Genomic DNA, 115,343 nt, shown 5'->3' with positions numbered 1-115,343 from the left:
CCAGACCGAGGCCGAGCGGCTGGAAGCCGAGACCCTTGTCAATTTCGTTCGCATCGGCTGGGGACGCGATAATCCGGCGTTTTGCCGGTTCTTCACCAATCTCTTTATCCCCGACGGCACAGCTGAACAGCATCGCTGGTGGGGCGATCTCGAACGCCAAACGGCAACGCCCGACGTCGCCGCACAACTTCTTTGGCAGATGCAGGGGATCGATGTCCTGGACCTTGCGGCGATGCTGCGCGTCCCGACGTTGATCGCACACAGCCGCGGCGACATGCGCGTGCCGTTTGACCAGGGTTGCAAGCTCGCCGCCGCGATTCCGGGCGCGCGCTTCGTGCCACTTGAGAGCAAAAACCATGTGCTCTTGCCGGACGAGCCTGCGTGGAACCTGTTTCAAGCCGAACTTGCCGCCTTCCTCGGACAGGATCGAGCCGTGCAGCCGCGCGCAGTTCGTGAGGCCGGTCTGACACCCGCCGAAGCCGCCCTTCTCGACCTCGTCGCGGAGGGGCTAGACAACCGCGTGATTGCAGAACGGCTTGGCAAGAGTGCAAAGACCGTGCGAAACCAGCTGTCGGTGATCTTCACCAAACTCGGCGTTCATAGCCGCTCGCAAGCGATTGTCCTCGCGCTCTCCCGATAGTCCCGCTTCTGTAGGTAGATAGACCTCCTCCGATGCCGATGGGACATGTGTCCCTCCAAGGAACGGGATTTCTTCGCAGACGCGGGACAACCGCCTCATGCCCGCCGAGACGGCAAGCTTCACCCTTGGCGTCACGGATGGCAGGACGCCATCCGAGCACCGGGAGGAATTCACGTGACGGAAATCAACGAAACCACGCTCAATGAACTCGTGGGCCGCGTCCTTGGCGACCTTGGTGGAGCGGTTAGCGTGCCGCTGGTCCGGATAGGAGATGCTCTCGGACTATACAGGTCGCTTAAGGAGATCGGGCCGGTGAAGGCCGACGAACTTGCCGATGCCTCGGGATGCGCACCTCGCTATGTGCGCGAGTGGCTGGCGGCGCAGGCTGCCTCGGGTTATGTGCACCATGAGCGAGGATTGTTCTCGCTGACCCCCGAACAGGCCTTCGTGTTTGCCGAGCCGGACAGCCCGGTCAATCTGATCGGCGCGTTCGATACCGCTGCTGCGATGGTCGAGAACCAGCCGAAGGTGCAGTCCGCCTTCAAAACCGGCCGAGGCGTTGCCTGGGGCGATCAGGCTGGCTGCATGTTCTGCGCTGTCGCGCGGCTGTTCCGCCCGGGTTATGTCAATGCCCTTGTGCAGGACTGGCTGCCGGCGCTCGACGGTGTCACCGACAGGTTGAAAACGGGTGCGAAGGTGGCGGACGTCGGATGTGGGCACGGGCTATCGACGATCCTGATGGCGCAGGCGTTTCCCAATTCCCGGTTTGTGGGCTACGACTTCCATCCAGGCTCGATTGTTGCTGCGTCCGCGCACGCCCAGGCACACGGTTTGACGAACCTGCACTTCGAGGTCGGCAGGGCGCAGGACTTCGACGGCCGAGATTTCGATTTGATCACCTGCTTCGACTGCTTGCACGACATGGGCGACCCGAAAGCCGCTGCGGCTCATATCCGAAAGGCGTTAAAAGAGGGCGGCGTCTGGATGGTGGTCGAACCAATGGCCGGAGATACGCTGGAGGAGAATATCAATCCGGTTGGACGGCTCTACTACTCAGCCTCGACGATGATCTGCGTTCCGACCTCGCTTGCGCAGGAGACAGGGCTGGCACTCGGTGCGCAAGCGGGAGAGCGGCGATTGGCCGAGGTGATCCGCTCAGGCGGTTTCACTCATATCCGGCGTGCAGCCCAGACGCCCCTCAACATGATCCTCGAGGCCACCTGACAGGCCGCGCCTCCCGTTGGAAATGCTGCGCCGCATTCCCGGCCTCGTCAGGAAAGTCGACGAGTGCGGCGACGGCTTGCAGGAGCACGCCAGCCGCCCCATCGTCAACGGCGGCGGTAAACCATGCATCTGATTGTCGGCCTGACGGCAACTGTCGAAGTAAGAATATCCATTGATCCCAAATTCACTTGGACAGATACGACTTCATGAACGAGCCTTCGAGGAGCCTGATGAAGGTAGATGCGCTCGCGCCAGGTTAAGCGCATAGCCGAAGGCTTTGCTCTTGGCGGGCTGTGTGGTAGGAGCGTGCCATGACATCATTGATCGATTTCGATTGCCAAGGCTGCGGAGCCTGCTGCTCCTTTTCGCCGACCTGGCCCAGATTCTCCACCGAAACAGACGCTGCTCTCGATTTGCTGCCGGCGCATTTCGTAGCCGCGAACCAGCAAGGGATGCGTTGCGACGGTGCGCGCTGCTCCGCACTGGTCGGTCGCGTCGGTTCAGAGACATCCTGTCAAGTATACGATCTTCGGCCTGACGTCTGCCGCGCCTGTGTCCCAGGCGATGACGCTTGCTTGACCGCGCGCGCGTTCTTCGGGCTCGGTCAGCCAAGTTTGCCGCCCGGTCACATCGATGCGGAACTGCCAATGAACTGAGATGCGTGGTTCCGTCCGGCTCCTCTCTTCGTCCCGTCTCCTCCGAGAGCGAGTAGGCGCCTGCTGATCCAATCCACGCTGACGTTGAATCCCTCTTCCACTCAGCCGAAAAGAACTCTTGGCTACAGAGGGAGATGACTTATGGCTGACGAAAACAGGACAGGCCCCGTTACCGCGGTTGCTGAAACGGATGCAACGGCAAAAGTGCCGGCGGCGAAAAAGCAGCGCACCACGGCGCCCGAAGGCAGTTGCCGGAGCAACGGGTCGCAACTGTACTCAAAGACGCTCGATCTTACGGACCGCTTCGTCAATAATATCCGCAACATCCAACTGAAGGTCACGGGTAGGGTCTCCCGCCAACTTCTGACCCAGGGCGGTCTTCAGCCCTTGCATCGCGCGTCCGACAGGACCGGCCGACACATCAGTGCCACGAAAACGCAAAGCCTCGATCCTTGCCAGCACACCCTGCGCCTCCGTGCGATGCTCATCGAGGTAATGTTTTCCATCCGCGTTCAGCACATACGCACGTTTCTGATCGCTCGGCGCCGACGAGGATAGGAGCATCTGATCCATCATCATGGAAAGCTTTGGATAAACGATCCCCGAACTGGGTGCGTAATTACCACCGGACCGCGTTTTGATCTCTTTGATTAAATCATACCCGTGCCGCGGCACTTCGCCTTCCATCAACAGCAATAAAAGATATCCCAACTCATCGCCGTCGAGCATTCGACGTCCGGCGGGGGCTTCAACATTGATATCATTCTTTGCCATGTTAGCTCTAAGCCATCTCTAAGATATATCGTGACACTGATTTAATGCGTTGTATACATGACGCCGACGCCGCACTCGATTGTCAATGCGGCTCATTCAAGCGTGAGAGCGAAAATGAAGAAAGTTGCAGTCATCGTTGGCTCGCTGCGTCGCGAGTCCATCAATAAAAAATTCGCGAAGGTCCTCGCTCACCTGGCCAAAGATCGCCTTCACTTCGATATCGTCGACCTCAGCAATGTCCCGCTTTACAACGACGACCTCTGGGAAACCGTACCGGAGTCCATTTTGGAGCTTAAGCGGCGTATCTCGGAAGCCGATGGCGTACTTTTTGTGTCTCCCGAATATAATCGCTCGTTCACCCCGGTTCTCAAAAACGCCATCGATTGGGGCACGCGCCCTTATGGAAAGAACGTTTTCTCGAACAAGCCGGGCGCTGTGGTCGGCACGTCGCCCGGTGCAATCGGTTCGGCTGTCGGTCAGAGCCAGTTGCGGACGGTCTTGGCTTCGATCCACGTCGTTACGATGGGACAGCCCGAGGTTTACCTTTCTTGGAAGGAGGATTTGTTCGACGCCGACCTAGACATCGTCAACGAGTCCACACGGGGCTTCCTGGAGACCTGGGTGGATCACTTCGCCCGTTGGATTGACCGAATGGGTGGAGATTGACCAGCTCGTAATGCCGCCGCGCTATTGCCGCTGCCCTCAAGGAAGTTTGTAATGCCCCACAAGTACAGGGTCGCCGTGGAAGAAATCGGCGATGAAGCGGTCACCAAGGAGCCTCTGGTTTTCGAAGTGACCAATCATGATGACCTGTTGCACATCCTGAAACTGGTTCAGGAAAAGAGAGTCGTTCCACCTGAAGAGGCAGCCGAGCTGACGATCGGGTTCAAGTTATTCGCTGAGGTGCTGCTGCGTCATCGCGCCAAGCCGCCGTTTGCAGACTTCTTCCCGCACGTCAAAGAATTCATGCAACAGTTGAAGCGCTACGAACCTCGGTAGCGCTCTATGCCTTCCCAGACTTTCGATGACGACCGACCAGGATCTGTTGATCGCCGTATACGCCATCGTAGGCGTTGATCGTAAACTAAATAGCCGCGACCCCTCTGAACTGAGAAGGATCGCAGAATCCTTACATCAGCAGCATCCGCATCGCACATCTGACGAAATTGAAGAGCGCATAAAGAGCATCCTGCGCAACAAGCGCTGAGTTTCCGCAACGGCCATAGGCCACCTGAAATGCGGGAGTTGGTGGCTTTTGTAGAAGTGGCACGCCAGCTCAACTTCACGCGGGCTGCCGCGAATGTGGGCGTCTCGGTCCCGACTTTTAGTCAAACTCTACGCGGCCTTGAAGAGAAGCTCGGCGTCCGCCTTCTTACACGAACCACCCGCAGCGTCTCGCTGACGGATGCGGGAGACGAGTTCCTGAAATCATTGGAGCCGCTGCTCGAAAGCCTTGATGTGGCGCTGGACGGTCTAAACCGCTTCCGCAGTGAGACCGGCGGACGCCTTCGGATCATTGGTTCGCGAACTGCTGCGACACTGCTTGCAGCGCCACTGATCGGCCAGTTCTTGTCTACCCATCCGGATATCGAGGTTGAAATGCTGGTTGACGATCTTCACGTCGATCTCGTTGAAAACCGGATAGACGCGGGGATCCAAGTTGGAGAGCGGATAGAAAAGGACATGGTCGCCGTTCGGCTCGTCGATGCATTCGAAGAGGTTTTGATGGCATCGCCCGACTATCTCCGAAATCGGGTGGCTCCTGCCACGCCGTCCGAGCTGGGCGAACATTGGTGCATCCGCTTGCGGTCCTCCTGGGACGGAATTGTTCGTCCTTGGGTACTGACGAACGGCGATGAGAAAGCCGAACCGGCGACCGGTATGCATTTCGTGGCAAACGACCTTCGCGTCCTGGCCTCAGCCATTCGCGGCGGAGGTGGCATCGGCCTGGTCCCGAAGGTGCTGGTCAAGGAGGCGCTCGCCACTGGCGAGCTTGTCCGGGTTCTCGACGGTTGGAGCTCTTGGGTCTCGGGTATTTACCTGTTTTACCCAAGCAAGCGGCAGATGCCTGCCGCCCTTAGTGCTTTCATCAAGTTCATGCGGGAGAACAAGCCAGGCCCCGAATGGTTGCTAGCCCAATGACAACCGTTTGTGATGGTGCCGCTCAATCTTGAGCGAGATCGAAAACACAACCAAGGCTGCGAGACCGAGACCGACACCCACAACACCTGTCGATGCAGGCCCAAATCTCGTCGTGATGAGCGCTCCGCCAAGCGCCGCTCCAACTGCATTGGCAACGTTGATCGCGCAGCCATTAAGCATCGCCCCCAGGCTCTGAGCGTGTCCGGCCACATCCATCAGTCGCGCCTGCAACGGGGCGACGAGTGCAAGGGCAGAAAATCCTGCAAGAAATGCAGCAACAGCAATCAAAACGGCACTGTGAACGCTGATCAGAAACAGGGCAAAAGTGATGACATTCAAGGCCAACAGAAGCCCAATCGCACGCATGACGCCCTTATCTGCCAACCAGCCTCCGACGAAATTGCCGACAACCATTCCGCAGCCGATGATGACGAGAAACAGCGGCGCCTTCTGCTCACCGATCCCAGTCACCGAGATCAAGGTCGGCACGAGGTACGTGTAGACTGCGAAAAGACCAGACAGGCCAAGGGAGCCGATCGCAAAGGTCAACCAAACCTGTGGCCTTGCCAGAGCGCCCATTTCCTTGGCTGCGCCGGAACCTTCAGCAGCGGGCATCTTCGGTATCGCTAGGTGACATCCCAAGGCCGCTACCAGGGCAACCGCTCCAAGAAGGAAATAGGGAATTCGCCAGCTTGTGCTTTCGCCAATGAAAGTGGCGATCGGCGATCCAAAGAGGTTGGCGACACTTAGTCCCATCATGACGCGAGCTACAGCCTGTGCCCGTCTGCCATGCCCAGCCATTGCTGCCGCGATCAGCGCAGCTATGCCAAAATATGCCCCGTGCGGCAGTCCGGAAACGAACCGAGCAACGATGAGCATGGGGAAATTTCCGGTCAGGGAGGTCAGGATGTTCCCGACGGCGCCAATGGCGAGGAGTACCAGGATAGATAAGTGTCTCGGCGTCCGGGCCGAGACGATTGCGATCAGGGGAGCGCCGAAGACCACACCCAGGCATAAGACGTGACGGAGGCTCCAGCGACATCGACGGCCACACCGTTTGCCTTCGCGATTTCGGGAAGGAGACCCATTGCCGCAAATTCCGATGTCCCGAAGATGAAGCCGCCAAGGATCATTGCCGCTTCTGCCGCAAGCGTCCGAAATTTTTGACGATGGTGGGTCATGGGGTCTTCTTGTCCATGGTTGGAGGCAGGTTTGGCCGCAGGCCGGACATGGGGTATTGTCGGCCTGCGGGTCTTAAAGCGGTCGCGTCAGTGTTCTAGGGAAGCGAAACTGACGTACGGGATTGGACCGCCACCATTTTCGTCATGGCGTAGGGACGAAAATGTCTCGGGAGTAGGCAGGGAGTGACGTGACCGAGATCAAGCTCTCCGAGCCGTCAAAGACCGTGGCGAGTTTGCCGCCGGTTGCTTTGAAGGTGTAGGAATGAAGACGATCGCTCTTCGAGCCCGCTGCCTGAACCACGTCGGCGGCTTCATTGTAACGGTAGATGCGCGAGAAGCTCGGCTTCAGCTGCGAGTAAACGTGGCTTTCAGCTTTCTCCGCGTTCAGCGGACCGCGCTCGAATTCGGTCTCCAGCGAAACCATCTCGCCACCGCCTTCGAAGGTCCAGGCCTCTTTCACCATGGTTGGCGCAGAGCTGTACTGGACGGAGCGATAAACGTTGTCCGTTGCCTGTTCAGCAATTCCATAGGGACCAGCGCCACCACGGGAGAGTCCGTCGAACAGCATAAGGACATCTTGGTCGCTGCCCTTGTGATGGATCGGGAACCCGAAGAGCACGTACCGATAGGGTGCACCAACTTTGCCGTCGGCTCCAACGGCGAAAAGCTGGTCGACGAACTCGACCTGTAGATTTGCGCCTGCCGAGGGGCCTTCTTTGAAAGTGCTCAGTTCCCAGCCTTCCGGCACGAACTTTCGAAGTGCGGCATCCGACGCCTTATAGGCGAGGATCGTACGAATGTCGGTGTTGCTTCCGCTGAACGTTTCTGCGGCTTCGGCGGCTGTAGGCATTGGCAGCATCGACATGATCGGGGCTGCCAGAGCAGCGAGAACCAATGCCACATCCAAGTGATGAGCCTTGAACATGATATCTTTCCTTTGATTGAGAAGGAATTTTCGGCGCGGCGGCGACTTACATCGCAGCGAGGCCAGCCTTTGCGCAGACGTCGTCCTGGTCGCCGGTGCCGCCGCTGGCAGCCATCGCGCCGATGATCTTGCCGTCGCTGACTACCGGCCAAGCACCAGGAGCGGCGAGGACGCCGGGCATCGTCAGCATGAACGGACCGGCCTTTGCGGTTACATCATAGAAGGCGCGGGTCGGGCGCTTGTAGAGAGCGGCTGCGGCAGCCTTTTCTTGAGCCGCCTGTGCGCTGCCGAGTTCGGTGTCGTCCATTTTTTCGTAGTAGACAAGTGCGCCATGCGTGTCGGTCACGGCAATAGCCATCGACCATTTGCGAGCCGCACATTCTTTGACCGCAGCGGCGGCGATGACTTTCGCGGTGTCGACGGAAATGTCTGTGCCGTACTTCGGTTCATCCTCGGCGTGGGCCATGGAAGACATGGAAAGAACGCCAATCGCAGCAGCGACAGTCCAGTTGGAAATCGACATAGGTGTATCCTTTCGTTCTTCGCTTTGATCGGCCCGCGTTTTGCGAGCTTTCGATCCGGTTCCGGAAGGCCGAGCGACGCTTACGGACAGCTGCGAGCCTCTTCGAAGCTGGCGTTGGAAGTCCGAGATAACGTTGACGACAGCTATCTTCATGCGCTAACGTTAGCAAAAAGGAGATCGAGATGAGGATTGTGCGATACGAGGCGGCCGATGGGATTCACTATGGGGTCGAGGACGGTGACAGCGTCCAGCGCATCGCTGGTGAACCCTTCAGCGCCATAGAGAGGACTGGAAAGGTGGACGATTTGTCCGAAGTTCGCCTGCTGTGCCCGGTCAATCGTCCGCGCATTTTTGGCGTGGCATACAATTACCGAGAGCACACCAACGAGTCCGGGAAAGAGCAGCCGACACTGCCGGTCCTGTTTATGAAGCCTAGCACTGCGGCGAGCGGCAATGGAGATCCGATCGAATTTCCGCGAGACGGCGAAATCGTACATTACGAGGCTGAGCTGGTCGCGATCATTGGGAAGGGTGGTCGACACATTAGCAATGACGATGCGCTTGGTCATGTCCTTGGATATACATGCGGCAACGACATCAGCGACCGCATCATCCAGCGTCAGGAAAGCAAGTTTGGCTGCCTTTTGGCGGGCAAAGGATACGATACCTTTGCGCCCATGGGTCCGGCGATCGTAACCGACCTTGATCCGGCGAATCTCGACGTCATTCTTCGTCAAAATGGCACCATCAAGCAGTCCGGAAACACCAGCGACCTAGTTTACTCTGTGGCTGACATCGTCGCTTATCTGAGCCGCTTCATGACGCTTTTGCCAGGCGATGTGATCATGACAGGCACGCCCGCTGGGGTCGGCCCGATCAATCCAGGTGATGATCTTGAAGTGGAAATCCCCGGCATAGGCATTTTGAAGAATCCAGTGGTTGCTGCGGCATATTGAGCCCATCCACAGCTTCAAAAGGGCACCGCAGATATCGGTGCCCCTCCGCATCAGCCGTAGCCCGCTCTAACTGTGGCGATTGCCAACTCCAAGGGGCGTGACCCGGAGTCTCGCCTATATGTTGGCAGGAGAAGAATTTGGTTGACTTCATATTGCCGGGTGATACTAATGCTAACGTTAGCACTACGTTGGATTTTTGCTGCTAACCGTTTTCTGGCGCTTGAATGGTGAAAATTGTCGAGACAAGCTGAGGGTAGAGAAATGGCGCGAGTTAGATACGTTCCGAATTCGGAATTGGCAGAAACGCAAGCGGCACTCAATGGGCGCCTGCTTGCGGAAAGAAAGGTGCCGACAGGAAACATTTTTCTAGCACTGGCGAACGCGCCAGCAATTTTGAATGACTTCTTGACTTATGCCAACGCAGTTCGCGCTGCCGACTTCAGTCCGAAGTTGAGGGAGATGGCGATCCTAACCGTGGGGTACTGCACCAACTCGGAATATGAGATCGTTCATCACCATTCGCACGGGCTGAAGGCAGGACTCACCGAAGAGCAGTTCCAAGCCATTCGTTATTTCGAGACCTCCGACCTTTTTTCTGAAGAGGAAAAGGCGGTCATGGCCTTCGCCAAGGACTCCACTCTAAATGTCGATGTCTCCGACGAGGTTTGGAACGAGGTCGCCAAATTCCTTTCCGAGAAGCAGTTGGTCGAATTGGCGATCAACGTTGCCTGGTACAATTCTGGCGTGCGGTTGATGGGCGCATTGAAAATTGATCTCGAGGACGCATACAAGAAGTAGCGCTCGTGGATCTCCCTGCTAGTTCAAGTTAGTCTGGTTTCTGTGTTGTGCGCCGGTTATTTCGAGCTCATAGCGTCCTTGTTCGAGGTCGCGGCGGCGGGTAGGAAGTAGACTTAGGAAAGAGGTGTCGTCGAATGGCGGACACCTCTTTCTGCTTTTGGCTATCAATGATTGGATGGTGCGGCCGTACTGCCTCGAACAATCAATTGGGGTGGAGATATGAAGCTGTATGGCGTGTCTAGGTCGCCCTTATTCTGAAGGTGGTGCAGGAACCAAAGTCCACAAGCGGTCGCGAGCTGCGAAACAGGCAGCTGTACCGTTGTTAATCCTGGCCCCCACCACCGATACCCGAGTTCATCTCCAAAGCCGACGACTGAAATATCTCGCGGTACGCTCAACGCCTGATCCTGTATCTCATCGATAACGCCTGATGTATTCTGCACGGCACCGATCACGAGGGCCGTGGGCCGCTCTTTCAGGGACAGCAGTCGTCGTACGGCTTCCCTGCCGAACTCTGGCGACGAGGGCGCGCCGAGTTCCTCGTAGGTGTCAATCTGATGAGAAGAGGTTTTGACCGCTTCCCGGAATCCTTGAACGCGGGCTGCACCTGTTGGCAAAGCTTCTGTACCGCCGATGTAAGCGATCCGTCGATGACCTTCGCTCAAGATGTGCATTGTGCTTTCGTAGAGCGCTCGCCTGTCATCGATGCCGAACCATTGCTCGCCAAGCAGCTGTTGCTTCCGTAGCAGTTGAATGTGAGGGGTCATCTTCAAAAACCGAGCGGAGTCGGGAAGAGGTTTCGCGCTCGGGACCAAGATTATCCCGGCTACGTTTACACTCGTCAGCTCCTTGATGTGACGGAGCTCAAGCAGACGATCGTCATCCGTTTCGCAAAGCGTCAGCTGGTAGTTCGCAGAGAGAAGGCAGCGGGAGAGGGCGTGAGCGATAGTCGAATAAAAGCTGTTCCGAATATCTGGTACGATCAGGCCAACCAAATTGCTCTCAACGCCGCGCATCATGCGGGCCGCCTGATTGGCGACATATCCCACTTGAGTTGCCGCTTCGTTCACCTTCCGCTTCATTTCAGCGCTGATGCGCCGATCATCAGCAAGAGCGCGTCCTACGGTCGATGGTGAAACTTGCAGTATTGCTGCGATGTCTTTGATTGTTACCATAGTTGCCTAGCCCGAACAGTTTTCTGCAGCCAACGATAGCATTGACTCGGCAGTTGTCAAAGCACTGAATTGCACGCAGTTCCCGAGATGTAGCAGAGAGGCTGATTGACGCCCGCTCCGGATTTTCGGCCATTGGTCAAGACTCGTATTTAAAAAAATCATTTGATATCAGATAGATAACTCTGAGGCTGGCGGTTTCCTTCATGGCGCAAAGCTCTGAAACAGTTGTTTAGCTGCGGACATGCGTCATGAGGAAATGGCTTGAATGTCCTTGACATCAAACCTCCATTGTGAAAGTTTGTGCGAACGTTAGCGCAATGGAGGAGGCATAGCGTATGAGTGTCGTATTCATGTCGGTGCCGGTGTCGGTCATCGTGTCCACCGAGAGACGCAAAATCCGATGACCGCCACTCTTTTCTTGCAGTCCGCGGTCGGCGGTATTTTGCTCGGGGGAATTTACGGCCTGCTAGCGATGGGGCTCAGCCTGAGCTGGGGTCTGCTAAAGCTCGTAAATCTCAGCCATTTTGCTCTGGCCTTTCTTGGTGCCTATCTAACCTATGAACTCGGAACCGTGCACGGTATTCCGGCATATCTCAGTGCGCTGTTGATAGCTCCGCTGTTCTTCCTATTCGGCATTGCCCTTCATAGCGTGTTTGTCCGCTTCAAGGTGAAGGAGTTCGCCTCGCTATTGGTTACCTTCGGTGTCACGATCCTGATCGAGTCGCTGATTCAGTGGATCTGGTCGGCGGACTTCCTCCGCTACGAAACGCCCTATGCACAGACCACTTTTCGCATTGGTTCGATCTTCGTCCCCGTGCTGGATTTGTCGGCGTTCGTTTGCGCGGTGCTGCTGGCGGGAGCCGCTTGGATCGCGTTGAACAAAACTATGCTCGGCAAAGCACTGCGTGCCGCCGCCCATGACCCCTCCGTCGCCTCCGCTTTCGGCATCAACTCTACCCGCGTGTCATACATCCTAGCAGGCCTTTGCTCGGCCATTGCCGGTATCGCGGGAGTATTCATTGCCTTGATCGGGACATTGGCGCCCTCACAAATCGAGTCCTGGATCGGAGTTGTCTTTGCTGTCGCTATTATTGGAGGATTGGGTAGCCCCGCGGGTGCATTGGCAGCCGGGATGCTGATCGGTCTGGCCGAGAGCCTCACGATGACTGTGGTGAATCCTGCTTGGGCGCCGCTCGTGGCATTCAGCGTGCTCATTGTCATCCTCCTGCGCAAACCGGTGATATGACTATGAAAAAGCTTCTGATCACGGCGCCGGTATTGGCGGTTTTGGCCTCGCTGCCTTATCTTGGATTGGCTGACTATTACCTTTCCTATCTCTATATCATCTTCTTCTGGGTCGTCCTGGCAACGAGCTGGGGCATCCTCAGTGGTTACACGGGTTATTGGAGCTTCGGACACGCCGCATTTTTCGGAATTGGCGTGTATACGACGGCCACTCTTGCTACCCAGTTTTCCTGGCCGTTCATCGCCACGATACCGGCTGCCGCACTTCTCGCTGCGGTCGTTGCGGTTCTCGTTGGCCTGGTGGTCTTTCGCTCCAGATCCCTGCGCGGAGAGTTCTTTGCTCTGCTGACGCTGTCGGTGACATTCGTTGTGGCGGCGATCGTTTCCAACACCTCGCTGGATTCAGGGACAGGAGTTTTCCTTTCGGGCATCGAGATTCCGATGATCGGGGTTACGGCGTCGGGCTCTCTATACCTGTTTGGGCTCATCGCGGCTTTGATCGCATTGGCGACGTCATACTTCATCTTTCACAGCAAATTTGGCCAAGGGCTGCTCGCAATCCACGACGATGAGGACGTTGCTGAAGTGAAGGGCGTACCAACGTTCCGCTACAAGCTGTTCTCCTTCGCGGTGTCGTCGGCGCTCGCAGGTGGAATGGGCGCGATCCACGCCGTCTATGTCGGCTATGTTACTGTCGGCGAGACCTTTGCGGTAACGGTCCCGCTGTATGTGGTCCTCATGAGCATTCTTGGCGGTGCTCGCCACTGGGCAGGCCCTGCGATCGGTGCGGCTATCATCACCGTGCTTCAAAGTGCCATCGTCAGCGGTGCTCATGCGGAATTTGGCCGTGCTGGCGTGGCTCTTGCGCTGATTATCGTGATCCTCGTGCTGCCGTCCGGTATCGTCCCGAGCATTCTCCGCAAGTTTGCCGACAAGCGTAGTGGACTGGGAGGCAGTGACAGGATCACTCAAGTAGCCGCCCACCTCTCGCCGGCCACCAATGGAAGTTCGAGCCCTGTCCTTTTGAAGTGCGAAGACGTCACCAAATCATTCGGCGGTCTTCGCGCCCTGAACGGGGTAACGCTGGACGTCCAGAGGGGGGAAATCCTTGCCCTGGTGGGCCCAAATGGTTCCGGCAAGTCGACGTTGATCAACATGATCAGCGGCCACTACGCCATGACTTCCGGTACCATTACGCTTGAAGGAGAACAGATCTCCGGCAAATCACCTCATCAGATCGCTCAGAGCGGCATTGCGCGTACGTATCAGATCCCCGTCTGTTCAATAATCTCACGGTCCTTGAGAACGTGCGGATCTGTGCGGAGTTCGGTAGCGTGAGCGGCATGGGCGTGGCTGGTGCCGATGAGGTTGCCAAGGCCGCTCTCGTCTACACTGGACTGGCGGAAAAGGCCAACGTGCTTCCCGAGGCCCTGAATCTCCACGACAGGAAGTTTGTCGAGTTCGCAAGAGCACTCGCCGCCAAACCTCGTCTTCTCTTACTCGACGAGGTGCTCTGTGGCCTGAATCCGGCTGAGATCGACCACGCTGTTGAAATGATCAAGCGAATTAAGGCCGGTGGCACGACGATTATCTTCGTTGAGCACCTAATGAGGGCCGTCGTCGCACTCGCAGACCGTGTCGCCGTGCTGGATCAGGGCAAGGTTCTTGCCCTCGGACAGCCGACCGAAACGATGCGAGATCCAGCGGTCATCAGTGTATATCTGGGGGGCGGTCATGCTGCTTGAAGTCGCAAATGTTGAAGTCGGTTACGGCGACGCCACCGCTCTCTGGGATGTTTCTATCAGCGTAAAGCCGGGTGAGATCGTTTCCGTCGTCGGTCCGAACGGAGCAGGGAAGAGCACTCTTGTAAACGCCATCGCCGGTATCTTACGTCCGCGCAAAGGGAAGATTGTTATAGAGGGGAATGATGTTTCCAAGGTTCCAAGTCATCGCGTTTGCGACTACGGCATCGCCATCGTCCCGGAAGGTCGTCGTCTTTTCACGGAAATGACCGTGTTGGATAACCTCCTGCTCGGCGCTTTCCGATCCGCAGCCCGAGCCGACCGAAATGCCACTCTTGCGGAAGTCTTCAAGCTGTTTCCGGTGTTGAGAGATCGCCAGGATTCGCTGGCGGGCTCATTGTCAGGGGGCCAGCAGCAGATGGTTGCCATTGGTCGGGGCCTCATGGCAAAGCCTCGCATCCTCCTCATGGATGAACCGTCGTTAGGCCTATCGCCGCTGATTGTCGGGGACATGTTCAAGATCATCCAGATGATCAATGAGCGGGGAGTGGCCGTGCTGCTCGTCGAGCAGAACGTAAACAAGGCCCTTGAGATCGCGCATCAAGCCTATGTGTTTGAACAGGGTCGCGTGACTGCGTCCGGGCTGCCTCAAGTTCTCATCAATGATCCAAGCATCAGGGAGGCATACCTTGGCATCTGACAACTCAAACGGCAAACTGCCGATCAACATTCGACGCGTGGTCACGGAACACGATATGAGGGGGCACGCCACCTTTTCTCAGGACGGCACTCCACCGAGGACAGACGTGTTCAAGTCCATCCCCGGTCTGGTCTCGCGAATGATTTGGGCGACACGGTCGTCGACCGCTATTCCGTTTGACGGAACCGATCCCACTCCATTGGTTACGGACTTCGTTCCCGAGCCCGGAGAAACACGGTTCTTAGTGCTAACGTTCCCACCAGATACCGTGTTCGCCTCGCCTGATTTTGACCCGCAAGCGGCAATGGCCGAAAATCTGGCCGTCAGTCCTGGGCTGGCTGAGCGCTTCGAGCCAGATGGCAAACATCGAACTCCGACGGTCGATTACGGAATCGTGCTCGACGGGGAGATCTGGATGGAACTCGACAACGGCAACGAGACCCGTCTGGGGCAATTCGACACGTTTGTGCAGAACGGAACGCGCCATGCCTGGCGCAACAAGAGCGACAAACCAGCGACCATAGCAGTGGTTCTGATTGGTGCACGAACGCCTGATGAGCAGGACTATGAAGACGGTCTTTGACCTATCGGAAACGCAAATTTCAATCTGACTATGTGGACCATTTGAACATGAGCAGCACCGAAATTCGAAAAGTACAGGGCCGTCGCGTCTGGGATTCCCGCGGCAGGCCTACAGTCGAAGTGGAGATCACACTTGCTTCTAACGTCACCGGCAGGGCCATTGCGCCCGCGGGGGCGTCGACCGGCACTGGCGAAGCCCTCGACCTTCGTGACGGCGGTAGTGCCCTTGGTGGCCTGGGCATCAACACGGCTTTGGCTGCCGTAAACGGCGAAATCGCCTCCTTGCTGATTGGTCGCGACGCTAAAGACCAAGCCGAACTCGACCATGCCCTGATCGAGCTGGACGGTACTCCGAACCGGAGCAGGCTGGGAGGAAATGCGACCGTTGCCACGTCGATGGCTCTGCTGCACGCCACTGCTGCTGCGTCGGGTCATCCCATCTGGCGGCATCTTGCCGGCCCCGACGGAAGGGTCATTATGCCACTGCCGGAAATCCAGATTTTCGGGGGTGGGGCACACGCGGCACGCCGCGTCGATGTGCAGGACTTCATGATCATGTGCCCCGCTGCCTCGTCTTTCTCGGAGGCGCTGGAGTGGACCGCTGAGGTATACCGTGCGGCCGGGGACATCATGAAACGCGCCGGGAAGCTCCAGGGTGTAGCGGACGAGGGAGGCTACTGGCCCGCCTTCGCAAACAACGAAGAGGCGCTGGATACCTTGGTGCGTTCGATCGAAGCCGCAGGTTTGAAGCCGGGCAGTCAGGTCGCAATTTCACTCGATATCGCGGCCTCTGAGTTCGGTCGTGGCGGCAAGTATTCGCTGGCGTTGGAAGACAGAAAGCTTGATACCGCCGACATGATTGAAATGCTCGGTGGGTGGCTGAAGGCCTATCCGATCGTATCGATTGAAGATCCACTCGCCGAGGATGATCCGGCGGGCTTCGAAGAATTTACCTCCCGGTACGGCTCCAGTTGCCAGATCATTGGCGATGATTTCCTCGTGACGAATGCCGCGCGAGTTACTGAGGCGATCAAGACGGGCAGCGTCAATGCGGTTCTGATTAAACCGAACCAGGCTGGAACGATTACGGAGACCTTCGAGGCGCTGTCTGTCGCCAAGAATGCCGGCTTCCGAACTATCGTTTCCGCTCGGTCTGGCGAGACCGAGGACGTTACAATTGCTCATTTGGCGGTGGGTTGGGGCGCGAAGCAACTCAAAGTCGGCTCGTTCTCTCGCTCCGAACGCATGGCCAAGTGGAATGAGGTTCTTCGCATCGAAGAAGTGCTCGGAAAGGAGGCCGTGTTTGCTGGCTGGTCGGCACTGAACCTGGCTGAAAACCCGGTCTCAGCGGCTGCGGTGGGATGACATTCCATGGGCCAAATGTGCATTTCACTCAAAAACAAGCGTTGACAAACAAACCGGCCTTTTTATGCTAACGTTCGCAAAGATGGATGAGGATGATATGCTTCCGGCTGTTAATTTGAAGCCGCCTTTCAACATCACACGCTTCAGCCACATTGTGCTTGAGGTGAATGATGTTGAACGTAGCCGCGATTTCTACGTGAACGTCGGAGGCTTGGTTGAAACCGAATTCGCGGATGGCGTTTCTTATCTTCGCGGATTGTCCGAGGCCTGCCATCACAGTCTCGTTCTTTCGCCGGCCAAGGGGAGGCCGACTTGCAAACGAATTGGTTATCGGGTGTTTCTGGAGGAGGACCTCGACAAAGCCAAAGTATTCTTTGACGAAAAGGGCCTCCCGGCGGAGTGGGTTGACGTTCCAAACCAAGGGCGGACCCTTCTGGTAAGTGATCCTGCAGGCGCTCGCATCGAACTTTGCGCCTCGATGACTGTCCATCCCCGTAAATTTTTGGAGGTGCATGAGCATCGCGGTGCACGGGCTCAAGGTCTGGATCACTGCCAGGTCATTGTCCCTGATCCGTTGTCCCTGAGCGCCTTCTACGGGGAACTGGGCTTCCGGACTTCAGAGTACATCGCGGCTGGCGATGACCTCCTTGCGAACTTCATGTATCGCAAGGGCGGATGTCTGGATCTGGCCCTGGTGCCGGGCGTCGGACCAAGAATGCATCACTTCGCTTATATTGTTTCGGAGAGCAGCGACATCTTCGCCGTGTGCGATTTTGCCAGCCGTTACGGATATGCCGAGAACGTAGAACGCGGACCGGGACGGCACGGTCCGTCAGGCGTCCTGTTTGTCTACCTGCGCGATCCGGATGGGCATCGAGTCGAGTTCTTCAACAATCATTACACCACTATTGACGTCGAGCTGGAACCGATCCGTTGGGACGCGGCATCACTGAGCACCAATGTGCATTGGGGCCTGCCTGCGGTTTCCAAATGGTACTTCGAGGCCAGCGATTTTACAGGGGTACGGCTGGAGCACCCCGAAAAGTTGCCGAACCCGATGACGCTGGAGCGTTACGCCGAAGGCCTCACAAAGGGCTGACAATACCGCCGTCGATGTGTCGGCGGACGACGTGGGGACTAATGCCAAGTCCGCTGTACTGCGATGTAGTTAACTGGATGCATCTGGGAGGATGAGATGAGTGTGAATTCCATTAAAATGAACAGAAGGTCGTTTCTGGGTTCTGCAGCAGCAGCGGCAGTTTTTAGCTCGATGCCAAGCGCGTTTGCACAGGAGACGCCCATCCGGGTAGGTGGCACGCTACCGTTGACAGGCCCGCTTGCTGGCGTGGGCGCAATCCATAAGCTCGCGGCGAATGTCTTTGTCGAGCAGATTAATGCCAAGGGTGGTATCCTGGGCCGCAAAGTAGAATTCGTTCTGCTCGACGACCAGTCGCTTCCTGCGAACGCTCGCACGCTCTACGAACGCCTGGTAACTGCCGACAAGGTTGATCTGCTGATGGGCCCTTATGGCACGTCCTCGATCATTGCGGCGATGGGTGTCGCTCAACGCTTCAAGAAACTCCTTATTCAGAGCAGCTTGGGTGACCCGAGTCTCGCGCCATATCCACTGCAATTCCCGTCCCTTCCGATCGGACCTGAACCCCATCTCACGGACTCGGAAGTGGTTTTGGATGCCTATACGAGCCTTCCGAACCCTCCGAAGACGATCGCATTTATCACCAGCAAGTTCCCCTCCGCGCTGACGATCGCAAAGGGCGGGCAAGAAGTTGCCGAGAGGCGCGGAATCGAGAATGTTCTCAGCCTTGAGTACGAGTTCGGCACGAAGGATTTCGGCGCAATCGCAAACCGCATCAAGGCAGCCGATTCGGATCTACTGTGGTCAGGTGCCATTGGTATGGAGGCCGTCCAGCTCCTCGATGCAATGAGCCGCATCGACTACCAGCCGAGGAACCAATTTTATCTCTTCCCGGCTCCAGGCCCGACTGCCGCCCATCCCAAGGCCAACGGTTTGACCTCGCTGACCTGGTTTGAAGCGCAGGAGCCCTTCCTTTCGTATCCGGGTGCCCAGGAGTTCGTGACCGCCTACAACAACAGTGCGAAGGCTGCAGGTTTCCCGTATCCGCGCACCGAATATCAGGCTGCTGTCGAATTCGCTGCATGGCAAATCCTTGCCGCGGCGGCAGAAGGCGCAGGAAAGTTCGACGATGCAGCAATGGCTGCCTGGCTGCGGTCCAATACGGTGGAAACCGTCGTAGGCCCGAGAACCTTCGAGGGCAAATTCAATGCCGGGAAGCAGTCGACGAAACTCAAGCAGGTCCAAGGAAATGATTGGGTCACCGTTTGGCCCACCGAATTCCGTCCGGCCGAGGCGAAGTTTCTCGCACCCTAACGAATATTGCTTCGGTGCTTTGCCGAGCAAACTTTTATGAAACAGCAAAGATGCAGTCGGTCGGGCGAGGCCCGGCCGGTGCGCCCTATGGAGGAGTTAATGGTTAAGACTATGATCGCAGCTCGGTTGCATGCACTGCATCAGCCGATGTCGTTGGACGAGATCCCGGTTCCGAAGCCCCGGCCCAGCGACGTCCTTGTACAGGTCAGGGCCTGCGGTATCGTTCCGAACATGGCAAATGTCATTAATAACTGGCCAACGTGGTTTCCGCACCAGCCGCTGCCGAAACTTCCGGCTGTTTTTGGCCTGGACCCTGCCGGTGTGGTTGCCGAAGTTGGTGAGGCGGTTACGAATGTCAGGGTCGGGGACCGGGTTTATGTGAGCCCACTCAGGTCCTGTGGTTCCTGCAAGGCGTGCCGGTCCGGCCATCGCAGCCAATGCCGTTACTATACCTTGAACGGCTACTTCAGTACCAGCCGCGATGGTCAGAGGATCTTCGACCTTTACCCATATGGCGGTTTCAGCCAGTACATGACCGCGCCGGAATATTCACTTGTCTGCCTGCCGGACAACCTTAGCTTTGAACAGGCGGGCCGCTTCGGCTATCTCGGTACTTCCTATGGCGCTCTGAAAAATGCGCAAGCTGGGCCTGGTCAGGTTGGCCTCATCGATGGGATCACTGGCACCCTTGGCCTCGCCGCAACGAAGCTCGGCCTCGCAATGGGTCTTTCCAAGATCCTTGGAACAGGCAGAAGCAAGGAACTGCTCGATCGCATAAAGGCTATCGCCCCTGATCGTATCGACACGATCGTGCTCGGGGAGGGCTCGACCGGAGAATGGGCGAAGGCCCAGACCGGCGGCGAAGGCGCCGACTTCGTTATCAGTGCTTTGGGTGCCAGGGCACCGGCATCTACCATGATCGACTCCATGCGCGGCGTTCGTCGGGGCGGTCGCGTGGTTGTCGTTGGCGGGGTCTCCGAGGATGTTCCGGTCGACGTGAAGTGGCTGATGGACGAGCAAGTCCAGCTCATCGGTTCCAATTGGTTCACCGCTGCGCAAGGGCAGGAAATGGCGGATATGGTGGCGACGGGTGCGCTGGACCTTTCGTACCTTGAGCACAAAATCTATCCTCTTGAGCGGGTGAATGAAGCGATTTCCGGCATCGGCGAACGCGATGGCGGCTTCAGCAATTACGTCATCATTCCTCCGGTTCCAACGTCGCATTGATAACAAGTGCTGGCGTCGGCTCCGGCCGACGCCCCCGACGCGAAAAGGGAAAACATGTCCAAGAAAGATGTTGCGGTCTTGGTCGGTAGTCTTCGACAGGCTTCGATCAACCTGAAATTGGCTCGTGCGATGCAGAGAGTGGCGCCGGACAATTTAAATCTGGAAATCGTGCCGATCGGCGATCTCCCGCTCTACAATCAAGACCTGGACGCCGAGACGTCTCCTGTGGCATGGACGTCTTTTCGCGAACGTATCAAAAGCTGCGACGGGGTGATTTTTGTGACCCCTGAATACAACAGGTCGGTACCTGCTGTTCTGAAGAACGCAATCGAGGTCGGGTCTCGGCCCTACGGAAAAAGCGTGTGGGACCATAAACCCGGCGCAATAACCAGCGCTTCTCCCGGTCTCATTGGTGGTGCCGTCGCGGCGCTTCAGCTCCGAGTTATTCTCACCAACATCAACGTTCCCACCTTGCCGCAGCCGGAAGTATATCTCAGCGGGGCGGACAAGCTGGTGGGCGATAATGGGGAGATTCTCAACGAAGGGACGCAGAAATTCATCGAAACCTTTCTGGCCGCGTTTGAGGTGTGGCTCGCTCGGTTCAAGTGAGCCAACAATACCGAAACCTCCGTGAATGGCTGGTCGACTGCCGTCGCTCTAAGAGGGCGACGGCCTCTCTTTGACGCTGGTGCTCTAACCGATCTTTTCGATCGATGAAGTCGATCTGCTTTGCGCCGGATCATTCCTGGAAGTAAATTCGTTTCTCGCCGCGGCGCGTCGCGGAGAGCCGAAGGCAAGCAGTTATTTCCTGCTGGCTTTTGCACAAATTCTGCCTCGGGCGTCGATGACATCTACCATTGTCTGTTGAGCTCGGCAGAGCAAGCAAGACGACCTGTCATCGCTCCGCGGAGTGGCGCCGCGCTGTTGGCGGAGCTTTTCCGTATTAGGAAAACCAGGCTTGCGCGATTTCAGCCAGTTTTGTGCGGGGTGACGCGATCAACGGGATAGCCGTTTTGCGAACAAGCATTCTTTGGCTTTCTTCCGTCACATACTCGACCGGCGATTTGCCATCGACGCGGGCTAGGAAGAGGGCGGGCAGGAGACTTGCTGCTCGAGCTTCGACAGCTTCACGATCTTCCCAATCGACCTCGTTGAGATACGCAGACGACAGCGCCGCAAAGGAGGCTGCGAGTTCAGGGGACGCCTTCTCAACAACGAGCTTTTTCAAAAGGAGATGGTTTAGGCAGAAGGCGAGATCGAAGGCGGGATCGCCAAACCATGCGCATTCCGCATCCAGGAAGACAGGCCCGCTCTTGCCCAGCAGAATGTTCTTCGGGCTAACATCACCATGAACGAGTGCCAGCTTCGTATCGGCAGTGCGGCCCACGAGGTCTGAAAGGCGGTCGCCGACGAAGGGGTGTTTGTCAGCGGTTGCGACCAGGTAGGGCTCAAGCCGCAGAGCATAGAAGTTGGTGCCGGAGTCGAATTTCGCCGGTAGCCCGGGTGTGCGGGCGCTCACAGAGTGAATCTGTCCGATCCGTCGCCCAATAATCTCTGCCGCTTTTGGATCAGCGTGGCCTTGGAGGAGATCGGCTTTCCAGAGCGGATACTCTTCGCCGGGAAGGAATTCCATCGCAAACACGCCAGACGATGCGTCATGGGCGAGAGGTTTCGGAACAGCGGAGGGGAAATGTTGAGCTACGAACGAGATCCAATTCCATTCGTACTCATTTCGAGACACCGGCGCGTGCCAATCGGCAGCCACTTTCAGCTTGGCGAGGGCACGCTTTACGCAAAGAATCCGCCCAGGAAGTTCGACCCGATAGATGTCCGAAGAAACACCACCCGTCAGAGGCTTGTATGCTGCTTTTTCCGAAGCACCTTTCAGCCCGCTTCTCAGCAAGAAGTCATCGAAAATCGTCGTCTCAGCTGCAGACATGAATTTGAAGATCCTATGAGGCACTAACGGCGGGGGCTGTTACGGGGCTGTTCAGGCATCTCTCCAGAGAGAACTCTGACAACTTCTTCCGCGGCACGTCGGCGCAGCTCGATAAGCGATGCGTCCGAAGAGAAAGCGACATGCGGAGTGATCATCGCGCCAGGGTGAGCAATCAATTCCGGCGGAATGCGCGGCTCATCCTCGAGGACGTCAAGGCCGACGCCGCTTAAAATGCCGGAGGCCAGTCCTTCGATGACGGCGGCAGTGTCGACGACGCCGCCTCGGCTGACGTTGATCAACAGGCTGCCCCGACGCATTTTTGAGATCGCGTCCCGATTGATCAGGTGGTGCGTTGAAGGCGACAGCGGTGTGTGGATCACGACGATGTCGCTGCTGGCAAGAAGGGTTTCGAAATCGACCAGTTCGATATTGTCGGGAGCATTGGACGTGTAGGGGTCGTGCGCCAATACCCGGCATCCTAGTGCCTGCATCTTTGCTGCGGTCGCACGACCGATACGACCGAAGCCAGCGATGCCGCAGGTGAGTTCCGACAGCCTACGGAGATTGGCGGAGGCAGGATCCCAACGCCCGGAACGCACTTCGCGGTCAAAATGGATGAGACCACGAGCCCAAGCGATGGCGAATCCGACGGCGTGATCCGAAACCTCTGCTACGCAATAATCGGGCACGTTGGTGACCCAGATGCCGCGCTCTGTGGCCGCATCGACAGCAATGTTGTCCAATCCGACACCCAGACGCGCGACGATTTTGAGGGCAGGTGACGCCGCTATTGCGGTGGCGCTGACCTCAGCCCAGCAGGTCAAAATCGCATCCGGCTGATGCTGAGCTGCCAATGCCTCGATTTCAGCAGCTGGAGCTGGCTTGGCGGGACCGCTGACCAGGCTGAAACCGGCGCCTTCGATTGTCTGCCGCTCCACCTTGTCATCCGGCCATGCATAGTCCGTCAACAGCACGGTGCGTGTCATGAAGAGTCCTCCTGTATCTGTGCGAACGTTAGCGCAATATGCCTGTTATGGTCAAGGAAAATAGGCGGATACAACGCGGCTCCACTGTTTGGTCACCCGCTGTTGCGAAGGGCGGCCGCAATGCCATTGATGGTTAGATGCAGTGCTTCTTCGGTGTCGTGATCGCGTTCTCCGGCGCGATGACGACGAAGGAGATCGACTTGCATGTAGTTCAGAGGATCAAGGCATGGAAAGCGGTGATAGATTGACTGTTTAAGCGCTGGATTATTCTCCAGGAGCGAAGTCTGTTCCGTGATGCCGAGAAGGGCGCCCACCGTATCGGCCCATTCGTCTTTTATGCGGGCAAAAATGGTTTCGTGGGACGGGCAATCGGCGACAAGATCGACGTAGCTGGTGGCGATGGCCAGGTTTGTCTTGGCCAGGACCATTTCCATGTTGGCGATCAATGTTCGGAAAAAAGGCCAATGGCGATACATCGCCTGAAGGGTCGTCAGACCGTCGGGATGTGACGAAAGCCATTGTTTGACAGCAGAGCCGAACCCAAACCAACCGGGCAACATAATCCGGCTCTGCGACCAGCCGAACACCCACGGTATTGCGCGAAGGTCTTCAATGCGACCTGACGAGCTGCGAGATGCCGGACGGCTGCCAATGTTCAGCTTTGCGATTTCTCCAATGATCGTGGCTTCCCAGAAGAACCGTTCAAAACCGTCGGTCTTGTAGACAAGGCAGCGATAGCTGTCGAACGCAAGTTCCGACAGTTCTTCCATGGCATCGAGGTAGCCCGGTTTGGGCTCTTGCGCGTCGGACGGCAGAAGAGAAGCCTCCAGTGTCGCTGCGATCAGAAGTTCAAGGTTTCGACGTCCAAGGTCCGGGTTGGAATATTTCGCCGCGATCACTTCACCTTGTTCGGTCACTCGAATCGAACCGGCTACTGCACCCGGGGGCAGGGCAGTGATCGCTTCATAGCTGGGACCGCCTCCACGGCCGACGGAGCCACCGCGACCATGGAATAAACTCAGGCGAATGCCTTCTTTCTCAAAAAGCAGAATGAAAGCAGTCTCCGCCTTGTAGAGTTCCCATCCGGAGGTAAGGTATCCTCCGTCCTTGTTGCTGTCGGAATACCCAAGCATGATCTCTTGTCTATTGCCGAGCGCTTTCACGTACGCTCGGTACCCGTCGACAGCCAGGGTGGTCTCCATCACATCTCGGGAGTTTCTGAGGTCCGAGATCGTCTCGAAAAGAGGTATGATGTTTACGGATGCTGCCTTTGGCTCATCGGGCCTATACAGTCCTACCTCTCGGAGGAGTACCATGACCTCGAGGATGTCCGATGGGCTTCCTGCTTTCGAAATGATGTAGTTCGGGATGCTGCCGCAGCCATAGCGCTTGTGAGCTTCTGCGGCTTCACGCAGGACAGATAGTTCGGACGTCGTCTCCGCAGAATAGGCCTTGAGCGGTGTGATCAACAGCTGAGACGATCTGAGCTCCTCTGTGAGCAATGTCATCCTCTTGGCATCGGAGAGCGATTCATAGTTGGTACCCGGCCTGACGGTTTCGAATAACTCATGCACAACGCGCTGATGAACCTCGGAATTTTGCCTCAGATCGAGGCTCACAAGGTGAAATCCGAACACGTCGATTGCGCGTTGCAGCTTTCGTAATCTGCCGGAGGCGATGGTTGCAGCCCCATTCGCCGTGAGGGATTTGCTGATCGTCGCCAAATCCTTGCTGAACTCATCGGGATTGACATAGCATGGGGCAGTGGCGACAGGCTTGCGAACCAGCTCTGTGCTTCCAAACTTGCGGGCCGTGGCCGCTAGCCGAGCGTACATGCCCGAGATGGCCAAGCGATAGGGTTCGTGTCGGCGCGGCTCCGATCGATCAGGCGAGTCGGTCGCGAGGCGACGAAGGTCCGTTGATACGTTTACATACCGATCATCCAGAGAGAGCTCAGCTCCAAGGCTGTGGAGTTCGCCAAGGTAGAACGAGAAGACTCTCTCGCTTTGAAGACGTAACGCTTCTCTCAAGGTCTCGCCATTAACGTAGGGATTGCCATCCCGGTCGCCGCCGATCCAGGAGCCCATACGCAGGAATGGCGGCAGCGCCTCCTGGCCGAAGTTCCAGGGAGCGGCTCGCAACTGGGTTTCCAGCGTTTCGTAAGCCTCTGGAAGCACCCTTAAGATCGTACTGTCGTAATAGGACAGGCCATTGAGGATCTCATCAACAACCCTTAGACTTTGCCCTCGCAAACTATTCGTTTGCCAAAGTGTCGTGGTCGCTCTTTCGAGATCCTTCTGATGGGAACCTATCTCTTGGTCTGTCAGGCCGACCTGGTCGAGCTGCGACAGGCACTTTGAAAGCTCTTGCTCGATGTCGATGACGCTCTTGCGTCGCACTTCCGTGGGATGCGCCGTGAACACCGGTGAGATGATCAACCCTGATATGAGTGTGCGTAGGTCCTGGGAAGTCACCCCGGCGGCCGCAAGGACGGAAAGCGATCGGGTGACCGTTCCGGGAATTTCAGAGGCTCCATCAACAATACCAAGCCGCTGTATTCTCGCTTGATGACAGTCTTCGGCAATATTGACGAGCTGCGAGAACTGACTGAATGCCCTGATGACGCGGTTCAGAGTCGGTAGTGTCATTTCTGCGCAGAATGGGGTCAGCTTGTCGTATAGGCGGGAGCATGCCTTCCTATGGTCATTCACAGAGATTGTTCGGACCTGTTCGACGACCTCTCGTACATCTTTGCCATCAGTTGCCTCGATGGCATTGCACAGAAGGCGGCCAAGTAACTGAACGTCCTTCACCAAAGCCCTACTGGCTGAGAGCCGCTTACCATGCATGTTTTTCTTCCTGAAACGACGTTCATACGAAACACATCGAATGCTAACGTTAGCATCAACTGACAGCATTTCCGGCTCGAGTCAAGGCCGACACACCGGGTTCCCGGCCGTAGCCTTGTGCTCCCCAGGATCGATTACCGCTCGACGACACCTTCCTTGTAGCGGCCGATTTCCTCCAGCAACCAGGCGCGAAACGCGGCGACTGGACGGAAATCCGTCTTGCTGAGCGGTGCGACCGCATAGTAGGCGCTGGGACTCTTAATCTGATGGGGAAAGGCTTCGACGAGCTGACCACTGGCGAGTTCCGAGTCGATCAGAAAGAGTGGCATTAGCGCCAGACCAAGTCCCGCGATGCAGGCTTGCGCCACGCTGCCGAACTGCTCGAACCGCATGGCTTGAGAGGGAGTTGCTGCAATTCGAAGGCTCTCGAACCAGTGGTTCCAGGCTCCGGGTCGAGATGCCATATGCAGCAGTGGCATGTGTAGCAGGTCTTCCGCCTTGCCGATCGGATGCGAGTTGAGGAAGCTGGGTGAAGCGACCGGCGCCACCATCTCATCCATGAGAAATGTGCAGTCTGCGCCCGGCCAATTGGGCTGGCCGATATGGATTGCCATGTCGATGCCGTCCCGGTCGAAATCGAAGACGCCGATACGCGTGGCGAAATTCAATGTGATCTCCGGATGGCGAGCGACGAATTGCGGCATGCGCGGCATCAACCAGCGGGTACCGAAAGTCGGCAGAATCGCGAGATTAAGCTGATCGTTATGTTGTTTAGTCATGGCTTGAAGCGATGCGTAACGTATCTGTGCCAAGGCGCCGGCGATCGTCTTCGAATATTCTGCGCCTACCTCAGTGAGATTTACGCCGCGACTGGTTCGGTCGAATAGTAAAATGCCCAACTGTTCCTCCAACCCAGATACCTGGCGGCTTATCGCTCCCTGCGTCAGCGAAAGTTCCTCCGCCGCAGCGGAAAAGCTGCCCAATCGCGCGACAGAATCGAAGGCCGCGAGAGCAGAAGTGGACGGAAGTAGTTTTCTAGAAAGGTTCACCATGACCTATTACTATAGCTCATAGCCCGATGAGTAAACGGTGCTTGTCCTTCGCGAGCCGCCAGCGATAATTCCGGAAACTTCGAACTGCCAAAACCTCAAACGGAGGACGACCCCCCTTGGCCTTTTCCTGGAACGACCCTTTTCTGCTCGATGATCAATTGACGGAAGATGAGCGGATGATCCGCGACTCAGCTGCGGCCTTTGCAAAATCCGAGCTTATGCCGCGCATCCAGGAAGCTTATCTCGATGAAACGACAGAGCCTGAGCTTTTCAAGCTGATGGGCCGGACAGGTCTGCTCGGAGTAACGCTTCCGGAAGAATATGGCGCCGCCAACGCATCTTACGTCGCCTACGGCCTGGTCGCTCGCGAAGTCGAGCGCGTCGATTCCGGCTATCGCTCGATGATGAGCGTACAGTCCTCGCTGGTCATCTACCCGATCTTTGCCTACGGCTCCGACGAACAGAAGAAGAAGTACCTGCCGGGCCTCGTTTCCGGCGATCTCATCGGCTGTTTCGGCCTCACTGAGCCCGACGCAGGCTCCGACCCGGGTGGTATGAAGACCCGCGCCGAGAAAATCGAAGGCGGCTACCGCCTGCGGGGCTCCAAAACCTGGATCTCCAACGCGCCCATAGCAGACGTCTTTGTCGTCTGGGCAAAGTCGGAAGCTCATAACAACGAAATCCGCGGCTTCGTGCTTGAAAAGGGCATGAAGGGCCTTTCTGCTCCGAAAATTGGTGGCAAGCTGTCGCTGCGTGCCTCGATTACCGGGGAAATTGTACTGGACAGCGTCGAAGTTACGGAAGACGCACTTCTTCCGGGCATCTCCGGCCTCAAAGGCCCGTTCGGCTGCCTCAACCGCGCTCGTTATGGCATTTCTTGGGGCGTCATGGGAGCCGCGGAGGACTGCTGGTTTCGCGCACGCCAGTATGGGCTGGACCGCAAGCAGTTCGGCAAGCCGCTCGCAGGCATGCAACTGTACCAGAAGAAGCTAGCCGACATGATGACCGAGATTACGCTTGGGCTTCAGGGTTCCCTGCGCGTCGGCCAGCTGATGGACCAACACAAGATGGCTCCCGAGATGATATCCATCGTGAAACGGAATAACTGCGGGAAGGCGTTGGACATTGCCCGGCAAGCCCGCGACATGCACGGCGGCAACGGCATCCAGATCGAATACCACGTCATGCGCCACGCGCAGAACCTGGAAACGACCAACACGTACGAGGGCACTCATGATGTCCATGCGCTGATCCTTGGTCGTGCGCAGACGGGTATCCAGGCTTTCTTCTAAGGAACAGGGCCTTAATTGCGGTCCGGCGGTGAAAGCGGTCGGGCCGGGGTGGCGAACCATCAATGCTGAGCATCGGTTCCGGCACAGGCCGCCCCTCACTTTCCCTCCGATCTACCGAAAGGCGACATGCCTATGGCTTCCAATATTTCAACCGTCGCAGTCATCGGTGCAGGACAGATGGGCAGCGGAATCGCACAGGCCGTGGCAAAACATGGATACCAGGTGTTGGTTTATGATGTGGCCGAAAATCGGGTCAGCGAGAGCGTCGAAGGTGGTGCCAGGTATTTCAGCCGCCAGGCGCAGACGGGAAAGATGTCAGAGAGTGAGGCTCAGGGCGCTGTCTCTCGCATCAGAGGAGCTTTTGCGCTTTCAGATTTGGCGGATGCGGACCTGGTCATTGAGGCTGTAAGCGAAAATGAAGCCCTCAAGACAACTGTCTTCAGGGACATTTCCAAAGTCTTGAAGCCTCAAGCAATCCTGGCAACCAATACATCTTCTCTTTCCATCACGCGCCTTGCTGCCTCCACGGACCGGCCAGATCGCTTTTTGGGAGTTCATTTCATGAATCCAGTACCGGTCATGAAGTTGGTTGAGCTTGTTCGCGGTATCGGAACCAGCCAAGAGACTTTTGCCGCAGCCAAGGACTTTGCCGTCTCAATTGGCAAAAGCGTGACAGTTTCCGAGGACTTCCCAGCTTTCATCGTGAATCGGATTCTTATCCCGATGATCAATGAGGCCATCTACACTTTGTATGAAGGGGTCGGCAACGTAGAGGCAATTGATACAGGGATGAAGCTCGGAGCCAATCATCCGATGGGGCCGCTTGAACTGGCCGATTTCATCGGGTTGGACACATGCCTTTCGATCATGCAGGTGCTCCATGAAGGATTGGCCGATAGCAAATATCGTCCTTGCCCCCTGCTGGTTAAATACGTGGAAGCTGGCTGGCTAGGGCGCAAGGCGGGCAGGGGATTTTACGATTACAGGTGCGATCCACCGCGACCCACGCGATAGGCGTTGTAGCGGCCACCGGCATCTCTAAAGCATGGACAATTTAGGCGGGGTATTATGAGTGAACGAAATGACACTCCTCGGGAAATGATGGAATTCGACGTTGTGATCGTCGGCGCTGGTCCTGCCGGTCTTGCGGCGGCGATCCGGCTGAAGCAGGTCAATCTGGAGCTGTCGATCGTTGTTCTCGAAAAGGGCGCGGAAGTCGGCGCGCATATTCTCTCTGGCGCCGTCGTCGATCCGATCGGCATCGACCGGCTGCTGCCCGGCTGGCGCGACGAGGCCGAGCATCCGTTCAAGACCAAGGTCACATCAGATCACTTCCTGCTGCTCGGTCCGGCCGGCTCTGTTCGCCTGCCGAATATGCTGATGCCGCCGCTGATGAACAATCACGGCAACTACATCGTCTCGCTTGGGCTCGTCTGTCGCTGGCTGGCGACCAAAGCCGAAGAACTCGGGGTCGAGATCTATCCGGGTTTTGCCGCAACCGAAGTGCTCTACAATGACGAAGGTGCCGTCATCGGGGTCGCCACCGGCGACATGGGCATCGAGAAGAACGGCGAGCCCGGCCCGAACTATACCCGCGGCATGGAACTGCTCGGCAAATACGTGCTGATCGGTGAGGGTGTGCGTGGCTCGCTCGCCAAGCAGCTGATTGCCAAGTTCGATCTTTCGAAGGACCGTGAACCGCAAAAGTTCGGCATCGGCATCAAGGAGCTCTGGCAGGTCAAGCCGGAAAACCATAGGCCGGGCCTGGTGCAGCACTCCTTCGGCTGGCCGCTCGGCATGAAGACCGGCGGCGGCTCCTTCCTCTATCACCTGGAAGACAATCTGGTCGCCGTCGGCTTCGTCGTCCACCTCAATTACAAGAACCCTTATCTCTATCCCTTCGAGGAATTCCAGCGCTTCAAGACCCATCCGGCGATCCGCACCACCTTCGAGGGCGGCAAGCGGCTGTCCTATGGCGCGCGTGCCATCACCGAGGGCGGTTACCAGTCGGTACCGAAGCTTTCCTTCCCCGGCGGGGCGCTGATCGGCTGTTCGGCCGGTCTGGTCAACGTGCCGCGCATCAAGGGCAGCCACAATGCGGTGCTGTCGGGCATGCTCGCGGCCGAGAAGATCGCCGCCGCGATTACCGCCGGTCGCAGCCATGACGAGATCGTCGAGATCGAGAATGAATGGCGCAAGGGTGACATCGGCAAGGATTTGAAGCGCGTCCGCAACGTCAAGCCGCTGTGGTCGAAGTTCGGCACGGCACTCGGCGTGGCGCTTGGCGGCTTCGACATGTGGACCAACACGCTGTTCGGCTTTTCCGTCTTCGGCACGCTGAAACATGGCAAGACCGATGCTGAGAGCCTGGAGCCGGCGTCACAGCACAAGCCGATCGCCTATCCGAAACCCGATGGCGTCTTGACCTTCGATCGCCTGTCCTCGGTGTTCCTGTCGAACACCAATCACGAGGAAGACCAGCCGGTGCATCTGCAGGTCAAGGACATGAACCTGCAGAAGAGTTCGGAACACGACATCTATGCCGGCCCGTCGACGCGTTACTGTCCGGCCGGCGTCTATGAATGGGTGGAGAAGGACGGCAAGGACGTCTTCGTCATCAACGCCCAGAACTGCGTGCACTGCAAGACCTGCGACATCAAGGATCCCAACCAGAACATCAACTGGGTGCCGCCGCAGGGCGGCGAGGGGCCGGTCTATCCGAATATGTAGCAGCCATTGCGGGCTGCTTTTGACTATGAGAGTTTAAGAGGAGTATCGATGCAATTTCCGCTTCAAGGCATCCGGGTTGTGGAACTCGCGCGAATTTTGGCTGGCCCTTGGGCAGGTCAGACCCTTGCGGATTTGGGAGCGACGGTCGTCAAGGTGGAAAGCCCAGAGGGCGACGATACACGTCGCTGGGGCCCTCCTTTTATCGAAGATGGAAATGATGTCGCCGCGGCCTACTTCCATAGTTGCAACCGAGGAAAGCTCAGCATCACCGCCGACTTCAAGTCTAAAGAAGACACCGCAAAAGTTCGCGAACTGATTGCCAATGCCGATGTCGTCATCGAGAACTTCAAGGTTGGTGGGCTTAAGAAGTTCGGCCTCGACTACGAGAGCCTCAAACGGATCAACCCGCGTCTAATTTATTGCTCGATCACCGGTTTTGGCCAGTCAGGCCCTTATGCCGAACGTGCCGGATACGATTTCATCGTTCAGGGCATGGCGGGGATCATGGATCTGACCGGCGAGCCCGGTCGGGAGCCTCAAAAAATAGGCGTGGCGTTCGGCGATATATTCACAGGCCTCTATTCGGTCATTGCTATTCAAGCAGCCTTGCTTCTTCGCAGTGCCACGGGAGAGGGCCAGCACATAGATATGGCTCTCCTGGACAGTGCCGTGGGAGTGCTCGCCAATCAGGCGATGAATTTCCTTGCGTCCGGGAAGTCACCGACACGGCTTGGCAATGCGCATCCTAACATTGCGCCCTACCAGGTATTTCCGGTCTCCGACGGTAGCGTCATCATCGCTTGTGGCAATGACGCTCAATTCTCTCGGGTTTGCGATGTTCTGCAGATAGCGAGCTTGGCTGACGACATCCGTTTCAAGACAAACGCAGACCGCGTACATCATCGAGCCGATTTGACATCCATTCTAGAGGCGCGGACGAAACATTTTAATCGCGCCGATCTGCTCGCCGAACTTGAACGTGTGGGCGTGCCCGCTGGGCCGATCAACACGGTGAAAGACGTTTTCGCGGATCCGCAAGTTGAGCACCGCGGAATGGCGATCATGAATGACGGAGTACCGGGCATCCGGACACCGATCATCTTTTCAGGAATCCCGATGACATCTCACAACAAGTCGCCCAAGCTGGGTGAGCACAATGGAAAGATTCAGTCGGACTGGTCGCCGATACCCGATGCTCGTCAGCCTGGCCGCGAAGGAGCATCTCTACCTCCAAGTTCTGTATGAAACCTGCTCCAGCGTCAGCAACGCCGTGCCGCATTTCGGCGTTCACAGTGCCGATGTCAGCCGGGTTCTACGCTTCGCCTATCTTCTGCGAAATTACCGAGGCGATGAGAACGGCGAAACCGTCGATGTGGCGACTGCAAGCGATGAGGTTGAAGGTAAGGCCCGGTGGAGCCGTCCGATGTGGACTATCTGCCTAATAGCGCGACAAGCGATATCGGCATTTCGACCGCGAAAAAATCCATTGCTGCACCGATAATCATCACCCACGCGACTATCAGGAAAATGAGCGCTGCAATCCTGATGTCTACAGGCTGCATTATTTGCGCCGTCCCAGCATATGCGTCCCCCCGAGACAAAACCCTGTTATCCCTCGTGCAAATTCCCTATGGCGAGGGATGATGCGCAACGGTCGAGAGCGTGGGCGCATGCGGCGCCGAACCCTTCGCTTTCTCGAAACTGATGTCGCTTTGACCGATCAAGTCGCCGGACGTAGCTCTGTCGCTGCGTTCGAGATGATGGCCATCAAGGAAGGAGCGATAGGCATCTGCGATACCCTCCTTCAGACCTATCTTAGGAGACCAGCCGAGAGTGCGAAGCTTGTCGACGCTCAGGAGTTTACGTGGCGTGCCATCTGGCTTGGTGAGGTCGCGCGTGATCTTGCCTTCGAAACCAACGATCTCGGAGACGAGGTATGCCAATTCGAGGATGGTAATGTCTTCGCCACAACCTACGTTCACATGACTTTCGGCGGAATAGGTCTTCATGAGCTGGACGCAGGCGTCGGCGCAATCGTCAACATGCAGGAATTCGCGCCGCGGCGTGCCGGTACCCCAGACGCATATCTCTTGTTGCTGGTTGACCTTGGCCTCATGTGTCTTGCGTATGAGCGCTGGCATGACATGGCTTGACCCGAGGTCAAAATTGTCGCCTGGACCGTAAAGATTGGTAGGCATGGCCGAGATGAAATCTCTACCGTACTGTTTGCGATAGGCTTGGCAGAGCTTTAATCCGGCAATTTTGGCGATCGCATACCATTCATTCGTGGGCTCAAGCGATCCGGTCAGAAGTGAGTCCTCAACGATCGGCTGATCGGCGAATTTCGGATAGATGCAGGACGAGCCCAGAAACATCAGTTTTTCGACTTGAGTTCTATGGGCGGCGTGGATGACGTTCGCCTGGAGAATCAAGTTGTCGTAAAGGAAGTCGGCCGGATAGGTAGCATTCGCGAGAATACCGCCGACCCTCGCAGCAGCCAGGAAGACAGCATCGGGACGATGCTTACTCATCCAGGCCTCCACCTGCTCCTGCCGTCTGAGATCGACCTCGGCGCGGGTGGCCGTCAAAATCTCGCAGCCCTCGGAAGCGAGACGCCGCACGATCGCAGAGCCCACCATTCCGCGGTGGCCGGCGACATAGACCCTCTTTCCGGCAAGGCTGTAAATCACCTCAGGCATAGGCAAAACCTTTAGTTACACCGACCGACGGAACATTTCGTGCCATGAGTTTCAGATCCTCGCGAACCATCTCCGCAACCAGCTGATCAAGATTGGTCTCATGTTTCCAGCCAAGCTTCGTGTGCGCCTTCGTCGGATCGCCAATCAGAAGATCAACTTCGGTCGGACGGAAGTAAGCTGGATCGATCTCCACCAAACACTTGCCGGATGTCTTATCGTATCCCTTTTCCTCAACCCCGTTCCCACGCCAATCAATCGGCATGCCCACCTGGGCAAAGGCCTTGTCGACAAAGGAACGAACCGAGTGCGTTTCGCCGGTCGCAAGGACATAGTCCTCCGGTTCATCCTGTTGCAGCATCAGCCACATGCCGCGGACATATTCTCGCGCATGTCCCCAGTCGCGCTTGGCGTCCAAGTTGCCGAGATAGAGCCTTTCCTGCAGCCCAAGATGGATCGCAGCCGCCGCCCGGGTGATTTTGCGCGTCACGAATGTTTCGCCGCGGATCGGGCTTTCATGATTGAACAAAATGCCGTTCGAGGCGTGCATGCCATATGCTTCGCGATAATTGACCACAATCCAATAGGCGTAGAGCTTGGCCGCGGCGTAGGGGGATCGAGGGTAGAAGGGCGTCGTTTCGCTCTGCGGGACTTCCTGAACTTTGCCGTAGAGCTCTGAGGTGGACGCTTGATAGAAGCGGGTCCTCTTGGTCAGTCCCAGGAGGCGAATTGCTTCAAGGAGCCGAAGGGTGCCGGTTCCATCGGCGTTAGCCGTATATTCCGGCGTCTCGAAAGAGACTTGAACGTGGCTCTGTGCGGCGAGATTGTAGATCTCGTCCGGCTGCGTTTCCTGAACGACGCGGATGAGGTTCGTTGAATCGGTCATGTCCCCGTAATGCAGAATAAAGCGAGGATTTTCGACATGGGGATCCTCGTATAGATGCTCGATGCGACTGGTGTTGAACGACGATGAGCGTCGCTTGAGGCCGTGAACATTATAGCCCTTCTCCAGGAGCAATTCGGCCAAATACGCACCGTCCTGGCCAGTTATACCCGTAACCAGCGCAACCTTATTTTCGTTTTTCAATGCGGTCTCCATAATTTATTTCGGAGAATCAGGCGAACATGCTGTTCGAACTCATGTGTACTCGTGGTACTTCCTCAGTGAGCTCACAAACAGTTCTGAATCGCTGAAGTTGTACATGGCGTGTTGTTTCGGATTGACGTTATTTATGGCAACGGCAATCTCTGCGTTGCGCGCGGTCTTCAGCTGATGTAGGCAAAACTCTACCGCGCGACGGCTCGTCTTTCCCCATTTTACGACCACCAGCGTTCGTTCTGCTAACGCTGTCAGATGCATCGTATCAGCCGAGGCGAGCACCGGCGCGCTGTCGAAGATGACGATTTGGCCGAGTGAGGCGGCCCTCGCGATGATGTCAGCCGCATCAGTCAAACGAACGCGCCGATGGAGACCGGCATTGCCAGCCGGGATGAAGTCGATGCCGCTTGGATGGTGATGGATGATGTCCCGCATTCCGGCCTGTCCACACAGGAATTCGTTCAACCCCTGCTTTAGCTCTGATTTGAAAAACGAGTCGAGATTTCCGAGTCTGAGGTCGCCATCGACAAGCAGCACCGGAATTCCGTTGGCGGCGAGATCGATTGCCAGGGATCTGGCGACAAGTGACTTGCCCTCTCCGCTGTGAGCCGACGTCACAACGATACTGTTGGGCAACTTTCCGCCGTTGGATTGTTTGAGCGAAGTCATGACGGAGCGAATTGCTTCGTCAAACATCCCGTCTTGGATGCTCCCGAAGAGCATCGACGGATCTCTCCGGTCTTTCCGTTTCAGGTGTGGGATGAATCCGGCGGGTACGATGCGCGACATTCCGGCCATCTGGTCGAAGCTGCGGACTGAATTGTCCAACATCTCGACCACGAAAGCGGCCGTCACCGCGATCGATATCGAAGCCAAAAGGGCGCCGATCAAATAGAAAAGCCGCCCGCGTCCCTGCGGCGCCAGCGGCACCGCGGCCGGTGACAAGACTTCCAGTTCCGCGCCCGGCAACATGGCTTGCGCAGCCAGGCCACGGCGCTGCTCCTCGAGCTTGTCCAGCGCCGTTTGCTCTTTGTCAGCCATGCGCTGGAGTCGGGCCAACTCGGTTTGCGCCAGGGCAGAGCGAGTGCGTTTCTCATGAGCAGTCGCCAATGCCGACCGGATTGTGTCGTCCTCATGATCGAGCGCCGCAAGCTTGGCGTGTATCGATTGGAGATATCGATCGGTTGCAAGGCTGAGATCGGTGCGAGTTTTGAGGATCTTGGCGCGCGCGTCGACCACGGCTTCGGCGGTGTTGCCATATGTCTCAAGAAGGCGCTCGAGATCTTGCTCCTTCGCACGAAGCTCGCGTTGCATTGCAACAATGCTGTCGGGAATGACCATATTCTGCAGGACGAGCGAGGGGTCGTCGGCCGCTTCGAGTGCGGATATCGTTGCTCTCGCTTCAGCGCGGCCTTGTTCGATTTTTGTCCGCCGCTCGCCCAGCTCCATGATCGACTTGATCTGTTCAACCTGATCGTCGTCATTTGAGGCAACGTCGGTAGTTTTCTGGTACACGTCGGCGGCATCGCGTGCTGCCTTGGCGCGCCCCATCTGTTCGTCGATGCGCAGCAGAAGCCATTCTTCTGCTGCGTCCACTCGACCACGCAGGCTGTCCTTGCGCTCTTCGAGGTAGATGCTGATGAGCCGGTTCGGGACAGAAGCGGCCCGTTCGGGGTCGCTCGCATCGAAACCGATCTGAATGACGTCACCCTGGCCATCGCGCCAAACGCGGAGGGCCTTGTAGTACTTCGGGATTATCGGCTCGATGCTGTCCCGTATCGGCAAGGACGGTTTTTCACTATCGACCCAACCGCGCAGCATTGATCGGATCTTGTCGATAGGCGAGATTTCTTGCAGCGCCGGATTGAATTCCGGCCATTCATTGAGCCGCAGGTCGCGGATTACCCGCTCTGCGATGCTTCTGGAAAGAAGCCGTTCGGTCTCAGATGTGGCGTCCAGCGGATCGTTGCGGCCGGACTCGTCGGTGCCGAGCTTTGTCGCCAGAGGCGTGTGGATGATCAGCCGGGACTCGGCATGATAAGTCGGCTTCAATCCAGAAATCACGGTTACGGCAACCGCCATAAATACCATGATGATGGCCATTATCATGACCATCCGTCGCCGGATAAGGCGCAGGCCTGAAGTCAGATCAATTTCGTCCGAACGAGTCTCTACCTGAAGCCGGGGATCGTAGCGCATCGACGAGAGCGAGGGGTTGCGGTCTGGCGGCACAGTCGAAATAGTCATCGTTCACCAGCCGTTGTTTGAGGTTGCGCGGAGATAGCGTCGTAGAGTTTGTCCAGCGATCGCATGTAAGCCTTCATACTGAAATTGTTGAGATAATGAGCACGGGCCTTGGCCGACAGATAGTTGCGGACTTTCGGGTCGGTGACGAGCTTAGCCAGCGCCGCAGCCAGGGCATCCTTGTCTCCGACAGGTACGAAGACGCCGGTTTCACCATCGGAGATGACTTCGCCATGCGCGCCGACGCGCGTGGTGACGACGGCGAGCCCATGGGCAAGCCCTTCGACCACAGCCATTGCCAAGCCCTCGGCATGCGAAGGTAAGACCAGGATATCTGCCCGTGTACACAGCGCTTGGGCCTCGTCGGCGCCAAGCCAGCCCGGCATTTTCACCAGATCTGAAAGCCCCATGGCGGCAGCCTGGCGCCGGTAGTCTTCCACAGGTCCATCGCCTGCCAGCACGGCTCGCCACCGGAGTTCTTTCATGATCGGATGACTTAAGGCAAGCAGAAGCTCCTGAACGCCTTTACGTTCGCTCAGCCGGCCGAGAAATATGATCAACGGCATCTCGCCGACATGAACATTGCGCGGCCCGGGGTCGGGAACACAATTGCCGATGACGACTACGCGGCGCTCTTCTACGCCGAGAAGCGTCGTTAGCGTGATGCGGTCGCGCTGGCCCAGTGCCACGACCTGGTCGGCATGTTGGAACATCCGGCGTACAAGCATTTGTTGACGTGGCGAGCGTGCGGCAAAGTCGGTCGCGTAGTCGTAGTCGTGCAGGTGCAATATGTGAGAGCATCCGAGGAGACGGGCAGCCTCGGTCAGGATCAGTTTTCTTGCGGTGCTGCCGCGACCCGCGACATGAATATGGTGAATGCGTGCCGGAGCAACTATCCGATCCTTTGCCATCATCAAGACGGCGCCGAGCAGGCGCATAGGCGACGCAACTGAGGACCACCGAGGCCCTCTGGTGTCGGTGACGAGGTGTGTTTCGCCGGCCTCCTTCGCCGTGTTCGATATGTATCCGACGAGCCTGCCAATTCCGCCACCGTTTTCGCAACCACCCGGGACGTAGTGGCGGACGGTTGCTGCTGCGTTGCGCGTCGCTACCCGATTCCCATCCGTGAGCGCGTTCATCAGCATGCCCCGATCACCTTACGATAAACGGCCGCAGCCTGTGCTCCGACCTGTTGAGGCGAATTCGGACCTGTAGCCCATGCGAGCGCGTTGATCCCGAAGCTGCTTCTGAGCTCGCTGTTTTCCGCCAGTGTCCGTATGGCTATCGCGAGCTGTTCCACATCCCCGGGTGGAACCACCATTCCCAGTCCGTTTGGCAGAACGGTGGCTCGCAATTCGCCGACATCAGTCACGATAACCGGTTTGCCAAATGCCGCGGCAAGATTGAGGACTCCGCTTTGAGAGGCTTCCGTATAGGGAAGGACAACGATGTCGGCATCCAGAAAGAGCTGGGCGACCTCCATATCCTCGATAAAGCGGTTGCGAATATCATAGCGGACGGCGTCCCCCATAAGGGGCTCGAAGATCCACGGATCATCGCCGCGGCCTGCCACCGTGATGCGTAGATTGGGGAGCAGGTCCTTGAGCATCGCCTCGGCACGGATCAGATGCTCCAATCCCTTGTAAGCAAAAATCCGTCCGAAAAGCAGAACGCGCAAAGTTCCATCTGCGCCGCGCCGCGCCATCTTGTGCCGCCGAGCGAGCTCCGCGTAGCGATGAATGGCGGGATGCGACAGGACATGGACACAATCAGGCGATTTTGAATATCGCTCGAGGACCATTTGTTTCAGCCCTTCGCCATGGACGACGACATGACCCGATTGCCGCACCATCAATTGGGGAGCCCAGGCGGGCAGCGTACGGGTGTCGGAATCGCCGGGATGCACTTCCACGTCATGGACGGTGGTCACGATCGGGATCGGACGCCAGAACGGCGCGGCGAAGTTCAACCAGAGCGTCGAGTTGCTCAGAAGGTGAATGACGTTCGGCCGCTCCTGCCGGATAAGACGCGTGAGTTGGTGCAGGAACCAGGGATTGGAGAGCGAGCGGTGCCTTGGCCAGTCCATGAGGTGCAGATCGACAGCCGGATCGATCCATGAAGCAAGGTGTGCGTAGCGCCTGCGCGGAACCGCTAGGACGACGTGCGCATGTCGCGCAACGCCGCTAGCGAAGGAGATGGTGTAGTCTTCCAGTTCGGAAACCAGCAGCAGTGCCTTCATCCCGCTGACTCCGACACGCCGACATCCTGACCAAGTCGAGGCAAGTCGTAGGCTGTGCGCAATGCATCACGCGTCCGCCTCAGCAAGTTTGGTTCTCCGGCGAAAAAGAGCCCTTCCACAGCAAGGCTGAACCGGGTGCGTGTATCGGCGCCCTGCAGCTTGGCTGAGGCGACCCGGTACGGATAGTGATCAGTCAGACGCAGCCTTCCCGCCAGATCGTGCGCGGAAAGAAACCGGTTCGTCGCTTCAACGGTAGCCTGCCAATGGGCCATCCGCTTTCGCAGCATGGCGGCGTCATCGACTGGCCGATACCAATTATTGTTGTGAATCCGATAGAAACCGAGTGAATCCGACAAGGCGACAACGCTCCCCAGAAATGGATAGATGCCTGTGAGCCAGGCATCGGCAGACATGCGGAACTGCTCGGGAATATCCCCTGCAGCATCCCACGCGCTACGTCTTACAGCGATGGCTGATGTCATCGGGAAGGGCCACCAACCAGCCGATCTGGCGAGCCGTGGCGACAAATTTCCTGAACACAGGGTCCGAGGGATCGGCCTGAAGGCTGGTGAGCCATCGTTCTGCGTTGGCTGAAGTCGGTGATAGACAAGCGATGCCTGAGGATTGGATTGGAAAGCAGCGGCGGTTGCCGACAGCTTGCCTGGCGCCCACCAGTCATCGGCATCGAGAAAACAGAGGATGTCGCCACTGCTTAACTTCACAGCAGCATTTATGGCGGCGGCCTGTCCCTGGTTCTCCTGGAAGAGCACCTTCACCCGCTTGTCATAGCCGTCGAGAACAGAGCGCGACTGGTCGCTCGAGCCGTCGTCGACGACGATTATCTCGACATTGGACGCCTGTTGGCTCAAGGCGCTGTCAATTGCCCGGGCAACGAAGCGACCGTAGTTGTAGTTATTGATAAGGACGCTGATTGTGGGCCGCTCCATGACACCCCTCAAGCGCGTCGCTGGGCGACACGTCGGTGCGCCGGAGTTGCGAACGCTCGCGCGTTTGGCAGCGCGAATTGATGGAAGGAGTTCTGCTCGATCAGGATTTCGCCTTGAGCCGGTAGGGTCACCGCCGAAAACGCCGCAACGCGTGACGCTCCCTTTATATAACGTACAAAACCAGGACCATGACGCAGAACCATTGCAATCCCAACCCTTCTAAGCGTCACCTGCCAACAGCCGGCTGCGCCAGAATTATTGCCTCACTTCACCGGAAACTGCGGCTCAGCGCGACGTGTTTCGCGGTATGCTTTCATCGTCAAGCTACCGGTGATTGGTCACAGGTGACATCTCCTCTTATGGGCAATGTCGTGGGCCCCAGCACCAACTTTTGGGGGAGGGGTAGACCGTAAGCTTAATCCAAACAACGTCCTTGGATGGTGGGTATGGACGTTAGGCTTAGCCCCGCCTTCGTTTGCGTTGGTTGACCGGGGACGTGGCGGGATGATTGTTCGTTGGTAAGCAGCGCAGCTATGAAAGGGGACCCATGTCTTTCCAAATTGCAGCGATCAACAACCTCTCATCTGTCCAAGCAAGTCGGGACGGGTAATGCGAGCGTATACGCTTAGGATAGCGAATGGGCCGACTGTCAGTTGGCGGGCAATAGAGTGCTGGGGCGCCGGCCTATGCCTTTTTCTTCAGACAGGCGCGCTTTTCCCGCTCATGCTGGCGGATGCCGACGGAGGCCTTAGCGATCATGCCAAGTCTATGTTGCGTCTGCTTTGTTTACCCGTATACGGGTTTACATTGCTGATGCTGGCACGAAATTTTCCGCAATTTCTCACCGCGCTCAAGCGAAATTGGCTTGTCCCGCTGATGGTCGCCATGCCCTTCGTGTCTGTCTTCTGGTCGGTTGGCCCGTCGACGACTCTCAGGCGTGCCATCGGCCTGCTCTTCACCGTACTTCTGGCTTATGTGTTGGCGATACGCTTTACACCAAGGCAGTTACTTCTCATTGCATTTGCGACCTTCGGAGCATGTATCGTCCTCAGCCTGTTGATTTTTCTAGTATCACCGGGGCTCGCTCGCATGCCCACGGACAGCGCGATGCGCGGCATATTCATCCACAAGAACAGCCTTGGTTGGTACGCCGGCATGATGATACTGGTGTCGACCGCCGTCGCAATGGACAGCAACCGAGGATTGCGGCGAACCGCTTTGATCTTGTTGGCGGCGGGCGGGGCTTGTCTCTTCCTTTCCGGATCGATGACCGCGACAATTGCGACGGTATCGGCATATTGCCTGATCGGGTTCTACTCCATGTTGCAGCGAATCCGTGGCATCGGTCGCATCGTCTTCATCCTGTTTTTCTTTCAAATGTTCGTCGGGATCCTCCTTTTGCTTCACGAATTCCTGGTCCCATTCCTTGAGGCGCTTGGCAAGGATGCCACTTTGACGGGCCGAGTGCCCTTGTGGGAGCTGGTCGATGGCCAGATCGCCGATCATCTGCTGCTCGGCTTCGGCTACCAAGCGTTTTGGACAGAAGCGAATCCCGAAGCCTGGATTATCTGGTCAAAGATCCAATGGATGGCTCCTCACGCTCATAATGGATTCCGCGATACGCTGCTGAGCTTCGGAATAAGCGGAATGACTTTGTTCGCTCTGATGCTTTTGCAGGCACTCCGCCAAGGGGCGGCCCTCCAATGCGGGGACCCGCATTATGGCTGGCTCTGGCTGAACGTCTTCATGGTTGTGATTTTGGTGATGAACCTGACCGAGACAATCTTCCTGATCCAGAATGACGCGATTTTCATTCTGTTCACAACAGCCATCATCATGTTCTCTCTATATGAGCCTGTTGTTACTTCGACGGCCCCCGGCCGGCAATTGCGAGTACGGGCCCGCAGCAGAACGGCGGAGCTGCAAATCTCATGAGGCAGCGCTTCGCACCGATCTTGAGCATTTTGCTTGCGATGCTCTTTCCGCAGCCGGGCAAGCTGGCCTCGGTGAGCCCGGACGCAGATGCGCCCGACAGGCTGCGGACGGCGGTCAGGGAGGCAACCTGCGCGGAAGCCTCGCCGGCGACCTTTTCGGACAAGCTGAAGGGGACTTCACTGAGCAACATATTGACCGGAGCACCCGCGGCCCGGGCAGTATTCTATGTCTCTCCCGATGGCAAAGACACCTGGAGCGGGCACCTTCCTAAAGCAAATTCTCGGCGTACAGACGGTCCTTTTGCCAGTATTGAAAGAGCGCGGGATGCTGCGCGCCAGAAGGGCGGCCAGAATACGATCGCAATGGGCAATGGGGATTACTATCTTGCTGAACCGATAGTCTTCGATGCTCGCGATGCGGGCCTGATCATCGCGGCGAGGTGCAACGAGGCGCCGGTTCTGCACGGCGGCCCGATTGTGCGCAATTGGACGGCGCAGGCCGATGGTCGCTGGAAGGCGTCACTGAAGCTGCCTGCGGGCCGGGATGTGGGCGATCTTTTCGTCAGCGGCGCGCGCCAGATGCAGGCTCGCTTTCCCAACGCTCCACTCGATGGAGACCCGCGCAAAGGGTGGCTTTTCGCGGCCAAGTGCACGCAGGACGACGATGAATGGCATGGTAACACGCGCTTTTGCTTCCATGCCGGCGATCTTCCGATCTCAAAAAATGCAGCAGGGCTTGTCGCCCACATCGTCGGTGGTTTTCACCCCGGCAGCCAGTGGGGCAGTGACACCCTCCCAGTGGTTTCAATCGACACCGCGAACCGGGCGATAAATACCCAAGGCACCAGCTATTTCTTCACCGCAGAAGGCAGCCGCTATTTCCTGACCGGGGCGGCGGCGCTGCTCGATGCGCCCGGGGAGTGGTGGTACGACCGAACCAAAGGTCAACTCGATTATATCCCGGCCGATGGACTACCAACAAGTTCTACGGCTGTGGCCGGCATCCTGCCGACCCTCTTCAGGCTGGATGGAGCCGACGGGATGGTTGTATCGGGGCTCCAGTTTCGGGATGGGGATCCGCGGGGCAGCGGCAAGTTCGGTACCGATACCAGAAGCTTTGGGGCCATACGGCTCGATCACTCGGACGGTGTTCGGCTGCTCGGCAACTCCATCGACAATGTCGGCGTCGGCATCCATGTTTCCGAGAGCAAAGATGTCTTGATTGCCGGCAACGTGATTGGAGATGTGGCTGGCAACGGGATTTACGTTGGCACGACCTATGGCAGCTTCGGCAAATCCGACGGTGCCATAATCCTGTCGAACCATATTCATGACATCGGAAGGGTTTACTTTGAAACCGCGGGGATATGGTTCCAGGCGACCGACAGTATCAGGATCGCTCATAACCTGGTCGAAAATACTGCGCAGTTCGGTATCGCCGGCGGCTCACTGTGGGGAGCACAAGACGCAGTCCACGACGCAGTCATCGAACATAACGAGATCCGCAATGCCAATCAGCAGACGGCAGATGGCGGTGCAATCAAGCTGATGGGCGAGCAGGCTGACCTCCTGAACAGCAGCATCCGCTACAATCTGGTCACCGGGACAGGTCAACTCATGAACAGGGCCGATGGGACGTTTTGGCCTCCCGGATATGAAAATATCAATGAATGGCCGACTCCCATTAGTTGGGCGATCTACACCGATGGCAAGGCCAGTGGTGTGCGCATCGAAGGAAATACGCTGTCGGACAATATATCGGCGATCGGCATCAACGGCGGCTGGAGCAACTTGGTGACCGGAAACGTTATCACGCACGGATCGGGCGCGGCTTTTCGCGTTGATGACGGTACGGGCAGGGGTTGGCGTCCGTCATGGGCACGTCCTAATCGTATCGAGAGCAATATCGTGTCGATCGACGGTAGCAACGGGCTTGCAGCCTATGTCTACGCTCCTGACCATGGGCCTGGATACGTGCAGTTCGCGAATAACCGCTACGCCGGCAATTTGAACGACAAGAGCTTCCGAATACATCCCGGGATCATGCCTTCGGGAGAATTTGGCAGTTTACAGGATCTTCAGAAGGCTGGGGCGGACACCGAAAGCGTAGTCGCGCGGCCCGAGTAACGAAAGGGCGATACGACGAGCGGTGTTCCCGGGGCGTTCCGGTAGTCACTGGCGAGATCTGCCCGAGCGGCTTGGGAAGGCGATGAGGAAATTCGCCCAGGCCCAGACGACATTCGCCGTCGGTGAGCCGAGCTTTGCCCCTTGCGCGAAGGGAATGCAGAACGGCCTGCCGCTGACCCCGTTGACGAAATGCGGGATGCCGTTGGTCAGAAATGCCGCGGCGATGAAATGGGCAATCTAGGCGATCCAGGGCAAAGGTTTCTCCGTTGCGGCCTGAGTGGCGTCAACGGAGAATGTGGCCGGGTTTTTTTCGTGCCGGCAAGCGGAGAGACACGACTACCCGTGACGCTGTAGGCCCGCCGCCTGAAAGGCGACGGGCCGACCTGGTTAGACAAGCAGGAAATCTTTGAAGTGAAGTGCTGCGGAATTATCGAGATCCGCGACATGGACGGCCGCGCCCGCTGCGCTTCCATCCGCGTCATAGGATAGAATGCCGCTCTTCTGATCGTAGATCAGCTTGTCATCAGCCTCCAGCGCTTTTGTTCCCAGAACGAAATTCTCGTCCGAAAATTGGGATAGGCTGAGCGCGGCGAAAATCGAATGATCGAGCATCAGCTTGTCGCCCGCCGCGGAGGAAAAATCCCGGATGTGGTCGACGCTGATATTGTCGGGCTTCACATTGAAGACGAAGGTATCGCCGCCGCCGCCGCCGGTCAGAATGTCTGCGCCGGCTTTTCCGAACAGCTTGTCGTTGCCGAGTCCGCCGTTCAGCTTGTCCGCGCCGGCCCCGCCATCGAGAATGTTGCTGCCGCTATTTCCGGTCAGCACGTCGTTGTAGCTGGAGCCAGTCAAGTTTTCGATGCTGACGAACTTGTCACCGGCGGCATGGCCGCCCGTTGCCGCCCCAGTCGCCAAGTTGACGTTGACCCCGCCGGAGCCCGCATAGCCGGCCGTGTCGTTGTCGGCACCACCATTGAGGACGTCCCCGCCGGCGCCGCCGCTGAGCTTGTCCGCGCCAGCCCCGCCATTGAGAACGTTGCTGCCGCCATTGCCGCCGGTCAGCACGTCGTTGTAGCTGGAGCCAGTCAAGTTTTCGACGCTGGCGATCTTGTCACCGGCGGCCTGCCCGCCCGATGCGGCCTTGGTCGCCAAATTGACGCTGACCGCGCCGGAGCCCGCATAGCTGGCCGTGTCGTTGCCGCTGCCGCCGTCGAGCACGTCCGCGCCGGCGCCGCCCTTCAACACGTCACTGCCGCCGAGACCCTTGAAGGTTTCGTTGCCGCCGTTGGACTGACCGGTGTGTGGCAGGATGTCGTTGCCGTTGGTGCCGGTGAATACCTTCGTCGGTGTGGTTGGCGTTCCCGGTTGCGTCGGCGTGGTTGGCGTTCCTGGGTTCGTCGGCGTAGTTGGCGTTCCCGGTGTCGAGCTGGAGCCAGATTCGTAGGCACCCATGTCGACAGTTCCAACGACGCGAGCGTGGCCGTCCAGATCGAGCGAGCCGACGCCGTACTTGCTGGTTCCGCTGTCGATCGCCGACGAGCCGGAGCCGAGGTGGAAGTTGTCGCTCGCTGCCCCCGCGAACTTCGGGTCGATGCCGAGCTTGTTGCCGTTCGCCGCGCTTGGCATCGCGTTGCCGCCGTCGGTCTTGACCGATGCCTGACCGGCCGTGCCGTTGTAGGTGATGTTGTTGGCCCAGACGACGTTAGTGTTCTTGTAGCTGTCGGTCGACGTGTTATCGATCGCGGTGTTGTTCTTGTTCAGCGATGGGTCCGCCACGGCGATGTTGTTGACCCAGGTGTTGTTGCTCGACGCCGAATTGCTGAGCTCGCCGCGCCAGGTGCCGCTGTTCGCCGGGTCCTGATTGTTGTGGTATGCGGTGTTGTTTTTCACCGTGACGGAGTCGCTCCAGGTAACCTGGATGCCTTTGCCGCCGTTCTCGTAGACGAGGTTATTGTCGACCAGGGTCTTGAACGTGTAGTTCGGATGACCGCTCGTCTGCGTGCTCTGGAAATCGTCGATGATGATGCCGTTGCCGTCGGTGTGCGCACCCGACTTCGTGACGTTGTCGTGCGAGATGTTGTCCCGAACGATCGTCCGGTAGCCGTCGGTCGAGGTATCGCCGGTGATGTTCCGGTTCTGGTAGATCGAGATGCCCGAGAACCAGCCCGTCGACGCGTTATTGTAGGTCTCGTTCCCTTCGATGCGAATGAAGTCCGACCAGTTGAACTGAATGCCCGACTCCCCGCTGCCGTGGACCTTGTTGTTGAGAACTGAGATGTGGTGGACATTGTTCGCTTCGATGCCGTCGCCTTTGGCGCCGCCGATGTCAAAGCCGTCGATTGTCACGTAGTTGGCGTTGACACTGATCGCGTTCCACGAGCCCGCGGGCGGCCGGATCAGCGCCCCGCCAGGCACTTCCGAGCGCAGTGTGATGTCGGCTGCCGCCGAGCCGTCTTTGTCGATGTTAATAGCCTCGTTGTAGGTCCCCGCCTTCACCACGACCTCGTCGCCGGGCTTAAGGTTCGACGCCATCGCGTCGCCGATCGTGCGGAAAGGAGAGGAGGTACTGCCGTTACCACCGTTGCTGCCAGTCGTTGCTACGTAGTATGTTGTCATGGTCTTGTTCCTCAACCCCCGCCCGTTAATATTTGCGGTTAATCCTGCGTTACGGCGGCAGGTTATAGGGCGACATTCTGGAGGGCGCAACAGCAACGCAACAGTAAGTGCTTGAGAAGCATAGCCTTATTGCTGCCACAATATCTTAATCGATCCAAAGTTACGTTTTGAAATATTTGGTGAATTTCGAGTCGCCCAAAATGTGGCAGCTTTAATATCTCGCTTGCCGCGAGTTATTCTTTCTACAACCATGGCGACATGCATCCATTGAAAACTTTAGAAAATCCTGATGGGCGTGGCTGGATTGTCCCCGCCAAATGCGGAATCGACATTTTTTTCAGAATTCGGCAATTTTGGGCAGTATCGCCTTACGATTGGTGCTGATCGAGATGGCAATGTGAGGTCGACCGTAGCGATTCGACCAACCCATTGCCCAGCATTTCAAGCGCCACCGCTTTCCCGCCGAGATCATCGGGCATGCGGTGTGACTACACTTTCCGTTTCCGCTGGGCCTGCCTTATGTCGACAATCTGCTTGCCGAGCGTGGAATCGATGTCTCGTTCCAGACCGTGTCTGAGTGGGCGATCAAGTTCGGCCGCTGGTGCGAGACCTCGGAACGGTGGCGCTTAGATCGGTGGCCTGGGAAGTCCCTCTCTATGGAATCCGGCTTGCTCCGTCGGCTGACCCGGCTTGGATCGATCCGGTGTGCAAGATGCATGCACCATATTCATCTCATAAGCGGGCCGCCCCGCAGGGTCCCTGGTTTTTCTCGCCGCGTTGTAAAGAAGCATATCGACGGTTGCCGCAGACCTATGAGTTGCCCCGGTCGCAGTAAACGGATGGGGACAACTGTTTAACTCGGATGGCAACGGTGATGGCCGCCGCTTCGATCTTGCTCTGCATCCGGCAGTCCCGGTAGAAGATCAATGGTAGCGGACGCTTTGCCTCCCTAGAGCGTGGCGACGATTTAACTATTTGAGCCACATTGCGATTGCGGCGAGCTTGGCCAATCCCATGACGTTCACGAGCAGTTTGTCGTATGGGGTTGCGGCGCGTCGAAACTGTTTGAGCTTGCTGAAGAAGCGCTCGATGCGATTGCGCTCCTTGTAGAGGTCTGCGTCGTGGGCGCGCTGCACATTTCGGTTGCGCTTTGGCGCGATGACGTGCTGCGTTCGGCTTTGCCGAGATCAAACCGCTCTTTCGGGACAGCGCTCATCAAAAAGAGCAGCCTGGCAAGCAGTGGGGGTACGTTGCCTTACTTCGAATATGTAACCGATCTCGGCGTAAGACGTAGAAACATGAAGTCTCTTCTACGTCCAATAGTTAGAGCCGCAAGTATGGAGGCAATCGTCTTGGCAGCATATTCTGATGACAGTTTAGATCGCGAAAGCGTAGGTCATGAGAAAGCAATCAGCAGACGGAAGCCAAGATTCAGTTCTCAATCAAACGAGTTCTTTGGAATGTATTAATGTCCTTGGTGTTCGCATTTCGGCAGTTAATCTCAAAAGCGCGACTGGATTTATTCAAAAAGCGATCGAAGACGGCAGGAAGGAATATGTGTGCGTTCGCGACGCGCACGGTGTGGTCCGGTGTCAAGATGATCCCGAGCTCCGGTCGATACATAACCGGGCTTTCCTCGTAACACCCGATGGCATGCCGTTGGTATGGGCATTGAAGCGTGCCGGTCATGCTGAAAGCGATAGGGTCTATGGACCTGACCTGATGTTATCCGTTTTCGATGCCGGCAGCTCCAAGGGCTTGCGCCACTTCCTTTATGGCGCAACGGCCGAAACGCTCGAACAGCTGCAGGCGCGCCTTCTCGCAAAATTTCCGCAAGCACGGATCGTCGGCTCCTATGCGCCACCTTTTCGCAAACTGTCGACGCGGGAGGAAACGGAGATTGCTGACCAGCTCAATCGATCGGGCGCCGATATCATCTGGGTCGGGCTGAGCAGTCCCAAGCAGGAACTCTGGATGGCGCACATGCGCGATCGTCTGGAAGCATCGATGCTCATCGGTGTCGGAGCCGCATTCGATTTCCACGCCGGCCTCAAGCGGCAGGCTCCAAGGTTCATTCAAAGAAGCGGCTTCGAATGGGCGTTTCGTCTTTTATGCGAGCCGCGACGGCTGTGGCGGCGCTATGCGGTCGTCGTGCCGACCTTCATCTCACTGACGGCATTCCAGAGACTGGGGCTTCGGAAGTTTCCGATCGAAGACGCGGTTTTTGGATCAAGCGCGCCAAAAGCAGCAGCTGTAAAGGTGTAAAGCCATCATGTCCTTATTTGCGTCGCCAGCAATGACACCGGGTCCGTCGAAGGCAGCCACATCAAATGACATGACCTCGCGGGCGATTGCGGCAGGTTCCGTGCCGCCCATAGCAGCTAAGACCGCCGATCCCTTTGACCGGGCAGGGCTGAATATGCCCGCCGCACTACAGCGCCGGCTTCCTCGGCTTGCAACTTCGTCCTTGCTGGTCGCCGGCGACATTGCAAGCTATTTGGTTGCTTATTTTGTTGTCCTGTCCTTTTTCCCCAGTGGTTTGGAGGGCACGCTGGCGGCGCGTACGTTCACGATCGCAGCACTCGCCGCGATTATTCTTTACGCATCGGCCGGCCTCTATCCTGGATATCGGTTGCATGATCACGAACATCTGCGGCGGCGCACTGTAGCTGCCGTCAAGGTGGCTGTCCTGGCGGCGTTTGGAGCAATTATCCTGCCGGAGGGGGAACGACTGCTGCTTGCCGTCATTGGGTTCCTCGCTCTCGGGCTGATTGTTCAGCCATTTGTGCATTGGCTTGCACAGGGCCTGTGCTGGAAACTTGGAGTCTGGGGGGAGCGCGCGGTTGTCATAGGGGGAGGCAACCTTACTCCCGCTCTCGTGGCCCATTTCAAGAACCACTGGCAGTATGGCATCAGGCCGGAGGCCATTTCCCCCGATAGTTTGGAGGCATTGCCCGACGGCGGGCCATCCATTGCCGTGATTGCGGGCGACAGAGGCGCGCTTGCACCCGATTTGGCGGCTATGCGTCGGAAGTTCGCCGAAGTCATTTTGCTGTCCGATACGCCGAGCCTCAAGGTAAGCGGATTGCGACCTGCGGATGTCGGCGGAGAAATCGGTATTCGCCTCACCAACAGTAGGAGTTCAGTGAACTCGGACCTGGTTCGCCGGATCCTCGATCTCGCAATCGCCATCCCTGCAACAATCGTGGTCGCGCCATTCATCGCGATTGCAGCGGCCGCAATCTATGCCATCGATCCAGGCCCCGTCTTCTTCCGGCATACCAGGGAAGGGCTGTCCGGTAAGCCGGTGCACGTCCTGAAATTGAGGACGATGTACCAGGATGCAGAACAGCGCCTTGAAGCACTATTCCGAGACGACCCTAACATGCGCGCCGAGTGGTTGAGTCACTTCAAGCTCAAGGACGATCCGCGCATCCTTCCGGTTATAGGACATATGCTGCGCGCTTCGAGCATCGACGAGCTCCCGCAACTGGTGAACATCATTGCAGGGGATATGGCCTTCGTCGGACCGCGTCCGTTTCCAGAATATCACCTCTCAGCGATGGATAGCGAATTTCGTGACAAGCGGCGTTCGGTAACGCCGGGGCTGACGGGCCTCTGGCAGATATCCGAACGAAGCAATGCGGATATCGAACTGCAGCAGCAACTCGACGAGTTCTACATCGACAACCGGTCTCTGTGGTTCGACTGCCAAATTATTCTCAGCACAATCCCTGCGGTCTTCAAACGCAGGGGAGCCTACTGACCATCCTCGCTTCCGCGAGGCAACCATCAACAACGGAGCATACCAATGCACGGACAAAAGCGAATTATGGTAACCGGCGGCACCGGGTTTTTGGGATCATTCCTGTGCGAAAGGCTTTTGCGAGAGGGCAATGACGTCCTCTGCGTGGACAATTACTACACCGGTTCGCGCGACAATGTGCTGCATCTTCTTGACGATCCTCGCTTCGAGGTGCTCCGCCATGACATTACCTTCCCGCTCTATGTGGAGGTCGACGAGATTTACAACCTCGCCTGTCCGGCATCTCCGGTCCACTATCAGCACGACCCCGTGCAGACCGTGAAGACCAATGTACACGGGGCCATCAATATGCTCGGCTTGGCAAAACGCACCAAGGCGAAGATCTTCCAGGCATCCACAAGCGAAGTTTATGGCGATCCGGCAGTCCACCCTCAACCCGAGGAGTATCGAGGCAGCGTCAATCCCATAGGACCGCGGGCATGCTATGACGAAGGCAAGCGGTGCGCCGAGACGCTGTTCTTCGACTATCATCGTCAATATGGCGTGGAAATCCGGGTGGCGCGGATCTTCAATACCTACGGTCCGCGCATGCAGACCAATGACGGCCGTGTCGTCTCCAATTTCATCGTTCAGGCGCTTCGAAACGAGCCGATCACCATCTTTGGCAACGGCAGGCAAACACGATCGTTCTGCTATGTAGACGACCTGATCGACGGCTTTATCCGTCTGATGGGCGCGCCCGCTGGGGTCACGGGGCCCATCAATCTCGGCAACCCCGGAGAATTCCAGGTCCGTGAATTGGCGGAAATGGTGGTCGAAATGACCGGATCGAAGTCCGGCATCGTCTTCAAGGATCTGCCAGTTGACGATCCGACACAGCGCAAGCCCGATATCAGCCGCGCAACGCAACAACTGGGCTGGCAGCCGAAGGTGAACCTTCGTGAGGGGCTTGAGAGAACGATCGCTTATTTCGAGTGGAAGCTTTCCGGCGGCGCAAGGAACTGGCCCAGCGCCAAGTCCTCGCAAGAGGCTTATCCGCATCTGGCGTCCGCGAACGTCGAACTCACTGCTCCTGAAGCCATTCGATAGGGACATGAATAGCAACGTTAATGATCGAAAACCGCGGCTCGTTTTTTTTCAATGGGACCATCAGCCCAATGCGACCGCGGCCGGTTACCTGCTGCTGCACATGCAGCAGCAGGTCAAATGCCTCGCAACACATTTCGATGTCGTCGTCATTAACCGCGACTGCGACTATGCAGAGATATGCGACAGGTACGAGCCGGATCTGACGCTGTTTGAAAGCGGTTATCGGTCGCATGGGTCGCGTCGGATAAAAATCACCAACACCAATACCCATATCGCCGTTCCGAAGCTTGGCCTTCATAACGCCGACGCATGGTGCGATCGACGCGCGGGCTTCCTTTCCGATATGGAGCAGTGGGGCATCGAGACGTATTTCGCGATCGCAACGATGACTCCGGAATATATGCCGGCGGTGAAGGAGAATCTGTTCGTCTGGCCAAATTTCATCGATCCCGAAGTCTACCACGACTATGGCCAGCAAAAGGTCATCCCGGCCATGCTCACAGGTCAGGCCTACGGCCTTTATCCCTGGCGACAGACGGTCTTTCCGATGATCCGCGACCGTTACCCCTGCCTGGTCTCGCCGCAACACGCCTATGAGAGCAAGCTAGCTTCCCAGCTCCTGTCTGGAGAGGCTTATGCGCGCGCGCTCAACGCGAGCCTCATCGTCCCCACATGCGGCACTATGGGCGGCGAGGTCGTACGCAAGCACTTCGAGATTCCCGGGGCAAATGCCTGTCTCGTGACCGAACGCACGGCAGCAGTGGAGGCAGCCGGCTTTGTCGACATGGAAAACTGTGTCTTTGTTGACGGCCACAACGTCGTCGAGCGACTAGATTACCTTTTTGCCCATCCCGACGAAATACGGCGTATCACGACAGCCGGTTACAGTTTGATCCATGCGTGTCATACACTGAGCCACAGGCCGCAAATATATCAGTGGTTCATGCTGAACAAAGGCCTGCAGTTCGGCGAAAAGATCATCCAGTCCGGCCCCTTCGGCGATCTTACAAAGGTCCAGCGGATCTCCAAGCAAGAGAGCGTCCATGTCGTGGGGGAAGCGAGCGATCGCGCTTTGCTGAAGCAGGGCGACCTGCTTCTCGAGCAGGGCAGGGTGGAGGAAGCCAAGCAGTGCTACGCGCGCTGCCTGGACTATGTATCCTACCTGCCCGAAGCCAAATTCCGCCTTGCCATCTGTGCATTGCAGGAGGGCGACGCCGATCGCGCCTATGACCTTCTGGTGGATCTGGTCAAGGTGACCATGACCGAATATGGGGCACTCACCCCGGATCCGGCCGAGTGGGCGTACTTCCTTCTCGCTTTGATCTGCAGAGGCCAGTTTGAGCGGGCGCGGAGGCTGCAAGATTTCTATCCATCTCTATCCCACGACGAATTCAGGCGCGCGCGCCTCGTCATCGCGCAACTCGGTGGCTCAGGCGATGGGGTCGTGTCGGGACGGTATGGCAGGGATCGAAAAAGCATTCATCAGATTCCCGATCGGAGCGATTCCGATTGGCTTGCATGGTTCTCCGATATTCTTGAGCGCTGTCAGCAGCCAGATCTTGCAAATGTTCTTCGTCGCGCTCCCGTCGGCGGAAGCAACGCTGGCGAGAAAGTAACATTTCTACACTTCAAACGTGATGCTGGTTGGCGTCTGCGACTATATTCAGGCGTCGATGGCCTGATGGTCAGACTGCGCCTGAATGGCCTGCGGCCGAATGTACCGCCGCTGCCTGAGTTCCGATATTTCTGGCATCTTGCGCGGGGTCTGGTCCCCCATTCGCAGAGAGGCCCGTTGCGCAGGATCCGAACAGCGCTTTCCAGGCTTCCTATGGGCACCGGCAATTAGCTGTGGGAAAATTGCACATGCAGACAGTCTCACCTGGAGAGGCGTGCATGACAAACTTTCCAGGTGAGGCTGAAGATGCAATCCCGGACTCGGTGGCGTATTTGCCGTGCAGCCACCGAGGATGTTTAGAGCGAGAATGCGCTCCTGATGCGATCCAAGATCTGATCGGCCGACCGCATCAGCACAGGCTGTTTGTCGCAGAGCCGCCCGAAAGAAAAAGATCGTTGAGCTTGAACACGACTTCCGTTCTGTTCGTCGCTTTGACCTTTTTCATAATATTGCGAACATGCACCTTTACAGTGCTTTCTCGCAGGTTGAGCTCATAAGCGATAATTTTGTTTGCCTTTCCGCGTCGGAGCGCCTCCACGACTTCGACCTGACGATCCGTGAATATGCCGGATAGCGGGCGTGCGGTCGAATTGCTCGAGTCCAGCAAGTGACGCATGGCAAACAGGGCGCTTGCAGGCACAAAAATTCCTCCTGCCACCGACAGCGCGATCAGCTCCATACAGACGCTGACGCTGACTGAGGCGGGTATGAACCCTTTGGCTCCGTACTCAAGTGCCCTAACGATTTGACCGAAATCGTCGCTATCGGCCAATACGATGAGTGGCGTCGATGCGAATTCCGACGAAAGCTTCCGGATTTGCTCCGAAACGGTCGGTTCATCGATCTTTTTGCCGCCGACGTTCAAGAGGATTGCCGAAAGCGGAGGATATTCGTCGCGCTTCTGCTTCCACTCCTCAATTGATCCAAAAGCCAGAATCTGCAAATCCGCTTTTTGGGCAGCCATGCATTGCGCCAGGCATTGACGATCGAGCTCACGATTATCGAGAATGACAAGAGAATGCGTGTGTCTTCCCGGCACGGCAGATGTGTTCGGATTATCTATCCTGAGGGGAAGAGCTACGTTCTCCTGCCTGAGGTCCAAATTCGATATAAGTGCTGAATTCACAGCTTCACCCTCCCCTAACACGTTACGCTCAACTACGACCCGAGTACCGACCCCTCTCAATACGGGGGTTTAGGAAACTCTAAAGTAGGAATCGAATACCACAATTCGCGGAGCGTTACAGTAGCTAATATAGGCTAAGTAGCGCGCAACTTCCATTGTAAGCCGGAAATAGAAAGATAAATCTGAAGTAGTCTTGAGTGTTACTAGATAGATTGCTGAATAAACTTCATCGTTACACCGTGCTTTGCGACGGGCCACTAAATGCATGGAAACAATCGCAGTCTCCGGCGTAGGACCGGCAACGGATGCGGTAGGTGAGCCCGCCACCAACGTTGGTCTATGTATGAACATGGGCGTAAGTCATCATAAGTAGATACGCCTTTAGGTGAATAACCTTAAACGTTTTGTTTCTTTACTCAGATGCAGAAAACAATTCTCTTTGGGATGTAGAAAAATATTAGTCCTGTCGGTGTGAAACCTTGGGTGCAATTAGGCGATTGTTGGTTTCAACTGAAAGTCTGGACCTGTTCAAGAGTTAGGGGTTTTGCAGGGATGATTGCATCAAACGTCAAGCTGGATGACGGCACCATTATCCACCATCCGGACCTCGTGAATCTTTACGGTTGTACGATCGGTGCCGGAACGCGCATCGGCACCTTCGTTGAGATTCAGAAAAACGTCCTAGTCGGAAAAAGCTGCAAGATCTCCAGCCATTCCTTCCTCTGTGAGGGCGTGACGCTGGAAGACGGCGTTTTCATAGGCCACGGGGTCATGTTTACGAATGACATATACCCGCGCGCCGTCAATCCGGATAGCAGCCTTCAGACGGAGGCCGACTGGATTGTCGTCCCGACCCTGGTCAAGCGCCATGCGTCGATCGGCAGCAACGCCACCATTCTGCCTGGCGTCACGATCGGAGAGGCTGCGCAGGTCGGCGCTGGAGCGGTTGTAACAAAGGATGTGCCCGATGGCGCCATTGTCGCTGGCGTTCCGGCCAGGATGATCGGTCGCGTTAATGACGGGCCAGTCGACATGCACGCGTTGGGAGGAATGAAATGATCGGCATCGCTGTTGTTGGGTATGGGTATTGGGGCCCGAATCTGGTTCGCAACATCTCGGAGGCGGCCGGAGCGCAGCTCATTTCTGTCTGTGATCTCAATGTCGAACGGTTGGCGGCTGTCAAAAGCCGGTATCCCGCGGTGACGATCACCGATGATTTCGAGGAAGTGCTGCGCGATCCAAGAGTGGATGCCATCGCTATCGCGACGCCAGTCTTCACCCATTTCAAGCTCGCAATGCAGGCTATGATGGCCGGAAAGCATGTCTTCGTCGAAAAGCCGATGGCATCGACGACGGAGGAAGCTTCGCGGATGGTCGAAGAGGCCACACGCCGACGCCTCGTGCTGGCAGTGGATCATACCTTCGTCCACACCGGCGCCGTCCGCAAGATGCGCGAACTGGTCGAGAACGGCTTAGGCGACATGTATTATTATGACTCGGTTCGGGTCAATTTGGGGCTCTTTCAGCATGATGTCAGCGTCATCTGGGACCTCGCGGTGCATGATCTCTCCATCCTGGACCATGTTGTGCAGGAAAGGCCGGTGGCTGTTTCAGCGACAGGCATGAGCCATGTACTCGGCGAGCCGGAAAACATCGCCTATCTGACGCTCTTCTTCGAAAGCAAGCTCATCGCACACATCCACGTCAATTGGCTGGCGCCGGTCAAGGTGCGCCGCACGCTGATCGGTGGCAGCAACAAGATGGTCGTCTACGACGATCTGGAGCCCAGCGAAAAAATCAAGGTCTACGACAAGGGCATCACGCTGAACCCCAATTCTCAGGCTTATGGCGAGAAAGTGCATCAGATGATGGTCGGCTACCGCAGCGGCGACATGTGGGCGCCCAAGCTCGATATGACCGAAGCACTGAAACGCGAACTGGATCAGTTCGTCGAGTGCATCGAGCAGAATTCGCGGCCCATTACGGACGGCCATGCCGGCCTGCGCGTCGTTCGCATTCTGGAAGCAGCAAGCCGGTCGTTAGCCCAGCGCGGCCGCATCATCGAGCTCGAAGAGGCAAGGCGCATCGCATGATCCCGTTCCTGGACATTAAGGCGCAATATCAATCAATCAAGGGTGAGATTGACGCCGCCGTGCTCGGCGTCCTCGCCTCGGGGCAGTACGTATTGGGCGACGAGGTCGCGCATTTCGAGCAGGAATTCGCCGACTATTGCAACGTCAAGCATGCGATAGCCGTCAACACCGGAACGAGTGCCTTGCATCTTGCCCTGCTTGCGGCGGGCGTTGGTCCCGGCGATGAGGTCATTACGGTGCCATTCACGTTCGTCGCAACCGTGTCGGCGATCTGCTACGCGGGCGCACGACCCGTGTTCGTCGATGTTGAGCCCGTGACACTCACGATGGATCCGGCGGAGGTCGAGGCAAACATTACTCCCCGCACCAAGGCCATTGTTCCCGTCCATCTCTACGGTCAAATGGCCGATATGGACGCGATCAAGGCAATTGCCGACCGCCACGGGATACCCGTCATCGAAGACGCCTGCCAGGCCCATGGCGCGCAATACAAAGACCACCGCGCCGGCAGTATCGGCCTATCCGGCTGTTTCAGCTTCTATCCGGGCAAAAACCTCGGCGCCTGCGGCGAGGGGGGTATGGTCGTTACCAATGACGATGATCAGGCCAAGACGATGCGCATGCTGCGAGACTGGGGCCAGGAGCAGCGCTATCACCATCTGCTGAAGGGCTTTAACTATCGCATGGACGCCATTCAAGGCGCGATCCTACGTGTCAAGCTCCGGCACCTTGAAGCCTGGACCGAGGCGCGTCGCAGTCATGCGCGCCGCTATTCTTCGCTGCTTGCCGGATCGACGGATTTGACAATCCCTGTCGAAGCAGCCGACCGGCGTCACGTCTATCATGTCTATGCCATAAGAAGCCGTGATCGCGATGGGCTTCAACGCCTGCTCAGCGCGGAAGGCATTCCGTCCGGGCTCCATTATCCCATCCCTGTTCATCTGCAGAAAGCCCATGCCGACCTTGGTTACCAGGCCGGGGATTTCCCGGTCTCGGAAGCCGCGGCACGGGAGGTCCTCTCGCTGCCGATCTATCCAGAGATGCCTTTACGACACGTCGACCAGGTGGCCGCCGCACTGGAGTATGCTTATGTCAGTTAACCGCGCCGGCGAGGCTCGACTGGTGCAGGCGGTCCATGGTCGCCATGAAAGGCCGGCAGATCCTGGCTACCAAACTGGGTTGGTCGAAGAGCTCAGGCAATCATACGGGCGCGCTGGTCTGATAGACCTTTACGGTCGTTTCGCCACAGGCGACGGTGTCGTCGATACACTGATGCGGAAAGCCATCTGGCAAGCGATCGCGCGGAGCTGCGGCGCGGGACTGCAGGTTGCGGGCGGCGCCGGTTTCAAACATCCTGAAACGTTTGAAATCGGCAATGGCGTGTTCATCGGCGCTCAGGCCTATATCCAGGGACGCTTCGACGGCACTTGCGTAATCGGCGACAATGTCTGGATCGGCCCGATGGCCTATTTCGACGCACGCGACCTGGTTATCGAGGATTGTGTCGGCTGGGGCCCTGGCGCCAAAGTGCTTGGGTCGACCCACACCGCACTGCCGGTGGATGTGCCGATCATTCGCACGGATCTCGAAATCAAGCCGGTTCGCATCGGCGCATGGGCCGATATTGGAACGAATGCAACTATTCTTCCCGGCGTGAGCATCGGAAAAGGGGCGATCGTCGGAGCAGGCGCAGTCGTTGTTTCCGATGTCGAACCGTTTTCAGTCGTGGCGGGTGTGCCGGCGAAGTTCATACGCTGGCGCACGGAAGCCGATCCTGTGCTGGATATATCGCATGGAGGAAGATCGTGAGAGATCAACGGGTACTCATTACCGGCGGGGCCGGCCTGATCGGGTCGCATATCGCCGATCTCGTCGCATTGGAGAAGCCGCGCGAGATTATCATCCTCGACAACTTCGTGCGTGGACGCCGGGACAATCTCAGTACGGCAATAGCTGGCGGGTCCGTCAACATCATCGAGGGAGATATTCGTGACAGAGCGTTGTTGGCGAAAACCTTCGAGGGCGTGGATATCGTCTTTCACCAGGCGGCCATCCGCATCACGCAATGCGCCGAAGACCCACGGCTTGCCTTCGATGTACTGGCCGAAGGCACGTTCAATGTTCTCGAAGCTGCCGTAAAGGCAGGTGTGTCGAAGGTCGTCGCTGCCTCTTCTGCCTCTGTGCTGGGTTTGGCCGAGAGCTTTCCGACCACCGAAGCGCATCATCCCTATAATAACAGGACGATCTACGGCGCGGCCAAGACGTTTAACGAGGGGCTGCTTCGCAGCTTTGCGGAGATGTACGGCCTGCGCTATGTGGCGCTGCGCTATTTCAACGTATACGGGCCGCGAATGGACGTTTACGGCGCCTATACCGAAGTGTTGATCCGCTGGATGGAGCGCCTGGCGACCGGAATGCCACCCCTTGTCTATGGAGATGGCAGCCAGACGATGGACTTCGTCGATGCACGTGACATCGCCCGGGCAAACCTGCTGGCTGCGAAGAGCGATGTCACGGATGAAGTGTTCAATGTCGCGAGCGGCGAGGAAATAAGCCTCCTGCAACTTGCGCAGATGTTGAGCAGCATCATGGGTGTCTCACTCGAACCGCAGCATAAGGAAGCCCGCACGGTCAACGGCGTGACCCGTCGTCTTGCCGATATCAGCAAGGCCGAGAAGCTTCTGGGCTTCAAGGCGGAAATATCGATGGAGCAAGGGCTTCGAGACCTTGTCGCATGGTGGCAGATGAAGACCGCTGCGGCAGGAGGGCAAGCTGCATGAGCTCGTCTCTATCAACGATTCCGGTCGCCAAGCCCGTCCTCGGAGAAGAGGAGGCTGAGGCCGCGCGCCGTGTAATTATGTCAGGATGGGTTACGCAGGGGCCGGAAGTCGCGGCCTTCGAGGGCGAATTCGCGGCCTTTGTCGGCGCTGCACATGCCTGCGCCGTTTCAAACTGCACGACCGCACTGCATCTCGCCTTGATGGCGGTCGATGTCGGCGCCGGCGATGAAGTCATCACGGTCAGCCATTCGTTCATCGCCACCGCGAATGCTGTTCGATACTGCAATGCGGTGCCTGTCTTCGTCGACATCGAAGCAGATGGTTACAATATCGACCCCAGCCTGATCGAAGCAGCCATCACGCCCCGCACCAAGGCAATCCTATGTGTGCATCAGCTTGGCATGCCTTGCGATCTCCGCTCCATCGTGGAGATCGGCAAGCGCCATCAGCTCCCGGTCATCGAAGATGCGGCATGCGCGACGGGAAGCGAAATCCTGTGGGACGGGCGTTGGGAAAAGATCGGCAAGCCGCATGGCGACATTGCCTGTTTCTCCTTCCATCCCCGAAAGGTCGTTACGACAGGTGATGGTGGCATGTTGACCACCGCCAATCCCGAATATGACCGGAAATTCCGGCTGTGGCGTCAGCATGGCATGAGCGTTACCGATGCTGTTCGCCATGGCTCGAAGCAGGTGATTTTCGAAGACTATGACGAATTGGGCTACAACTACCGTATGACGGACCTTCAGGCTGCCGTCGGAAGGGAACAGTTGCGGCGGTTGCCGGGGCTGATTGCACAACGGAGGCGGCTTGCTGAGCAATATTGTGAGCGCCTGTCTACGATCCCTGGGATCTCACCGGTCGAGCCGCATTGGGCTCGCAGCAACTGGCAGAGCTTTTGCGTGAGACTGCCTGATGCCGTCGACCAGCGGACGGTCATGCAGGCATTGCTCGATCAAGGGATCTCGACCCGGCGCGGTGTGATGAATATTCATCTGGAAGGTGCCTATTCCGACCAGAGTTCTCATCGCGCCGCCACAAGTCTGAAGCGAGGCGTGGCAGCGCAACGGCAAACGATAGTTCTGCCGCTTTATGCTCAGATGACGGATCTCGACATCATCAGGGTTGTTGAAGCACTTCGAAGTTCATTGGCTGAGGGGGCCAGCATACCCGCCGCCGTACAGCACGATCGGGACATCGCGCTTGTATGATTTCCTGATTGCGTGATGCAATCTTCGTTGTGCCGAAGGGCCTGATGCGCATCGCCTTGATGCGCATTTTTTGTTAGAGCCTTTCCTGATCAGATTGCAGCATTCTGTTGGCTCAAACGGAGTCGGATGGTCGACCGGCCGGCGCGCGTCGTAGCCCAGTTCTAGGGCCAAGCCGGCCGGTCGATCAGGCGGCCCGTTTCAGCCAACCCGAAGGGCCGGGCATCTTTCCGCCAGGATCAAAGAGCCCCACGCCTTCTGGCCCAAGCAGAACGGCCAGGGCCTTGTTGCGAATGATGCTCAAAGCGACGTTCACGAGCGAGGAACCGCCCATCAGCATCGTCGACTTGAGGTTCTGGGTATAAGTCTGCCCACTGGCTGGGATCATGCGCAAAGTCATCAATTATCCTTAGCCGCTATGCTGTGGGACGGGATCTCCGGCGCGCTGTCGCCGACATGTTGCCCAACGCCACTTCGAAGATACGCGGCACAGGCATTGCTGTTGGGGCAGGAAGCGAATTCAAGACCTGGTCGGGTCTATGCCAGCTTGTATCAAGAGCGATTTCTCTCGCGCTGGTGGTCTGAGCGCCTCTCGATCGCCCATTGGGGGTTCGTTTGCAATACGTGCTTTTCGCGGGTCACTGGCTTGCCTGACTGGCGTGTGTCTCAGTTTCACGCGGCAGGTCGGCAGGGGCGGCCCGAGACACGCCATCCGCAATGCGGGTTCGGACGATCCTCACCACATCACCCGGTATCAGCGCCGTTGTTTCGGAGGCCTGGAACTGCTTGATTTGCCCTTCGTTTCGCCGGCTCACCGTAAAGGTCAGCGGGAGCTCCTCGCCGCTGGTATTCGAGCTTCCCCCTGCCGCGAGCTCATCGAGAAGCAGTTTTTGCGTTATCTCGCGCTTCAATTTGAACTGATCGAGACTTGCCTGTTCCGACTGCAATTCGGAAGCGACTTCGCTTCGCCGCGTGTCATAAAGCCCCTCGAGATTTCGCGTTGTCTCACTGATCGCCTGACGGCCCCGCATGATGGCGGTGACAAGGTCGAGCCGATTGGAGCGGTAGGTGGTGAGCAACCGTTCCAGATCCAATTGACGCGACGAAACGGTGAGGCCTTTCGTGACCAGCGTTTTGACGCTGGTCAGCTGGTCCTCGATCGATTTGATATTGTCTTCCGAGCCTTGCACCTTCTCGCCTAGCATGCCGACTTCACTGTTCAAAAGATCACGCAATTCCGTGAGCGCCTTCGACTGCCTGTCCAGCGCATTTGCACGAGCCTGAAAAATGACCCGTTCCTCGTTGTATATTCCCGCAGCGTATTGCTGATCGACGCCGAGCGTCTGATCGAACGTTATCTCCTTCGCCCCGGTCATCTCTGCTTGGAGCCGTGCTAATTTGGCAGTGCTGCGCAGCAGCGAGTGGTCGACGTCTCGCAATTCGCCTGCGAGTTTGATCGTCTGCGATTGCTGCAGACTTGGGGCGCGCAACGGGCCGCCGCTCAGTGCCAGTGATTGCAGGACGGTCAGTCCAGGGCGGAATTTGTATTCCCCGGGCTTGGTTACGTCTCCGACGACGTAGATTGGTGGGTATTCGAGAATTTCGATGGTGACCGCAGGTGCCTGAACCAATCCGATTTTTTCCTGCAGGCGCTTGGCAATCTCATTGGTGAGGCTGGTGTTATCGCGATTGCCGACGGAAAGGGATCCAAGAAAGGGCAAAAAGACAGCGCCTTCATCCGAGACGGTGTATTCGCCGCCAAGCGCATCCCAGCGTTCATATTGGCCTTTGGACTGCATCCATTGGACGATCGTCAGGCGGATTTTCGTTTGCGGAGTCAAGGGGGCGCTATCGGCGAGAGCTGGCGACACAGCTCCGGCAAGAAAGGCGAGTGCACCGATGACAAACGTCGCGCGAAAGAACACGTGGGGGGCGCGGTGCGATGAATTCATATATATATCTCGCCTGCAAAACATCCTTAAAGGGATGCTGGTCCAACTGCCTTGATTCTGTTCGCACGCCGGACGACAAGTCCGAAGCCGCGTCCCTAGTGTGCAGTCTGGCGACGCCTTGAGGAAGGTGGAGATCGTTTATTTTGCCTCATCACTATTGATGAGGTGGGGCGGGTACTTCAGCCTAAATCCAGCAGAAACACATATCTTCGGCGCGACACCGAGGCATCGCCCGGGAAAATCAACAGGTGATGAGATCTCAGCGGCTTATGCCATTGCACGAACGGTCCAGTGCGTGGCTTCCTGTTTGGGGGCCAGCATTGGCACCACCATGCGGCGATGTCGAAAAAAAGCCACCGCTTGCGGCTTCGAGCCTTGTACAGGATGCGGCGCATCTTGCCGACCTCGCGCATCTCAGCCATCACCTGGGCCATGCAACACGCCCGTTTACCCAAAGGATGCCGCCCTGCAGAGCGAAATTCGTAGGATATACTCTCCCATTTTCGACTATACTTCACAGTTGCGTATCGCATGATCCTCATACATTCGACCCTGACAATCTCGCGAGAGAGGTGCCTGCCATGTATCGCAACGCTCGTCGGTGGACTTCGCGCTCACTCCTGGTGGATTCCTTGGTTCCCCGATGGTTGACCGTCGGCGGAAAGGGAAGGCAATCGAGTGCGGCGGCTGGCGGCAATGGTGTCTATGCGTATGGCGGGTCCGCCACCACAGGTCTCTTCCCGACCAGCACCTATGATCCAGCGAACTGCTATGCCGATGTGGTCTTCCGGCCGCAGCTCGTCGCGTGAAGTGTCTTCATCGGGAACCTCCTTGGGCAACAAGAGTGGCCGCGATATCTGTTTTGTTGTCTGGGCTTTGGAAATCCTCGCGGAAGATCTCGGCCTCCAGCGTCTTGCGGCCGAGCATGCGTTCCAGCTCACGCACCCGCTCTTCGAGCGTCTTGACCTCGGAATTGCCGACGACAGGTTCGTTGGACATAAGCCTGTCCTCAAGCCTGTGCTTGAGCCTTTCTGCTTATGCCGACTGTCTGGTCGAAATGGGGGCAGTTCACAGGAAGAGCGAATTAGCAGACCCCCAATTGGAGGATGAATGGCCGCGCCGATGCAATCAAACGGGCAGTGATAGCCCCCGCTACGTAGCCGTAAAGCGGTCTAAGTCGGGCCAATGGGCCGTTGAGGGAAACCTACTAAGGGTCTATAAAGCTTCGCGATAGGTCGTTGCAGAACGCTGGTTTCGTACTGTCATCGGAAGGCTCTGAAATTATAGGCTCCCGAAACGCGGCCACGCCCAGCGAATAAATAATCACTACGTACCAATGTGGGATAACGGTCAGGGGGACCCATGCAAGGCAGTGTCAGCAGTGTCAAGAGTGGCGCGCAAAAGATACCCACTTCGTCGAACGAGGAACACACCTATTATGTTCTCCTTAGAGGGAGCGCCACTGTTGGAAATACGCTGACCGCAAATGTTTTCAATGAATGCGGCCAAAGTCCTGAGAAGGAGGCGGCTTACGGTTGGCAGCAAAAAGTTGACGGGGCATGGACGAATATTGCCGGAGAGACGAGTGCTCGCATCAGAATACCGTCGGGTCTTCTTGGCAGCCAAATCCGAGCTCTAGCAGTCGTATCCACGACCGAGGGCCTTAACAACTTCACCAGTCAGGGCATCAGAGTGGACGCTCAAAACTCAATTGTAATCGAAAATCTAAATGCCGGAACAACTGATTGGAAGATTACAAATTTGGCGACGAACCACGAGATCGAGGCTTATGCGGATGCAACAAGTATAAATGCAGGAGACCCCTTGAACCTAAAGGTTTCTTTGTCTTCCGCTGGACAATATAATCTTGAGGTCTATCGCCTTGGCTACTACGGCGGTGCAGGCGGTCGACTTATAGCCAGCGCGCTCGGTCTAGACGGATTAACTCAATCAAGCCCCACCATGACCAATCCTGGCACGCGTTTGATCGAATGTGTATGGGACGTATCGTATGAACTGAAAACATCTGCAGCTTGGACAAGCGGGCTTTATGTTATCAAGTTAACTGATTGCAGAAGCGGCAAGCAGTCGCTTGTCCCGTTTGTTCTGCGCAAAGACAATCACCCCAGCGACATAGGCTTTCAGGATGCAGTAACGACTGCTCAAGCGTATAATATATTCGGCGGATTCAGTGTATATGATGCTAATAGCACCAGTAACACAAGAGCATATCAGGTAAGCTTTGATCGCCCCTATGATGCCACCCATCTCGGATTCAGCAATACTGATGGTTTCAATTGTAATAATATGCTCACTTGGGAGTACAACATGGTACGCTGGTTGGAGTCGCAGGGTTACGACATATCCTATTACACCAATGTGGATGTTCACAGCAACCCTTTACAAATTCTTTCGCACAGAATATTTCTTTCGGTAGGTCATGATGAGTATTGGTCGATGGAACAGCGTAATAGAGTTGAGTCGGCACGCGATAATGGTATTCATCTCGCCTTTTACTCTGCTAATACTGCTTATTGGCAGGTTCGGTTCGACTGCTCAAGCCGGGGGCAGTCGAACCGCGTTGTTACCATATACAAGGATTCATCGGGTATTGGCGCCGGCCTATCTCTCGATCCGGTGGCTCAGCTAGATCCTCCTGCGTCAACTTCAGTGTTTCGCTCTAAGGAGGTCAATAGACCGGAGAATGCACTGATGGGGGTGGGCTATGTATCCGATCAAGGTAACATCTATGAGGGGTTTGATTTCATCGTTTCTAATGCTGCTGACCCTATCTACGCGCACACAGGTTTAAGAAACGGCGATAGGCTGAAGGGACTGGTCGGGTACGAATGGGATGCGGTTCTAGACAACGAAGAATCTCCCGACGGGCTCGTCATTATTTCGAAATCCTCTACACGTGCCAACGAAATTCTCCCACCACTGCCGGGTGGCACACGTCCAAATATCTCTCATGCTATCTGTTACAGAGCAGTGAGTGGAGCGCGAGTGTTTTCGACTGGATCAATTCAATGGGTATGGGGCTTAGACAACAGCTGGGCTTTCCAACCGCCTCAGCTCACGAGAAGTTGGCGGAGAAGAATAAAGAACTGGATAAAGGGTTTGGTGTCTCTAGTCGTTACTGTTCCGATAAGGAATATGCCATGCGTAGATAGCCGCGCGCAGCAGATGACGGTCAATCTTTTTTCCGAAATGGATGTAAGACCGCAGACCCCCTCCTCTTGGCTTACTTTGTCGTGATGAACCGCCGAGTTATCCGCCAACGCTTTGAAGGTATGCGAGTGAGGACCAGAGATGATCGTATCATGAAAACAGATCAGCTTTGCCAACGACGAGTACGTCGATGAGAAGGGCAAGACACGACGCTAGCGGGTTTCCCCCGCCAAGGGAGTCGTAGGGAGTTCAGTAAGGCTTCGCCGAGGCGGACGCTGTTGCGGGGAGATGGAGGCGTTATGAAAGCAGTAGATAGAGTTGCGCGTGGGGCGCGTTGGCGCCTCAACGCGCTTTTGGAACGCGCCCGTCGGACCGCCTACCCAGGGACCGTTCGGCAGGCTTGGTCAAGGGTGCGCGCCGAACACCTTTCTTACACGACTGATCGTCAACTTAATCAATTGCTTGAGGTAGTGCGTCGTACCGCCCCGAGCGGAGCGTTGATCATTGAGGCAGGTTGCGCGCGCGGCGGTTCAGCAATTCTCATGTGTTCCGCCAAGTCGCCTCAGCGCGCTATACGCGTGTACGACCTGTTCGAGATGCTCCCTCCGCCTTCGGAGCACGATGGCGACGACATGAAAGCTCGGTACGCTGAAATCACTGCCGGCGAAGCCGTCGGCCTTGGAGGCCAGCAATACTATCTCTATGATGATGACCTGATGGCGACGGTGACGAACAACTTCGCTAGGTTTGGTTATCCCGTCGAGTCCAACAACGTCCAACTGATAAAGGGTAAGGTGCAAGACACGCTTACAGTCGCCGAGCCGGTCGCTTTGGCCCATATCGATGTTGATTGGTACGAGCCTGTCAGCGCCTGTCTAGAGCGGGTTATGCCTCATCTCATCGTCGGCGGCGCTGTCGCACTTCACGCCTATTCGGATTGGTCTGGGTGCCGAAAGGCGGCAGACGATTACTTCTCTCGCGCAGGACGGGAGGGACTGGACTTTGACCTCTCGGCTGGACACATGCTTGTGACCCGAACGCACTGAACCTTCTCCGTCCAAGAAGACATTTTTGGGACGGCACCTCCTGCACTAGACACAGCAAGGACTTCGAGAATCGATGCCTACCGCGGCGCCAAAGATCCAAGACGCAAGACCAGCAATCATTGGCTTCACTTCGCTCGGGGGCCTGTAAGGGCTCCTCCAGCGCGGTGCGGATGACAGTGTCCAAGGGCGTGCGCCGGTTTGTCACCTGGTAGGCCGCTAGCAAAGACAGGCTCCAGCATTCGCCAATCGCGGCAGTGCATGATCGAGGGTAGGCGCACATGACCGGTACAGCACTTTCGCCTGAAGACGCGGCGCAAAAGGCGCAGCAGGCGCGAGCGATTCGCGAGTGTCTCGACCGATACATCCCCGAAGGCCAGCCTGTAGCGCTTCTGCAGTTCCCGTTCGACTTCAATGTCGGCAACCACATGATGTGGGTGGCCGCCATGGACTATTTGAAGCAACGTAATGCGCCCATCGCCTATACGGCGCATGGGCATAACCTCGATCTTCAGCAAATGATTCGCGCTGTCGGGGACGGCACGATACTCTTCTCGGGCGGGGTCACGGTCTCGCGCCTATGGCCGCGCCACGCAGAGGTCAAGCGCATCGTCGCCGAGGCGTGCCCCCGTAATCGCCTCGTGTCGCTGCCGTCGACCATGCTGTTCGTCGACGACGAGGACCGCCGCGAGGCGAGCACGCTCTTCGGAAATCATCGCAATGCTGTACTTTTGGCCAGGGACCCGGTCAGCGCTGAGTCAGCGCGCAACGTATTCCCCGGCAACGTCCATGTGGAGACGGTCCACGATTCCGCGCTGCTGCTCCCGCCGCAGCCAAGGCACGCTGCGCCTGATCACGATGTCATCTGGCTCGCCCGCGACGATATCGAGGGCGTCGGATCCCTCGCGCCAAGTGACGTCGAAGTGTTCGACTGGACGCACTATGATTCCGCGGGCATGCGGATCCTGTTTCCAGGGCGCTTTTTCTCCCGCGTCCGCCAACTGGCGCCAACGCTCCGTTCGATCGTCAATAGGCAGATTGCCGGCAGCTACGATCGCTTTGCGCGCTACGTGCTCGCGAGCGGCAACCGCAGGCTGGATACCGGTAAGGTGCTGGTTACTGACCGCATGCACCCACACATTCTCTGCGCCCTGCGTTCGCAGCACAGCGTGCTGCTGCCCGACCGCTTCGGCAAGAACCGCGCTGTGTACGAGTACACAGGTCGGAACTACAGCACCGTCCACTGGGCCGACACATATGAGGAAGCCCTTGAGATTGCGCGTACCGTCGCCCGGAGCACCCCGGTCTAGCAGGCTGTTGAAGAAAGCGACTGACATGCTCTTGCGATGAATCAGATCAACATTTTTCCGCTCTTCAGTGAGGCTGCGACCGATCCAATGAGTACTTGCCTAGCCCTGGGATTTTGGCTTCGCTGTTTCTTCTGCCTCAGCCGTCAGCGTTGCGATGTACCTGACCTTTCGTTCGTCTTATACCTCCAGCAAGACATAGCTGGACACCATGGCCCGATGAATATTTCTCCCGAGAACTGCACCGCATTAGCACTGTAAGCGTAAGCGAGGAAACAACGTTGGAAGGTGTACGCAAACAACTGAGTGTCGGGGCAATGTGGTCCGCCGGCGGACGTGTCGTCTCAAATCTTCTGGGCGTGGTTAGCATGCTGGCACTGGCTCGACTGCTGTCACCTGCCGATTTCGGCCTAGTGAGCCTCGCGACTATCGTCCTTTCGATCATCGCGGCCATAACCGAACTTTCGCTCAGTTCGGCCCTCATCCAGCACAAGAGCCCGCAGCGAGAACATTATAATACGGCCTGGACACTGAACATGCTGCGCGCGGCGGCGATCGCCGTCCTGCTGGTTAGCGCAGGTTATCCCGTCGCATGGGCCTATCAGGACGACCGTCTGATCGGCATATTCTTCGCGCTTGGAGGCGGCGCACTGATCAGCGGCCTCGTGAACCCCCGGCTTGTGGACTTCCGGCGGCGCCTTTCCTTTCACCAAGAGATATTCATCGACCTGATCAACAGGGTGGTTGGCGTGGTCGTCGCCGTCGTCATCGCCCTAATTCTTCGCAGCTACTGGGCGCTCGTGATCGGCACGCTCGCCTCGCAGGTGGCGGGTGTGATCATGTCGTACGTCCTGCTTCCTTATTTGCCGCGCATTTCGTTTGCTCACTGGAGAAATCTGTTCTCGTTCTCCGGGTGGGTGGCGCTCAGCTCCGGCCTCAATGAGGTCAATTGGCGCGCCGACCAGCTTGCGCTTGGCGCCATGTTGGGCGCCGGCCCTCTCGGCCAGTACACCGTAGGCGACAGGCTTGCCTCGCTGCCAGTGCGTGAAACGACGGCGCCGATCGCAGGCTTGCTCTTCCCAGTCTTTGCACGGCTTCAGGACGATCCTGAACGCCTGCGGCATGCATTCCTTCGATCCCAAGGCCTGCTTGTTGCGGCGGCGCTGCCGGTAGGCATTGGGTTCGCGCTGGTTGCCGAGCCCTTCGTCAGCATGGTCCTTGGCCCGGCGTGGTCCTCGGCCGCACTGGTGGCTCAGGTGTTGGGCGCGGTCTTCGCCATCACCGCCTTTAAAATGCCGGTGACTCCCTTGGCAATGGGCCTCGGCTGCACGCGGTCGCTGTTTCAGCTTGACCTCGCTTTCATCTTCGTCCGCTTTCCCCTGATTTTCGCCGGCCTGGTCTGGGGTGGTCTGGTTGGTCTTCTGTTCGCGCGATGCATCAGCGCCGCGATCGGCATCCTGATGTATGTCTTCCTGGCGAGGCGTCTCACCGGCGTGTCAGTGAGGGCTCAGCTTCTTGTCTGCTGGCGTTCGATCGCCGCCGCGCTGGTTATGGCTGGCTGTGTCTGGGGCGTCGGCCTCATGATCACCGACAGGTCAGAGTCCCTGCAACTGGCGATCATGATACCGATCGGCGGGATCGGCTACTTCGGGGCAAGCTTCGTACTTTGGCTGGCAAGCGGCAAGCCTGCAGGCCCCGAACGCGAAGCGTTGGATTTGCTCCAGTTCGTTCGCCGCGGAGAATTTCGAACGCCCGCGTAATCCAGCTACCCTGAGTCGGCACGTAGCGACCCAAGAGACACACCGCCGAAGCCGCGTGTACGCGCGTTGGACGGTGAAGTATTCCAAGGCGAAGCAGCCCATGGAAACTCCGACACCAGCCGCGACCAGGCACATGACATTGCTATTCCGATGTTCGGATACAAAAACCATGCCGGCATCGACCGAGCGCACGGCTTCATCCGGGGATGGACGGTGACGAGTGCGAGCGCCCATGACGGCGCCCAACTCAGGAATGTCGTCGCCAAGGACAATACGGCATCGACGGTGTGGGCCCACAGCGCCTATCGCTCGAAGACCAACATCGCTCCTCCACAGGCGAAATCAGTGAAGATAAAACGAATATAAATCTACTAAGAATCGCCAAATGATAGGGCGTTTCGATGCCTGTCTCGACAGAAACTCAAGCCCCCAGGACGGCCTTCTCGATGTCTTCGACGGAGTGGCCGGTGAGCTCCTTGGGGATTTCAAGCAGGAGTTTTGCAGCAAGAAACTTGTGGTAGTGCTTGCGCAGTTCGCCCAGCGAACGCGGCGCGGAAATGATAGCCAGATGTTCGATCTCGCCTACGAGCACTTGCTTGTTGAGGTACTGCGCGATGCCTGCGGAGAACCCGTCTTCGGCGAGCTGGCTTTCATCCGGATTTGCCGACGTGCTTCCGTGACGTCCACCGGAGCCTTTGGCTTCATCCACAATCGATACGCCATGTATGAGGGACAGACTTAGCTCCGTACCCGACCCGTTATTGCGATAGAGGTCTAGCTTCTCGCCGTCAGTGACGGCGACGACTGTGCCTTGCGGTAATATCATTAGGGATTCCTGTGAAGATGGCGCTACTCACGAGGGATTTCGCGAGCGGCTACTCCAGCTAAGCAAACTCGGATGAAGACGCATTGTTCCGGAAGCGACGTTTCGCTCTTCCTGCCGACACCATCGTCATCCGGCCGGCGATCACTTTCGATAGAATCTCGATCCGTTGCAGGTCGCGCTCGCTCATCGCTATCAATCCCATCCGCAATCTCCACCGTCATCAAACCCGGGGAGTGTGACATTCCAACTTTGCAGAAACAGGACACTTCAACTTTGCGGCTACACATAAATTTGCGGCGTAACGGATATTATGGAACTTGCGAATGCTCCTGTCTCGAAGCGAGACTTCGTTGATTGAACCAACTGACGACGCTGGTCGAACGGCGTAGCAAACCTGAAATGAAGGATTGGCCTGGCGTGGGTGAATTCGCGGTCTACATCTCCACACAGCCGGTGTTGTCACATTTTGTTGCATTGCAAGATGCGCTCGGCGGGACTACCAAAAAGGCTCAATGATTGCGAAGAATTCGCCGATTTGACTAGCAAGTCATTGAAATTGCATGAATAAGATTAGCGAAGAAGCCTTCCTGCATTACTAAAACTTAATTTGCCCTGTGCAGCTCGATGGCCTTTCCTGTGCTATTTGTTAGCGGCTGCAGCATTTAAGGAAAAGCGCCCCGTGAGTACTATTCCGACAGAGAAAACCGTGCTGGTGTTTCAGGGCGGTGGTGCTTTGGGTGCCTACCAGGCCGGCGCTTACGAAGCTTTGCATGAGGCTGGCATCCGCCCCGACTGGCTGGCCGGGATATCTATCGGTTCGATCAACTCAGCCATCATTGCCGGAAGCCCCGTCGATCAGCGTGTCGATAACCTAAGGACCTTCTGGCATCGGGTCTCGTCCGGACTGCCCGGCCATTTTCTCGGCAATGGCAATGCGATGCGCAAATGGTTCAACGAATCCTCCGCTTTTCTGGGGTCTTTGACCGGCGTTCCCGGCTTTTTCACGCCGCGCGTCTTTGCGCCATGGAACATCCCGGGCGATCCGATGGCCGCGATCAGCCTTTACGACACCGCGCCGCTGCAGGAGACCCTCGCCGGTCTGGTCGATTTCGACCTGATCAATTCAGGTGCCATCCGTCTGAGCCTCGGGGCAGTCGATGTTGTTAGCGGTAACTTCAATTATTTCGACAACCGCGATTGCGCGTTTTCGCCCAAACACGTGGCCGCCTCCGGGGCGTTGCCGCCGGGTTTTGCGCCCGTCGAGATCGACGGCCGCTATTATTGGGATGGAGGTATCGTTTCCAACACGCCGCTGCAGCGCATTCTCGGTGGTAGCGAGTTGGAGACAGATCTTTGCATCTTCCAGGTCGATTTGTTCAGCGCCAAGGGCGTGCTGCCGAAGGATGTCTTTGACGTCGATGCCCGCGAGAAGGAAATCCGTTTTTCCAGCCGCACGCGGCTCAACACCGACCAGTTCCGCAAGCTTCAGTCGGTGCGCATGGCGGCCAAGAGGCTGACTGAAAAGCTGCCGCCTGAGCTGAAGGACGATCCTGATGCGAGGCTCCTTGAAAAGATCGGCAATGATTGCGCCGTCACCATGGTGCACCTGATCTATCGGCATGCCGCGTATGAAACCGGATCTAAGGACTATGAGTTTTCGCGGCTCTCCGTGGAGGAACACTGGAAGGCCGGCCATGACGATGTGGTCGAGACGCTGAACCATCCAGATTGGCTCGACCGAACGCGTCCGACCAATGGGATACGGATTTTCGACCTTGCCGAGCAACGCCTGCGTGGGAAAAAACCATGAAAATTGAAGATGTCGTTCGCAATGCCTTTGCCATGCCGCTGACCAGTCCATCCTATCCGCCAGGGCCTTACCGGTTCGTCAATCGCGAATATATGATCATCACCTATCGCACCGATCCGGAGGCCCTGCGCCGGGTCGTGCCCGAACCGCTGCAGTACGATGAGCCGCTGGTGAAATACGAATTCATCCGCATGCCGGACTCGACCGGCTTTGGCGACTATACCGAATCCGGCCAGGTCATCCCGGTGTCCTATCAAGGGGTCCATGGCGGTTACGTGCATTCCATGTATCTCAACGACGACGCGCCGATCGCCGGCGGACGCGAAATCTGGGGCTTTCCGAAGAAACTGGCCGAGCCATCGCTGACATCCGTCAAGGATGCGCTGGTCGGCACGCTCGACTATGGCGGTCAGCGCGTCGCCACCGCAACGATGGGCTTCAAGCATCGGTCACTCGACGAGGCGAAAATCCTCGAAAGCCTGAAGCAGCCGAATTTCATGCTGAAGATTATTCCACATGTCGATTGCACACCGCGCATCTGCGAACTGGTGCGCTACTATCTGGAGGATCTGACGGTGAAGGGCGCGTGGGAAGGACCGGGCGCCCTGGCGCTGTTTCCGCACGCGCTGGCGCCGGTCGCCGATCTGCCGGTGCTTGAGGTCAAATCCGCCGTCCATATTCTCTCGGACCTGACGCTGGGCCTCGGCGAAGTGGTCCATGATTATCTTGCAAAATAAGGAGTCGAACCATGAAGCTCAGGGACAAGGTCTGCATCGTCACCGGCTCGGCCAGCGGTATCGGACTGGCGATCGCCAAAAAATACGTTTCAGAAGGTGCCAAGGTCGTCATCGCCGACCTGAAGCTCGAGGCGGCGGAAGCGGCGGCCAAGGACTTGACGGCTGCGGGCCCGGGCGAGGCGATCGGTCTTGCGATGGACGTGACGAGCGAGGAAGCCGTGAATGCCGGCGTCGCCGCCGTCGTAACCAAGTGGGGCCGGGTGGACGTGCTCGTCTCCAATGCCGGCATCCAGATCGTCAACAAGATCGAGGACTACGCCTTTTCCGACTGGAAGAAGATGCTCGCCATCCATCTCGATGGCGCGTTCCTCACCACCAAGGCTTGCGTTCCACATATGAAGGCGCAGAAGGGCGGCGCGATCATCTATATGGGCTCGGTGCATTCGCATGAGGCTTCGCCGCTGAAATCGGCCTACGTCACCGCCAAGCACGGCTTGCTCGGCCTTGCTCGCGTGGTCGCCAAGGAAGGCGGACCGGATGGCGTGCGCGCCAACGTCATCTGTCCCGGCTTCGTCCGGACGCCGCTCGTCGACAAGCAAATTCCGGAACAGGCAAAGGAACTCGGAATTTCCGAAGACGAGGTCATCAAGAAGGTAATGCTCGGCGGCACGGTGGATGCACAGTTTACCACGGTCGACGATGTCGCCGAAGTGGCGCTGCTGTTTGCCGATTTCGAGACCAATGCTCTCACCGGCCAGTCACTGGTCGTCAGCCATGGCTGGTACATGCAGTAACGGTCTCGCTGAGGCATCGCATCTGGGTCCGTCAAGGCTCAACGCTGTTGAATGTGCCGTCGATGCCGCGTTGCCTGCATATGGGAAGACCTTCGGCTTCGGTCCATGTCGCGCCGGGAGCCGGGGCCGCAACTAGATCGGTTCCGTTTTTCTCCGAGTCACGGAATGCTCTAAGGTGCGACCATCGTCTTCAGACTAGCCGTCATGGGGGATCCGGATGAGATAGCCGGCCGGCTCGGTCAGAAAAAGAGCGGCGCACACCGGGCATGACCGCGGCTTACTCCGCCGCCGGCCCGTAGAGACCAAGCTGTTCGAGAAGCGCCCGCTGCCGGCCGGCATTTTCGGCCAGCAGACCGGTATAGCGATCGACGATCCGGTCGCGGTGGCTCGGGTCGGAGACAACGGAGAGCGCGCCGACGATCGCCGCGACCTTTTCCGAGGTCCGCCGCAATTCGTCCAGCAGTTCCGAATTGCCGCTGATCTCGCTGACCACCCGCTTCGTCACCCTGCCGATTCCGGCCGGTGTGCGGCCGCCTGCCGAGACGTACCCGTCCGGCAGATCACCCTTCAGATTGGTGACCGACTTGAAGCGGATGACATCGAAGATCTGATCGACCGCCTGCTTGGCGCCGGTCACCCGAGAAGGATGGTCGGTATCGGCGGCGGCGTGCGGCAGCAGTTCCAGCTTGCCCTTATGGCGCTCTTCGAGCGGCAGATAGGGAACCATCGGTCCGCTGAGCTTGCCGGTCTCTGCATCCTTGAAGAGATCCGCGTCGATTGCCGCATGGGCAATCTTTCCTGATGACAGCGCCCGGTCGAGCGCCGCTGCATCGACGACCTCGCCCCGGTCGTAGTTGACCAGCACCGCACCATCGTTCATCGTGCCGAGAACCTGTGTGTCGACCACCCCTGCGTTGGAGTAAACGCCTGTCGCAGCATCCAGCCGGCCGAGACCGATATGGACGGAGAGCACGTCGGCGGCGGTTGCCGCTTCAACCGGACTTGCGGCGTAATCGAAGCCTTCCGACTCGATCCAGCGCTGGTGATGCTGGCGCGCGTAGATCACCACCTTCATGCCGAAAGCCTTGGCGAGCTTGGCGACTTCGCGACCGATATTGCCGTAGCCGAGAATGGCGATTTTCCGGCCCTCCAGCTTGGCGGTCGGGAAGTCCTTGAGCTGGCGCCCGGTATCAAAGTCGCCGTTGGCGACCATCCGGTGCAGCCTGTCGACGGGCAGGTCGGGAACAACCTTGAGGATCGCCTTCATCGCCATCTGGGCGGTCGCCCGGCTGTTGATGCCGGGCGTGTTCATCAATGGCGCCTCGCCGCCCTCGCCGTTGCCGCCGCCCCAGGAGGCCGAGCCCATATTGCCGGTACCCGCGCCGATGCGCACGCCGCCGAACGAGAAGACGGAGGCCTTCGGGATGAAGGTCGCCGCCGCGATCAGCGCGTCATACTGGCCCTTGTCCGTCTGCGGCAGGATTTCGGCCTCGGTGCTGAGATTTGGCTGGTAGAAGAAATGGATGCGGCCCTTTTCCAGCGCCGCCCTGTCGTCGATCGGGCCGGTATGGAAGACGCCGCCCTTTTCCTCGACATAGGTCCTGATCTCGCTGTCGTCGGGCTCCCCATCGGCGCCGAGGCGCAGGCCGACCAGATCGGCGATCAGCACCGTATAGGCGTGTTCGGGATCGTCCTTGCGGACCATCGCGCCGGCCTTCACAGGCGCCGCGAACGTGACGCCCTGCTTTGCCAGTTCCTCCTCGATCACGACGATCTTGGCGCGCAGATAGGCATATTGCAGGTTCTCCAGCAGCGCGACGATATCGGCCGGCTCGCGGATGCCGCCGACCCAGGCGCGGTAGTCGCCGGGCGTTCCCGGGAATGCGTTGACGTAACGCGCGGCGTCGAGGCCGGGCTCGAACGCGCCGTTCGGATGGGTAAAGCCCTCATAGCCGAGCAGTTGCTTCGAACGTGCGATAATGCGGGCATGGATCGCAGGATCGGTAATGCCGGCGTCCTCAACCTTTAGCAGCGTCACTGCCGCACCGCGCCGCTCGGCATCGGTGACGGTGAGCGAAAACAGCGGCTGCGACTCGACCCAGCCGTCGATCACCGCCCGATTGGCCGCAGACCGCTTGTTGAGCTCGACCACCGAGCCGACCCGCGCCTCGGACTGCAGGAGGCCGAAGGTGGTTTCGGCAAAGGCAAGCGCGCTGTAGGTATTGATGACGCCGCCGAGCATGCGGTCTTCCGCTGCATCGTAAAACGGTCCGGCATCCACGGATCGCTTGGCTGAAAGCGGCTGCCGGGCATCGATCGGCGGCGCGATCTTGAGCTGGCGCGGGATCGCCCATGACGGATCCTGCTGGTTTTTCTCAACGAGCGCCAAAGCATGCGGTGTGAAGGAGGCGACGAAATACCCCGACACCCCGCCGATCGCCTTCTGGAACGGCATGAACAAGCAGCATTTCGCCATCACGGCATCGACCAGCTCGGGCTCCCAAGGCATGGCGCCCAGCATCGACGTCGCGTCGAACACTGCATGACGATTTGCCGGATCGCCATCGATCCAGTTCAGCAGCTCGTGGATCTCACGGCTGGTATAGGCATTGGCGCCGGTCGTCTCGTGGCCGACGCCGACGAAGATCGACACGCCGAGAGCGGAAAGCTCGGCGGCCGTCGGAATCACACCCTCGGAGGCGGCAAAATGAATGCGGCTTTCGCAGCCCTTTTCGGCGAAGCGCTGCATCTCGATCAGCTGTGTGGCCCAGGACTGACGGAAGAAGCCTGCCGCGCGGGCCGGATCGCTTTCCGGGCGCGGCGTATCGACGTAGACGCGCTGCGAGGCGTCGTTGGCGTTCATCAGGTGCTGGACGCAGACGGTATAGCCACTGTGACCGCCGCCGAGTCCCACAGCCATCCGGTTCGCCTTCGGGAAGTGGAAATAGCGGTGGATCGCCCGCATCATGTCGGTCAGAATTTTATCCGCCGGGTAGCCGCGGTGCATGCTGCGGGTAATTTCGGCGGTGGTGAAGCCGCCGATATCGTTGCCCTTGTCGTCGAACTTGCGATAGGTCTTCTCGATCCATGTATCGAAAGCGATGCGCCGCAGGCGGCTATCCACTTCGTCGGTGGTCGCATCCGTGATCGGACCGACGCCGAAAAACGGATTGGACGGCAGCTTCGGTGATCCCGACTTCGTCAGTCGGAGCGCTTCAAGTCGCTGTTCCTGCATCTGCTCGATATTTGTCATGATCTGCCTATCGGATTGAAAGGAAGGTGGGCAAGGCATTGTAGGAGCGGCCTTGCCCGGAAGAAGAACTCAAAGCGCCCCGTCCGGCGCCATTCGCGACGTTTGGATAGCGCGACCGATCAGCGCTTTGGGTACGGCAGATCCGGGCCAGCCTGCATCACCGATTATGCCACCCGATACTTGCGTCCAATCAAACTATCTGGAAACCGTGCGCCAGCGGATCGCGGTCATCGACGAATATCGTGTTGTGGCCGATGATCCGTGCCCAACCGCCGACGCTTGGCTTGATGCCCTTGAACGGACCGACCATGATCTCTGCCTCGACGCGGCCTTCAACCACAGTGCCAATCAGGCTCTGCTGGCGGAACGTGTCTCCGGGACGCAGCCGCCCTTTGCCGTGTAGCTGCGCCATGCGCGCCGATGTTCCGGTGCCGCCCGGCGAGCGGTCGATCGCCTTGTCGCCGTAGAAGACCGCGCCGCGTCCGTCGGCATCCGGCCCACTCACATTGTCGCACCAAAGAGCATGATGGAGCCCGCGTATTCTCTCGTCTTCGGGGTGCACCGGATCGCAGATCGTGGCCAGCGCGTCGCGCAGCTTGCGGCTGAGATCGACGATATCTGCAGCCGTCATGCCATCAAGGCCCGGCCAGGCGTCCTGCGGCTCGACGACCGCATAAAAATTGCCGCCATAGGCAATGTCGACCACCAGCTTTCCCAGACCCGCGACATCGACTTCGACATCCGCCGCATGGAGATAGCTCGCGACGTTGAACATACGGACGGATTCGACAAATTCGCCAGGCTTGTCGTAGGAAATATCGACCCTTCCCGCCGGCGTCTCGATGGACAGCCGACCTGGGATGCGAGGCGTCACCAGCCCCTCCTCGATTGCGGCGGTGACAAGTCCGATAGTGCCCGCCCCGCACATTGGTAAGCAACCGCTGACCTCGATGAAGATCACCGCGAAATCACAATCCTCGCGGTAGGCGGGATAGATGATCGCGCCCGACATGATGTCATGGCCGCGGGGCTCGAACATCAAGGCTTGGCGAACCCAATCATGGTCGCGGACGAAAAGCTCGCGGCGCTCGGCGATCGGGAGATGCGGCAGCATCGGGCCGCCGCCTGCGACCAGCCGCACGGGATTGCCGCAAGTATGGGAGTCGATACAAAAGAAGCTGCGACGCATGAGTTTTCCTTTCGATCAGGCCTTACACGCCAAGATTGCGGCAGCCCTGCAAGGCGCCCTTCGACAGGCGGTCGAGAAGGATAGCGACCGCGACGATGGCCAGTCCTGCCCTCAGACCCAACCCCATTTCCATGCGCGTCAGCCCGCGGGTGACTTCGGCACCGAGGCCCCCTGCTCCGACAAGTCCGGCCAGCACGACCATTGCAAGGGAGAGGAGGATGCACTGGTTGAGGCCGACCAGAAGCGTCGGTGTGGCGGAAGGGATTTCGATCTTGAACAGGATCGCCCGGGGCGGAGCACCAGTGGCCTGGCCGAGTTCCAGAAGATCCTTGGGAACCTGTTTGAACGCCAGCGTCGTCAGACGCAGCATTGGCGGAACACCATAGACGATGGTGGCGATGATCGCCGGGACACGGCCCAGACTGAAGATCATGACGGCGGGGATGAGATAGACCCATGGCGGCACGGTTTGCATGATATCGAGCACCGGCCGGATGGCGGCTTCGAATTTTCTATAACGCGACGCGATCACGCCGAGCGGAAAGGCGATTGCCACCGAAATGATGACCGCGACGGTAACCAGAGCCAGCGTCTGCATCGACGCAATCCAGAGCCCCGTCAAGAAGCAGAAGATGAGTGCGACAGCCGCCACGATCGAAACCCTGAGGTTGATGAGGAATGCTGCAAGAAGCACGACCACGAGGATCACCGCGTAAGCCGGCGGATAAAGCAGGACAGCTTCAATTCCGCCGAGCACAGCCTCGATGAACTTCGTCACGGCATCAAAGAAGGGGTGAAAATTGGTGTTGAGCCAATCGACCACCGGAGCGAGGTAGGCGCCGGGCGAGAACCGGAAAAGATCAGCGTTCATCTTACACCTGCCTTCGCATGACGCGCAGCGCTTTGCGTGAGTCTGTCGAGAACCATGGTCAGGATGACGATGGCAATCGCAGCGTTTATAGAGGTAGCGATATCAAGCGTGCGAACCGCCCCGTAGATCGTCTCGCCCAAGCCGCCGGAGCCGACGATGCCGGCGATCACGACCATGCCGAAGGCCATCATCAGGCTCTGGTTTATGCCGGCCATCACACTCGGGATGGCGAATGGCAGTCTGATCTTGGTAAACATCTGCCACGGTGTCAGGCCACTCGCCTGTCCAAGCTCGATGAACTCGCGCGGCGTCATGCGGATACCAAGCGACGTAAGGCGGATCGCCGGCGGCATCGCAACGATGACGGTGGCCACAAGTGCCGTCGCAGGGCCATAACCCAGCAGCGCGATTGCGGGAAGCAGATAGATATAGGGCGGCAGCGTCTGGATCAGGTCGAGCATCGGCTCGAGGAACCTGTCGAAGGATTTGACGAAGCCCGCGACGATGCCGATGGGGATGCCGACGGCAAGGGCGAGGATGGTCGCTGTTGCCACGAGCGCCAGGGTGCTCATGGTTTCGGTCCACAGCCCCATGATCGCGCAGACCATGATCGCGATGCCAGCGAGAATGCCGGATGTCAAATTTATCAGCCGCCAGCTCAGTAGCGCCACGATGATCGCGACAACGTAGAAAGGCGGCAGTTGAAGCAGCCAGAGAATGCCTGCATAGGTGCCTTCGAGGACCGACCGCAGGAACTCGAACAGCCACTCGCCGTTGTCGCTGATCCAGCTGAGAGCATCATCCGTCCAGGTATCGAAAGTATCCGTTATGACCGAGGTGTCCATTCGCCTTCTCCCTTAAGCTGGCATCTCTCCGAGAGGCGCTCCGGCTACGCCGCGGAGCAAGCCGCGGGTGGTGACGACACCGATAACGGTTCCGTTCTCGACGACTGCCACGGCGTCACGGTCGGACTGCATGGTGAGATCGATGAGTTCGCCGATATCGGCCTCGGGTGAGGTCCTGAGAAGCGTTTCGACGTCGCAGTGCGGCTGCGCGGCTTTGAACTCGGCGACGGGAAACATCACCGAATGCGCCTTTACCAGGTGGATCCGGGAAATGCCCGCGACGAAATCGGAAACGTAATCGTCCGCCGGTTTCGTGACGATTTCCTCGGCCGTGCCGACCTGCACGATCACGCCGTCCTTCATGATTGCAATCCGGTCACCGATGCGAATGGCTTCTTCGAGGTCGTGGGTGATGAAGACTGCCGACTTGCCGAGCGACTTCGTCAGCTGTCTGAATTCATCCTGGAGCTGCCGGCGGATGAGCGGGTCGAGAGCGCTGAAGGGTTCGTCCATCAAGATGATTTCAGGATCGGCAGCAAGCGCGCGCGCAAGACCGACACGTTGCTGCATGCCGCCTGACAGCTCGGATGGATACCGAGAAGTCCAGTCAGAGAGACCTACCTTGTCGAGTGCGGCCCGTGCCGTCTTCTCACGTTCAACTTTGGGAACTCCGCGAACCTCAAGACCGAATGCTGCATTCTCGACGACCGTTCTGTTGGGAAGGAGCGCTACGCTCTGGAAGACCATGCCGATGTTACGTGCTCGCATGTCACGGAGTTCGGCGGGATTGAGCTTGGCGATCTCCTTGCCTTTCACCGTGATCTTGCCGAGACTCGGCTCGATAAGGCGGTTGAGAAGGCGAATAAGCGTCGACTTGCCGCTGCCCGAAAGCCCCATGATGCAGAAGATTTCGCCACGTCGGACCTGCAAACTGGCACCGGACACCCCGACCACGCAGTCGAACTCTTGCAGGATTTGGGTCTTGGACAATCCTCGATCGGAGACGGCCTTGACGGCCGCCGACGCCCGGCCGCCGAAGATTTTCCAGACGTTCTGGCAGTCGACCAATACTTCGTTGGAGTCATTCATCGCAGTGTTCATTTCGTTCCCCGCGGGCCGGTCTGATGCTGGCCTGTTGCTCGTCCATGGTAGAGGATGCGGGCCGCCGACCGTGGCGACCCGCGGTTGGCGTCACTCGCTCTTGATGTTTTCCCAGCGCTTGATGAGATCGGCGTGGCTTTCGGTCCACGCTGCAATGGCCTCATCCATGGTCTTGCCGTCGTTGACTGCGCTGTTCATGGCAGTGATATCGGCAAGCGGAACGTAAATGCTGGCGATGACTTCACGCGCATGCGGATAGTCGGCAGAGAAGCCTTTCTTGCCGATCCAGTAGTAGCTCTGCGGCGGCGGGAAGACACCCTTGGGGTCCTGGAGGAACTTGACGTCGTATTTCTGCATCATCCAGGACGGTTCCCAGATGGTGACGGCGATCCATTCCTTGCGGTCGACCGCCGACTTGAGTGCGGCAGTCATGGCAGCTGTGCTGCCTTCGACCAGCTGGAGCTTGAGGTCATATTCCTTGACCGAGTTGCTGGTGTCGCGCATTAGACCGGAACCGGGCTCGATGCCGACGATCTTGCCGCCAAATTTGTCGGCGTTTTCGTTGAGTTGCTCCATGGAGTCGATCGGCACGTATTTCGGCACGGCGACGCCCTGGAACAAGCCATGCGAAACCGGGGAGATTTTCTCGAGGCGGTTCTTGTTCTTGTCCCAGTAATCCTGGGCGACGTAGTCCGTCTGCGAGGCGAGCATCTGGATGTCGCCCTTGGTCAGAGCAGCATAGGCGATGCCCCACTCGGAGAACGGCACGACCTTGACGGTGTAGCCCTTGTCTTCCAGAACCTTCTTGGTAATGCCGGTGATCGGCGTGAGATCCTCCCACGACATCGTTCCGATCGTGATGCTTTTTTCCTCCGCCTGAGCGGACGTCATGGTCATCCCGACCATTGCCGCAGCGCAGAGCGCTTTCCACAAAGCCTTCATTGTTGTTTTCCTCTTCTTACGTTCCCATTCTCGTTGAAAACCGGCGGGTCGCCTCAGTCTTCAGATTGCGCGGCAAGGGATCATCCCTCGCGGCCTGCACGCAATTCCTGCAAACGGATCACCGAATTGATGCCCAGCCATGCGATGGGCTCGGGTGGAAGCCGGGACGGCTCGGGGTGATCCATGTATTGTTCGAGATGCCGGGACGTGGTCCCGGTCGCCAGTTCCGCCGCCATCATGCCGGCGAGCGTGCTCTTCACGGTACCCAGCCCGTTTTCGCAGCAGGCGGAGTAAAGCCCTTCTTCGATCTCGCCGAAGGCGGGCACGTGGTTCAGGCTCAGGCAAAGGCGCCCGGCCCAGCTATGTTCGAACGGTATGCCCTCGAGGGCGGGAAAGCGCGCATCGAGCGAAGCCCGATGGGCCTTGGCCATCTTCGCCATCCGCCGTTCGGTCACGGCCACCTTCGTTTCGTAAGTATACTTGGTCCGGATCACGATCCGGGACTGGCCTGAAGAGGAGATCTTACGGACCGTAGCTCCCATCGCATCCGCCGGAAGCAATGCCCATCTCTCCCGTCCCGACGCCTTGCGGCCGATGTCGTCGTCGGAGAAAGGGGCAGTCATCGAGGCATAGGCGAAGATATGCATCAGACGACCGCGATAATGGCCGAAGTCGTCGATATGTCCGTTGACGCCCAGGATAACCTTCGGGGCGACGACCTTGCCGCAAGGGGACGTTGCAATCCAGGTCCCGTTTTCCCGCTTCAACGACGTGACGGGAGAGCGCTCGAAGATATCCACCCTGCCGGAGAGCCCTTGGGCGAAGCTCCGGATGTAATCGGCGGGCTGGATCAGCACCGCCCCCGGCGTATAGATTCCACCGCGATAGAATTCCGTTCCGGTGATCTCGCGCATATCCGCGGCGTCGAGATAGCTGTGCTTTTCGCCTGCACCGGTCAGCGATTCTCCGAAGCTCTGGTTCAGCTTCAGGCCCCTCGCCGTGGCCGCAGCGTTGATCTTTCCGGCCGGATCAAACGTCTCGCGAGACATTCCGTATTCTTCCGCCGCCTGTTTGGCGAAGGCTATCGCGGAACGGTTCTGCTCCATCTCCAAACGAGTGGCGTTCAAGCCGCCGCTCGAATATTCACTGGATGAAAGGGTGTGCGGGACGTCGATCATGAAGCCGGAATTGCGACCCGACGTCCCCTTCCCCAATTCGCTCGCGTCCAAAATGACAATCTTGTCGTCCGGACGCAGTTCGAGCAGACGACGGGCGGCGGAAAGGCCCGCAAAGCCCGCGCCGACGATCAGCCAGTCCGCGGTCACGTTGCCATCGAGGCTTCGGATCGGAAACGAACGTCGACTGATCGCCTCCCAACCCGAGATGCCGTTTTCGACCGGCAAGCGTTTGACGGACTTGGTGATCATCGGATCGTCTCGTCCACCGAGCGTTCCGAGATGTCGATCCAGATCGTCTTCAGTTCGCAATAGTTGTCGTGGGCAAAGATCGACTTGTCGCGTCCGCCGAAACCCGACTCCTTGTAACCGCCGAACGGGGTGGTCGCGTCACCCTCGCCGAAGCAATTGACGGTGACCAGTCCAGCGCGGATTTCGCGCGAGAGCCTGATCGCCTTGCGCAGGCTGCCGGTGTAGACCGATGCCGTCAGGCCATAATTCGTGTCGTTGGCGAGCGCCACGGCCTCGTCGAGGGAATTGAAGGTGGTGACCGACAGGATGGGTCCGAAAATCTCTTCCCTGAAAAGCCGGCTCTGCGGCGTGATGCCATCAACCACCGTCGGCTCGATGAAGATGCCCTTCTGCGTTTCTCCCCCATGAGCGATCTCCAGCTTTTCCGCCTTTGCGTCGTCGAGGAACGACTTCACCTTCTCGAAGTGATTTTTGCTGACCAGTGCGCCGATGCGGTTGTCAGGGTCGAGCGGGTCGCCCGTCCTCCATTCGCGCATATAGGCACCGATGCGCTCGAGCAGTTCGTCCTTGATCTTGGAGTGGACGATAAGCCGCGATGTCGCCGAGCAATTCTCGCCCATGTTCCAGAAGGCACCGTTGACCACCTGTTCGGCAACGAGATCCAGGTCTTCGGCGTCGTCCAGCACGACCGCCGGGTTTTTACCGCCGCATTCGAGGACGACTTTCTTAAGATTGCTGTCTGCTGCATATCGCAGGAAACGCCGGCCGGTCGGCGTCGATCCGGTGAAGGCCACCATATCGACGTCCATGTGCATGCCGAGCGGTTCGCCGACATCCTTGCCGCTTCCCGTGACGACGTTGAGAACGCCAGCCGGAATACCCGCCTCATGGGCAAGCTCGGCGACACGAAGCGTCGTCAGCGTGGTTTCCTGGGCTGGCTTGATGATCACCGAGCAGCCCGCTGCAAGCGCCGGACCGATCTTCCAGGCCAGCATCAGCAGGGGAAAGTTCCAGGGTAGAACGCAGCCGACGACGCCGATGGGCTCGCGCACCACCATGGTCAACGCATTTGGTCCCACAGGATTGGTGTTGTCGTAGAGCTTGTCGATCAGTTCGGCGTGCCAACGAATGGTGTGGATGGTATCCGGAATATCGACGGTCTGGCATTCGCGAACCGGCTTACCGCTGTCGATGCTCTCCATGACGGCGAGCTCATGGCGATTTTCTTCAAGGAGCTTGGCGAATCTGAGGAGAACGGCTTTCCTCTCGCCGGGAGACTGAAGGTGCCAGCGGCCATCGTCGAAGGACTGCCTGGCTTTGGCGACAGCATCATCCACATCGCTTGCGTCACAGGCTGCGATTTCGGCCAGGAGGTCGCCGGTCGCAGGATTGGTTGTTTTGAACGTCTTTCCCGAATTCGCCGGACGGAAGGCGCCATCGATGAAGGCGTTGGTGGCCAGTTGGAGGCTTGCGGCAATTGCCCTGTATTCGGCGGCTGTCAAAGGTTCATGCATGATTTGCTCCCGACGTGATCTGGGCGACCGTGCGCTTCAAGGTGGTAACGACAGTCTGGAGGGTTCTTTTTTCTTCCGAATTGAGCGGGCGAAGCGGCGCGCGAACCGGCCCCGTGCTGAGACCGATCAGTTCGCAACCGTGCTTGATCGACTGGACGAACTTCCCGCATTCGAGGAAATCCATCAGCGGCAGCATCGCGGTCATGATGGCGCGGCCCTTGTCGAAATTCTTCTCGTTCACGCAGGCTTCGTAGAGAGCCACGTGTTCACGCGGAAGGAAGTTCGAGCCGGCGCAGACCCAGCTCTTTGCCCCCCAGGCGAAGAATTCGAGCGCCTGGTCGTCCCAGCCGCAGGACAGCGAGATGTGCGGGAACTTGCGGGCCAGCAAATGGAGATTGGCCATGTCGCCGGAGCTTTCCTTAATGGCGACGACGTTCTTCGATTTGCCCACACGGGCGAAATATTCTTCGCCCATCACGACGCCCATGCGGGCCGGATAGTTGTAGAGCATGATCGGCATGTTGGCTGCACGGTCGATGGTGAGCGCGTGAACGGCATTCTCGCGCTCTGTGGGCAGCGCATACGGAGGGGAGGACACCAGGATAGCATCGGCGCCGATTTCCTTCGCGGCCTTGGCGTATTCGGCGGAGTCCTCCGTCCGCGTCGCACCCGTTCCGATGATGAGCGGCAGGCGTGAGCCGATGACATCCTTGGCATAGGCGGCCAGCTCAAAACGCTCCTGGGCGCTCTGCGCATAATATTCGCCGGTCGAACCGCCAACGATGATGCCATGGACCTTCGCTTCGATCAGCGATTCCAGTACAGCGGCGAATGCTGGCCTGTCTATTTGCCCACCAGGATTTAGCGGGGTCACCGCCGGAGTGTAGATACCTTCGAATTTCAAGACGATTTCTCCATCGCTGCGGCGGGCACTTCGACGAGTGCGTCAGCCTTCATTCCCTGTGGCGCAATGAACATCTCCATGTTCTCCCGCGACAATTCCCAATGTTCGAACACCAGGTCGACGACCGCGTCCTCATCGTGGGCACCGATGGCGGAGATGAAGCCGTCGTGATGTTCGACCGCCAATTGCAGCCGCTGGCGCATGTCGTCGTTGCGCGGCCGGAAGAAGGTGTGGCCGATCCGCGCGTGGTCGATGAGCAGGCGGCCGAGGCTCGGCTGCAGATAGGCGTTGGCCGACATCTCGCCGATGATCTCGTGGAACCGGTTGTTCTCCAGCACCATCGCGAGAGCGTCGCCGGACACACTTGCCGTGCGGAAGCGTTCCTGCGTGTCCTTAAGGTTTCCGAGCTGCTTCGGCTTGAAGTTCTGGACGGCGAGGCGACCGATCGCTGCGTAGATCATCGGCGCGACCAGAAAGAAGTGCCTGAGCGTCTGGTGGTTCATCGGGATGACGCGCGCGCCGCGGTTCGCCCGGATGTCGACGTAGCCCTCGCCTTCGAGACGTCGGAAGATTTCCCGAACCGGCGTGCGCGAAAGCCCGTACTGCTCGCTCAAGCCTACCTCGTCCAGATCCTGATCGGGGTCGAGCTCCATCGTCAGTATCTGCCGCTTGAGATCGTCGTATAGATCGTTTTTGCCGCTTCTCACGTAAACCTCCTGCACATCGCCGTGTCGGGCAGATCACATGATCTGCGCCAGTAAAGTCAGGTTTGCATGGGCCGAGACATGAGTCAATAAAAATGTATAAACTGAGTATACAGTGATTGTTATAAGAAAATACACTCCTTTCTCGCCGCGTTAGAGCGACCGAAATGCCCTACGGACGTCGGTTTTTGCGCGCGAATGTGGTGATGTGCATCGACGCGTTCATGCCGTTTTCGCCAGCGACCGATTGGAACGGCATAGCTGGCTTTGGCTTTCCCATGGTCGGGAGCGAAGTCTCTGGATCAGGATTTCGGGAGAAGAACGCCGACGGCGAATTCCTCGGCGCTGGTCGAGCGCCCGCCTTGCGCCTTGCGATATTCCCCCGGCGTGAACCCATGCTCAGCACTCAGGGCCCGGGACAGGTGTGGCGCGTCACAGAACCCTGTGGCCATGGCAATCTGCGTGATCGTCCAGTCCGTGGTGCGCAAAAGCGAAAGCACTCGATCCAGCCGGAGTTCGAGATAGACCTTGGCCGGACTGATCTTCAGATCCGTCAGGAACCGCCGCTCGAGCCCCCGTCGTCCGACGCCAAGCTCGTCCGCCAGGTCGATGACCGTCTTCGGTACTTCGATATTTTGCTGCATGCGCAGGATTGTTTTCTTCACCAGCGGATCGCTCGCTATGCGCCTTGTTTGTTGACCCGGCTGCGGCTTTTCTCCGCTTAACGCGTTGTCGATCATCATGATGTTCAGGCTTTTAATGGCGGCAGACTGGCCCACGTGCCGCTCAACCAGGAAAGCCGCCAGATGGGCTGCCCCGTGACCTCCAGAACATGTGAGCCGATCGCGGTCGATGACGAAAATCTGGTCGGCGACCAATTGCTCTGCGCTGAATCGGTCAAGAAAATCCTGATGATGAAACCAGCTGACGCAGCATCGATAACCGTCGAGCAATCCTGCCTCATGCAGGATGAAGACGCCTGTGCACAACCCAATGATCGGGACGCCGATTTCGGCGGAGCTCTTCAGAAAACGGATTGCCTCGGCTGTGAGCGCGCTCTTGTCGCCGATCAGCCCGCCAACGACCACGATGTAATCATATCGTTCCGCATGTTTAAGACGCGTATCCGGTTGCACCTTGACGCCGCAACTCGACTGCACGCTGTTCATGTCGTCCGACAGAACGGTCCATTCGCATAGAATAGGCCGGGAGCGGTCAGCCTCGTCGGCGGCGAGGCGAAGCACATCGACAAAATTCGCGAAGGCCGAGAGCGTGAACCGGTCGGCAAGAAGAAAAGCGACACTCAGGCGCTTTTTGGTGCGAGGCGCGATCATGCGCAAATATTCAATCAAAGCGACGCAATTGTCCAGACGTGCGTCGTGAAATCTCTCTACGTTCCAGGCCACCATATCTCCAACAAGCAGGCACGCCATGACGCGCTTCAACGCACTCAATCTCTTGCGGCATGCACTGACCGGGCATAAGCACTGGGATGAGCAATGGCCGCAGAAAGAGCCAAAAGCCGAATATGACGTTGTCATCGTCGGCGCCGGCGGCCACGGCCTGGGGGCCGCTTATTACCTTGCCAGCCAGCACGGCATTACCAACGTCGCCGTCATCGACAAGGGCTGGCTTGGCGGTGGTAACACCGGTCGCAATACGACGATCATCCGTTCCAACTATCTTTATGACGAGAGTGCGCGCCTTTACGATCACGCGGTTGATCTTTGGGAAGGGCTGAGCCAGGAGCTCAACTACAACGTCATGTATTCGCGTCGAGGCTGCCTCATGCTGGCTCATACCGTGCATGACGTTCAGAGCTTCAAGCGGCATATTCATGCAAATCGGCTGAACGGTGTCGACAACCGATGGCTGACCAAGGAAGAGGCCAAGGAATATTGCCCTCCCCTGGATCTGTCACCCAACGCCCGCTACCCGGTGATGGGCGCCGCCCTTCAAGAGAGGGCTGGCACAGCCCGTCACGACGCCGTCGCCTGGGGATATGCGCGCGGTGCAGCGGCGAGAGGCGTTGATATCATCGAGAACTGCCCGGTCACCGGGATCCGCCGCAACGCCGACGGTTCGGTCGCCGGCGTCGAAACGGCCAAGGGATTTATCAAGGCAAAAAAGGTTGCGGTCTCGGCGGCCGGCCATACCTCGGTCGTCATGGAAACCGCTGGGGTGCGGTTGCCGCTGGAGAGCTATCCGCTGCAGGCATTGGTTTCCGAGCCGATCAAGCCAATTTTCCCGTGCGTGGTGATGTCGAATGCGGTCCATGCCTATATCAGCCAGTCAGACAAAGGCGAACTGGTCATTGGATCGGGGACCGATCAGTACATGTCCTACTCGCAACGTGGAGGACTGCCGCTGATCGAGCATACGATCGCCGCCATCGTCGAGATCTTTCCCATCTTCAACCGCATGCGGATGCTGCGAAAATGGGGCGGCATCGTCGATGTCACACCCGATCGCTCGGCTATTCTCGGTAAGACACCGGTTCCCGGGCTGTACGTCAATTGCGGCTGGGGCACCGGCGGTTTCAAGGCCACGCCGGGAGCGGCGCACACCTTCGCCTGGACCATCGCGAAAAACGAACCGCATCCGATCAATGCGCCCTTCACGCTTGAACGCTTCCGTTCCGGCCGCCTGATCGACGAAGCCGCCGCCGCCGCCGTAGCACATTGAGGACATAACTGATGCTGCTGATCCGTTGCCCTTACTGCAATGAAACCCTGCCCGAGGCGGAGTTCACCTACGCCGGCCAGGCCCACATCGTTCGCGCGTCCGATCCTTCGTCACAGTCCGACGAGCAGTGGGAGGAGTTTCTGTTTATCCGCGCCAACGTCAAAGGCCCGCACTACGAACGCTGGCGGCACCTGCATGGTTGCGGCCGGTTTTTCAACGCGGTGCGCGACACGGTCAGCGATCGGTTCCTGACAACCTATGCAGCGGGCGAGCTGCGCCCCGATCTTGCTACATTGCCCGGCCTGCCAGCCGGTTCGGAGGTGCTGAAATGAACCAGTATCGCGTTTCGGGTCGCGGCCGAGTAGACACCGGACGTCCTGTTGTCTTCATCTTCGACGGCAAGGCTTATCACGGCGCAAAGGGCGACACGGTAGCCTCCGCGCTGCTGGCGAACGGCGTTCATCTGATGGGGCGGTCGTTCAAATATCACCGTCCACGCGGCCCTATTGCCGCGGGTTCGGAGGAGCCCAATGCGCTGATCGGCACGCGGCGCGGCCCCGGCCGCTTCGAGCCGAATACCCGCGCTACCGTTCAGGAAATCTGGAACGGGCTCGAAACCAACTCACAGAACAAGTATCCCAGCTTGAAATTCGACGTGGGGGCGGTCAACGACGCCGCCTACATGCTGTTTTCGGCAGGCTTCTACTACAAGACGTTCATGTGGCCCAAGAGTTTCTGGAACAAGGTCTATGAGCCCTTCATCCGTGCGGCCGCCGGTTTGGGCGTGTCTCCCAAGGAGACGGATCCGGACACCTATGCGTCTCGCAACATGCATTGCGACGTCTTGATCGTCGGCGCCGGACCGGCGGGGCTGGCGGCAGCGCGCGCGGCGGCGGTCGATGGCCTGAAGGTCGTCGTCGTGGACGAAAACGGTGAAGCCGGCGGTACGCTTCTGTCCGAGCCGCAGGCCCATATCGACGGACGCCCGGCATGGGACTGGCTGGCTGCCGAGTTGAAAGCTCTCGATGATCTGGGCGTCAAAATCATGACCCGGACCACAGCAATCGCCTATTACCACCAGAACATGATCGGCTTGTGCCAACGTTTGACCGATCACCTCGGGGCCCTGCCCAAAGATACGCCACGCGAACGCCTGTGGCGGGTGCGGGCGCGCCAGGTCGTGCTGGCGCAGGGTGCGCTTGAAAAGCCGCTGGTCTTCCATGGCAACGACCGTCCGGGTGTGATGCTGGCCGGTGCGGCCCAAACCTATCTGAACCGCTATGGCGTCAGGGTCGGCAATATGCCTGTCGTCGTCACCAGCCATGACAGCGCGTGGTACGCAGCCTTCGATCTTCACGGCGCGGGCGCCCGCGTCCAGGCGATCGTAGATACCCGTAACAACGTACGGGAGGAGCTGGTGAATGAAGCCCGCGCCTTGGGAATTCCGGTCAAGCTGTCTCATACGGTAACGTCGACTTCGGGGCGTCTGCGCGTCAACTCGGTCGGCGTGAGCCGGGTCGATGGCAAGACGGTCCACTCGGGGCACAGGATCAAATGCGATGCCGTACTGATGTCGGGCGGCTGGACGCCCTCCTTGCATCTTTTTCGCATACCCAGGGCAAGATCGCATGGGACGACGAACGCACGACCTTCCTGCCGGCGCTCACCCGCGAGGATTGCGTGATCGCTGGAGCCGGACGAGGGCTCTGGGGCATCGAAGCGGCATTGAAAGATGGCGCCGAGCGCGGTCGCGAGATCGCTGCCGCCCTCGGCAAAACCGGTGCGTCGATCGGCTATGCCGTAGATCATGACCGGACCGGCACTGGCGTGTCACACACGGAGCTGCCGACCGATCGCAATCCGGGCAAGGCCAAGGCTTTCGTCGACTACCAGAACGACGTGACCGCCAAGGACCTGCGTCTGGCCGTCCGCGAGGGCATGCGATCCATCGAGCATGTCAAGCGCTACACGACCAACGGCATGGCGACCGATCAGGGAAAAATGTCGAATATCAACGGTCTGAACATCGCTGCCGATGCGCTCGGCAGACGCCAGCCCGAGGTCGGTCTGACCACCTTCCGTCCGCCCTATACGCCGACGACCTTCGGAGCTTTTGCAGGTTATCATCGCGGCGTTCATTTCGAGGTCACCCGCAAAACGCAGATCGACTCGTGGGCCGAAGCGAATGGCGCGGTTTACGAGCCGGTCGGACAGTGGCGCCGCGCTTGGTATTTTCCGAAGCCGGGCGAGGATATGGACGCTGCCGTGAGCCGTGAATGCCGGGCCGTGCGCAAAAGCCTCGGCATCTTCGATGCATCGACTCTCGGCAAGATCGAGGTCGCAGGTCCCGATGCGGTCGAATTCATGAACCGTATGTACACCAACCCCTGGTCGAAGCTTGCGCCGGGGCGATGCCGCTACGGTCTGCTTTTGGGCGATGACGGTTTTATCCGTGACGATGGTGTCATCGGCCGCATGACCGAGGATCGCTTCCACGTCACAACCACCACCGGCGGCGCGGCGCGTGTGATGAATATGATGGAAGACTACCTCCAAACCGAATGGCCCGACCTCAACGTCTGGCTGACCTCGACCACCGAACAATGGTCGACCGTTGCGCTGAATGGTCCGAATGCGGCCAAACTGCTGGCGCCGCTGGTCGAGGGGATCGAACTGACGGAGGAAGCCTTCCCGCATATGTCCTGCGTCGAATGCACCGTCGCCGGGATGCCTGCACGACTGTTCCGTGTCAGCTTTACCGGCGAGATCGGCTTCGAGGTCAACGTGCCCGCGCCTCTCGGGCGCAGGCTATGGGAGACGCTCTGGGAAGCAGGCCAGTCATATGGCATCACCGCCTATGGCACCGAAACGATGCACGTTCTGCGAGCCGAAAAGGGCTACATCATCGTTGGTCAGGATACTGACGGCACCGTCACGCCCTATGATGCGGGTATGGGCTGGGCCGTGGGCAAGAACAAGCCGGATTTTGTCGGCAAGCGTGGCTTAGCGCGCCCGGATTTGGTGGCCAAAGGCCGCAGGCAGCTTGTCGGCCTTCTCACCGAGGATCGCTCGAAGCTGGAAGAAGGAGCGCAGATCGTCTTCGACCCGAAGCAGGCAATTCCGATGACGATGGTGGGGCATGTGACCTCTTCCTATCATTCGGACGCAGCCGGCCAGCCGATCGCGCTGGCGCTTGTCGAGGGAGGCCACGACCGGATTGGAGAGACGGTCTACATCCCGATGCCCGACCGCACCATTGCCGCGAAAATTGCCGGGACCGTGTTTGTCGATCCCGAAAACACCCGCCTGAAAATCTGACCCGGAGATGAAGATGAGCACGCAGATTTCTTCTCTGACACCCGGCGTCCTGGTCGAAACCGGAGCCGTACGGGTCGCAGTCTTGCCGGAGCGGGGACGGTTGTCGCTGCGCTCCCGCGGCGACCCTGCGGCGCTGAACAAGGCTCTCGGTCTGACGCTTCCTGATCGGATCGGCCGGCGCGTCATCGCCGGCGAAACCGAAGTCATCCGGCTAGGTCCCGACGAATGGACGATCCTCGTCCCCGTCGGTGAGGTGACTGGGCTTATTGCCGCCTGTGACGCAATCCATGTCGAGCATCCCCACAGCCTTGTCGATATTTCAGGGCGTGAGATCACGCTTGAGATCGAGGGCCCGAAAGCGGTGGAGCTGCTGGCGCTCGGCTGCGCCCGCGACATCGAGATCATCCCGGTCGGTGAGGGTCGCAGGACGGTTTGCGACGGAACGACGGTGATCTTGTGGCGCGATTCCGGGGACCGCTTCCGTATGGACATCTGGAATAGTTTCGCACCGCACCTCGGCCATCTGTTTGAAATCGGCAGCAAGGAACTTGCTGCAGAAATCGCCTTATCCTGAAAGGAAAATCCAATGTTTGACCGTTTGTCACAAACCACCGTTTCCGACGTGGCGGTTGCCAGCGCCATCGCCGAAGAACTTGAGCGGCAGAAGACCCAGATCGAGCTGATCGCTTCGGAGAACATCGTTTCTCGGGACGTTCTGGCGGCGCAAGGATCGGTGCTGACAAACAAATATGCCGAGGGCTACCCAGGGAAACGCTACTACGGCGGCTGCGAATTCGTCGACAAGGTCGAGCAGGTGGCCATCGACCGGCTGAAGCAGCTCTTCGGAGCAGAATTCGCGAATGTGCAGCCGCATTCCGGCGCGCAGGCCAATCAAGCGGTCTTCCTTGCGCTTCTGCAGCCCGGAGATCGGATCATGGGTCTGTCGCTCGCCCATGGCGGGCACCTCACCCACGGATCGCCGGTGACCATGTCGGGTAAATGGTTCGATGTGGTCTCGTATGAAGTCGATGCCGACACACATCTCATCGACATGGAAAAGGTCCGCGAAAAGGCTCTGGAGACGAAGCCAAAGTTGATCGTCGCAGGTGCCTCGGCCTATCCTCGCCAGATCGACTTTGCCGGGTTCCGCAAGATCGCCGACGAGGTCGGGGCCTATTTGATGGTCGACATGGCCCACTACGCCGGTCTGATCGCAGGCGGCAAATACCCAAACCCGGTACCCCACGCCCATATCGTCACCTCGACGACCCATAAGACCCTGCGCGGGCCGCGCGGGGGTGTCATCCTGACCAATGATGCCGAACTGGCGAAGAAACTGAACTCCGCTGTGTTCCCCGGCAATCAGGGCGGCCCTCTGATGCGTGTCATTGCTGCCAAGGCCGTGGCATTTGGTGAAGCGCTGCGGCCTGAGTTTGCCGATTACGCCGGCCAGGTCATCTCCAATGCCCAAGCCCTGGCAAGAGTTCTGAAGGACGGTGGCCTCGGGATCGTTTCGGGTGGTACGGACAGTCACATGGTCCTGGTTGATCTGCGCCCGAAAGGCGTAACCGGCAAGGTGGCTGAAATTGCGCTGGAACGCGCGGGCCTGACCTGCAACAAGAATGCAATCCCGAACGATCCGGAAAAGCCCTTCGTTACCTCAGGTATTCGTTTGGGGAGTTCGGCCGGAACCACGCGCGGCTTCCGTGAAGCCGAGTTCGAAAAGATCGGCGTGCTGATCCTGACTGTTATCGATGCGCTGTCGCAGAACCCGGAGGGCATCGCCGAGTCCGAGGCGGAGGTGCGCACACAAGTCTGCGCTTTGTGCGAGGCGTTTCCGATCTATGGTTCATAAATGATCCCTTCGGTCCTCGCGATCGGGATTGCGTGGTGCCGCGGGTATTGGCATTGCCGGCAATCTCCGATCTACCGCGCCGCGCGTCTGAAAAGACGCGCAAAGGACGCTGTAGCACTTTGAATTGCTGCATAATTTTATCCGCAAATCGATTCCGATTTACGGAATTATGCAGTAGTCTCGCACTCTCTCCGCCGGGCAGTTCAGCCGCAGGCTCATGACATTCGAAACGAGCGAGAGCTGTATTTTCATGACCACTCACCGCTTCATTCCGACGAGCTTTCACAATGTCATCGGCTCTGTTTCGCCGGCCCTGCACATCGCCGACGGCGATACCGTCGTCACCGAGACGCTCGATGCTGCCGGGCATGGGAAGGACGGCGTCAAGCAGGCATCCGGCCCCAATCCGATGAACGGCCCGATCTTCGTGGAAGGTGCCGAGCCCGGGGATGCGCTGAAGGTCGAGATCATCAGCATGATCCCGACCAGGGACACGGGTTTTACCCGCAGCGTCGTCGCCGCCAATGTGGTCGATCCCGAGGCGGTTCGCGACCTGCCGCCGCGCGATATCGCCATGTGGGCGATCGACCGCGAAGCCCTGACCGTCAGGCTTTCCGAGCCGGTCGGCGGCCTCGAAAATTTCGTTCTGCCTCTCGCCCCGATGATCGGCTGCTTCGGCGTGGCGCCCAGCCTCGGCCAGGCGATATCGACCGCAACCAGCGGCGAATATGGCGGCAACATGGATTATCGGTTGTTCGGCCCCGGCACCACGGTCCGCTTGCCCGTAGCGGCCCCCGGCGCCTTGTTCTTTCTCGGCGACTGCCATGCCGTGCAAGGGGATGGCGAAATCGTCGGAACCGGCGTCGAGACGACATTCGAGGTCACGGTACGGCTGACGGTGGAAAAGAAGGCCGGACTGGTCTGGCCGCGCGGAGAAACGGCCGAAGACATCTTCACCATCGGCAACGCCCGGCCCCTCGATCAGGCGCTCCAGCACGCCACCAGCGAAATGTTGAATTGGCTGGCAGCGGATTACGGCCTGGACAGAACGGCGGCCAGCCATCTGCTCGGCCAGGTGGTGCGCTATGATGTCGGCAATGTCTTCGACCCGGCCTATACGATGGCTTGCCGTGTTGCCAAGAAATGGCTGGTTCGCCGATAGAGGGTCCCCGGCAGGACTCCTCCCCATGCGTGATTGAGGCTATCGCGACACAGCCTGCCGGATGTCGGGACGAAATGGTTCAAGGGCAGCGGAAAGCCCCGTGCGGCCACGGCGGATTTCACCGACGCCGGCTTCCGCTCCGATCAGACCTTGGTTGTGCGCATCGCCGAGCCTGACGATCAGATCGGCGTAACTTTCCGAAAGTCCTGCGCGGATCAACGTTGCCGGCCAATCGGCACGCGGCAGTTCGTGTGCGACGACGCGCCGAGTCGATAACCGCCCCACGGCCGCAGCGATCTCAAGCGCCGTGTATTCGCGCGGCCCCTCGCCATGGACGATCCGCGGCGAAGGGCCATGATCCTGGTCAGCCAGCAGAAGGTCGGCGGCCATATCACCGATATCGGCGGCGGAGACGGTCGGGAAGGGTCGTGCCAGCGGCTGGTGCATGCTCGGCATCACGCCGGTCTCGCCGGCGATCTTCAGGTAGCGTGCCCAGTTTTCCATATGTTCGGCCGAACGCAGGAAGCTCACCCTGGTGCTGCAGCGCCGGAACCGCTCCTCCATCGCGCGAAACAAGCTGGTAATGCCGGTATCGATCGTCAGATGCGCGCCGTAATCCGAGATCTCCAAGATGCGCGGCGGCCGGGCGGCATCGATCGCCTCCGCCATCCGCTCGATCGACTGCAGCATCTGGCGGCTGGCATCGGCGGCGCGCGGATCGATCGGGCAGATGAGCTGTACAGCCGTCGCATCTTTCATCGCGGCGGCCATGGCTTCGACATCGCCGACCTCGGCCATGGCGATCTCGCATCCGAGTGCCGCAAGGGGCGCAGCCTTGGCGGGATCACGGAGCACCGCCCTGACGGGTGCGCCCTCGGCCCGAAGCCTTGTTATCGTTGCCTTGCCGACCTTGCCGGTGGCGCCGAAGATGACAAACATGATCATTCCTTCCTCTGTTCGCTGTCGAAGGAAGATGTACTGCCGCCAGGGGCATTGCCTGCGCATTCAGCCGATCCGTTGCAGGATCGGCCTTTTTTCGTCAATTACGCAGGCGGGCGATGGTGCCGGGGCTGACGCCAAGCGGCCGCTTCATGCTGTTTGCCATATGGCTTTGATGCGCGAAGCCTGCTTCCAGCGCGATTTGGTTCAGCGGCAGGCTGGAGCTCCGGATCAGTGCCTCGGCACGCGAGATCCGGCGATGCATCACATACTGATGCGGCGGCATGCCGAAACTGTTTCGAAACTGCGTCTTCAGGTGCGAGAGGCTCAGTCCGGCAAGACCTGCCAGTTCTGCAAGGGAAAGCGACGTGTCGAGATTATCCTCGATGTAGTCGGTGAGCATCCGCTTCTGACGGGGCGAGAGCGCTCTGCCGTTATCCACCGGACGGGAGGTATCGCCGCCGGCCTCGACCAGACGGAGCGCCAAGGCTGTCGCCAGCGTATCAGCATAGAGATTGTCGGACGGCACATCCGCCTCGATTTCCGCCTTCAAGGCCCAGACGATTGCCTCGAGCCGCGGATCGCGGAGTTGAAATTGCGGCACGATCGTCTCCGCGGGATCGCGGCCGAGGTCGATGGCAGCCCGATGGAAAAGATCCTTGCTGATCTTCAGCCGCAGGATCATGCATTCGCGGTCGTCCTCCCAGACGCCATCGAGGCCGGCTGGCACCACGTCGATATCGCCATGCTTCTGCAGTCGGCGATGCTCCCGCCCGTCACAGCGGCATTGCGCCCGCACCGGTCGGCCGACATGGATTCCGAGGCGATGATAGGGCGTGCCTGAAATATGCGTGCGGCCGGGCGGAATGCGCAAAAGCTCGGCCTCCAGACCGCGCCAGGCACGGCCCTTGCTGGTTGCGAGGATTGTCGCGCTTTCTGTTTGCGGATGATCGTTCATCGGTCCGTTCCATTCGCTCTTGAATGGGACGGAGACTATCGCAAGCGCCACTGCCGCGGCAAGAAACGGTGTAGCCGGCGCGGGCGAGTTTTCTCAATCGTGCCGCGACAGGAAACCAGAAACGGTCGCCAGGCAAAGCTGCTTTTCCTCGACATGCGGCATGTGGCTGGAATTTTCGAAGAGCACCCATTCGCAGCCCGGAACGCGTTCGAGATAAGGCCTTACCACCAAGGGTGTCGCCTCGTCGTATTTTCCCGAGATCAGCAGCGTCGGGGCTTCGATGCGGTCGAGCCTGTTCTCGATCGTCCAGTCCTTCATGGTGCCGATGACGTGAAATTCGGTCGGGCCGTTCATGTTACGGTAGACCGTGTTGTCCTCGTCCATGATCGCGAAGGTCCGCGCCACTTCAGGCGGCCACGGCACCACCCGGCAGACATGGCGGTCATAGAAGACACGCGAGGCGGCGATATATTCCGGATCGGTGAGGCTTCCCGCCAGTTCATGCTTCAGCAGCGTGTCCTGCACCTCTTTCGGCAGTTCCTGCCTCAGCCGGTTCGCCTCCGAAACCCAGGTGTGCATGTTGGCCGGCGAGTTGGCGATAACAAGTGCCTTCAGGCCTTGCGGCCGGCGCACCGCATGTTCGGCACCAAGCATGCCGCCCCAGGACTGGCCGAGGAAGGCGTAACGATGCTGAATGCCGAGATGGGAAAGCAGCGCGTCCAGCTCCTCGAGAAACAGGCCGACCGTCCAGAAATCCGGGCCCTTTTCCGGAAGGCGGGTGGAGTTGCCGTTGCCGAGCTGGTCGTAATGGATGACCGGACGACCGTCGAGGGCGGCTATATCCTTGAAGGAATCGACATAATCATGCGTGCAGCCCGGTCCGCCATGGGCGACGACGAGAGGCAGCTTGCCGCTCTCCAGCGAACCCGTGACGCGATACCAGGTGCGATAGTCGCGAAAGGGCAGATAGGCTTCGTTGGTCGTGACTTCGCCCACGGGCGTCTCCATCTCTTAGCGGTATGAAAAAAGCATAACGCGGCGGCAACGGGGAAGGCAGCTATCACAAGTTATAGGGTGGCCAATTATGGGTCGGCCGGTCTTCGAGCAGACGGTAATGGGTGGCGCGCACCACGGCCTGGGTGCGGTTGCGCGCGCCGAGTTTCTTTGTCGCGGCGTTCAGATGCATCACGACAGTCGGTACGGAACGGTCGATGATGCGGGAAATTTCCTTGGCGGAGTAGCCTTCCGCCGAATGGCGCAGGCATTCCCGTTCCCGCTCGGTCAGGCGGATCGTGCCGACGCTCTTCGCCCGCGTATCGAAAAGCGAATAGGCGGTCTCATGGAAAACATGGGCAAGCAGGTTGAAGTCGGCGATATAGCGCAGTGCGTGCCGTTCGAAATCTTTGTTCCGGCCGAAGCGGATACCGGTGACGGTCGCATAGTCGCCGCGTGGCATATGAACCGGGACGGTGACACCGGTAGACATATCGCGTTCGCTTAAATAGCGGGTCACCGGCACGGTGTCGTCGTTCATGAAACGGTTGATCAGCGTGTCGGCGTCCGGGTCATAGTTCCAGAAGAAGGGTGCGGAGGTGCGCAGCGCCACCTGCTGCACCGGATCGATACGGAAATAGCCGCGATTGAACCAGTAGTCGTGCATGTCGTCTGAAATATTCCGCAGCTTCAGCAGCGATGGTATCATGATCGCGCCGTCGAGATCGTAGGGAACGGGTGTATAGTCGTAGATCAGCGCCTCGAAGCCGATCTGCTTCATCGCCTCGAAGGCTTGGTCGATTCGGCCGTCCAGCGTTTCGTGCGCTGTAAACTGCCGTCGGATCGTTCCAATGTCGTCAAGAATGGGGTCGTCAAGCATGGGCTGCTCCCAGGTTCGGCATGGTGCCCACCCTATCACTTCTTATAGCTGGCACAGAATGGGATTTAAGGTAAAAATTTAGCCATGCCCAAATATTGAGCAAGCGAAATCTTCTGCCGGAGCGATCAATGTGGCGTGAAATACAGCCGGACGAACGATTCGAGATCGATGTCGATGGCTATCGCGTCGTTGCCTATAGTTTCGGGACCGGCACAGAGACGGTTTTCTGCCTGAACGGCGGGCCGGGTCTGCCCTGCGATTACCTGCGCGAAGCGCATTCCTGCCTCATCGACAAGGGCTATCGCGTCGTCGCCTTCGACCAGCTCGGCACCGGCGCCTCCGACCGGCCGGACGATCTCTCGCTCTGGACGATCGGTCGTTATGTCGAGGAGACGGAGACGGTGCGCAAGGCGCTGGGGCTCGGCAAGGTCCACATGCTCGGCCATTCCTGGGGCGGGTGGCTGGCGATCGACTATGCGCTGACCTATCCCGAAAACCTCAAGACGCTGATCCTCGAAGATACCGTCGCCGACATGCCGCATCTGATCTCGGAACTGGAACGGCTGCGCGCAGCGCTCGGTCCCGAAACCGTGTCGATGATGCAGAAGCACGAGGCGCAGGGCACCTACAATCATCCGGAATATCTCGCCGCCGTCACCATCCTCAACTATCGCCATGTCTGCCGTCTGCCGGAATGGCCGGCGCCGGTGCGCCGCTCGCTCGACGATTGGAACATGGTGCCCTATGAGACGATGCAGGGACCGAACGAGTTTCTCTATATCGGCAATCTCAAGGACTGGAACCGCATCCCCGATCTGCCGCGACTGACGCTGCCGGTGTTCATCACGACGGGAGAGCATGACGAGCTGACGCCAGCCTGTGCGCTCAGGATGAAGCTTGCGCTGCCGAATGCCGAGCTGAAGGTATTTGCCAATGCCAGCCATATGCCGTTCTATGAGAACCCGCAGGATTATTATCCGGCGCTTCTCGATTTTCTCGCCCGGCACGAGGCAGGCTGATGCAACAGGAAGCGGACCGAACCCGACGAAGACAAAGGGGCGATCGCCGTCATGCATCGCTATAAATTCGTTCTGACGCGACCGCTGCAGTTCCTGCCCGTGATCTTCGGCATCAGCGTCATCACGTTCATTCTGGTCAGGCTGATCCCCGGTGATCCGGCGCGCAACATCCTCGGCACGCGCGCGACGCCGGCGGCTCTCGCCAGCATTCGCGCCCAGTACGGCCTCGACCAGCCGATGTGGCTGCAATATGTCTATTTCCTCAAGAACCTCGCCAATGGCGAGATGGGCAAGTCGATCCTCTACAAGATCGACGTGCTGAAGCTGATCGTCACCCGCATCGAGCCGACGCTCGCCCTCGTCGTCTCCAGCGTCGTGCTGTCGGTCCTGATCGCGGTGCCGATGGCGGCGATCGCCGCGCGCAATGCCGGCCGGGCGCCGGATCATGCGGTGCGCATCGTCTCGACCTTCGGCATCGGTTTTCCGCCCTTCTGGCTGGGACTGATGCTGATCATCCTCTTCAGCGTCGAACTCGGCGTGCTGCCGGTCTCGGGTTATGGTGCGACGATCGGCGAAAAGCTGCCGCATCTCGTACTACCGAGCCTGACGGTCGCGCTGTCGCTCTCGACCGTGCTGACGCGCAGCCTGCGGGCGGCGATGATCGAGCAGTTGAAATCGGATGTCGCGACGGCGGCGCGCGCCCGCGGCATGCCGGAGGGGATCGTCTTCTGGCGGCATGTCCTGCCGAATTCGCTGGTGCCCACCATCAACCTGCTTGCCGTCAATATTGGCTGGCTGATCGGCGGCACGGTGGTGGTCGAGAGCGTCTTTGCGCTGCCCGGCATGGGACAGCTGCTCGTCAGGGCGATCTTCTCACGCGACTATATGGTGGTTCAAGGCGTCGCCATGGTCTTTGCCTGCGCCACCGTGCTCATCAACTTCATCGCCGACATCGTCACTGTCGCCGTCGATCCGAGGGTGAAGCTATGAGCATCGAGGCGATCGCCCCCGCCTCCCCCGGCTGGCGCCGGTTCTTCGGCCGGCGGCCGATGCTTGTGCTCAGTGCCGGCCTGCTGCTGTTCTTCGTCCTGCTGGCGATCGGCGCGCCCATTGTCGCGCCTTACGACCCGATCATGCAGAATGCCGAGGTGCGCCTGCAGGCGCCGTCATTGTTGCATCCCTTCGGCACCGACAATTTCGGCCGAGACATCCTTTCCCGCGTCATCTGGGGCGCCCGCCTCGACCTGCAGATGGCGCTGATCGGCGTCATCTTCCCCTTCGTGATCGGCACGACGGTCGGCACGATCGCCGGCTTTTTCGGCGGCATCGTCGATGCGCTGTTCATGCGCCTCGTCGATATCATCCTCGCCTTCCCCTTCCTCGTGCTGATGCTGTCGATCATCGCGATCCTCGGGCCCGGCCTCGGCAGTTTCTACATCGCCATGGCGCTGGTCGGCTGGGTCTCCTATGCGCGGCTGATCCGGGCGCAGATGCTGGTGCTGAAAGGCAGCGACTACGCCGTTGCCGCCGTCAGCCTCGGCTTCAGCCGCCCGCGCATCATGTTCCGCCACCTGCTGCCGAACGCGATCGCCGGCTCGATCGTCTTTTCGATGTCCGATGCGACGCTGGTGCTGCTCAGCGGCGCTGCCGTCAGCTATCTCGGCCTCGGCGTCCAGCCGCCGATCGCCGAATGGGGCGTTATGGTCGCAGAAGGACAGAGCTTCATCACCACCGCATGGTGGATCACTTTGTTTCCCGGCCTCTCCATCGTCTGCCTCGCCTTCGGTTTCAGCATGCTGGGCGATGCGCTCGGCGAACTGCTGGGGGTGCACGAATGAGCGGCTCCGTGCTGTCCGTCCGTGATCTCACCGTCAGGGCACATGTCGATCCCGGCCCACGCACGCTGCTCGATGCGGTCTCGCTCGACCTCGGCAAGGGCGAGATCCTCGGTCTCGTCGGCGAGAGCGGCTCGGGCAAGAGCCTGTTCTGCCGTTCCCTGGTGCGCCTGCTGCCCTCCTCGCTGCTGAAGATCGAAAGCGGTAGCGTGCTGCTCGAAGGGCGCGATCTCATGCGGATCGACGATGGCGAGATGCTGAAAGTGCGCGGTGGCGAGATCGGCATGATCTTCCAGAACCCGACCAGCCATCTTGACCCTGTCATGCGGATCGGCGACCAGATTGCCGAGGGCATCCGCTACCATCAGGGCCTCGGCGCCCGCGAGGCCCGCACCGCGGCGACGGAAATCCTGGCGCAGGTCGGCTTCCCCGATCCGAAGCGCCAGTACGACAGTTATCCGCACGAATTTTCCGGCGGTATGCGGCAGCGGGCGATGATCGGAGTGGCGCTGTCCTGCAATCCGAAGATCCTGATCGCCGACGAGCCGACGACGGCGCTCGACGTGACCATCCAGGCGCAGATCCTGCGGCTGTTGATTGACATTCGCGACCGGCGCGGCCTGTCGATCATTCTGATCACCCACGATCTCGGTATCGTCGCCCAGACTTGCGACCGTATTGCCGTGCTGCGCGGCGGCAAACTGCTCGAAGAGGGGCCGAAGCGGACGATCCTGGCGCGGCCGCAGCATCCCTATACGATCAACTTGATCAACAGCCACCCTTCCCTGCCGGGCGCGATATCAGCGCCGTTGCCCGAGCTTGCCGAAGCCAGCCAACCGGCCAGGCCGTTACTCGAAATCGATGATCTCCATGTGCGCTTCAGAGCGGGCGGCGCCCTGCTCAGGGGCGGTGCGAAGACGGTCAGCGCCGTTGCCGGCGTCAGCCTGCAGATCATGCCGGGCGAGACGGTCGGCATCGTCGGCGAATCTGGCAGCGGCAAGAGCACGCTTGCCCGCGCCGTGCTCGGCCTCACCCCGCTTTCCTCGGGTCACGTCACTTTCGACGGCGTCGATCTGGCGCTGCAGAAAAGCGCTGGCCTGGCAAAGCTCAGGCGCGAGACGGCGATGGTCTTCCAAGACCCCTATAATGCGCTCAATCCGCGGCTGACGATCGGGCAGATGCTGGCCGAGGTGCTGAAGGTGCAGGGCAAGGTCGCCAAGGCCGATATCCCTGTTCGAATCGGCGAACTGCTCGATCTCGTCGGCCTCGAACGCGAATTCGCCGGCCGCAAACCGCGCAGCATGAGCGGCGGCCAGTGCCAGCGCGCCGGCATCGCCCGAGCCCTCGCCGTCGATCCCAAGCTGATCATCGCTGACGAATGTGTGGCCGCTCTCGACGTCACCATCCAGGCGCAGATCATCGAGCTCTTCCGTGATCTCACGGCGAAGATGAACCTCACGCTGATCTTCATCGCCCATGATCTCGCAATCGTCCGCAATCTCTGCGAACGCGTCGTCGTGATGTATCGCGGCGAGATCGTCGAGGAAGGTCGCTCCGAAGAAGTCTTCGCGCGGCCGAAGCATCCTTATACGGCGGCGCTGATCGCCGCCATTCCCGACATCGATCCTGACAAGCGGCTGCTGCAAGGCGCCGACGGCAAGGACGATCCGCATTCGATGCCGATTCAATCAATCAAACGCATGCCATAACAACGAAGGGAACGAACTCATGACAAACAGGTGGAAATCAATCGGGCTTGCAGCCCTGCTCGCCGGTCTGACGCTCAGCGCAAGCTATGCCGAGGCCGCCGGCGTGCTCACCATCGGCCGCCGCGAGGATTCGACGACATTCGATCCGATCAAGACCGCGCAGAACATCGACAACTGGGTGTTCTCCAACGTCTACGACGTGCTGATCCGCGTCGACAAGACAGGCACGAAACTGGAGCCGGGCCTTGCCGAAAGCTGGACCACCTCGGATGACGGGCTGACCTACACGTTCAAGATCCGCGATGCAAAATTCTCCGACAGTTCGCCGCTGACGGCGGAAGACGCGGCCTACAGCCTGCTGCGCATCCGCGATGACGCCGCCTCGCTCTGGAGCGATTCCTATAAGGTGATCGACACGGCCGTGGCGACCGACGCGCACACGCTGACGATCAAGCTCAAGAACCAGTCCGCGCCGTTCCTGTCGACGCTGGCGCTGCCGAATGCCTCGGTCATCTCCAAGAAGGGCATGGAATCGCTTGGTCCCGACGCCTATGGCGAAAAGCCGATCGCATCCGGCGCCTTCGTGGTCGAGGAATGGCGGCGCGGCGACCGCGTCATTCTCAAGAAGAACCCGAACTTCTGGCAGGCCGACCGCGTCAAGCTCGACGGCGTCGAGTGGATCTCGGTGCCTGACGACAACACCCGCATGCTGAACGTTCAGGCGGGCGAACTGGATACGGCGATCTTCGTTCCTTTTTCTCGTGTCGAGGAGCTGAAAAAGGACCCGAACCTCAACGTCGATATCGACGCTTCGACCCGTGAGGACCATCTTCTGATCAACCATGCGCATGGCGCGCTCGGCAAGAAGGAAGTCCGCCAGGCGCTTGATCTCGCGATCGACAAGAAGGCGATCGTCGATACCGTCACCTTCGGCCAGGGCAGCGTCGCCAACTCCTATATTCCGAAGGGCGCACTCTATTATTATGCCGATAATCTGCAGCGGCCTTATGATCCCGAAAAGGCAAAGGAGTTGCTGGCGGCCGCCGGCGCTTCCGACCTGACGCTGAATTATCTGGTCCGCGCCGGCGACGAAGTCGACGAACAGACGGCCGTGCTCGTCCAGCAGCAGCTGCAGAAGGCCGGCATCACCGCCAATCTGCAGAAAGTCGATCCGAGCCAGGAATGGGACATGATCGTTGCCGGCGACTACGACGTCTCGGTCAATTACTGGACCAACGACATTCTCGATCCGGACCAGAAGACCACCTTCGTCCTCGGCCACGATTCCAACAACAACTACTCGACCAATTACAAGAACGAGGCGGTGAAGGAACTGGTCGCCAAGGCGCGTCTCGAGCTCGACCCGAAGAAGCGCGAACAGATGTATGTCGATCTGCAGAAGATGGCCAAGGACGACGTCAACTGGATCGACCTCTATTACAGCCCCTATATCAACGTCTCGCGCAAGAATATCGAGAACTTCTACCAGAACCCGCTCGGCCGCTTCTTCCTGGAAGACACGGTCAAGAACTGAGTTCGGGCAGTATGCAGATGCTCCGTCGCCGTAAAGGCGGCGGAGCATCATTTGTTGCTGCGACACGTGGCTGGGGCCGCTTGCTTACTCGGCGGCCGCGAGCTTGTCCTGCGTCCTGGTGTCGAAGTCGCTGGCGTCGTGGCGCTCGTGCAACTGGCTCGATGGCTCGCCGGAAAGGCGGTTGACCATCCGGCCGCGTTGCACGGCTGGCCTGTCGTAGATGGTGTCGGCCCAGCGCAGCACGTTCTTATAGTCCTCGACCTGCAGAAACTCGGCAGCCCCGTAGGTCCAGCCCTTCACCAACCCGCCATACCAGGGCCAGACGGCAATATCGGCGATCGTATATTCGCTGCCTGCCAGATACTCGCTTTCGGCAAGGCGACGATCGAGCACGTCGAGCTGACGCTTCACTTCCATGGCGAAGCGGTCGATCGCATATTCGATCTTCGTCGGCGCATAGGCGTAGAAATGGCCGAAGCCGCCGCCGAGATAGGGCGCGCTTCCCATCTGCCAGAACAGCCAGGACAGGCATTCGGCTCGGCCGGCCGGCTCGCTCGGCAGGAAGGCGCCGAACTTCTCGGCAAGATAGGTCAGGATGGCACCGGATTCGAAGACACGGATCGGCTTAGGCCCGCTGCGGTCCATCAGCGCCGGTATCTTGGAATTGGGATTGACCGCGACGAAGCCGCTGCCGAACTGGTCGCCATCGCCGATCTTGATCAGCCATGCATCGTATTCGGCACCGCTATGGCCAAGGGCCAGCAGTTCCTCGAGCATGATGGTGACCTTCTGGCCGTTCGGCGTTCCGAGCGAATAGAGCTGCAGCGGATGGCGGCCGATCGGAAGCTCCTTGTCATGCGTCGGTCCCGCGATCGGGCGATTGATGCTGGCGAACTGGCCGCCATTCGCCTTGTTCCAGGTCCAGACCTTCGGGGGTGTATAATCGGGAGAACCGCTCATCTTTCAAACTCCTGGCATTGATAGGACAGAGCGCGACGCCAGTTGGGCTGCCGCATTTTTCCTGACATAGCAGAGGCGACGAGGTTTTGTCAGAGGTGTCGAAGCGCTTCACACAATCGTCAGAGCGCCGGCCATATATCAATTTACGCTGTGAACACTAGGGTTTTGTAAGTACCAAAAATTGGTATATTGGGCTCAAAGGAGATTTCAGGATGGCTAGAAATACGTCCATATCGCTCGGCGACCATTTCACCAGCTTCATCGATACGCAAGTTCAGGCTGGCCGCTATGGTTCAGCCAGCGACGTCGTCCGGGCAGGCCTCCGCCTACTTGAAGAACACGAAGCCAAAGTGAAGGCATTACAGGACGCCTTGATTGAAGGCGAGGAATCCGGCCCTGCCACGCCCTTCGATTTCGATGCGTTCAACGCTCGCAAACGGGCGGCGTTCAATGCGAAATGACCGGCATCATATTTTCTCCCGCCGCGCAAACCGATATTGACAAGATTTGGGATTACACAGCGACGAGTTGGAATGTCGATCAGGCAGAGCGTTATATTCAGGACATAAGAGACGCCTGTCAGGAACTGGCGGAGGGAACACGGGTGAGCCGCCCCTCAGATATTCGGAAAGGGTACAGAAAGGTCTCCGCTGGCGCTCATTTTCTGTATTTCAAAAGCAATGATGCGGGCCAGATCATCATCGTGCGCGTCCTTCATCAAAGAATGGATGTAGCCAAGCATCTGTAAGGCTGTTGCGGGGATTCCTTGACTATTGCGGTCAGCTACCGGGGCGACCGATGATCTCGTCCAGCTGCTCGACGAGCACGCGGCTGCCCTCCACGTCGTTCGCCATCCTGGAGAAGACGTCCGCCATGCCGCGGAAGATGGTCGCTGCCGGATCATTCTCGCCGAGGAAATCGGCAATCTCCTGCATTTCGGCAACCCACCGATAGGCTTTCGGATACATGTCGGGTATGGATCCCGACAGCCTGCGATCGATGTCGGGAAGGCTTTCGGAGAGCTCGGCTTTCAGGCTTTCGGCCGCACCGGAACGCGATGCGGCAAGCAGCATGGCGGTGCCAAGGCCGACAAATCCCTTGTTGATGCCGGCATAACACATCTTCAGTGCCGAGGCGGCGCCGAGCGGTCCGTCGAGCCTGCGGATCCGCAGGCCGCAATCCTCGAGCGGCCGGCTTCGCTCGGCAATATCGCCGCTGATATAAATGGTCGGACCTGATTTGCCGGTGACCGGCGGCCCGCCGATGATCGCACCGTCAAGCACCTCGACGCTGCTGCCTTCGAACCGTGCCGCCAAAGCCTGCATGGTTTTCGGCGCAATCGCGTTGAGGTCGATGAAGGGCGGTGGCGCCGACATCGCCGACGATATGTCCGCGACGAGTTCGGCGACCTTGATCGCCTCCGCCGGCGGAACGATCGACAGAATCAGCTCGGCCTTCGTCAGTTCCTGGCGGCCGACCGGCACCATGCCGGCTGCCTTTGCCCGCGCGATCGTCTGCTCGCTCCTGCCCTCGAGATAGGTCAGCACCGTAGCGCCGTGGTCGATCAGCCGTTTGGCGACAGCACTTCCCATCGCGCCCGATCCAATAATCGCAAAATTCGGCATGTGAACCTCAATCAGTGACGACATCACGTGAGAGTATTTCCGATTTTCTCCGAGTCACGCGAATTGGACGGCTGGAAAGTAACCGTGCTCGCCATGAACGGGATGGCCTTTGATCGAACGGGACTTAATCAGCGAGCGGGGTCAATCCAGCCTCGCCGCCGCCAAGGCGCGCGGCGCCCAAATCTCGGGGGATGCAAGCGCCATGTATGTCACTCTCCGAGTTGCTCAGTTGGTCCATCGCACTTGTATTTTGGCTCTCTCGGGCAGGCGGCCATCTATCAGAACTTTATGGCGAGGCTAAGGATCGGCCCCTGCTGGACAGTGTCGAAGATGAAGCCGTCGTCGCTGTAATCGACGCCCACGGCACGGTATCCCGCAATCGCCGATATCTTGTCGTTGAAGTCGTAGCCGATGCCCATCGCCACATCCCAGTCGATGTCCGCGCCGCCTCCGCCAACCAGGCCCCAACCCGTGAGGTAGACCTCTGGGGTCAAAGAGTACTTCCCCCGCAGACCGACCATGCCATCTACCCATGTGGCGCTGTCGCTTTGTTCTACTCCTCCGAACAATCCACCCGTAAAGCTGATCGTCGTGTCGACCGACCAGACCTTAATACCGCCCACGACATCCAGATTGCCGTCAGGGCCATCCAGCACCGCGTAGCCAACCCCGAGCAGGCCAGAAAAGGTTTCCGAAGTGACGTTGACTTCTGTGGCGAGGATGCCTGCCGGCGTGCTGGCATCAGCGCCCAGTTTTACGTAGATCACATCGGCGATGACGCTGAAGCGGTCGTATCGGGCTTCGCCTGCCGCCATGAATGCAAAGTCGAGATTGCCGAGGATGTCGCCGAAGTCGGCGTCGATGTGGACAGTGGGAAGGCCGAACTGCGCCGTGTCCCCCGACAGGCCCGACATCCAGAAATAAGGTGCGACGGTAAAGGTCCAGCCGTCCTGCGCCTCGGCAGGTTGGGGCTGCTGGGTGAGGAGCGGAGAGACGTCGGCGGCCTGCGCCGCGGTACCGATCAGCACTGCCATCACCCCTGAAATCGCTGTTTTCAAGTAATTCCTCATTGACCTTCCCCCTCCGGTGGTTGTGCGATGCGCGATATATCGGATCGCCTCTCCAACCTATTTGAAACACATTTCTTCACCGCGTCTCTCTGCATTGCCCGCTGTCGTGGCTGACTTGCCGTCCCTTGCTTTCCGTTCCTGGTTGTATGAGTGCCCCTACCTCCCACATTATGAGCCCGGTTTCCTGGCCACCCGCGACGCCGAACAGTCCATCGCCTATCCTCGATTCCCTGCTGCAATCTACACTCCCGAATATGTTCCGTCGACATGCGAAGGACGTCGGAGGTCCGAGCGGTGTCTTCGTCCAGAGGCGACGGCGGAGGCACACCTAGGCGACGTGTCGCCAAAGTCGCTGAGCCAGCTTGCGGTATCCGCGATAGGCAGTTCCGTCGTTTCGAGTCACCATGAATGCGGGACTAGTCCGACACTTCGAAAAAGCCCTCGGGTGTCGACGGCGGTTCGGAAAGTATGAGGCGGAATGCATCGGTCATGAATAGCGGCGGCGCCGCTTGCGCTGCCAGCTCCGCGATCCTGGCCTGAAGTTCCTTCACTTTTGCGGGATTCGCTTCCGCGAGGTTTTTGGCTTCCGACGGGTCAGCCGCCAGATCGAACAATTCCAAGGTTCCGGGTATGAGCGCCTGCCATACCAGCTTCCAGTCTCCCTGGCGCACCCCAGCAGCCCACGGCTGCACGTTGTAGACGACTTCGGTGCGCGGCGAGACCTTCCCTTCGCTGATCGCCCCCCACACATCGAGGCCGTCCAGCGGCTTGGTCTTGTCGAGCGTGCCGCCAGCGAGGCCGACAAGCGTCGGATAGATATCGACGACATGCATCATCCCATCGACCTTCCCGGGCTTGATTTTTCCGGCCCAATTCGCGAGCGCGACAACGCGGGTGCCGCCTTCGTAGATCGTACCCTTGCCGTCGCGATAGGAGCCGTTGTTGGGCGGGAGTTCGCCGGTTACCTTCGATTCGCCGGTGAACTTCGCTGAACGCGTTCCACCATTGTCGCTGTGGAATACAATCAGTGTGTTTTCACGCATTCCTCGCTTGTCGAGCGCTTCGAGCACGTGGCCGATCTGATCGTCCATGGCGGTGATCATTGCTGCGTAAGTGCGCCGCGACGTATCGGCGATCTCCGGATAATTGTCGAGATACTCGTCAGGCACCTGGTATGGCGTGTGCGGCGCGGTAAAGGCGAGGTAGAGGTATAGTGGTTTGCTGGGATCGTGTTCTTCAATCCGCTTGACCGCTTCGTTGCCGAAAAGCGTCGTGTCGTAGCCTTCTTCTTCAATGCGATCGTTGTTGCGATACCAATCACCCTCGCCATGCGCTTCGTGCTTGAAATGGTCGATCTCGCCCACCATCGCGCCATAGAAATAGTCGAAGCCGCGCTGACGTGGCCAATATTCCGGCTTGGCGTGGCCGATGTGCCATTTCCCGACGAGCGCGGTTTCGTATCCGGCGTCTTTCAGTGCCTGAGGCAGAAGCCATTCGTCCACCGGTACCCCATAGAGGCCCCCGGAGGGAATGACCGCCGTTTGAAACCCGGTACGGAGTGGATAACGCCCCGTTAGCATCGCGGCGCGCGTCTGTGAGCACATGGGCTGCGCGTAGAACTGCGTCAGCTCCGCGCCTGTTTCCGCCAAACGGTCGATGTTCGGCGTTTTGATGTCGGAGCCATGAAATCCGACATCCTTCCAACCTTGATCGTCCGAAACAATGTGGATGATATTCGGCTGTGGTTCTGCGGCCATTGCGGCCATCCCCGAACCGAATGCGCCGCGAAGAACCGGCAGGCCGAATCCGCCTGTGGCGACGGCGCCTGCCGCGACGAGTGCGCTGGCGCTCAACAAGAGTTCACGGCGCTGCAACCCTGTCTTCGGCTGCGTCCCTGTGGGGGTCTGCGAGCTACTGGTCATCTGACGTCTCCTCTCACTATGCATCGGAAGCCGACATGGCTAGTTGAAGTATCGATTGGCTGGGGGTAGCGCGCCGCCAGGCGATAGCGACGGCAGTAGTTTGGAGCGCAGAGATGCGAGCCGCCTTTCAGAACCTTGCGCGGAATCCTGATCTCCGGCTGGCGCGGATCGTAGCTGTCCAACTCGCGACCGCCGCGCGGGTTTTCCGGAATGCAGCAGGCTTTAGGCGCATCGGCTGGATGCTCCGAAGTGTACCAGTCAGAAGTCCATTCCCAGGTGTTGCCGATCATGCTCAGGAGCCCGTAGCCGTTTGGCGGGAATGCGTTGACAGGGCAGGTCCGCTCGTAGCCATCAGCCGCCAGGTTCTGGTGCGGGAACTCGCCCTGCCAGGTGTTGGCCATGTGGCGACCGGCGGGTGTGAACTCGTCGCCCCAAGCGAATTCGGCGTTCTCAAGACCGCCGCAGGCTGCATATTCCCATTCGGCTTCAGTCGGCAGTTCCTTGCCGGCCCATTCTGCATAGGCAAGTGCGTCCGTATGGGCGATTTGAACGACCGGATGGTTCTCCTTCTTGAACAGGCCGCTGCTGAGGCCGAGCGGATGCCGCCAGCTTGCCCCTTTGACGAAGGCCCACCAGTTGTTCGGATTTCTCAAATCGACTGGCCCTGAGGCCCTCTGGAACACCAGCGATCCGGCGTAGAGCATGTGCGGAAGCGCTCCTGGATAATCTCTCGCATCGGGAACCTGCTCGGCGATCGTTACATAGCCGGTAGCCTTGACGAACTGTTTGAACTCTCCGTTGGTGACCGGCACCCTGTCCATCCAGAAGTCGTCGACAGTCACGCGATGGGACGGAGCCTCCTCTGGGTAATGCGTGTCCGACCCCATGCGGAAAGTGCCCCCGGGGATCAAGACCATGTTTGTGTCGGACGTGTTCGCTGCCACAGGTCCAGCTGTCAGTTCGGCAGGGGCAAGTTTTGTCATGGCTTTCGTCGTTTCGTCGTTGATCGCAAGCCTTCGACCGTGAGGCCTAGAAAGGTTCGGTTCGAGCGATGGCGACAAGTCACCGCTAAACTCCTTCCGGTGATAAGTCTTACCGAGAAAAGGTGGCTGCGCTATTGTCCTTAGGGGAAGATGGTTTTCGGAAGTGGCGAGGCATGCCCTGTTGGCTGGGGAGCGCACATGGACCGCTTTCAGCCAGTTGAGGAATCAGCCAGTGCTTTGGTGACAGCGCCAATCAACGAGGCCGCTGGAAACGGCTTGTGAAGATAGGCGATGCAACCTGCTTGAACCGCCTCGAGTTCGAGCGCGTCATCATCGACGGCGGTAATGAAAACGACTGAGAGCGTGGAGTCAGATTGTTTAAGCCGGTGCCGAAGCTCGATGCCTGACATGCCATCAAGATGGATATCGAGCACGATACAGCCTATCTTGATCGTGGCGTCGCGGTTGAGAAAACTTTCCGCCGACCTAAATCCTTTGGTCGGGAACCCATGAGCGTTGAGCAAGCGCTCGACGCTTGTCCGCATGCTCTGGTCGTCTTCCACGACAGCCACTGTGGGCGGCGAACTTTCCACCGTGTGCCTTTCCCTAACCAGCCGGCGATATGGCCACTTCCAATCTTACCGATCGTAGGCTCAACAACGGACCGCGGATATTGTCCTATGGGGAAGTGCCGGATTTTTATTGCCGGGCGGTCATGCCGCCGGATCGACAAGTCCCAATCGCTCGGCAATCGACACTGCCTCGGCAAGTGAACCCACTCCAAGTTTTTCCATGACACTGTGCCGGTGTGCCTTGACAGTTCTCTCCGACGTGCTGAGATCGTAGGCGATCTGTTTATTGCGCTTGCCGCGGACAATCCGGTCGAAAACTTGGTATTCACGCGGCGTTAGGGCGGCGACGAGGGCGTGGAGAGAATGAACATGGTCCTGCTGGGTACGCCGCTTTTCATACTGCAGCAGCGCCCGTTCGATAGCCCCTAGCAATGCCTTGTTGGATGCATGCTTCTCTAGGAAATCTTCGGCGCCTGCCTTCATCGCTCGAACGCTGTCCTCGATTTCGGCTTGACCGGTGAGAAACACGATAGGCAGCAGCGGTGCCTTCTGTGCGAGACAGCCCTGCAGTTCTGACCCGCTCAGGCCAGGCATTTGCAGATCGAGCAGAATGCATCCAGGTTCCGAGCCTGTCAGACGCGTTAAAATATCGTCGCCCGACTCATAAGAAATTACTCGAAAGCCCGAGGCCTCCAGCAATCGTCCGACCGCGATGCGAAACGACTTGTCGTCATCGACAATATGAACGATTGGTCCCACTGCCTCATCCTCGCTGCGCGAGCGGCAGAACGAAGCGAAACACAGCGCCACCATCAGCGCGATTGTCGGCCCATATCTTGCCGCCGTAGGTTTCGATTATTGTGCGCGCGATGGAGAGGCCAAGTCCAGTGCCAGTCGCCTTGGTGGTGTAGAACGCGTCGAAAACCCTGGCGAGCTGTCCGCTTGGGATGCCGCGTCCAGTATCCGAAATTGATAACTCGACTTCGGATCCCTCTGTGAGAGTTGTCTGAAACACCAGCCGTCTCTCGGTCGACACCGCGTCGAGCATCGCATCCATCGCATTGGTAGCGAGGTTCAATATAACTTGCTGAACATGAACCTGGTCTGCCCGCACCGGAAGTTGCGCTACCGGTTGGCTGAAACTGATTGTTATGTTCCTTCGACCCGCCTCAGCGTGGAGAATTTGGATCGAGCTCTTGATCACGTCCTTCAGGTCGAATTCTTGCCAGTCGATTTCGCTCCGCTTCTTGAGCAGTCCTCTTAGCCGCACGATGATATCCTCGGCACGCTGATCATCGTCGCGGATGTCACAGAGTATTTGTTGGATCAGTTTGAGGTCGGGCGTTTTGCCGCGGATCATGACTTCGGCAGCTTCGGCGTTGGCTCGGATCGCGCCAAGCGGTTGGTTGAGCTCATGGGCGATCGAGGCCGACAGCGCCCCTGCGGTGGCCGACTGGTTAAGGTGCACCACCTCAAGAAGACGACGGCGCGCCTCCTGCTCCGCGCCGTGGCGGCGCCGGCGCTCGACCAGCAATCCCCCAATGACCAAGCCTTGAAGCGCGAGAACGACAAGGATGGCAATGATCAGCCTCTGGTGCTCCTCCCATAGGGTCTTTTCCTTGAAGCTTTGAACTGTTCCCGGAGGGAGCCTGCTCTCCGACAAGTCCCAGTGCTTCAGTTGTCTCGCATCGGCGACGTAGGTCTGCGGCACGTCGACATTGGCGATCACCTTTCCGCCAATCGCATCCGCAGTGAGGTCGGCTACAGCCAGTCCCGCCGATTCAAAGGTGACGGTGTTGCCACCGACAATGCCATGACCGACATAGGTGGAGAAGGGACCATAAATCGGTGCGCTGGCTGTGGCCGCTATCCGTTCGAGCGCGTCCCTCGGGATAAGGTCACGCCCGGTGCTATCCTTCGAAACGGTCAGGAACAAAACGATGCTTTCGGACGGGAGGCGGGCGACGCGCTCGACAAACTCATCAATCGTCAAATCCGTCAAGTAAGTTGTTTCATAGCTCTTGACGAGAAGCGCCAGCTCCTTGCGCGCTAGTGCAAGCCACGAACGGTCGAACTCCGACGAACCGCCGACAATGAAAAGATGGCGTGCGCTCGGCTGGAGGCTGCGAGCCATTTGGAGAGTTTTCGCGATGTCGAACTCGGTAAACGCACCTACCACATCGCTCGGCAGCTTCATTCTGGCGGCAGTGTCGCTACCAAAGCCGGAGAACACTATCCTAGCATTTGGGGCGATTGTACTGCGGTGCGCGACGATGAAGTTGGCCGCCGGCTCTGCGATGGCGATGACAACATCCGGGCGATAATCGACGTATTTCGCGGCGAGATAGCGCGCCATGCGATCTATGTGAATTTTGTCGCTGAATCTGGTAAGGTCGAGAAACTCGGAGAATAGGTCAATCTT

100 protein-coding genes and 6 pseudogenes (2 of these 106 cut by a window edge) are annotated in these 115,343 nt (G+C 58.5%); 58 read left to right on the top strand and 48 right to left on the bottom strand.

Going from position 1 to position 115,343, the window contains the following annotated elements; genetic code table 11:
* The 3 genes from FFM53_RS34680 to FFM53_RS34670 all read left to right on the top strand — a co-directional run.
* Nucleotides 1-640, top strand: partial view of an alpha/beta fold hydrolase gene (locus tag FFM53_RS34680; protein ID WP_138390027.1) — the 3' portion only. 419 nt of this gene lie to the left of the window's left edge; only the last 640 of its 1,059 coding nucleotides appear in the window; its start codon lies off the left edge, out of view; the stop codon is at nt 638-640.
* A 174-nt stretch (nt 641-814) separates the two neighbouring features.
* A complete protein-coding gene (locus FFM53_RS34675; protein WP_138390028.1) occupies nt 815-1,864 on the top strand; it encodes a class I SAM-dependent methyltransferase in 1,050 nt (349 codons plus the stop codon).
* Between the two features lie 311 nt (nt 1,865-2,175).
* On the top strand, nt 2,176-2,520 hold the full coding sequence (locus FFM53_RS34670) for a YkgJ family cysteine cluster protein (RefSeq protein WP_138334218.1): 345 nt from the start codon (nt 2,176-2,178) through the stop codon (nt 2,518-2,520).
* A 276-nt stretch (nt 2,521-2,796) separates the two neighbouring features.
* Here FFM53_RS34670 and FFM53_RS34665 read toward each other — a convergent pair whose 3' ends face one another.
* Nucleotides 2,797-3,294 carry a PadR family transcriptional regulator gene (locus FFM53_RS34665; RefSeq protein WP_138334216.1) on the bottom strand — a complete coding sequence of 166 codons (498 nt, stop codon included), beginning with the start codon at nt 3,292-3,294 and terminating at the stop codon, nt 2,797-2,799.
* Between the two features lie 114 nt (nt 3,295-3,408).
* On the opposite strand from FFM53_RS34665, the gene FFM53_RS34660 reads away from it, so the two are divergent.
* Genes FFM53_RS34660 through FFM53_RS34645 form a run of 4 tightly spaced genes read left to right on the top strand, consistent with a single transcriptional unit; the run spans nt 3,409 to nt 5,436 of the window.
* Nucleotides 3,409-3,960 carry an NADPH-dependent FMN reductase gene (locus FFM53_RS34660; protein ID WP_062941771.1) on the top strand — a complete coding sequence of 184 codons (552 nt, stop codon included), beginning with the start codon at nt 3,409-3,411 and terminating at the stop codon, nt 3,958-3,960.
* A gap of 51 nt (nt 3,961-4,011) precedes the next feature.
* Nucleotides 4,012-4,293 (top strand): DUF3861 domain-containing protein, encoded by a 282-nt coding sequence (locus FFM53_RS34655; protein ID WP_138334214.1) that lies wholly within the window; start codon nt 4,012-4,014, stop codon nt 4,291-4,293.
* 25 nt (nt 4,294-4,318) lie between these two features.
* Complete coding sequence (locus FFM53_RS34650; protein WP_138390029.1) at nt 4,319-4,501, top strand: hypothetical protein; 183 nt, start codon at nt 4,319-4,321, stop codon at nt 4,499-4,501.
* 29 nt (nt 4,502-4,530) lie between these two features.
* Nucleotides 4,531-5,436: a LysR family transcriptional regulator gene (locus tag FFM53_RS34645; RefSeq protein WP_138390030.1), complete on the top strand. Its 906-nt coding sequence runs from the start codon at nt 4,531-4,533 to the stop codon at nt 5,434-5,436.
* On the opposite strand, the gene FFM53_RS34640 is transcribed toward FFM53_RS34645, so the two are convergent.
* The 4 genes from FFM53_RS34640 to FFM53_RS34625 form a co-directional block, all read right to left on the bottom strand.
* A complete protein-coding gene (locus tag FFM53_RS34640; protein ID WP_173883708.1) occupies nt 5,425-6,441 on the bottom strand; it encodes an MFS transporter in 1,017 nt (338 codons plus the stop codon). The genes FFM53_RS34645 and FFM53_RS34640 overlap by 12 nt on opposite strands.
* Nucleotides 6,420-6,617 (bottom strand): MFS transporter, encoded by a 198-nt coding sequence (locus tag FFM53_RS34635; protein WP_173883707.1) that lies wholly within the window; start codon nt 6,615-6,617, stop codon nt 6,420-6,422. The genes FFM53_RS34640 and FFM53_RS34635 overlap by 22 nt, the downstream gene beginning before the upstream one ends.
* A gap of 142 nt (nt 6,618-6,759) precedes the next feature.
* On the bottom strand, nt 6,760-7,542 hold the full coding sequence (locus FFM53_RS34630; protein ID WP_138334207.1) for a hypothetical protein: 783 nt from the start codon (nt 7,540-7,542) through the stop codon (nt 6,760-6,762).
* 46 nt (nt 7,543-7,588) lie between these two features.
* Complete coding sequence (locus FFM53_RS34625; RefSeq protein ID WP_138390032.1) at nt 7,589-8,065, bottom strand: GlcG/HbpS family heme-binding protein; 477 nt, start codon at nt 8,063-8,065, stop codon at nt 7,589-7,591.
* A gap of 182 nt (nt 8,066-8,247) precedes the next feature.
* On the opposite strand from FFM53_RS34625, the gene FFM53_RS34620 reads away from it, so the two are divergent.
* Complete coding sequence (locus FFM53_RS34620) at nt 8,248-9,021, top strand: fumarylacetoacetate hydrolase family protein (protein WP_138390033.1); 774 nt, start codon at nt 8,248-8,250, stop codon at nt 9,019-9,021.
* Between the two features lie 261 nt (nt 9,022-9,282).
* On the top strand, nt 9,283-9,819 hold the full coding sequence (locus FFM53_RS34615) for a carboxymuconolactone decarboxylase family protein (protein ID WP_138390034.1): 537 nt from the start codon (nt 9,283-9,285) through the stop codon (nt 9,817-9,819).
* 164 nt (nt 9,820-9,983) lie between these two features.
* On the opposite strand, the gene FFM53_RS34610 is transcribed toward FFM53_RS34615, so the two are convergent.
* Nucleotides 9,984-10,994, bottom strand: a complete 1,011-nt coding sequence (locus FFM53_RS34610; RefSeq protein ID WP_138390035.1) for a LacI family DNA-binding transcriptional regulator — start codon at nt 10,992-10,994, stop codon at nt 9,984-9,986.
* Between the two features lie 400 nt (nt 10,995-11,394).
* Here FFM53_RS34610 and FFM53_RS34605 point away from each other — a divergent pair, with 400 nt between their 5' ends.
* From FFM53_RS34605 to FFM53_RS34565, 10 genes are all read left to right on the top strand, one after another.
* Entirely contained in the window at nt 11,395-12,240 is an 846-nt protein-coding gene (locus FFM53_RS34605) for a branched-chain amino acid ABC transporter permease (protein WP_138390036.1), read from the top strand.
* Nucleotides 12,241-12,242: 2 nt separating this feature from the next.
* Nucleotides 12,243-13,577 (top strand): ABC transporter permease subunit, encoded by a 1,335-nt coding sequence (locus FFM53_RS34600; RefSeq protein WP_246413398.1) that lies wholly within the window; start codon nt 12,243-12,245, stop codon nt 13,575-13,577.
* Nucleotides 13,574-13,984, top strand: coding sequence for an ATP-binding cassette domain-containing protein (locus FFM53_RS36750; protein ID WP_246413396.1), 411 nt, complete (start codon nt 13,574-13,576; stop codon nt 13,982-13,984). Before FFM53_RS34600 ends, FFM53_RS36750 begins: the two co-directional genes overlap by 4 nt.
* Nucleotides 13,974-14,681, top strand: coding sequence for an ABC transporter ATP-binding protein (locus tag FFM53_RS34595; RefSeq protein WP_138390038.1), 708 nt, complete (start codon nt 13,974-13,976; stop codon nt 14,679-14,681). Before FFM53_RS36750 ends, FFM53_RS34595 begins: the two co-directional genes overlap by 11 nt.
* The gene (locus tag FFM53_RS34590) at nt 14,671-15,264 is read left to right on the top strand and encodes a cupin domain-containing protein (RefSeq protein WP_138390039.1); all 594 of its coding nucleotides are present in this window, start codon (nt 14,671-14,673) and stop codon (nt 15,262-15,264) included. The genes FFM53_RS34595 and FFM53_RS34590 overlap by 11 nt, the downstream gene beginning before the upstream one ends.
* 47 nt (nt 15,265-15,311) lie before the next feature.
* Nucleotides 15,312-16,628, top strand: a complete 1,317-nt coding sequence (gene eno / locus FFM53_RS34585) for a phosphopyruvate hydratase (RefSeq protein WP_138390071.1) — start codon at nt 15,312-15,314, stop codon at nt 16,626-16,628.
* Between the two features lie 97 nt (nt 16,629-16,725).
* A complete protein-coding gene (locus tag FFM53_RS34580; RefSeq protein ID WP_138390072.1) occupies nt 16,726-17,727 on the top strand; it encodes a VOC family protein in 1,002 nt (333 codons plus the stop codon).
* A gap of 96 nt (nt 17,728-17,823) precedes the next feature.
* The gene (locus FFM53_RS34575) at nt 17,824-19,038 is read left to right on the top strand and encodes an amino acid ABC transporter substrate-binding protein (RefSeq protein ID WP_173883706.1); all 1,215 of its coding nucleotides are present in this window, start codon (nt 17,824-17,826) and stop codon (nt 19,036-19,038) included.
* A gap of 99 nt (nt 19,039-19,137) precedes the next feature.
* Nucleotides 19,138-20,265 carry an alcohol dehydrogenase catalytic domain-containing protein gene (locus FFM53_RS34570; protein WP_138390040.1) on the top strand — a complete coding sequence of 376 codons (1,128 nt, stop codon included), beginning with the start codon at nt 19,138-19,140 and terminating at the stop codon, nt 20,263-20,265.
* A 54-nt stretch (nt 20,266-20,319) separates the two neighbouring features.
* A complete protein-coding gene (locus FFM53_RS34565; RefSeq protein ID WP_138390041.1) occupies nt 20,320-20,874 on the top strand; it encodes an NADPH-dependent FMN reductase in 555 nt (184 codons plus the stop codon).
* Nucleotides 20,875-21,208: 334 nt separating this feature from the next.
* Here FFM53_RS34565 and FFM53_RS34560 read toward each other — a convergent pair whose 3' ends face one another.
* From FFM53_RS34560 to FFM53_RS34545, 4 genes are all read right to left on the bottom strand, one after another.
* Nucleotides 21,209-22,204, bottom strand: coding sequence for a phosphotransferase family protein (locus tag FFM53_RS34560; RefSeq protein ID WP_138390042.1), 996 nt, complete (start codon nt 22,202-22,204; stop codon nt 21,209-21,211).
* Nucleotides 22,205-22,227: 23 nt separating this feature from the next.
* A complete protein-coding gene (locus FFM53_RS34555; RefSeq protein WP_138390043.1) occupies nt 22,228-23,190 on the bottom strand; it encodes a C-terminal binding protein in 963 nt (320 codons plus the stop codon).
* Nucleotides 23,191-23,282: 92 nt separating this feature from the next.
* Complete coding sequence (gene ppc, locus FFM53_RS34550; protein WP_138390044.1) at nt 23,283-26,039, bottom strand: phosphoenolpyruvate carboxylase; 2,757 nt, start codon at nt 26,037-26,039, stop codon at nt 23,283-23,285.
* Between the two features lie 134 nt (nt 26,040-26,173).
* Nucleotides 26,174-27,091, bottom strand: a complete 918-nt coding sequence (locus tag FFM53_RS34545) for a LysR family transcriptional regulator (RefSeq protein ID WP_138390045.1) — start codon at nt 27,089-27,091, stop codon at nt 26,174-26,176.
* A 176-nt stretch (nt 27,092-27,267) separates the two neighbouring features.
* Between FFM53_RS34545 and FFM53_RS34540 the strand changes: the two genes are divergently transcribed.
* The 4 genes from FFM53_RS34540 to FFM53_RS34525 all read left to right on the top strand — a co-directional run bounded on the left by FFM53_RS34540 (nt 27,268) and on the right by FFM53_RS34525 (nt 32,358).
* Nucleotides 27,268-28,383, top strand: a complete 1,116-nt coding sequence (locus FFM53_RS34540; protein ID WP_246413395.1) for an acyl-CoA dehydrogenase — start codon at nt 27,268-27,270, stop codon at nt 28,381-28,383.
* 126 nt (nt 28,384-28,509) lie between these two features.
* On the top strand, nt 28,510-29,397 hold the full coding sequence (locus FFM53_RS34535) for a 3-hydroxybutyryl-CoA dehydrogenase (protein WP_138390047.1): 888 nt from the start codon (nt 28,510-28,512) through the stop codon (nt 29,395-29,397).
* Between the two features lie 54 nt (nt 29,398-29,451).
* Nucleotides 29,452-31,113: an electron transfer flavoprotein-ubiquinone oxidoreductase gene (locus tag FFM53_RS34530; protein WP_138390048.1), complete on the top strand. Its 1,662-nt coding sequence runs from the start codon at nt 29,452-29,454 to the stop codon at nt 31,111-31,113.
* Nucleotides 31,114-31,161: 48 nt separating this feature from the next.
* The gene (locus FFM53_RS34525) at nt 31,162-32,358 is read left to right on the top strand and encodes a CaiB/BaiF CoA transferase family protein (RefSeq protein ID WP_138390049.1); all 1,197 of its coding nucleotides are present in this window, start codon (nt 31,162-31,164) and stop codon (nt 32,356-32,358) included.
* A 383-nt stretch (nt 32,359-32,741) separates the two neighbouring features.
* Here the strand turns inward: FFM53_RS34525 and fcl are convergent, their stop codons facing one another.
* The 6 genes from fcl to FFM53_RS34495 are packed head-to-tail and all read right to left on the bottom strand — an operon-like array spanning nt 32,742 to nt 40,338.
* Nucleotides 32,742-33,812 (bottom strand): GDP-L-fucose synthase, encoded by a 1,071-nt coding sequence (gene fcl, locus FFM53_RS34520; protein ID WP_138390050.1) that lies wholly within the window; start codon nt 33,810-33,812, stop codon nt 32,742-32,744.
* Nucleotides 33,805-34,908: a GDP-mannose 4,6-dehydratase gene (gene gmd, locus FFM53_RS34515; RefSeq protein ID WP_138390051.1), complete on the bottom strand. Its 1,104-nt coding sequence runs from the start codon at nt 34,906-34,908 to the stop codon at nt 33,805-33,807. The genes fcl and gmd overlap by 8 nt, the downstream gene beginning before the upstream one ends.
* Before the next feature lie 39 nt (nt 34,909-34,947).
* Nucleotides 34,948-37,155, bottom strand: coding sequence for a GumC family protein (locus tag FFM53_RS34510; protein ID WP_138390052.1), 2,208 nt, complete (start codon nt 37,153-37,155; stop codon nt 34,948-34,950).
* A complete protein-coding gene (locus FFM53_RS34505; protein WP_138334202.1) occupies nt 37,152-38,297 on the bottom strand; it encodes a glycosyltransferase family 4 protein in 1,146 nt (381 codons plus the stop codon). Before FFM53_RS34505 ends, FFM53_RS34510 begins: the two co-directional genes overlap by 4 nt.
* A complete protein-coding gene (locus FFM53_RS34500) occupies nt 38,291-39,391 on the bottom strand; it encodes a glycosyltransferase family 4 protein (protein ID WP_138390053.1) in 1,101 nt (366 codons plus the stop codon). Before FFM53_RS34500 ends, FFM53_RS34505 begins: the two co-directional genes overlap by 7 nt.
* Nucleotides 39,388-40,338 (bottom strand): glycosyltransferase family 2 protein, encoded by a 951-nt coding sequence (locus FFM53_RS34495; RefSeq protein WP_138390054.1) that lies wholly within the window; start codon nt 40,336-40,338, stop codon nt 39,388-39,390. Before FFM53_RS34495 ends, FFM53_RS34500 begins: the two co-directional genes overlap by 4 nt.
* A 609-nt stretch (nt 40,339-40,947) precedes the next feature.
* Here FFM53_RS34495 and FFM53_RS34490 point away from each other — a divergent pair.
* Nucleotides 40,948-42,273: an O-antigen ligase family protein gene (locus FFM53_RS34490; protein WP_138390055.1), complete on the top strand. Its 1,326-nt coding sequence runs from the start codon at nt 40,948-40,950 to the stop codon at nt 42,271-42,273.
* Nucleotides 42,270-44,399, top strand: coding sequence for a right-handed parallel beta-helix repeat-containing protein (locus FFM53_RS34485; RefSeq protein ID WP_138390056.1), 2,130 nt, complete (start codon nt 42,270-42,272; stop codon nt 44,397-44,399). The genes FFM53_RS34490 and FFM53_RS34485 overlap by 4 nt, the downstream gene beginning before the upstream one ends.
* 387 nt (nt 44,400-44,786) lie before the next feature.
* On the opposite strand, the gene FFM53_RS34480 is transcribed toward FFM53_RS34485, so the two are convergent.
* Nucleotides 44,787-47,015: a choice-of-anchor Q domain-containing protein gene (locus FFM53_RS34480; RefSeq protein WP_138390074.1), complete on the bottom strand. Its 2,229-nt coding sequence runs from the start codon at nt 47,013-47,015 to the stop codon at nt 44,787-44,789.
* Between the two features lie 428 nt (nt 47,016-47,443).
* Here FFM53_RS34480 and FFM53_RS34475 point away from each other — a divergent pair.
* A pseudogene (locus FFM53_RS34475) lies at nt 47,444-47,611 on the top strand (IS6 family transposase); the annotation flags it as partial.
* 375 nt (nt 47,612-47,986) lie between these two features.
* Here the strand turns inward: FFM53_RS34475 and FFM53_RS34470 are convergent.
* Nucleotides 47,987-48,178 (bottom strand): annotated as a pseudogene (locus tag FFM53_RS34470) (transposase); the annotation flags it as partial.
* 235 nt (nt 48,179-48,413) lie between these two features.
* On the opposite strand from FFM53_RS34470, the gene FFM53_RS34465 reads away from it, so the two are divergent.
* From FFM53_RS34465 to FFM53_RS34450, 4 genes are read left to right on the top strand one after another with little or no spacing between them, the layout of a single operon-like run.
* Entirely contained in the window at nt 48,414-49,280 is an 867-nt protein-coding gene (locus FFM53_RS34465; RefSeq protein ID WP_138334195.1) for a WecB/TagA/CpsF family glycosyltransferase, read from the top strand.
* A gap of 7 nt (nt 49,281-49,287) precedes the next feature.
* A complete protein-coding gene (locus FFM53_RS34460; protein WP_138334194.1) occupies nt 49,288-50,781 on the top strand; it encodes a sugar transferase in 1,494 nt (497 codons plus the stop codon).
* Between the two features lie 45 nt (nt 50,782-50,826).
* Nucleotides 50,827-51,870 (top strand): UDP-glucuronic acid decarboxylase family protein, encoded by a 1,044-nt coding sequence (locus FFM53_RS34455; protein ID WP_138390057.1) that lies wholly within the window; start codon nt 50,827-50,829, stop codon nt 51,868-51,870.
* A gap of 4 nt (nt 51,871-51,874) precedes the next feature.
* Nucleotides 51,875-53,716, top strand: a complete 1,842-nt coding sequence (locus FFM53_RS34450) for a glycosyltransferase family protein (protein WP_138390058.1) — start codon at nt 51,875-51,877, stop codon at nt 53,714-53,716.
* A gap of 178 nt (nt 53,717-53,894) precedes the next feature.
* Here FFM53_RS34450 and FFM53_RS34445 read toward each other — a convergent pair whose 3' ends face one another.
* Nucleotides 53,895-54,671, bottom strand: a complete 777-nt coding sequence (locus FFM53_RS34445; RefSeq protein WP_138334189.1) for a response regulator transcription factor — start codon at nt 54,669-54,671, stop codon at nt 53,895-53,897.
* A gap of 552 nt (nt 54,672-55,223) precedes the next feature.
* On the opposite strand from FFM53_RS34445, the gene FFM53_RS34440 reads away from it, so the two are divergent.
* Genes FFM53_RS34440 through FFM53_RS34415 form a run of 6 tightly spaced genes read left to right on the top strand, consistent with a single transcriptional unit; the run spans nt 55,224 to nt 60,755 of the window.
* The gene (locus tag FFM53_RS34440) at nt 55,224-55,730 is read left to right on the top strand and encodes an acyltransferase (RefSeq protein ID WP_138334187.1); all 507 of its coding nucleotides are present in this window, start codon (nt 55,224-55,226) and stop codon (nt 55,728-55,730) included.
* Nucleotides 55,727-56,764 carry a Gfo/Idh/MocA family protein gene (locus FFM53_RS34435; protein ID WP_138334185.1) on the top strand — a complete coding sequence of 346 codons (1,038 nt, stop codon included), beginning with the start codon at nt 55,727-55,729 and terminating at the stop codon, nt 56,762-56,764. Before FFM53_RS34440 ends, FFM53_RS34435 begins: the two co-directional genes overlap by 4 nt.
* Complete coding sequence (locus FFM53_RS34430; protein ID WP_138390059.1) at nt 56,761-57,864, top strand: DegT/DnrJ/EryC1/StrS family aminotransferase; 1,104 nt, start codon at nt 56,761-56,763, stop codon at nt 57,862-57,864. The genes FFM53_RS34435 and FFM53_RS34430 overlap by 4 nt, the downstream gene beginning before the upstream one ends.
* Nucleotides 57,854-58,573, top strand: a complete 720-nt coding sequence (locus tag FFM53_RS34425; RefSeq protein ID WP_138334181.1) for an acyltransferase — start codon at nt 57,854-57,856, stop codon at nt 58,571-58,573. The genes FFM53_RS34430 and FFM53_RS34425 overlap by 11 nt, the downstream gene beginning before the upstream one ends.
* Complete coding sequence (locus FFM53_RS34420) at nt 58,570-59,544, top strand: NAD-dependent epimerase/dehydratase family protein (RefSeq protein ID WP_138334179.1); 975 nt, start codon at nt 58,570-58,572, stop codon at nt 59,542-59,544. Before FFM53_RS34425 ends, FFM53_RS34420 begins: the two co-directional genes overlap by 4 nt.
* Complete coding sequence (locus tag FFM53_RS34415) at nt 59,541-60,755, top strand: DegT/DnrJ/EryC1/StrS family aminotransferase (RefSeq protein WP_138390060.1); 1,215 nt, start codon at nt 59,541-59,543, stop codon at nt 60,753-60,755. Before FFM53_RS34420 ends, FFM53_RS34415 begins: the two co-directional genes overlap by 4 nt.
* A 241-nt stretch (nt 60,756-60,996) precedes the next feature.
* Here the strand turns inward: FFM53_RS34415 and FFM53_RS34410 are convergent.
* The 4 genes and pseudogenes from FFM53_RS34410 to FFM53_RS34395 form a co-directional block, all read right to left on the bottom strand.
* Nucleotides 60,997-61,152: pseudogene (locus tag FFM53_RS34410) on the bottom strand (O-antigen translocase); the annotation flags it as partial.
* A 238-nt stretch (nt 61,153-61,390) separates the two neighbouring features.
* Nucleotides 61,391-62,704, bottom strand: coding sequence for a polysaccharide biosynthesis/export family protein (locus tag FFM53_RS34405; RefSeq protein ID WP_138390061.1), 1,314 nt, complete (start codon nt 62,702-62,704; stop codon nt 61,391-61,393).
* Nucleotides 62,705-62,883: 179 nt separating this feature from the next.
* Entirely contained in the window at nt 62,884-63,138 is a 255-nt protein-coding gene (locus FFM53_RS34400; protein WP_138390062.1) for a hypothetical protein, read from the bottom strand.
* Nucleotides 63,139-63,532: 394 nt separating this feature from the next.
* Nucleotides 63,533-63,700, bottom strand: a pseudogene (locus tag FFM53_RS34395) (IS3-like element IS426 family transposase); the annotation flags it as partial.
* A gap of 366 nt (nt 63,701-64,066) precedes the next feature.
* On the opposite strand from FFM53_RS34395, the gene FFM53_RS34390 reads away from it, so the two are divergent.
* From FFM53_RS34390 to FFM53_RS34370, 5 genes and pseudogenes are all read left to right on the top strand, one after another.
* Nucleotides 64,067-65,962, top strand: coding sequence for a N,N-dimethylformamidase beta subunit family domain-containing protein (locus tag FFM53_RS34390; protein WP_138390063.1), 1,896 nt, complete (start codon nt 64,067-64,069; stop codon nt 65,960-65,962).
* 212 nt (nt 65,963-66,174) lie between these two features.
* Nucleotides 66,175-66,921: a TylF/MycF/NovP-related O-methyltransferase gene (locus FFM53_RS34385; protein WP_138334172.1), complete on the top strand. Its 747-nt coding sequence runs from the start codon at nt 66,175-66,177 to the stop codon at nt 66,919-66,921.
* A gap of 278 nt (nt 66,922-67,199) precedes the next feature.
* Complete coding sequence (locus tag FFM53_RS34380) at nt 67,200-68,228, top strand: polysaccharide pyruvyl transferase family protein (RefSeq protein WP_138389887.1); 1,029 nt, start codon at nt 67,200-67,202, stop codon at nt 68,226-68,228.
* Between the two features lie 278 nt (nt 68,229-68,506).
* Entirely contained in the window at nt 68,507-69,985 is a 1,479-nt protein-coding gene (locus FFM53_RS34375) for a lipopolysaccharide biosynthesis protein (protein WP_138389888.1), read from the top strand.
* A gap of 61 nt (nt 69,986-70,046) precedes the next feature.
* Nucleotides 70,047-70,312: pseudogene (locus tag FFM53_RS34370) on the top strand (IS5/IS1182 family transposase); the annotation flags it as partial.
* Between the two features lie 94 nt (nt 70,313-70,406).
* Here FFM53_RS34370 and FFM53_RS34365 read toward each other — a convergent pair.
* Complete coding sequence (locus tag FFM53_RS34365; RefSeq protein WP_062941740.1) at nt 70,407-70,811, bottom strand: host attachment family protein; 405 nt, start codon at nt 70,809-70,811, stop codon at nt 70,407-70,409.
* Nucleotides 70,812-70,869: 58 nt separating this feature from the next.
* The gene (locus FFM53_RS34360) at nt 70,870-71,013 is read right to left on the bottom strand and encodes a hypothetical protein (RefSeq protein WP_155739742.1); all 144 of its coding nucleotides are present in this window, start codon (nt 71,011-71,013) and stop codon (nt 70,870-70,872) included.
* Between the two features lie 152 nt (nt 71,014-71,165).
* Here FFM53_RS34360 and FFM53_RS34355 point away from each other — a divergent pair, with 152 nt between their 5' ends.
* The 4 genes from FFM53_RS34355 (at nt 71,166) to FFM53_RS34340 (ending at nt 74,152) form a co-directional block, all read left to right on the top strand.
* Nucleotides 71,166-71,327 carry a hypothetical protein gene (locus FFM53_RS34355; RefSeq protein ID WP_173883705.1) on the top strand — a complete coding sequence of 54 codons (162 nt, stop codon included), beginning with the start codon at nt 71,166-71,168 and terminating at the stop codon, nt 71,325-71,327.
* A gap of 163 nt (nt 71,328-71,490) precedes the next feature.
* Nucleotides 71,491-72,621, top strand: a complete 1,131-nt coding sequence (locus FFM53_RS34350; protein ID WP_029875401.1) for a DUF3734 domain-containing protein — start codon at nt 71,491-71,493, stop codon at nt 72,619-72,621.
* On the top strand, nt 72,618-73,358 hold the full coding sequence (locus FFM53_RS34345; protein WP_138389889.1) for an acetoacetate decarboxylase: 741 nt from the start codon (nt 72,618-72,620) through the stop codon (nt 73,356-73,358). Before FFM53_RS34350 ends, FFM53_RS34345 begins: the two co-directional genes overlap by 4 nt.
* An 11-nt stretch (nt 73,359-73,369) precedes the next feature.
* Nucleotides 73,370-74,152: a 3-hydroxybutyrate dehydrogenase gene (locus FFM53_RS34340; RefSeq protein ID WP_138334167.1), complete on the top strand. Its 783-nt coding sequence runs from the start codon at nt 73,370-73,372 to the stop codon at nt 74,150-74,152.
* A 277-nt stretch (nt 74,153-74,429) separates the two neighbouring features.
* On the opposite strand, the gene FFM53_RS34335 is transcribed toward FFM53_RS34340, so the two are convergent.
* From FFM53_RS34335 to FFM53_RS34285, 11 genes are all read right to left on the bottom strand, one after another.
* Nucleotides 74,430-77,405, bottom strand: coding sequence for an NAD(P)-dependent oxidoreductase (locus tag FFM53_RS34335; protein ID WP_138389890.1), 2,976 nt, complete (start codon nt 77,403-77,405; stop codon nt 74,430-74,432).
* A gap of 190 nt (nt 77,406-77,595) precedes the next feature.
* A complete protein-coding gene (locus FFM53_RS34330) occupies nt 77,596-78,594 on the bottom strand; it encodes a 4-hydroxyproline epimerase (RefSeq protein ID WP_138389891.1) in 999 nt (332 codons plus the stop codon).
* A 22-nt stretch (nt 78,595-78,616) separates the two neighbouring features.
* Nucleotides 78,617-79,465, bottom strand: coding sequence for an ABC transporter permease (locus tag FFM53_RS34325; RefSeq protein ID WP_138389892.1), 849 nt, complete (start codon nt 79,463-79,465; stop codon nt 78,617-78,619).
* Nucleotides 79,462-80,310 (bottom strand): ABC transporter permease, encoded by an 849-nt coding sequence (locus FFM53_RS34320; RefSeq protein WP_138389893.1) that lies wholly within the window; start codon nt 80,308-80,310, stop codon nt 79,462-79,464. Before FFM53_RS34320 ends, FFM53_RS34325 begins: the two co-directional genes overlap by 4 nt.
* A 12-nt stretch (nt 80,311-80,322) precedes the next feature.
* Nucleotides 80,323-81,411 (bottom strand): quaternary amine ABC transporter ATP-binding protein, encoded by a 1,089-nt coding sequence (locus FFM53_RS34315; protein ID WP_138389894.1) that lies wholly within the window; start codon nt 81,409-81,411, stop codon nt 80,323-80,325.
* A 90-nt stretch (nt 81,412-81,501) separates the two neighbouring features.
* Nucleotides 81,502-82,353: a glycine betaine ABC transporter substrate-binding protein gene (locus FFM53_RS34310; protein ID WP_062941731.1), complete on the bottom strand. Its 852-nt coding sequence runs from the start codon at nt 82,351-82,353 to the stop codon at nt 81,502-81,504.
* 80 nt (nt 82,354-82,433) lie between these two features.
* Entirely contained in the window at nt 82,434-83,780 is a 1,347-nt protein-coding gene (locus FFM53_RS34305; RefSeq protein ID WP_138389895.1) for an NAD(P)/FAD-dependent oxidoreductase, read from the bottom strand.
* Nucleotides 83,777-85,294: an aldehyde dehydrogenase gene (locus tag FFM53_RS34300; protein WP_138389896.1), complete on the bottom strand. Its 1,518-nt coding sequence runs from the start codon at nt 85,292-85,294 to the stop codon at nt 83,777-83,779. The genes FFM53_RS34305 and FFM53_RS34300 overlap by 4 nt, the downstream gene beginning before the upstream one ends.
* A complete protein-coding gene (locus tag FFM53_RS34295) occupies nt 85,287-86,198 on the bottom strand; it encodes a dihydrodipicolinate synthase family protein (RefSeq protein WP_138389897.1) in 912 nt (303 codons plus the stop codon). Before FFM53_RS34295 ends, FFM53_RS34300 begins: the two co-directional genes overlap by 8 nt.
* A complete protein-coding gene (locus FFM53_RS34290; RefSeq protein ID WP_210258953.1) occupies nt 86,195-86,851 on the bottom strand; it encodes a GntR family transcriptional regulator in 657 nt (218 codons plus the stop codon). The genes FFM53_RS34295 and FFM53_RS34290 overlap by 4 nt, the downstream gene beginning before the upstream one ends.
* A gap of 353 nt (nt 86,852-87,204) precedes the next feature.
* A complete protein-coding gene (locus tag FFM53_RS34285) occupies nt 87,205-88,236 on the bottom strand; it encodes a GlxA family transcriptional regulator (RefSeq protein WP_138390064.1) in 1,032 nt (343 codons plus the stop codon).
* 97 nt (nt 88,237-88,333) lie between these two features.
* Between FFM53_RS34285 and FFM53_RS34280 the strand changes: the two genes are divergently transcribed.
* The 6 genes and pseudogenes from FFM53_RS34280 to FFM53_RS34255 all read left to right on the top strand — a co-directional run bounded on the left by FFM53_RS34280 (nt 88,334) and on the right by FFM53_RS34255 (nt 95,922).
* A complete protein-coding gene (locus FFM53_RS34280) occupies nt 88,334-89,587 on the top strand; it encodes a sarcosine oxidase subunit beta family protein (protein WP_138389898.1) in 1,254 nt (417 codons plus the stop codon).
* A gap of 11 nt (nt 89,588-89,598) precedes the next feature.
* A complete protein-coding gene (locus FFM53_RS34275) occupies nt 89,599-89,919 on the top strand; it encodes a sarcosine oxidase subunit delta (RefSeq protein ID WP_138334150.1) in 321 nt (106 codons plus the stop codon).
* Nucleotides 89,916-92,905 (top strand): annotated as a pseudogene (locus FFM53_RS34270) (sarcosine oxidase subunit alpha). The gene FFM53_RS34275 and the pseudogene FFM53_RS34270 overlap by 4 nt, the downstream one beginning before the upstream one ends.
* A 13-nt stretch (nt 92,906-92,918) precedes the next feature.
* Entirely contained in the window at nt 92,919-93,479 is a 561-nt protein-coding gene (soxG, locus tag FFM53_RS34265) for a sarcosine oxidase subunit gamma family protein (RefSeq protein ID WP_138389900.1), read from the top strand.
* A 12-nt stretch (nt 93,480-93,491) separates the two neighbouring features.
* Entirely contained in the window at nt 93,492-94,760 is a 1,269-nt protein-coding gene (glyA, locus tag FFM53_RS34260; protein ID WP_138389901.1) for a serine hydroxymethyltransferase, read from the top strand.
* 250 nt (nt 94,761-95,010) lie between these two features.
* Nucleotides 95,011-95,922, top strand: coding sequence for an acetamidase/formamidase family protein (locus tag FFM53_RS34255; RefSeq protein ID WP_138389903.1), 912 nt, complete (start codon nt 95,011-95,013; stop codon nt 95,920-95,922).
* Nucleotides 95,923-95,961: 39 nt separating this feature from the next.
* Here FFM53_RS34255 and FFM53_RS34250 read toward each other — a convergent pair whose 3' ends face one another.
* From FFM53_RS34250 to FFM53_RS34235, 4 genes are all read right to left on the bottom strand, one after another.
* Nucleotides 95,962-96,867 (bottom strand): NAD(P)H-binding protein, encoded by a 906-nt coding sequence (locus tag FFM53_RS34250; RefSeq protein ID WP_138389904.1) that lies wholly within the window; start codon nt 96,865-96,867, stop codon nt 95,962-95,964.
* 94 nt (nt 96,868-96,961) lie between these two features.
* Nucleotides 96,962-97,819: a helix-turn-helix transcriptional regulator gene (locus tag FFM53_RS34245; RefSeq protein ID WP_138389905.1), complete on the bottom strand. Its 858-nt coding sequence runs from the start codon at nt 97,817-97,819 to the stop codon at nt 96,962-96,964.
* A gap of 93 nt (nt 97,820-97,912) precedes the next feature.
* Complete coding sequence (locus FFM53_RS34240) at nt 97,913-98,815, bottom strand: proline iminopeptidase-family hydrolase (protein WP_138389906.1); 903 nt, start codon at nt 98,813-98,815, stop codon at nt 97,913-97,915.
* 64 nt (nt 98,816-98,879) lie between these two features.
* Nucleotides 98,880-99,692, bottom strand: coding sequence for a helix-turn-helix transcriptional regulator (locus tag FFM53_RS34235; protein WP_173863104.1), 813 nt, complete (start codon nt 99,690-99,692; stop codon nt 98,880-98,882).
* Between the two features lie 128 nt (nt 99,693-99,820).
* On the opposite strand from FFM53_RS34235, the gene FFM53_RS34230 reads away from it, so the two are divergent.
* The 5 genes from FFM53_RS34230 to FFM53_RS34210 are packed head-to-tail and all read left to right on the top strand — an operon-like array spanning nt 99,821 to nt 105,789.
* Nucleotides 99,821-100,711, top strand: a complete 891-nt coding sequence (locus tag FFM53_RS34230) for a proline iminopeptidase-family hydrolase (RefSeq protein ID WP_138389907.1) — start codon at nt 99,821-99,823, stop codon at nt 100,709-100,711.
* 51 nt (nt 100,712-100,762) lie between these two features.
* Nucleotides 100,763-101,701 carry an ABC transporter permease gene (locus tag FFM53_RS34225; protein WP_138334132.1) on the top strand — a complete coding sequence of 313 codons (939 nt, stop codon included), beginning with the start codon at nt 100,763-100,765 and terminating at the stop codon, nt 101,699-101,701.
* Nucleotides 101,698-102,549, top strand: coding sequence for an ABC transporter permease (locus FFM53_RS34220; RefSeq protein ID WP_113545375.1), 852 nt, complete (start codon nt 101,698-101,700; stop codon nt 102,547-102,549). The genes FFM53_RS34225 and FFM53_RS34220 overlap by 4 nt, the downstream gene beginning before the upstream one ends.
* Complete coding sequence (locus tag FFM53_RS34215) at nt 102,546-104,255, top strand: dipeptide ABC transporter ATP-binding protein (RefSeq protein ID WP_138389908.1); 1,710 nt, start codon at nt 102,546-102,548, stop codon at nt 104,253-104,255. Before FFM53_RS34220 ends, FFM53_RS34215 begins: the two co-directional genes overlap by 4 nt.
* Nucleotides 104,256-104,274: 19 nt before the next feature.
* Entirely contained in the window at nt 104,275-105,789 is a 1,515-nt protein-coding gene (locus FFM53_RS34210; protein WP_138389909.1) for an ABC transporter substrate-binding protein, read from the top strand.
* 84 nt (nt 105,790-105,873) lie between these two features.
* Here FFM53_RS34210 and yghU read toward each other — a convergent pair whose 3' ends face one another.
* Nucleotides 105,874-106,749, bottom strand: coding sequence for a glutathione-dependent disulfide-bond oxidoreductase (gene yghU / locus FFM53_RS34205; RefSeq protein WP_138389910.1), 876 nt, complete (start codon nt 106,747-106,749; stop codon nt 105,874-105,876).
* 212 nt (nt 106,750-106,961) lie between these two features.
* On the opposite strand from yghU, the gene FFM53_RS34200 reads away from it, so the two are divergent.
* Together FFM53_RS34200 and FFM53_RS34195 are read left to right on the top strand one after the other, a co-directional pair.
* Nucleotides 106,962-107,210, top strand: a complete 249-nt coding sequence (locus FFM53_RS34200) for a type II toxin-antitoxin system ParD family antitoxin (RefSeq protein WP_138334129.1) — start codon at nt 106,962-106,964, stop codon at nt 107,208-107,210.
* Complete coding sequence (locus FFM53_RS34195) at nt 107,207-107,497, top strand: type II toxin-antitoxin system RelE/ParE family toxin (RefSeq protein WP_138334127.1); 291 nt, start codon at nt 107,207-107,209, stop codon at nt 107,495-107,497. The genes FFM53_RS34200 and FFM53_RS34195 overlap by 4 nt, the downstream gene beginning before the upstream one ends.
* 31 nt (nt 107,498-107,528) lie before the next feature.
* Here FFM53_RS34195 and FFM53_RS34190 read toward each other — a convergent pair whose 3' ends face one another.
* The 7 genes from FFM53_RS34190 to FFM53_RS34160 form a co-directional block, all read right to left on the bottom strand.
* Entirely contained in the window at nt 107,529-108,374 is an 846-nt protein-coding gene (locus FFM53_RS34190) for an NAD(P)-dependent oxidoreductase (RefSeq protein WP_138390065.1), read from the bottom strand.
* A gap of 278 nt (nt 108,375-108,652) precedes the next feature.
* The gene (locus tag FFM53_RS34185; protein ID WP_246413408.1) at nt 108,653-109,408 is read right to left on the bottom strand and encodes a hypothetical protein; all 756 of its coding nucleotides are present in this window, start codon (nt 109,406-109,408) and stop codon (nt 108,653-108,655) included.
* A gap of 452 nt (nt 109,409-109,860) precedes the next feature.
* Complete coding sequence (locus tag FFM53_RS34180) at nt 109,861-111,366, bottom strand: arylsulfatase B (RefSeq protein WP_138334123.1); 1,506 nt, start codon at nt 111,364-111,366, stop codon at nt 109,861-109,863.
* Nucleotides 111,363-112,283, bottom strand: coding sequence for a formylglycine-generating enzyme family protein (locus FFM53_RS34175; RefSeq protein WP_138390066.1), 921 nt, complete (start codon nt 112,281-112,283; stop codon nt 111,363-111,365). Before FFM53_RS34175 ends, FFM53_RS34180 begins: the two co-directional genes overlap by 4 nt.
* A gap of 275 nt (nt 112,284-112,558) precedes the next feature.
* Complete coding sequence (locus FFM53_RS34170) at nt 112,559-112,894, bottom strand: response regulator transcription factor (protein ID WP_210258952.1); 336 nt, start codon at nt 112,892-112,894, stop codon at nt 112,559-112,561.
* 168 nt (nt 112,895-113,062) lie between these two features.
* Complete coding sequence (locus FFM53_RS34165) at nt 113,063-113,680, bottom strand: response regulator transcription factor (RefSeq protein ID WP_138334120.1); 618 nt, start codon at nt 113,678-113,680, stop codon at nt 113,063-113,065.
* A 4-nt stretch (nt 113,681-113,684) separates the two neighbouring features.
* Nucleotides 113,685-115,343, bottom strand: partial view of a sensor histidine kinase gene (locus tag FFM53_RS34160; RefSeq protein WP_138334300.1) — the 3' portion only. The gene runs 225 nt beyond the window's last position; only the last 1,659 of its 1,884 coding nucleotides appear in the window; the start codon falls outside the window, past its right edge — the gene reads right to left on this strand; the stop codon is at nt 113,685-113,687.

The sequence above is a fragment of the Rhizobium indicum genome, from assembly GCF_005862305.2.
Lineage (GTDB): Bacteria > Pseudomonadota > Alphaproteobacteria > Rhizobiales > Rhizobiaceae > Rhizobium > Rhizobium indicum.
This window is presented reverse-complemented; position numbering and strand designations above follow the sequence as displayed.

Bases quoted from the DNA above. Each gene is read 5' to 3' on its own strand.
- FFM53_RS34215 (WP_138389908.1), top strand. From the start codon at position 102,546: ATGAGCGGCTCCGTGCTGTCCGTCCGTGATCTCACCGTCAGGGCACAT.
- FFM53_RS34315 (WP_138389894.1), bottom strand. From the start codon at position 81,411: ATGAACACTGCGATGAATGACTCCAACGAAGTATTGGTCGACTGCCAG.
- FFM53_RS34655 (WP_138334214.1), top strand. From the start codon at position 4,012: ATGCCCCACAAGTACAGGGTCGCCGTGGAAGAAATCGGCGATGAAGCG.
- FFM53_RS34255 (WP_138389903.1), top strand. From the start codon at position 95,011: ATGACCACTCACCGCTTCATTCCGACGAGCTTTCACAATGTCATCGGC.
- FFM53_RS34465 (WP_138334195.1), top strand. From the start codon at position 48,414: ATGAGAAAGCAATCAGCAGACGGAAGCCAAGATTCAGTTCTCAATCAA.
- FFM53_RS34580 (WP_138390072.1), top strand. From the start codon at position 16,726: ATGCTTCCGGCTGTTAATTTGAAGCCGCCTTTCAACATCACACGCTTC.
- FFM53_RS34415 (WP_138390060.1), top strand. From the start codon at position 59,541: ATGAGCTCGTCTCTATCAACGATTCCGGTCGCCAAGCCCGTCCTCGGA.
- FFM53_RS34455 (WP_138390057.1), top strand. From the start codon at position 50,827: ATGCACGGACAAAAGCGAATTATGGTAACCGGCGGCACCGGGTTTTTG.
- FFM53_RS34280 (WP_138389898.1), top strand. From the start codon at position 88,334: ATGACGCGCTTCAACGCACTCAATCTCTTGCGGCATGCACTGACCGGG.
- soxG (WP_138389900.1), top strand. From the start codon at position 92,919: ATGAGCACGCAGATTTCTTCTCTGACACCCGGCGTCCTGGTCGAAACC.
- FFM53_RS34650 (WP_138390029.1), top strand. From the start codon at position 4,319: ATGACGACCGACCAGGATCTGTTGATCGCCGTATACGCCATCGTAGGC.
- FFM53_RS34625 (WP_138390032.1), bottom strand. From the start codon at position 8,065: ATGTCGATTTCCAACTGGACTGTCGCTGCTGCGATTGGCGTTCTTTCC.
- FFM53_RS34290 (WP_210258953.1), bottom strand. From the start codon at position 86,851: ATGGAGCTCGACCCCGATCAGGATCTGGACGAGGTAGGCTTGAGCGAG.
- FFM53_RS34300 (WP_138389896.1), bottom strand. From the start codon at position 85,294: ATGCATGAACCTTTGACAGCCGCCGAATACAGGGCAATTGCCGCAAGC.
- FFM53_RS34405 (WP_138390061.1), bottom strand. From the start codon at position 62,704: ATGAATTCATCGCACCGCGCCCCCCACGTGTTCTTTCGCGCGACGTTT.
- FFM53_RS34305 (WP_138389895.1), bottom strand. From the start codon at position 83,780: ATGATCACCAAGTCCGTCAAACGCTTGCCGGTCGAAAACGGCATCTCG.
- FFM53_RS34310 (WP_062941731.1), bottom strand. From the start codon at position 82,353: ATGAAGGCTTTGTGGAAAGCGCTCTGCGCTGCGGCAATGGTCGGGATG.
- FFM53_RS34560 (WP_138390042.1), bottom strand. From the start codon at position 22,204: ATGTCTGCAGCTGAGACGACGATTTTCGATGACTTCTTGCTGAGAAGC.
- FFM53_RS34530 (WP_138390048.1), top strand. From the start codon at position 29,452: ATGAGTGAACGAAATGACACTCCTCGGGAAATGATGGAATTCGACGTT.
- FFM53_RS34380 (WP_138389887.1), top strand. From the start codon at position 67,200: ATGACCGGTACAGCACTTTCGCCTGAAGACGCGGCGCAAAAGGCGCAG.
- FFM53_RS34440 (WP_138334187.1), top strand. From the start codon at position 55,224: ATGATTGCATCAAACGTCAAGCTGGATGACGGCACCATTATCCACCAT.
- FFM53_RS34480 (WP_138390074.1), bottom strand. From the start codon at position 47,015: ATGACAACATACTACGTAGCAACGACTGGCAGCAACGGTGGTAACGGC.
- FFM53_RS34425 (WP_138334181.1), top strand. From the start codon at position 57,854: ATGTCAGTTAACCGCGCCGGCGAGGCTCGACTGGTGCAGGCGGTCCAT.
- FFM53_RS34595 (WP_138390038.1), top strand. From the start codon at position 13,974: ATGCTGCTTGAAGTCGCAAATGTTGAAGTCGGTTACGGCGACGCCACC.
- FFM53_RS34535 (WP_138390047.1), top strand. From the start codon at position 28,510: ATGCCTATGGCTTCCAATATTTCAACCGTCGCAGTCATCGGTGCAGGA.
- FFM53_RS34660 (WP_062941771.1), top strand. From the start codon at position 3,409: ATGAAGAAAGTTGCAGTCATCGTTGGCTCGCTGCGTCGCGAGTCCATC.
- FFM53_RS34600 (WP_246413398.1), top strand. From the start codon at position 12,243: ATGAAAAAGCTTCTGATCACGGCGCCGGTATTGGCGGTTTTGGCCTCG.
- FFM53_RS34365 (WP_062941740.1), bottom strand. From the start codon at position 70,811: ATGATATTACCGCAAGGCACAGTCGTCGCCGTCACTGACGGCGAGAAG.
- FFM53_RS34665 (WP_138334216.1), bottom strand. From the start codon at position 3,294: ATGGCAAAGAATGATATCAATGTTGAAGCCCCCGCCGGACGTCGAATG.
- FFM53_RS34630 (WP_138334207.1), bottom strand. From the start codon at position 7,542: ATGTTCAAGGCTCATCACTTGGATGTGGCATTGGTTCTCGCTGCTCTG.
- FFM53_RS34635 (WP_173883707.1), bottom strand. From the start codon at position 6,617: ATGACCCACCATCGTCAAAAATTTCGGACGCTTGCGGCAGAAGCGGCA.
- FFM53_RS34435 (WP_138334185.1), top strand. From the start codon at position 55,727: ATGATCGGCATCGCTGTTGTTGGGTATGGGTATTGGGGCCCGAATCTG.
- FFM53_RS34510 (WP_138390052.1), bottom strand. From the start codon at position 37,155: ATGACTATTTCGACTGTGCCGCCAGACCGCAACCCCTCGCTCTCGTCG.
- glyA (WP_138389901.1), top strand. From the start codon at position 93,492: ATGTTTGACCGTTTGTCACAAACCACCGTTTCCGACGTGGCGGTTGCC.
- FFM53_RS34210 (WP_138389909.1), top strand. From the start codon at position 104,275: ATGACAAACAGGTGGAAATCAATCGGGCTTGCAGCCCTGCTCGCCGGT.
- eno (WP_138390071.1), top strand. From the start codon at position 15,312: ATGAGCAGCACCGAAATTCGAAAAGTACAGGGCCGTCGCGTCTGGGAT.
- FFM53_RS34460 (WP_138334194.1), top strand. From the start codon at position 49,288: ATGTCCTTATTTGCGTCGCCAGCAATGACACCGGGTCCGTCGAAGGCA.
- FFM53_RS34340 (WP_138334167.1), top strand. From the start codon at position 73,370: ATGAAGCTCAGGGACAAGGTCTGCATCGTCACCGGCTCGGCCAGCGGT.
- FFM53_RS34555 (WP_138390043.1), bottom strand. From the start codon at position 23,190: ATGACACGCACCGTGCTGTTGACGGACTATGCATGGCCGGATGACAAG.
- FFM53_RS34500 (WP_138390053.1), bottom strand. From the start codon at position 39,391: ATGAAGGCACTGCTGCTGGTTTCCGAACTGGAAGACTACACCATCTCC.
- FFM53_RS34175 (WP_138390066.1), bottom strand. From the start codon at position 112,283: ATGGTCTTGATCCCCGGGGGCACTTTCCGCATGGGGTCGGACACGCAT.
- FFM53_RS34360 (WP_155739742.1), bottom strand. From the start codon at position 71,013: ATGGGATTGATAGCGATGAGCGAGCGCGACCTGCAACGGATCGAGATT.
- FFM53_RS34335 (WP_138389890.1), bottom strand. From the start codon at position 77,405: ATGACAAATATCGAGCAGATGCAGGAACAGCGACTTGAAGCGCTCCGA.
- FFM53_RS34645 (WP_138390030.1), top strand. From the start codon at position 4,531: ATGCGGGAGTTGGTGGCTTTTGTAGAAGTGGCACGCCAGCTCAACTTC.
- FFM53_RS34390 (WP_138390063.1), top strand. From the start codon at position 64,067: ATGCAAGGCAGTGTCAGCAGTGTCAAGAGTGGCGCGCAAAAGATACCC.
- FFM53_RS34545 (WP_138390045.1), bottom strand. From the start codon at position 27,091: ATGGTGAACCTTTCTAGAAAACTACTTCCGTCCACTTCTGCTCTCGCG.
- FFM53_RS34430 (WP_138390059.1), top strand. From the start codon at position 56,761: ATGATCCCGTTCCTGGACATTAAGGCGCAATATCAATCAATCAAGGGT.
- FFM53_RS34325 (WP_138389892.1), bottom strand. From the start codon at position 79,465: ATGAACGCTGATCTTTTCCGGTTCTCGCCCGGCGCCTACCTCGCTCCG.
- FFM53_RS34230 (WP_138389907.1), top strand. From the start codon at position 99,821: ATGTGGCGTGAAATACAGCCGGACGAACGATTCGAGATCGATGTCGAT.
- FFM53_RS34330 (WP_138389891.1), bottom strand. From the start codon at position 78,594: ATGCGTCGCAGCTTCTTTTGTATCGACTCCCATACTTGCGGCAATCCC.
- FFM53_RS34615 (WP_138390034.1), top strand. From the start codon at position 9,283: ATGGCGCGAGTTAGATACGTTCCGAATTCGGAATTGGCAGAAACGCAA.
- FFM53_RS34525 (WP_138390049.1), top strand. From the start codon at position 31,162: ATGCAATTTCCGCTTCAAGGCATCCGGGTTGTGGAACTCGCGCGAATT.
- FFM53_RS34225 (WP_138334132.1), top strand. From the start codon at position 100,763: ATGCATCGCTATAAATTCGTTCTGACGCGACCGCTGCAGTTCCTGCCC.
- FFM53_RS34345 (WP_138389889.1), top strand. From the start codon at position 72,618: ATGAAAATTGAAGATGTCGTTCGCAATGCCTTTGCCATGCCGCTGACC.
- FFM53_RS34495 (WP_138390054.1), bottom strand. From the start codon at position 40,338: ATGGAGCGGCCCACAATCAGCGTCCTTATCAATAACTACAACTACGGT.
- FFM53_RS34400 (WP_138390062.1), bottom strand. From the start codon at position 63,138: ATGGCCCAGGTGATGGCTGAGATGCGCGAGGTCGGCAAGATGCGCCGC.
- ppc (WP_138390044.1), bottom strand. From the start codon at position 26,039: ATGCATGGTAAGCGGCTCTCAGCCAGTAGGGCTTTGGTGAAGGACGTT.
- FFM53_RS34540 (WP_246413395.1), top strand. From the start codon at position 27,268: ATGATCCGCGACTCAGCTGCGGCCTTTGCAAAATCCGAGCTTATGCCG.
- fcl (WP_138390050.1), bottom strand. From the start codon at position 33,812: ATGCCTGAGGTGATTTACAGCCTTGCCGGAAAGAGGGTCTATGTCGCC.
- FFM53_RS34320 (WP_138389893.1), bottom strand. From the start codon at position 80,310: ATGGACACCTCGGTCATAACGGATACTTTCGATACCTGGACGGATGAT.
- FFM53_RS34285 (WP_138390064.1), bottom strand. From the start codon at position 88,236: ATGATCGCGCCTCGCACCAAAAAGCGCCTGAGTGTCGCTTTTCTTCTT.
- FFM53_RS34250 (WP_138389904.1), bottom strand. From the start codon at position 96,867: ATGATCATGTTTGTCATCTTCGGCGCCACCGGCAAGGTCGGCAAGGCA.
- FFM53_RS34450 (WP_138390058.1), top strand. From the start codon at position 51,875: ATGAATAGCAACGTTAATGATCGAAAACCGCGGCTCGTTTTTTTTCAA.
- FFM53_RS34220 (WP_113545375.1), top strand. From the start codon at position 101,698: ATGAGCATCGAGGCGATCGCCCCCGCCTCCCCCGGCTGGCGCCGGTTC.
- FFM53_RS34620 (WP_138390033.1), top strand. From the start codon at position 8,248: ATGAGGATTGTGCGATACGAGGCGGCCGATGGGATTCACTATGGGGTC.
- FFM53_RS34275 (WP_138334150.1), top strand. From the start codon at position 89,599: ATGCTGCTGATCCGTTGCCCTTACTGCAATGAAACCCTGCCCGAGGCG.
- FFM53_RS34575 (WP_173883706.1), top strand. From the start codon at position 17,824: ATGAGTGTGAATTCCATTAAAATGAACAGAAGGTCGTTTCTGGGTTCT.
- FFM53_RS34385 (WP_138334172.1), top strand. From the start codon at position 66,175: ATGAAAGCAGTAGATAGAGTTGCGCGTGGGGCGCGTTGGCGCCTCAAC.
- FFM53_RS34485 (WP_138390056.1), top strand. From the start codon at position 42,270: ATGAGGCAGCGCTTCGCACCGATCTTGAGCATTTTGCTTGCGATGCTC.
- FFM53_RS34235 (WP_173863104.1), bottom strand. From the start codon at position 99,692: ATGCTTGACGACCCCATTCTTGACGACATTGGAACGATCCGACGGCAG.
- gmd (WP_138390051.1), bottom strand. From the start codon at position 34,908: ATGGAGACCGCATTGAAAAACGAAAATAAGGTTGCGCTGGTTACGGGT.
- FFM53_RS34185 (WP_246413408.1), bottom strand. From the start codon at position 109,408: ATGGCAGTGCTGATCGGTACCGCGGCGCAGGCCGCCGACGTCTCTCCG.
- FFM53_RS34505 (WP_138334202.1), bottom strand. From the start codon at position 38,297: ATGCTGATGAACGCGCTCACGGATGGGAATCGGGTAGCGACGCGCAAC.
- FFM53_RS34610 (WP_138390035.1), bottom strand. From the start codon at position 10,994: ATGGTAACAATCAAAGACATCGCAGCAATACTGCAAGTTTCACCATCG.
- FFM53_RS34180 (WP_138334123.1), bottom strand. From the start codon at position 111,366: ATGACCAGTAGCTCGCAGACCCCCACAGGGACGCAGCCGAAGACAGGG.
- FFM53_RS34570 (WP_138390040.1), top strand. From the start codon at position 19,138: ATGGTTAAGACTATGATCGCAGCTCGGTTGCATGCACTGCATCAGCCG.
- FFM53_RS34490 (WP_138390055.1), top strand. From the start codon at position 40,948: ATGCGAGCGTATACGCTTAGGATAGCGAATGGGCCGACTGTCAGTTGG.
- FFM53_RS34170 (WP_210258952.1), bottom strand. From the start codon at position 112,894: ATGCGGACAAGCGTCGAGCGCTTGCTCAACGCTCATGGGTTCCCGACC.
- FFM53_RS34245 (WP_138389905.1), bottom strand. From the start codon at position 97,819: ATGAACGATCATCCGCAAACAGAAAGCGCGACAATCCTCGCAACCAGC.
- FFM53_RS34605 (WP_138390036.1), top strand. From the start codon at position 11,395: ATGACCGCCACTCTTTTCTTGCAGTCCGCGGTCGGCGGTATTTTGCTC.
- FFM53_RS34195 (WP_138334127.1), top strand. From the start codon at position 107,207: ATGACCGGCATCATATTTTCTCCCGCCGCGCAAACCGATATTGACAAG.
- FFM53_RS34670 (WP_138334218.1), top strand. From the start codon at position 2,176: ATGACATCATTGATCGATTTCGATTGCCAAGGCTGCGGAGCCTGCTGC.
- yghU (WP_138389910.1), bottom strand. From the start codon at position 106,749: ATGAGCGGTTCTCCCGATTATACACCCCCGAAGGTCTGGACCTGGAAC.
- FFM53_RS34200 (WP_138334129.1), top strand. From the start codon at position 106,962: ATGGCTAGAAATACGTCCATATCGCTCGGCGACCATTTCACCAGCTTC.
- FFM53_RS34190 (WP_138390065.1), bottom strand. From the start codon at position 108,374: ATGCCGAATTTTGCGATTATTGGATCGGGCGCGATGGGAAGTGCTGTC.
- FFM53_RS34565 (WP_138390041.1), top strand. From the start codon at position 20,320: ATGTCCAAGAAAGATGTTGCGGTCTTGGTCGGTAGTCTTCGACAGGCT.